We start from the raw sequence: 115,343 nt of genomic DNA on the forward strand, positions 1-115,343 counted from the left end.
CGGCAACGGCCTCGAACAGCTCGACGGCGAAACCGGTCGCCCGGCCCTGATCGTCGATATCGGCATAAGGGAGAAACCCGATTTCAGAGCCCACGCGCAGGGGCTGCTGCGGTTCGGCGCCGGCAAAACCCGGAAACCCGGCGATAATACAGGCCAACAGTAAGGCGAACAGGCTCGATGGACAAGAAAAGGGAAGCGTCGCGGCCTTTGCCGGAAAAGGAAGTAATGTTTTCAAGGTGAAGAGCTCGGGATCGATTCTGAAATAAGAAGACATAAGTAATGAACGCAGCCGTTAAACCTTGGCTTTAGCCGGGTAAGGGCCTGCCGGTACATTAAAGAACGCTTCCTTACGTTTTAATTCGGCTATCGAATGGATGATATTACTATAAGTGCGCTTCGAGGAAACAACCGGTTTTTGATATGAGTCATGGACTTGGACACGTTTTACTGAAAAAATTCGGTACCTGATTGACAACCGAAGCATCTTCATTGTCAAAACGATACGTTGATCTTTCTATTCCCTCTATCAACCGTCGATTCATGGAGGCAAACAATGAGCGATCCATCAACGAGAGCGTATTTGTCGGCTCACGAGTTTTTCTCCGGCCTGGACGATGAGGCCCTGGAATTCCTGTCCGAGTGCGCGGATACGCGGGTGATCGAAAAGGGGCAAATTCTGTTTCGGCAGGGCGAAAATGCGGACAAGTTCTATATAGTCCGGCGCGGGCGGATTACCGTGCAGATGCCGGCCATCCTGGGGCCGCCTTTGGAAATCCAGACGCTGGGTCAGGGGCAGGTGCTGGGATGGTCGTGGCTGATCTCGCCTTATAAATGGACTTTTCAGTCCAGGGCCGAGGAGGAGTCGGAAGTGCTCCAATTTGACGGGGCAGCGATTCTGGCGCGGTGCGAGGAGGAGCCGAAATTCGGCTACGAACTGTTGAAGAAATTTGCGGGCTTGATGTCGGTACGCCTCGATGCGGCGCGCCTGAAGATGATGGATGAATGGAACCCCGCCGGGTTTGCTTAGGTGCCGTTGCTCGTTTCGCCGGCATGTTGAAATTGCAGGTGCAGCATCCCGGCCTGGAGTTTTACGATCGCCGCTTCAAACCCGGCGCTTATCCCGGCACGCAGGCGGAGCCCATGGCGCGCCGGCACGGTTCGGCGGAAAAAGCAGGTCCCTTTAATACGGATTAAGAGCTAAAGGCTGTTACGCTGTGAAAGCCGCCTATATAAAATCCCCCCTGCCCCCCTTTTTCAAAGGGGGGAAAGCGGCATTGTCAAACGTTATTGATTGTCGATGTGGGCAATGCTCAACCGAGCGGGACGGAGTTTATAACCCCGTCCCCCCGGTTTGAAAATCCTCCGCAAACACAAACTCATCTCCCTTGTCCGTCCCGCTTTAACCGTTACGGACGGGATAAATATCCTGTCCGGCTCTTGAAGTATGCTGGCGGCACGGTTAGAGGCCGGTCGACAATGGCCAAAACGACATCCCCGTTGAAAAAGGGATGCCGCTTTCTCCCCCCTTTGAAAAAGGGGGGCAGGGGGGATTTGCTCTGCAAATAGTTGATGGGACAACCCTGATGCAGCGCTTAATTCGCATTTTACTCGGTTCTGGCCGTTGTTTTGTCTGGCGGGGCGCCGGCTTTACCCGATTCGTTGATGATCAAGGTATCTTCATAAAAATCCACCGCACCGCTGCCGACTTCATACATGCCGCCGACGATGCCGATCTCTCCGTTTTGAATCATTTCCTTCAGGATCGGGCTGCGCTCCATGATCGCATGGACGGTGCGTCTGACGTTAATCATCGCCACTTTTTCCACGAAATCGCCGTTACCGGAGTTCCGGTTCGTCGTTTCGGTTTTCTCCTGATAGACCGCCGGCTGCAGTTTGCCGAGCAGCGCGGTCAGGTTGCCCATTTCGACGTGGTCGCAGGCCCCTTTCACCGCGCCGCACTTGGTATGACCCAGCACGACGATGATCTTGGCGCCGGCGACTTTGCAGGCAAATTCCATGCTGCCCAGGATGTCTTCGTTGATGATGTTGCCGGCAATCCGGATGCTGAAAATATCGCCCAGCCCCTGGTCAAAGATCAGTTCCGCCGAAGTCCGGGAGTCGATGCAGCTCAGGATCACCGCAAACGGATGCTGGCCGTCGGAGGTTTCGTTGACCTGCTGCAGCAGGTTGCGGTTAATCTTCAGGTTGCTCACGAAGCGTTTATTGCCTTCCTGCAGCAAATTCAGCGCTATCCGGGGCGTAATTAGGGCCTGCAATTCTTTGGTCAGGGTTTTCATGGTCGATTATCCTGCGTGTGAACGGGTTAATTGAAGCGGATCAGATTAAATTGATTTTTTCTACGGAAATGTTTTTGGTTTTGGCGCTGTGCTCGTAGTTTTTAATGACCTCGACGACATCCTGAGCGATCGATTTCGAATGGGAACCATCGACGATCACTTTCGAATTGGCCGGGATCGAATCCAGCACCTGGAGAATATTGGCCTTGTTGAAAAAAGACACCACTTCCGCCAGCACCAGATGATGCGTTTTGCGGCCGTCTTTCGAAGTGACGGTGTCTTTCATCGAATAACCGTTCAGGTAGCTGTTGCGCAAGGTATAAAAGATTCCGAAAACCATTCCGATCGCGATTCCGGTCAACAGGTCGGTCGCCAACAGGCCCATCACCGTGGCGACAAACGGCACGAACTGCTCGCTGCCTTGGGCGTACATCTGTTTGAAAAGGGCCGGCCTGGCCAGCTTATAGCCGACCGTGATCAGGATCGCCGCCAGGCTGGCCAGCGGGATCATGTTGAGGAGTTCGGCCAACGTGATCGCGCTGATCAGGATGAAGACGCCGTGCAGGATCGCCGACAGCTTGGTCTTGCCGCCGAACGAAATATTGACCGAACTGCGCACGATCACCTGGGTAATGGGCAGGCCGCCGCACAATCCCGAGACGATGTTACCAAGACCCTGCGCCTTCAATTCCCGGTTGGGCGGCGTTACACGTTTGTAAGGATCCAGTTTGTCGGCGGCTTCCACGCTCAACAGGGTTTCCAGACTGGCAATCACCGCAATCAGGAAGGCAATTTTCCAGACTTCGAAGCGAGTGATCATCGAAAAATCGGGAAAAATAAACTGGCCGAAAAAGCCGGCCATGTTTTCCGGAACCGGGATGTTGACCAGATGATCGGGTGCCAGGCTCAAATTTAAAAATCCCATCCGGATGCAGTAATTGATCGCGATGCCGATAAAAACCACAACCAAAGAACCCTGCAGCACCTGGAACAGTTTGTGTTTTTTCATCAGCACCGTTTCCCATAGGATCAGGATCGCCAGCGACAAAAGCGAAATCAGCAGCGCGGCCGGGGTAATGGCCTGTACGGCATTGCCGATCGCGGACAAAGTCGTTTCGCCGGACGCCTGCAAAAACGAGAAATCGCCTTCGAAATCCCTGTCGTAGCCCAGCGCGTGGGGTATCTGTTTGAGGATGATCAAGAGCCCGATGCCCGCCAGCATCCCCTTGATCACCGAAGAGGGAAAAAAGTAAGCGATGAACCCCGCCTCAAGATAACCGAGTATCAACTGCAGGGCGCCGGCCAGCACGACACAGGTCAGGAATTGCGGCCAGGACCCGAGCGCGGCGACGGAAGAGGCTACCAGAATAGTCAAGCCGTTGCCCGGTCCGCTGACGCCCAAAGGCGAACCGCTGGCGATCCCCACCACGATGCCGCCGATGATTCCCGCTAAAATGCCGGCAAACAAAGGCGCGCCGGACGCCAAGGCAATGCCCAGGCACAAAGGCACCGCTACCAGAAATACCACGATGCTGGCCGATAAATCGCTTTTGAACTCTTGAAACAGTCTTGGGGTGGACATAACAGGTCACCGAGAATAGCAATGCTTTCAGAAATCGATAGCAATACTATCATTGTAAATTGTAATGCTTCAAGTATAATTTTTTCCCGGCCCGTAGCCGTCCTGCCGGCATACCCTATCGACAAGTCAATCCCGCAAAAAGCTTAACCCGACATCATGGACATACAACTGCATTTCAAAATGAATGAGAAACTCTTTCTCAAAGATCCCGAACAGTCGGAACTGGGCAGGAAAATCATTCAGCACAGCATCCTGTTGATCCATCAAAACGGTTTCGAAGCGTTTACGTTTAAAAAACTGGCGGAACACATCGGCACGACCGAGGCAGGCATTTACCGTTATTTCGAGAACAAGCACCGATTGCTGGTTTATATCGCAGCCTGGTATTGGAGCTGGCTCGAATATCAGGTCGCCTTTCAGACCCACAATATTCAAGACCCGGTAATCAAACTAAAAAAGGTGATCAAATTGCTGGCCTTTTCCGTGGAAGATGACTTGAGCACTCATCATGTCGACGAAAGTCTGCTGCATCAGATCATCATCACGGAAGGGTCGAAAACCTATTTGACCCGACGGGTTTCGGAAGACAACAAGGACCGGCTGTTCAAGCCGTACAAGGATTTGTGCGCGATGATCGGAAATATCATTCTGGAGTGCCGTCCGGACTATCGCTATCCGAAATCGTTGGCCTCCACGATCATCGAAATGGCCCATTTCCAGAATTTTTTCATGAATCATCTGCCGTCACTGACCGATTTCGGGAACGATAAGAACGAACTGAAAATCGTCGCGTTTCTGGAGGATCTGGTGTTTTCCTGTATTCGAAGCTAAAAACCGGAGCGCTGAAAGCGTGGGTGATAAGGTTCCAGTGCCCTTACTCGTCCTTACACCGGAAATAGGAAAATCCGGTCCATTATCCTTATTTGCAGGGCTTTTACCCTGAAATTTGTCCCGCTTTGCAACGGATAATTCAGTATTTGGTCATAAAAACATGAACCAAATTACCGTACAGCAGCTGCAGGATCATGTCGAGAAACTGTCCGGCGGAATCGGAGAACACAACGTTTTTCATCCCGAAGCGCTCGCGGCGGCGGCCGATTATATTGCCGAGCAATGGCGGCACCAGGGCTACGGGGTCCGCAAGCAGAGCTATCGGGTAAGAGGCGGAGAATGCAGCAACTTGGAAATAACCTGCCCCGGCACCAACCGCAGCGAGGAAGTCATTCTGATCGGCGCGCATTACGATTCGGTCGCGGGCAGCCCCGGGGCCAACGACAACGGCAGCGGCGTGGCGGCGTTGCTGGAGCTTTCGCGCTTGTTCAAGCGTGATCAGCCGGCAGTGACGTTGCGCTTCGTCGCTTTCGTGAACGAAGAGCCGCCGTTTTTCTTCTGGAGCAACATGGGCAGCATGGTTTACGCAAGATCCGCCAAGCGGCGCGGCGACCGGATCCGCTACATGATTTCGCTGGAAACGATCGGTTATTACAGCGATGAGCCCGACAGTCAGTTTTATCCGCCTTTCCTGAAATATTTTTATCCGGATACCGGCAATTTCATCGCTTTCGTTTCGAACCTCGGCTCCGGCCGGATCATGCGGCGCTGCCTGAAAAACTTTTGTTCGGCCAGCGATTTTCCGGTGCAGTCGATCGCCGCCCCTTCCTTCGTCCCCGGCATATTCTGGAGCGACCACATGGCGTTCTGGCGGCACGGCTATAAGGCCTTCATGATCACCGATACGGCGCCCTACCGCTACCCGTACTACCACACGCCCGAGGACAAGCCCGACAAGCTCGATTATCGCTCTTTCGCGCGGGTCGCGAATGGAGTGTTTTTGATGTTGAAAGCCGAACAGTAAGCCGGATCGACCGATTTATCTTTCGGCAGAATTAAAGAGGAGGTGAGTTGGGTCAATTCGAAGGCAGCGGCGGCACCGGTATGATTCAGCGGCTTGCCGGCGCCGCGGCATTTTTCCGAGAGTGATATCTCGGCATGAGTTTGAAAATATTAGGAGGACGCACATGGCTCTTAGAATCAATGATGAAGCGCCGAATTTCACGGCCAAAACGACACAGGGTACGATCAATTTTCACGAATGGATCGGCGACAGTTGGGTAATCCTTTTTTCGCATCCGAAAGACTTTACGCCCGTCTGCACGACCGAGCTCGGCTACATGGCGAAGCTGGAGCCCGAGTTTCGCAAACGCAACTGCAAAATCATCGGCCTGAGCATCGATCCGGTCGAAAGCCACACGGCATGGTGCAAGGATATCGAGGAAACTCAAGGCTGCGCGGTCAATTATCCGATTATCGCCGACGACGAGCTGAAGGTTGCCAAACTTTACAACATGCTGCCCGCCGACGAGCCGGGCACATCGGAAGGCAGAACTGCCGCCACCAACGCGACGGTGCGCACCGTCTTCATCATCGGCCCGGACAAAAGAATCAAGCTGATGCTGACCTATCCGATGGCGACCGGCCGCAATTTCGACGAAATTTTGCGGGTATTGGACTCTATGCAATTGACTGCGAAACATAAGGTGGCAACGCCGGTCAACTGGAAGAGCGGCGAAGACGTGATCATCTCCCCGGCCGTATCCGACGAGGAGGCGAAGGCGATGTTTCCCCAAGGCTGGAAGACGCTGAAACCTTATCTGCGCGTTGCCCATCCCCCCAAGTGAGAGGCCGTCCTTGCGCAGTAATGGGCCCGCCGGGTTTTATGAACCCGGCAGGTCTTCAGCCGAAAAAGCGGGTGGAATGAGATCCGGCGGAGACCGGTAAGCCGGCATTTCGATCGCGACAACCTCGGTTCCCTGCATAATGCAGACATCTTGGTAACGGTCTTTGCCTGTGGCCGAGAACTCGAACGTAAAACGTCTCAGGATGCGGAGTTTTCCCGCCTTGGTCCGTTCCAGGCCGAAGCGGCTCAAGGCGACATAATCGTCCAGCATTTGCACCTCGCACAATCGGCATTGACGCCGGGTTGCCGCCAAAGCGGCTTCTTTGACTTGCTGGGCATGGCGCCAATACAGATACGCTGCGATCAGTAACGCAATCAGCACGGTGTCGGTGGGCATCGGTTCGGGTAAACGGGGTGAAATTTGTTATTAGTCTGCCAATTGTACTAAGATTGCCGGAAATCCGATAAACAAAGGGTGATCGATGAAATTTCCGATAACCGGCGGCTGTCTGTGCGGCACCGTGCGCTATGAGATCGGCGCGAAACCGGTGCGGATGGTGAATTGCCACTGCAGGACCTGCCAGAAATCGTCCGGCTCGCCTTACATGGCGCTGCTGTTCGTGCCGGCTTCGGCGTTGAAGGTGAACGGAAATTATCGGGAATTTCCGACTGCCGCGGCGAGCGGCAATACGGTTTACCGGGCTTTTTGCCCGCAGTGCGGAACGCCCCTGTTCGGACGCAACAGCGCCTTTACCCAACTCCGGCCGGTCGCGGCGATGTCCCTCGACGACCCCGGTCTTTACCGTCCCGAGCTGGATATGTGGGTTGCCGATGCTCAATCCTGGGATTCAATGAATCCCGACTTACCCAAATACCCCGGCAATTTCTGGCAAACTGCAGATTGAATGCGAATTAAGCGCTGCATCGGCCAACTATTTGCAGAGCAAATCCCCCCTGCCCCCCTTTTTCAAAGGGGGGATGTCTCCAGCGTACTCGCTCTCTTTTCAAAAAGGGGATAGCCGTTTTGGTCAAAGGGGGAATGGCGTTTTGGCCATTGTTGAAGCGACGCCTGCCCTCGCCCCTTTGACAATGCCGCTTTCCCTCCCTTTGAAAAAAAGGGGAGCCGGAGTATTAACTACGTCGACAAAATAACGTTTGACAATGCCGCTTCCACCCCCTTTGAAAAAGGGGGGCAGGGGGGATTTTAAATTAGACTGCTTTCACAGCATAACAGCCTTTAGCTCTTAACCCGTATTCGAGAACCCGCATGAACCCACTCAGTATCGTCGAAATCGAGCCCCGGGCGGAGCACCGCCATTCGATCATCTGGCTGCACGGCCTGGGGGCCGACGGGCACGATTTCGAATCGATCGTGCCCGAGCTCAGGCTTCAGGCCGAGCCGCACATTCATTTCGTTTTCCCCGACGCCCCGTTTCGCCCGATCACGATCAACGGCGGCATGACCATGCGCGCCTGGTTCGACATTCTCGAACTCTCGCGCAACCTTAGGGTGGATATTGCCGGCCTCTATGATTCCTGCCGATTGATCGAGCAGCTGATCGAGGCCGAAATCGCCCGGGGCATTCCGTCCGAACAGATCCTGCTGGCCGGCTTTTCCCAGGGCGGCGCGGTCGCTTTACAGGCCGGCCTGAGCTATTCCCGGAGGCTGGCCGGCATCGTGGCGCTCTCGACCTTTCTGCCGACGCTGGCGCAGTTGGAGTCCGAACGCTCAGCCGCCAATCAGGATCTGCCGATCTTCATCGGGCACGGCATCCTCGACTCGGTCGTCGCGGTCGAATACGGCAAACAAACCAGCGACCGGCTACAAGCATGGGGCTATCCGGCCGAATGGCACGATTACATGATGGACCATTCGGTCTGTCGGGAAGAAATCGAACGGATCGCCGGCTTCATCAATGGCATCTTTCGTTAGATCGCTTGAATCTGCCTTCGGGCAGGCCTGCTGCGCTTAGGATTTCGTCAAAAACAACTTCCCCCTTTGAAAAAGGGGGATTGAGGGGGATTTGTTTGATAAATCTCCCCCGCCCCTCGGCAATATAGCTCCTGCAGTCGTCTTTTTCAAAGAGGGGAGTGAAGTCTCTGCTTTTTAAAACAATCACCATTCGGGAAGCTATCTTCTACCAGATCATTAGCGTTCTTTCTATCATTACAAAGGCACTGTAAAAAACCGTCACCGTTTTGCCTCCTGGGCCTATAAATTTCCTCGAAGCCCTGCAACGCAGGGAAAGATTTTTTCCCTCCGTGTCAATAGACGAATACCCCCCGTTTTTGGTATAGTGAATGGATTTAGGGTTGTTCTATAACCCCTCATCTTGGTTGGTTTTTCATACTCATCACTCTGGAGAGACTCAATGGCAATTAAAATTGCAATCAACGGTTATGGCCGAATCGGCCGCAATGTGATTCGCGCCCTCTACGAATCAGGCCGCACCAACGAAATCAAAGTCGTCGCCATCAACGACCTGGGCGACAGCAAAACCAACGCGCATCTGACCCAGTATGACACCGTACACGGTAAATTTCCTTTCGACGTGAGCGTCGACGGCGACTACATCGTAATCAACGGCGACCGGATCCGAGTCCTCTCCGAGCGCGATCCTTCTAAGCTGCCTTGGGGCGAACTGGATATCGACGTCGTGCACGAATGCACCGGGTTGTTTACCAGCAAGGCGAAAGCCTCCGCGCATATTACCGCCGGCGCGAAAAAAGTGATCATCTCCGCACCGGGCGGCAACGATGTCGATGCGACAATCGTTTACGGCGTCAACCACGATACCCTGAAAGCCTCCGACACGGTCATTTCGAACGCCTCCTGCACCACCAACTGCTTGGCGCCGCTGGTCAAGCCGCTGCACGATGCGATCGGTATCGAACACGGTCTGATGACCACGATCCACTCATATACCAACGACCAAGTGTTGACCGATGTTTATCACAGCGACCTGCGCCGCGCGCGTTCCGCCACCCAATCGATGATCCCGACCAAGACCGGCGCTGCCGCTGCAGTAGGTCTGGTACTGCCTGAGCTGAAAGGCAAACTGGACGGTTTCGCGATGCGCGTTCCGACCATCAACGTTTCGGTCGTCGACCTGGTGTTCAAGGCGAAGCGTCCTACCAGCAAAGAAGAAATCACTTCGATTCTGACTGCCGCTTCCGAAGGCCCGCTGAAAGGCATTCTGGCGATCAATGACCTGCCGCTGGTTTCGAGCGACTTCAACCACAATCCGGCTTCTTCGATCTTCGAAGCGCCTTCCACTTACGTGGTCGACGGCGATTTCGTGAAGGTTCTGTCCTGGTACGACAACGAATGGGGCTTCTCGAACCGGATGCTGGATACCACCGTTGCCTTAGTCAACGCTAAATAAGCGATTTATCATCGAATGTTAAGACGAACCAAAATTTTAGCGACCCTGGGTCCGGCTACCGATAAACCCGGCGTGCTGGAAGGGTTATTCGAAGCCGGCATCGATGTGGTCCGGATGAACTTCTCGCACGGTTCCGCGGAAGATCATATCAACCGCGCGGAGCGGGTCCGGGAGCTCAGCAGGAAGACCGGCCGCCGCGTCGGCATTCTCGGCGACTTGCAAGGCCCCAAGATTCGAATCGAACGCTTCAAAGACACCAAGGTCATCCTGAACGAAAGCCAGGACTTTGCGCTGGATATCAACATCGGCAAGCTGGACGGCGACGAAACGCAGGTCGGGATCAGCTACGAGCCGTTGCCGCGGGAAGTCAAACCCGGCAGCCGGCTTCTGCTGGATGACGGCCGCATCGTGCTGGACGTGGTGAACGTCGAACCGAATTTGCGGATCAACTGCAAAGTCGTCGTCGGCGGTTACCTATCCAACAACAAAGGCATCAACCTGCTCGGCGGCGGCCTGTCGGCTGCGGCCTTGACGGAAAAGGACAAGGAAGACATCAAGACGATCGCGAAAATCGGCTGCGATTTCGTCGCGGTGTCGTTCCCGCGTTGCGCGGCCGACCTGAACGAAGCGCGCGGACTGCTCGAAGCCGCAGGCTGCTATGCCAACATTGTCGCCAAGGTCGAACGCGCCGAAGCGCTGGACGTCATGGATGAGATCATTCTGGCCTCCGACGTGATCATGGTCGCCCGCGGCGACCTCGGCGTCGAAATCGGCGATGCGAATCTGCCGGCGGTACAGAAAAAGCTGATCAAACGTTCCCGCGAACTGAACCGGGTCGTGATCACTGCGACGCAGATGATGGAATCGATGATCGACAACCCGATTCCGACCCGCGCGGAAGTGTTGGACGTCGCAAACGCGGTGTTCGACGGCACCGACGCGATCATGCTGTCTGCGGAAACCGCTTCCGGCAAATACCCGGTCAAGGCGGTCGAAGCGATGCACCGGATCTGCATCGAGGCTGAAAAGCAGCCGAGCATGCTGAGATCGGAACACGTCCCGAACGTCAATTTCGAACGCGACGATGAAGCGATCGCGCGGTCGGCGATGTACATGGCGAACCATACCGAAATCAAAGGCATCGTCGCGTTGACCGAATCGGGCGCGACGCCGCTGTGGATGTCGCGGATCAGTTCCGGACTGCCGATCTTCGCGATGAGCCGGCTGGAAAAAACGCTGGGTAAGGTGACCCTGTATCGCGGCGTCTTCCCGATTTATTTCCCGTTGGAAATGAATATGGATCACGGGGAAGTGAACCGCAATATCGTCAAGGAACTGCGCAAATGGAAGCAAGCCAAAGACGGCGACAAGTTCATTATCACCAAAGGCGATCTGAACGGCGTCGAAGGCGGCACCAACACGCTGAAAGTGGTTGTGGTCGGGCAAGGCCTGACTCCTTAAGCGTACTTTCGCCTCCGGCTTAACCGGAGGCGAGTCCTCTCCCCGCCTTTTCTTCCCAGACTGGCTCAATCGGGCCGAATTCCCGTCGCCCGTTCCTTCGGGCGGCTCTGCTTGCGGTTTCTGTTTACCTGAGCATCGTGATGGTCAATTGATAAGCCCTTCCCGTCGCCAATCCCGCATCGTGGATCAAGGCGCGCCATTCCCCGACTGCCGGATTCTTTATCTGAACCGCCTCGAAAATCCCCGTATTGATCGAGATGGCGTTTGCGGCCAACGGATCTATGCCGGGCGTCAGCTGGTATCTCAAGTACAAGTCGAGGCTATTGTCGACGAAGCTGCCGTTGAACGATGAAGACGGAAAACTTTCCTCACCGTTCAGCGTTACCTTTAGCACGCGAATTCCTTTCGGCACCTCGAACCTGTGAAGCACCGCTTCTTTATCCGGAAGCGCTTCGCCGGAATCGCGGGATTCCTGGAAAACCTCGGTGATTCCATCGCCGACCTGGGAAACCCATCCGCAGCGCTCCGAATTAAAGGCGCTCGGTTTGCCTGCCGCGATTCCGTCCAGTTCATCGACGAGCCGGATGTGCGCGTCCCGCTCACACTCGGCCAGCATCGCCGCATCGCTTTTCGCGTCGCAGCCTCCCCCAAACCGGTCGCCGCCCGCAACCAGGGCGGCCACAGTCCCTTCGGGGCAAGCTTTGAGAATCTTTTTCTGTAAGGACGCAGCGAACTTTTCCTGGGCGGCGAGCGTGGATGGAAGCGGGCAGCCGGCTACGGCCGCGCGCGCTTTATCGATTCTGACTTCGCATTGATTCAGCAACCTCAGATTTTTGAAGAAATAATTTTTTGCCGCGCCGCTGACCGTCTTTTGGCATTCGGCCAAAGCCTTGCCGGCAATGGGGAGTTCGGCTTCGGCATATTGCACATCGAGCATTCGGGCCACGGCGTCGTTTCCGGCCGCTACAAGGCAGCCGCTGAGTTGGGCGGGATCGGCCGCATCGGCGCAGGCGCCGCCCAGCTTGGAATTTTCGATCACTTCTGCCGGACAGCGCACCGCGAGTTTATTCGTCCCGAGTGCTGCCTGCGCTTTATCGACCTTTGCCTGCGCCTTACCCGAAAGGCAATCGGCCAGCACTGTTTTGCCCGACAGCGCGGCATCGATACACTGTTTTTTCGCGTCGTAAACGATGTTGATATATTTTTTAAGCCGGTTTCGGATGTCGATACGGCACTTGCCGGATTCGTCCAGGGAGCCGGCCAATTTGGAATTGATATAGCTGCGATTTAGATAGATGTTGGTGCCGAACGAAAAGCTGTCGATGCCGCAATCATCGAACACGCCCGAGGAGACTCCTGCAATGACGCGCCCGATTCCCCGGTCGATAAACAGCGGCCCTCCCGAATCACCGAAGCAGATATTCGAATCCGTTCTTCCCGCAATTTCCTGATATTTCCAGCAGATATTCGCCGGTTGCGGCAGGTCGGCATCCGCGCAATTCGCGGTGATGATATTGCCCGTCCGTTTGATTCCGTAATCGTCGGCTGTACCGGATGTCATCCCGAATCCGACGATCCCGCCGGGCGTACCCGCAGCGGGGGTACCGGCAGTATTGATCGCAGCCGGAGGAATGCCTTGCTCCGGCAAGGCCAGCGTCAGCACCGCAATATCGGAGGCCACGCCGAATTCGAACGCCGGATGCACATGAACCGCGGAAACCGGATGAATGCCGCTGTTCTGCAGGTATACCCGCAAATCGGTGGCCAGCCTAGGCTCGCAGGCTTCGGATAGAAATGAATTCAGAAACGGGCGGGCATTTTCGCAGACGCAGTGCGCGGCGGTCAAAAAACTTCGGCAGCCGATCATCGTGCCCGTGCAGATACCCGCGTAAGCCGGCGGCGATGCGCCGGGTGCCAGGGAAAGCAGCAGCGCGCCGACCGCAGGTTCGTCCTGGGTTGTCCGGCCGTTCACGATGCTGGGCTGGGGGACGGCGGCAAACGCCGGCACGGCCGCCGCCAGCAATAGGCAAATGCTGAAGTATCGATTCATTACCTTCGTTCCTCTTCAGGAATAGTTTCCATCCTAAGCAGACAGGGTTTCGATTCCGCTGTGGGGAACTCTCAAAGACACGGCCATGTTATTTTCCACTTCGCAGCATTTCCCTGATCCTGCCATGCGTACACAACCGGTGGCACGAGACGGGCCGGAATCCCGAATGCGGGGAATCCGGCGAACGGTCCGGTTATAGCTTGATATTCAACGAATGCAGCTTGCGGTATAAATGCGTGCGCTCCATCCCTACGATCGAAGACAACTTGGCGACGCTGCCGCCGCTTCTTTCGAAATGGTATTCCAGATAAGCCTTTTCGAATTGGTCGCGCGCATCCTTCAGCGGCAGATTGAAAAAATCCGGGACCGACGATGACACGGGAACTTCGTTGCTCACCGTTCCCAGTGCTGACTTGACTTCTTCCAGTTCGATGTCTTCCCCGACACCGAGAATCATCAGCCGTTGCACCAGGTTCTTCAATTCGCGCACATTGCCGCGCCAGCTGTAATTGCGCAGGAAATTCTGAGTCGCCATCGAGAATTTCCGGAACGGCAGATTTTCGTGCTTTACGAAGTAGTCCACATAAAAGTTCAACAGCCCCGGCACATCCTCGCTATGCTCGCGCAAGGGCGGTATGGCCAGAGCCACTTCGTTCAACAGGTAATACAATTCCTGCCGGAAGCGGCCGGCTTTGACCTCTTCGTCCAGAGGAATCCGGGTCGATGCGATCACCCGCACGTCGACCCGCACCGCCTCGCTGCCGCCGACGCGCAGGAACGAGCTCGACTCCAGTGCGCTCAGTAGACGAAGCTGCGTTTCCTTGTCCATTCCGCCGATCTCGCCCAGAAACAGGGTGCCGCGGTGCGCCCGTTCGAGCAGACCCGGATTGACCTTGCCCGAACTTTCCTTGCCGAAAAATTCGACCGCCGAATTTTCCGGGGCGATGCTGCCGACCGCGACATCGACGAACGGCCCGTTCCGCCGCGGGCTGTTGTTGTGCAGATAGCGGGCAAACAGTTCCTTGCCGACGCCGGCTTCCCCCGCCAGCAAAACCCGCGCTTCGTGCTGCGCAAGGCGCTTGATTTGGTCCTTGATCCGGGCGATCGCGGCGCTTTTGCCGACCGGCTCGATGTCTGCATACAATTGTTGCCGGAGCCCGGCATTTTCCTTTTGTAGGTTGCTCGTTTCGAGCGCACGGCCGACAATCAGCAGTAATTTGGCCAGCGACAGCGGTTTTTCGAGAAAATCGTAGGCACCCAGACGCGTCGCTTCGACCGCCGTTTCGACCGACCCGTGCCCGGACATCATCACGACCGGACACAGCATCGCATCTTCGGCGACCCATTCCTTCAGCAGCGTGATCCCGTCGGTATCCGGCATCCAGATATCGAGCAAAATCAGGCTCGGGTTTTCCGTTTTCTTCAATTCGCGTGCTGCGGCGGCGTTATCCGCCATTGCGACTTCATAGCCTTCGTCCGCGAGGATTTCGCCGACCAGGCTGCGGATTTCCGGTTCATCGTCAACGACGAGAATGCGAGTTTTGTTTGCGTTCATATCGGTTTATTTGAAAGTTAAATGGCGGGCAGCTGAATGATGAAGCCTGCGCCTTGTTTGTGTCGGGTATCGACCCAGATCGCACCGCCGTGCTCTTCGATGATTTTTTTGACGATCGCAAGCCCGAGCCCGGTGCCTTTGGCTTTAGTTGTAACATAGGGTTCGAAAATTTGCTCGATTTGTTCTTCTCTGATGCCTGGCCCGTCGTCGAAGAAGCCGATTTCGATGAAATCGCTGTTGTTCTTTTGCACCCGGCGCATGTCGATTTCGATATGGCCGTTGCCTTCGGTCGCTTCCAGGGCGTTTTTGAGCAGATTATGCAGCACTTGCCGGATGCTGACCGGATCGCCGTTGATGCAAAGCCGCTTTTTATCCTGTTCGGCCTGTACGATAACGCCCGATTTCAGCGTATAAAGCCCGAGCACCTCCTGGACGAGCGCATACAGATCGATATTGACCGTCTGCTTTTTCGAAGTCTTCGCGTACTCGGAAAAATCGTCGACCATTTCCTTCATCGCCTCGACCTGCTGCACGATCGTGCGGGTCGAGCGCTGCAGGATATCGGCATCGCCGGATTCCAGCTTGGCGGACAGTTTAAGCTGCAATCGTTCGGCTGACAATTGGATCGGCGTCAGCGGGTTTTTGATTTCGTGCGCGAGGCGCCGGGCGACCTCGCCCCAGGCGGCGTTTTTCTGAGCCTGAATCAAATCGGTCACATCGTCGAATACCACGACCGCGCCGACGCGAGTGCCTTCGTGCGAAAACATCGGGGTGCCGCGGCAGAGCAGCTCCCGGCGGCCGCTCTGACCCAAAAAGGCAATCCGCTGCTGCCAAATATCGTCCGCCTGTTCCAGTAAACGCTGAATCGATTTCAGCGGTTCGGACAGCTCGCTATGCTCCTCGGCCAGCGATAACAGCGATTGGCCGATGAATTGGTTCACATGCACATGGAAAATCCGGAACGCCGCCTGGTTCGCGGTGCGGATCTTATACCTCGAATCGAAGCTGATCACGCCCGCGGTCAGGTTGGCCAGTATCGTTTCGAGATAGGAGCGCTGGTTTTCGACCTCGACACCGGCCCGCCGGATCTCGTCGCGGGCGCGCGCAATGCGCTGGGTCATGATGTTGAACGACTCGACCAGAAAGCCCAGATCGTCCTGGGCGGCGACCGGCAATTGCTGGTCGTAATGCCCCGAAGCGACCGCCTGCGTGCCTTTGACCAGTTCCTTGACCGGCGCGACGATGTTGCGGATGCTGATGAAAGCGACCCAGATCGCCGCCAGCAAGCTCATCAGCAAAACCAGCGACAGCGCCAGCGAAAACGTCAGTTTCAGCGAGTCCCTGAGAAAATTCATTTCCTGGTAGCGTACGAAAGCGAACTCGACCGAGTCGGCCAGATCCGCAATCCGCAAAGGCACCGGAAACAGCGCCTGGATATACCACGTGTCCAGGCCTCTGACCGCCACGATCGAGCGGATCATCAGTTCGTTCTCGCTGACCGGGGCCAGCGCAATATAATCGTCGCTCTGGCGCAATTGCAGCCAGGTTTGCTCGTCGGGAATGCTGGGCAGAATATCGGTCGGATTCGCGCTGCTGGACGCGATGATTCGGCCCTGGCGCGAAAACAGCGTCATCTCTGCGGCACCCACCTGCGCCCGGTAATTTTCGATTTCATGCGCGGTAAAGCCGTCGGAACCGAGCCGGAGCTTTTCGGCCAGTTGCCGGGTCTGCATCAAATGCCAGTGCATTCGTTGATCCAACGACGCCTGGCTCAATTCGAGCGCATCTTCCATCGCCCGGTCGATTTCGACGTTGAACCAGCTGTCGATGCCCTGATGCAGAAACTGCATCGAAAAATAAAACACGATCGCGGCGGGCGCCAGAGCCTGCAAAACGAACACCGACAACATCCGTGTGGTCAGCCGTGAGCCGGCTTCGCGTTTTTTGAGCTGGCGCGCCAGTGCGTAGATGTTCGCGACAACCAGCGCGAGCAGCACCACCGAACCGAGCGCATTGATCAGCAGCAGCCAGGAATACATCGCGCTAAGTTCGGAGGACTCCTGGGTCGCCGTGCTCATCAACTGCAGCGAAAACAGGATCAGCGCGAACAGGACCAGGATCGATACGCTGACCGGCGGTTTCAGTTGTTCAGATGCCATAAGTACCAGTCGCTGGATAAATACCACTGGGAATTGAGATAGGCGAAAGGGCGCAGCGGCAAAGGCAGCAATTCGCGGTCGAAAACGACCCGTATGCCTGCGGTGTAGCGCAGGCCGGGAGTCAGCATTGTTCTGGCTGCGATCGGCATAGAGTGAATCGTCGACAGCGCATCCAGGGCCGAGGCCAGCGATGAAAAATTACCGCCTTCGCCGCTGTCTTCGTTACGGACCCGGTAAACGTTCAGCAGGGCCTGATATTGAATTCTGAAGCGCAGACTCTTTTCGGCGATCGTTTCGTCCGGCCAGAAGTCGCGCTGGCGCATTATCTTGATATTGAGCGCCCAGAACAGCGGCACGCCGTTTTTGAGGGCGTCGATCGCTTTCGGGCTGAGCCGGTAGAGGATCTCGGCGGACAACACATATTCTTCGCTCTGTAAGTCCAGATCGGCATATTTGACCACTGCGGCGTAAGGTCCGGCCGACGCGGGCAAAGGCGCCAGCCAGCCCAGAATCAGCAGATAGATTGCTATCTTACGCTTTGCGGAGGCGGGCATAATAAAAACCGTCCATCGCCAAGTCGCCGGGCAGAATCTGCCGCCCTACTGCGCACGCGGTACCCCATTCCGCAGTGATGGGCCATTCGATCGCGTCGGGATGGCCAGCCAGAAAGTCCACCATCTGACGTTCGTTCTCTTCCTTCAACACCGAACAGGTGGCGTACAGCAGGCATCCCCCCGGCGCCACCATGTTCCAGGCCGCGTTCAGGATTGCGCGTTGCTGCGCGGCGAGCGGTTCGATATCCCCGGCGCGGCGCAGCAGTTTGATGTCGGGATGGCGGCGAATCACACCGAGCGCCGAACACGGCGCATCGACCAGAATCCGGTCGAACTGCCGCCCGTCCCACCAGTCTTCGGGATGTGAAGCATCGCCGACTGCCGTCTTGGCCTCCAACCTGAGGCGCCGCAAATTTTCCTCTACGCGGCGCAGCCGGTTTGCATCGACATCGATCGCAACCATTTCTTTCAGTTGCGGCTGCATTTCGAGAATATGCGCGGTTTTCCCGCCCGGTGCCGCGCACAGGTCGAGCACTCGCTGCCCAGGCCGCACGTCAAGCAGGCCGGCGGCCAGCTGGGCGGCGGTATCCTGAACCGAAACCAGGCCTTCGGCAAACCCCGGCAGCCTCTCGACCGGCACCGGCTGGTCAAGGACCAGGGCGGAAGCGCAAAAATCGGGCAACTCGGCGGCAAGGCCCTGTACATTCAACAATTCACAGTAGGCTTCCCTGGAGATCCGGGACAAACTGACCCGTAACGCGAACGGCGGCGGCTGATTGTTCTCCCGCAGGCAGCGGTCGGCTTTATCGGGCCAGTCCTGGCGGATTTTTGCGATCAGCCATTCAGGATGGCTGCAGCTTGCCAAAAAATTCTCGTCGGCCGCTTTTTCGAACTGTTCCCGTTCTCGGAGATAACGCCGCAACAGCGCGTTGATCAGACCTTTAGCCCAAGGTTTGCGTCCTGCCGCATTCACCGTTTCGGAAACCGCCGCATGCGTTTTGATCCGCATGAAGCCGAGCTGGTAAAGTCCCACGAGAATCAAGAGCCGGATGTGAATATCTTTCAGCGGCTTGTCGAGAAGTTGGCACAGAATGAAGTCGAGCCGGTGATACTGCCGGCAGACGCCGTAACATAAGGCCTGCAACAGCGCGCGGTCCTGCACCGAAGGCACGGTCTGCAGAACCTGCTCGAGCGCCGCAGTCAGCGATTGGCCTTCAGCCACGACCCGGGTCAGCACTTTGGCCGCAAGCAATCGTAGATTCACGGCCGATCAACCCAGCTTCAGGCTGTGCAAGTCATGCGCATTCAGAAACGCCTGCGCCGGCATCCGTTTGCCGCCGGGCAACTGCACCTCGAGAAGCCTGAGCCAGCCGCTGCCGGTCGCTACATCCAGATGCTTTTGCGTACATTTCACCTGTCCTGGCTCTGCACCCGTAGGTCCGGGAATCGGTTGCGCACGCCAGATGCGCAGCGCTTCGCCGCGGTATAGGGTTTGGGCGACCGGCCAGGGATTCAGGCCTCGCACTTGTCTGTCCAGTTCGTCCGCCGGTTTTGTCCAGTCGAGGGTGGCTTCGCTCTTTTCGAGTTTGGCGGCATACGTCACCAAGGCTTCATCTTGCGGCTCCGCATGCACCGTCCCGGCCTCGACCTGGCGCAAGACTTGTTCGAGGCCGATCGGCCCCAAAGCGGCCAATTTGTCATGCAGATCGCCGGTCGTGTCCTCCGTGCCGATTGCGACGGTTTCCTTGTGCAACATGTCGCCGGCGTCCAGCTTCAATGCGATGCGCATGATCGTGACGCCGGTTTCGGCATCCCCGGCCATCAGTGCGCGCTGAATCGGCGCGGCGCCGCGCCAGCGGGGCAACAGAGAGGCATGCACGTTCAGGCAGCCGTATTTCGGGACATCGAGTACCGCCTGCGGCAAAATCATCCCGTAGGCGACGACAACCATCAGCTCGGGTTCGAATGCGGCAAGTCGGGCAACCGCTTCGGCCGATTTGAGCGAATCGGGCTGCAGTACCGGAATCCCGGCGGCCTGCGCGGTTTCCTTGATCGGACTCGGCTGCAGCTTGCGTCCGCGTCCGGCGGGTCGGTCGGGCTGCGTATAAACGGCGCAGACCTCGTGTCCGGAAGTCAGCAGCATTTTCAGGGTCGGCACCGCGAATTCGGGGGTGCCGGCAAAAATAATCCTCATGCTTTGCTGGCTTCCATTTTATGTATTTTTTCGAGTTTCTTTTTGATGCGTTGACGTTTTAGCGGGGACAGATAATCGACGAATAATTTTCCGTCCAGATGGTCAATTTCATGCTGAATACAGACCGCCAGCAAGTCTTTTGCTTCCAGTTCGAAAGGCTGTCCGTCGCGATTCAATGCCTTGACCCGCACATGTTCGGCCCGTTGGACCTTCTCGAAAAAGCCCGGCACCGACAGGCAGCCTTCTTCGGATTCCTCTACGCCGTCTTTCGCGACGATTTCCGGGTTGATCAGACAAAGCGGCGCATTTTTTTCTTCGCTGACATCGATCACGATTACCCGCCGGTGCACATTCACTTGCGTCGCTGCCAGCCCCACGCCGCGCGATTCGTACATCGTCTCGAACATATCGTCAACCAGTTTCCGAATCGAATCATCGACCGCCTGGACTTTTTCGGCTTTTTTGCGCAACCTTTCATCCGGAAACTCCAGAATGGTTAAAATACTCAACGAACTCTCCACATTTGGTAACTGTTATCGATACTGGAATTCTATCTGATTTAGAACAAAATCTAAATCGGATAAGCAATTCAAGGGGCTCAGTGAAGAGGCCGGACGAACTGCCTTTGGTGTTACACTCACCGGTAACCCCAGATGACACACAGAGGGTTCGCGATGAGCAAAAGTTCCTCATCATACACTTACCAGAACCGGCAGGCATTTGTTACGCGCGGCTAGTTCATCCCAATAGCTCTTCGCGATCAATTCGGCAACAAAAGAGAGGTTCGGCGGTCGTTACAGCCTGACAGCCGGAAGCTTGCAATCAAACAGGCTAGAGCTTATCGTGTGCAGTTTGACGTTCTTCTTGATGGATTCATGGCCGGCACGACGATACCTCGGAACGTCCCTCAAGCCGCATTGATGCGTTAAAAGACCCGTTTGGCGCGATTCAGGCCGCGTTTGAGGATAAAAACCACAGTCACCCTAGGATGGCATATCAAAGTTTATTACGACTAAAATCGAGCGTAATTTGGCCTCTATGGATGGAATCCTCTCAACACAAGGAATATCTGCTGCGCCAGCTCAGAGAGGAAGCCAAGCAAGAGTAAGACAAGGCGGAACTGCTGCTGCATCGGGTGCAACTTGCGGCAATCGCGGCGCCTGTTTCGGCGCCATTAGCCCCAGTTCCGGCATAGCCTGCAGGAAAGACTGTCAGCGAATATTTAGATGAATATGGCGCCTATTCGAATCCTCTAATTTTAGCGACCCGGATCATGAGGAAAGCTTAAAATCATTCCTCCGATATGATTCTTAACGATTCAGCGGCACTGAAGTCACTCGGCTATGAAGTGGGAAGCTCGAGAACGTGGAAACAGTAGAGGAATATTTGAAAAACATCAAAGCATTCTTGATGGGGTATTAAAGCCTAAAGATATTAATTTGCAGTCCTCTATGAATGCGTTAGGTAACGAAATAAGCGAGATTGATTACGAAAGCGAAAAACGCTCATTCATTCAAGAAGAGCTTAAACTACTATTCGAGCATAACCCAGCGGCGGAGAGCTACGTTAACGGATTCTCGAAACTGAGCAGGTTTTGGCTATCGATGATTACCTTATATACAGGCATGAGGATCGCGGAAATTTGCCAATTACACTTGAGCGACATCGAGCAAGTTAAGATTTATAGATCGGCATGTGTTTCAGCCCAGATACATATTGCTCAAGGTACAGTATGAGATACGTCATAACAGGCAGAGTGCATCCAGAAAGTGATGACATCTGGTTCGGTCCTATCGAGTGGAAAACACAAATACCGTATTCAGGTCGAGTGATTGTGCAGTGCGAGTCATCCCAGGTCACGATCTTTCTGGACCTTTCTGCGATAAACGACTATGGGACTGCACATCATACCGCCGAGCATTTTGCAATTACCATTATTGGTGCACTTGGTTTTTCACTGGGGTCTGGATACTCAGTCGAGTTAATCCAGGTCATTGAAGAAGACGGAACGCCTCATGTCTTAGGCGTTCGACCAATGACTGAGGATGCACCGCCTCAGACTCTGGGGTTTAGTCCGCACGACCCTATATTCGAGCGCGCGTTTAAGTTGGCAAATGAAAACATTTTCTTTCGCTTGGCTTTGCGCGATTTTCTTCGCGCCATCAATGACACCACCGATCGTGCCACATATTGTTACCGCGCTATTGAAAGTATTAAGTCGGCATTTGTTTTCAAAACCGGTAAAGACCGTTGGGATGATATGCATCGCGCACTCGGCACCAACCACACAACTATTAGAGCGAAAGTCAAAAATTTTGCTGATCCAGTGCAGCATGGCAATTGGATAAATACGCCAGAAACTCCCGAAAAAGATCAATGGAATATGCTGCTACTCACCCGAGATATACTGCAGAAATATCTCGATTATGAGTTACCGGCAACCTAATCTCTTCATTCCCTCAAGAACACTCTTTCAACATACCGCCAAACTCATTGGTGTGGCGGCTTGCTGGCGCTCTTCAATGTCTGATTTCAAATTGGCACCGGCGGCGGACCACTGAGCGAGTCTGTAAATTTTCCCAAGCGATGTGGATTAATTTGCTTCCTCTCTACACCGGAAATAAGCTATTCTTGCCCGTGCAAAGTGGAGGCATCAAATAGCGGCATCAAGGTCTCAGACTTTTACTAAACCCATCAAAGACAGCTCATCTTTTCATTGAACTGTATCAAGCATTTAGGCTTTTGTTCTAAAGGCGCATTGATTCCTATCTTAATTCATCTAAACTTTAAAATCAGACAGTTTAAAAACACTCGGCAGGTTTTTTATGGCTTTTCGAACAATTCTCGGCTTTATAGTTCCCTTGGTGTGTTGCTCTGCGGTGCTGGCTGAAGAAATCAGGTTGAATCCCTCCCATCCCGACCGCTATACGGTGGCAGAAGGCGATACGCTGTGGGATATCTCCGGAAAGTTTTTAAAGAATCCGGGGCAATGGCCCCTTCTGTGGAGTCATAACAATCAGATCAGAAATCCCCATCTGATCTATCCCGGCGACACGATCTATTTTTCGGTGGTGAACGGCCAGCCCCGGCTGAGTTTCTCTCCGACCGAAGCGGCCGCCGTTTCTCCCTCCGCCGGACCTTGTGTTCTCAACGAAGCGGACATCAAAAACGGGCGCACCAGTTTTGCGCTGTCTCCCGAAGGCAAGCTGCAACCCTGCATACGCGAGTCGGCAACCGCCAAGGCCGTGCAATTGATTCCGGCCGAAGCGATTCAGAAGTTCCTGTCCCTGCCGCGCGTGCTCGGTGAAAACGAATTGAACCAGGCACCTTATATAGTGGACATTGCCGGAGAGCATCTGATTGCAGGCAATGGCGACAAAGTGTATGCCCGTGCGATCGAGCAGCCGGACAGTCTGACGTATGCCGTCTACCGCGAAGGCGATATCTTGAGAAATCCGACCACCGAGGAAGTGTTGGGGTACGAAGCCAAGTACATCGCCGACCTGACCCTGCAGGAACCCGGCGATCCCGCCACGCTGACGATCACCCAAGCAAAAAGCGAAATCCTCGCCGGCGACCGGGTTCTCCCCACCAGCGAAGAAGAAGTCGTGCTGAATTATTTCCCGGAACCGCCCGAGGCAAGCATCAAAGGCAATATCATCGGGGTGCTCGACGGAGTCACCCAAATCGGCCGGTATAATGTCGTCGTGATCGACAAGGGCATTTTCGACGGCCTAAAAACCGGTCACGAACTGGACATTTACCAGCGCGGCAAAATTGCTTCGGACCCTTACAGCCCGGTCAAAAACGACGCCGTGCAAATGCCCGACGAATATGCCGGCAAGCTGATGGTATTCCGGCCTTTCGAGCGGGTTAGTTATGCACTGGTGATGCAGGCGCAGAGAGACATCCATGTCCTCGACAAGGTTCAATCTCCGGAGTAGCCCTACGCCAAACGCCTCTTGCGATCTTTCTTATTGGCTTGCGCTGCTGCGTGTGCCGGGAGTCGGCAGCAGAACTTTTCTCGATCTGCTGGAAACACACTCTCCGGCGCAGCTGTTTTCCGAGTCTTCCTCCGCGTTGGCCTCCCTGGGCCTGAAGCCCGCCGCTGTCCAGGCGATTAAGCATCCCGACTGGCCGCTGATCGAGGCCGATCTGGCCTGGTCGAGCGAACCGGATCAACACATTGTTACGTTTGACGATCCCGCTTATCCCGAGTCATTGAAGCACATCGCCGATCCGCCTCCGGTGCTGTTCGTGCGTGGGGATCCGATTCTCCTGGCCCGGCCGCAAATCGCGATTGTAGGCAGCCGCAATCCCTCCGCAGTGGGACGGGAAACCGCCTTCCAATTCGCCAAGGCGCTCAGCGCACACGGCTTCGTGATTGCCAGCGGCCTGGCCTTGGGAATCGATGCGGCCGGCCACGAAGGCGCTCTGGAAGGTCAAGGGCTGACCGTGGCCGTGGTCGGCACCGGTCCGGACCGCATCTATCCCGCCGCAAACAAAAATCTGGCCATGCGCATCGTCGAGACAGGTGCCATCGCGACCGAACTGCCGCCCGGCACTCCTGCCAAGGCGCATCATTTTCCGCGCCGAAACCGGATCATCAGCGGTTTGTGCCGTGGCCTTCTGGTTGTCGAGGCGGCCAGAGAGAGCGGCTCGCTGATCACGGCGCGCCTGGCGCTGGAGCAAAACCGCGAGGTCTTTGCGATTCCCGGCTCGATCCATAATCCTTTGGCGCGCGGCTGTAATGCCCTGATCCGCGAAGGTGCCAAACTTGTCGAAACGGTGCAAGATATTATTGAGGAATTAGGTCAATATTATCAAGAAGATATGAATTATATCCCGCCGCAGGAACAATCAATGCTTGACCTGGAGCAGCAAACATTATTGAATCTTGTCATGTATGACCCCACATCCATCGACGATCTGGTCGAGAAAACCGGCAAATCGGTCGAAACGATCGCCTCAATGCTGTTAATCCTGGAGCTGAACGGTTACGTTTCAGCTGTCGCGGGTGGCTGTTATACCCGAATAAAATAATCTCTGGCGGGCGCTATGAAAGAAAATATTTTTGATGTTCTGATGTACCTCTTCGAAAACTATATGGAAGGCGAAACCGAAATTCTTCCCGACAGTGATGTGATCAGAACCGAGCTGCTGGAAGCAGGCTTCGAACAGATCGAAGTCAGCAAGGCGTTCGACTGGCTGGAATCGTTGAGTTTGCAAGGCGCGATTTCACCGACCGTCGCTCCGGCGTTCCGCATTTTTTGTGCCGAGGAAAAAGCCAAGCTGAGCACCGACTGCCTCGATCTGATCCTGTTTTTGGAGCAGAAAGGCATCTTAAGCTCCGCCAATCGCGAGATTGTGATCGATCGGGCGATGGCGCTCGAAAACGAGGAAATTTCGGTCGAAAAACTCAAATGGATCGTGCTGATGGTGCTCTTGAGCCAACCTGATCAGGAAATCGCGTTCTCCCGAATGGAAGATTTCGTTTACGATCTGATTCCAACCTATTTGCATTGATGTTTGAGGCTCGGGTACGCGATTCGAGGTTCGAAGACCTCACCGATTCATCCGACCGCCCGCACTTGGGCCTTGACTTTATTTTAAGGATAAATGAGCAAAAATCTTGTTATCGTCGAATCTCCCGCCAAGGCCAAAACCATTGAAAAATACCTCGGCAAGGATTTTCAGGTGCTGGCCTCTTACGGACATGTCCGTGATTTGATCCCGAAGGAAGGTGCGGTCGATCCGGACCATGATTTTGCGATGAAATACGAGGTGATCGAGCGTAATTTGCGCCATGTGCAGGCAATCGGCAAGGCGCTCAAAGACGCCGACGCATTGTATCTCGCTACCGACCCCGACCGCGAGGGCGAAGCAATCTCCTGGCACCTGTACGAGTTGCTAAAGGAAAAGAAATCCTTGAAAAACAAGGCAGTGCACCGGGTCGTCTTTCACGAAATCACCAAGAAGGCCGTTACCGAAGCGATCGCGCATCCGTCCGAACTGGCGACGAACCTGATCAATGCGCAACAGGCGCGGCGGGCGCTCGATTACCTGGTCGGCTTCAAGTTGTCGCCGCTGCTCTGGAAAAAGATCCGCCGCGGCTTGTCCGCCGGCCGCGTGCAAAGCCCTGCGCTCAGGATGATCGTCGAACGCGAGATGGAAATCGAAGCGTTCAAAAGCCGTGAATATTGGACCATCGATGCGCTGTTGACGGCAGACGAGCAAACCTTCAAGGCCAAGCTGACGCATCTGAACGGCGAGAAACTGAATCAGTTCAGCATTACCGACCGGCAAACCGCCGAGCAGGCTCGGCAGACCTTGCTGGAGGCCGCGGACGGCCGCCTGGTCGTCGCCAAGCTTGAAAAGAAGCAGCAGAAGCGTAACCCCGCGCCTCCCTTCACGACTTCGACCCTCCAGCAGGAAGCTGCGCGCAAGCTCGGCTTTACGACCAAACGCACGATGATGGTTGCCCAGCAGCTGTACGAAGGGATTGACATCGGCGGCGAAACCGCCGGGCTGATCACCTACATGCGTACCGACTCGGTCAATTTATCGGTTGAGGCGGTTGCCGAAATGCGCGAGATGATCGCAGAAAACTACGGCCCCGAAAACGTGCCGAAAGAACCGCGGATATTCAAGACCAAATCGAAAAACGCCCAGGAGGCGCATGAAGCGATTCGGCCGACTTATCCCCGCTATCAACCGGCTCAGCTCAAAAAGCACCTCAGCGACGAGCAGTTCAAACTTTACGACTTGATCTGGAAACGCACGATCGCCTGCCAGATGGCTCAGGCCACGATCAACATGATCGCGGTCGACCTGACCTGCGGCGAACGCAATGAGCATGTATTCAGGGCGACCGGTTCGACGATCGCCTCTCCGGGCTTCATGGCCGTCTATCTGGAAGGCAGGGACGACGCCGGCGACAGCGACGACAAGGAAAGCTTTCTGCCGCCGCTTGCGGAAGGCCGCCCCGTGCCGCTGAACGACATCGTCAATGCGCAGCATTTCACCGAACCGCCGCCGCGCTACAGCGAAGCGAGCCTGGTCAAGGCGCTCGAAGAGCATGGAATCGGCCGGCCGTCGACCTATGCCTCGATCATTTCGACCCTGCAGAACCGCGACTACGCGACGCTCGAAAACAAACGCTTCCATCCGACCGACGTCGGCCGGATCGTGAACAAGTTTCTGACCGAGCATTTTACGAAGTATGTCGATTACGATTTCACCGCAAAGCTCGAAGACGATCTCGATGCGGTGTCGCGCGGCGAAAAGGACTGGATTCCGCTGATGAGCGAGTTCTGGAACCCGTTCAACACGCTGATCCAGGAAAAAGACGAAAACGTGCAGCGCAAGGACGTGACCCAGGAAGCGCTCGACGAAAGCTGCCCCGAATGCGGCAGCCCGTTGTCGATCCGTCTGGGCCGCAACGGCCGCTTCATCGGCTGCACCAATTACCCGGGCTGTTCCTATACCCGCAATCTGAACGAGGATCAAAACGAAGCCGCGGAGCCTGAAGTTGTCGACGGGCGGACTTGTCCGAAGTGCGCTTCGCCGCTGGTACTGAAATCGGGACGCTACGGCAAATTCATCGGCTGCAGCGCCTACCCGAAGTGCAAACATATCGAACCCTTGGAAAAACCGCTCGATACCGGCGTCGAATGCCCGAAGTGCAAAAAAGGCAGCATCCTGAAACGCAAGTCGCGCAGCAACAAGATTTTTTATTCCTGTTCGGAGTACCCGAAATGCGACTATGCGCTCTGGAATGCGCCGCTGAAGGAAAGCTGCCCGGAATGTAACTGGCCGGTGCTGACCGTCAAGGAAACGAAGCGGCGTGGTGTCGAAAAAGTCTGCCCGCAGAAAGATTGCAGTTATGCGACGCCTTATGAAGGCGACCCTGCCGATGCGCAAGGGCCCCGAGAAGCCAGAGCCTGACTTCTCGGGCTTGGCTCGCAGGGCCTAAATTCGATCCCCAAGCCGATTTATGCCGAATATCACTATTTATACGACCAGAATATGCCCTTACTGCATTATGGCAAAGCGTTTGCTGGACAGGAAGGGCGTCAGCTACACCGAAATCAATGTCGATGCGGAGCCCGGCCTGCGCGAAGAAATGATGACTAAATCGAAACGGCGCACCGTTCCGCAGATTTTCATCGGAGACCTTCACATCGGCGGTTTCGATGAGTTGTATGCACTGGACCAGTCGAAGCAGCTGGATCCGCTATTGGAGAAATGAGTTGCTGGAAGCAGACAGGGAAGACCGGGAGCCGGGGCGATTGACGCCCCGGAGAGAAGGAAGGCTCAAAATCCTAATTCAGCCTCGTCGAGATCGTCGAACTGCTCTCTGAGCCGCTTTTTTTCCCAGTAAATTTCAATTTTCCGGCGAGCATCGCGTTTGACGGTATCGCCTTCGCTCGAATCGAGCGCTCCAAATTCGGCATCGTCGAAAATGTCGTCATCATGATCCATATGAGTCAAAGGTTCGTCGGCTTTGCTCGCCAACTTTACAGAAGTTCTTGCCATAGTTACACTCTTTAAAAACAATGATGCTTCCCGGCGGTTTCCCCGGAAAGATCGGAAACAAGTTGAATTAACGCATTCGGCGTCCGGCATCAAAACGCTATCCGTTTCAAACAGCCAAACCCAAGGTTATTTGGAATAATGGCGGCGGCTTTCGCGAATTTCAAGCCGTTCCGAAGTTATTTCGTATCGAAAAAATCAGCCGCTTTTCACCGCGTATCCCCGCTGATCTACGACGTTAGCGGGGTTAAGAATTCCTCAGAATGGACGCCGGGAGAAATCCACCTTTTATCTTACCGATAAACAGTCGATTTCCTTTCTAAGGACCGGAAAAACCTTCAAAAGTTCTCTGTCGGCTCTTAATCTTTCAAGCCGGCGCAAAGCAGAGCCGGAGGAAGGGCTTGGCGACCGCACCGCCCTTCCGGCAGCCCTGCTTCAGGGAAGCGGATTTACTGCTTTTCGAGCAGATAATCCAGCCACAGATTCGACAGCTTTTCCTGCACCGTATTTTGACGCAGACGCGCGTTCAGATGCGGGAAGTCGACCTTGTCCAGATCCTGATCCTGGTTGTAGCAGGAATACACGAAATATTCTTTGCCGGATTCCGCATCGACATGCTTGCACAGGCATTGTGCGCAGATGCCTTTCATCATGCACTGCATCGGCGAGTTGATCGAGCCGATTGCATGCTGGACCTTGTTCAGGTACGGCTTCAGCACGTTGAAGCGCGCGTCCTTCACCGCGGCCATCATCCGGTCCGAACCGATCACGATCAGGTGGTCCACATCGGCAAGCGAAATCGGCTGCTCGCCGAGTTCGCCTTTCGCATAGGCGACCATGCATTCCAGAATATTACCGACGAAGGTCTTGTCCTGCGGACGCGTCGGTTCGAACGGCTCGGCGCCCGGGGTATTGTCGACCGACCAGATAATCACGTCGGATGCCGCCTCGATGTCTTCGACCTTGAAGATGTCCCGGCGGTACTTGTACCCGGCGAAATAGATCACGCGGTTGCCGGCGCTCCGCAATGCCTTGCCGATCGAGAACAATACCGCATTGCCGAGGCCGCCACCGATCAGCAGCACAGTTTGGCCGGTCGGAATTTCGGTCGGTGCGCCGGTCACGCCCATCAGGATTAGCGGATCGCCGACCTTCCAGGTTGCGCACAGGCGCGATGACGAGCCCATCTCCAGCGCGATCAGCGAAATCGTGCCTTTTTCCTTGTCGACTTCGGCTCCGGTTAGCGCCAGGCCTTCGGCGGCCAGCACGGTGCCGCCCTTGACCGGCGCATGGGCTTCGAAATTCTGCAGGCGGTAGAACTGGCCCGGCTCGAATTTGGCCGCCGCCATCGGCGCCTTTACGATCACCTCGATGATTGTCGGCGTCAGGCGGTTGATTGCCACGATCGTCGCGGTAAAGGCTTCGTCCAGCGACGCGAAAAACCCTTTCAGGCCGGCATTTCGCTCTGCCTGCAAGGCAGGATCGAGTCCTGCCAGATCTTTCTCGAACAATTTCGCAACGTGCGGATAGCCGTTCTTCGCGCTTGCCATCGCCTTGACCACGTTGCCGGCATAGACCGGGTGGTTGTCACCGTAGAAGCTGATGAATTTGCCTTCCTTCCGGTAAGAAGTCAGCGGCGCAGGCTTGCCGAGTTTCGGCGCGGCCTCGTCGTGCATCGGCACCAGTTCCAGGTTGCCGTCGTGCCATTCCGGCTGGTAGCGCTGGAAGAACCATTTGTCCATTACGAACGTTTCCGGGTACTCGCTTTGATAGATCGTGTTCGGCGAAGTGCCGGCCGCGATATATAGATTGCGCAGCGGCACGGTCACCATCTGTTTCTTGCTGACCCAGCGGCCTTCTTCGAACTCCAGCTTTTCGAACTCGACAGCTTGCAAATGGCCGTACTGGTCAGGAATCGCGCTGACCGGGCTCATGCCTTCGGCGAGCGCAATGCCTTCTTCGAGCGCTTCGGAGATTTCCTCGTGATTTTGCCGGTAAGCAGGCGCATCCTTCATGCCTTTCCGGTAGAACAGAGTCACGCCGCCCCAACCTTCGACCAGCGGCTGGAAGTTCGGCGCTTCGCCGGCCGCGGCGGCCCGCTCGCGTTCAGCACGGATTGCCCGGCCGTGCCCCAGGAATTCGTCCAGAATGACTGCTTCTTCCTGATCGTAGCGCTTCCGCACCGCTTCTTCGCCGTAGACGGATACCAGCGTTTCGTAGCGGCCGAGCATTTTTTCGACCTGCACCGGGTAATACGCCATCAGTTCGGTCGCAGTATCGATCGCGGTTAGACCGCCGCCGATCACGCCGGCCGGGAGGCGCACCTGCAGGTTTGCCAGCGACGAGGCCTTTGCCGCGCCGGTCAGCTGCAGCGCCATCAGGAAGTCGGACGCCTTGCGGATGCCGCGGAGCAGGTTGTTTTTCAGGTCGATGATCGTCGGTTTGCCGGCGCCGGAAGCGATACAGATATGATCGAAGCCCATCCGCCAGGCATCCTCGATCGTGATCGTGCCGCCGAAGCGGACCCCGCCGTAAGCGCGGAACGCGTTCCGGCGCAGCAGCGTCAGGTAGATCACCTTCAGGAAATTCTTGTCCCAGCGTACGGTAATCCCGTATTCGGCGACGCCGCCGAAACCGGCCAGAATGCGCTTGTCGAGATCCTCATAAAGTTCGCGGAAATCGGCGATCGGCTGAGGCAATGTGTCGCCATCGCCGGTCAATGCGGCAGGCAGCGGCTCCAGCTTCAGGCCGTCGATGCCGGCTACGCCGAAGCCTTCGTTCAGCAGGTAATGGCTCATCGTGTAGCCGGCCGGTCCAAGACCGACGACCAGTACATTCTTGCCGTTGTAAGGCTTCATGACCGGGCGCTTCACGTTTAAAGGATTCCAGCGCGTCAGCAGGCTGTAGATCTCGAAGCCGTACGGCATGAACAAGACGTCGGTCAAGACGTTCGTTTCGATTTGCGGAATGTTGACCGGATCGGTCTTCTGATAGATGCAGCCCTTCATGCAGTCGTTGCAGATCCGGTGGCCGGTGCCCGGGCACATCGGATTGTCGACGATGATGATCGCCAGCGCGCCGATATTGTCGCCTCCGCGCTTGACCAGATGCATCTCGGAAATCTTCTCTTCGAGCGGGCAACCGGTAGTGGTCACGCCCAAAGGGTCGACCTTGTAGGTATTGGTCTTCTTGTTGCGCATCCCTTTCGAGCAGGAATCGGTATCCCGGTCATGGCAATAGATGCAGTGATCGACTTCGGACAAAGCCTGACGCTCGTTGAAACGCGGATCGGTCAGCTTGAAACCGTCGCGGCGGCGGCGGTGCGCCAGCTCGCCCATCCAGACCGAAAATTCGCCCTTATCGATCACGTTGTGCTCGACCAGGTTTTCGAAATCGCGCTTTTCGGGGAATTTGAAGCTGAGCCAGTGTTCCGCGATCTCGGGATCATGCTGGGCAATGAAAGCCCAACGCTGGGCCAGATCCATCAGCCCATCGATAAAGCTCGCCGCATCGGCTGCCGCGATGACTTCGACAAACGCCTTTGCCGCCTCGGGATGTGCGGCAAGCTGCGCGCGGAGTTTCTCGGCGGCTGCGTCCGCATTCGGGTAAGTGCCGTCCTTGCCTTTCGCGATGGCCTTGTAATGCGAGGACAATTGACCGATCAGTCCGCCTGTGCGTGCAACCCGGCGTTCGGCATCGCTATCGAGAGCCGCTTCTGGAAACGCGGCCCCGATCAACAACTCGAAGCGGTTTTGGATACCCTCGACATCCCACTCGGAAATCGCCTGGTCCTTGAAAACCAGATTCAGTTTCGCGACGACTTCGTTTTTGTAAGTGAAGACGGTATCGAACTCTTCCCGAATCTTTGCCGCCTGGGCCTGATGCTCTTCCTCGACGCCGAACAGTTTCGCGACGAAACGCCCGACATAAGGCCCCATTTTGACCAGCAGGTCCGATACCGCCTCGACCGCCATTCCTTCACCCTGACATTGGCGGTAAGCGGCAAATTTTTCGAACAATTCGGGGGCATGGCGTTTTACCGAGGCGTCGAACGCTTCGAGCAGATCGTTCAGGCGTCGGGCGTCGTATAAATCAGGGTAAGTAAAGCCGGGAATTCCAAGCGTAAAGTCGTTATGATCCATAGTCACTTAGGGTTGATTAGCTCAAGACAGTCCAAACGGTGCGAAAATTCGCCTGCGTCAGTTCTTATGAGAATTGCAAATGAGTCGATGTAACAGAACATTATATAAATTTTTTATTGACATTTCTACAAAAATCGAATCTTTATCCCTGCTTGGTTTCTTCAGACCGGCAAATCTCGCGGCACGGCCTGTATTGCCGGGCGAAATTTTCGGCGTTCCGGCAAAAAGCTTCGATTATGGCCTGCGATGCGGGGTCATTCGCATATCCTGTGGATAACTCTGTGAGTAAACTGACGGCAACTCTCCCGCTCGCTTCCTCCGACGAAATCGGCAACCTAGCTGCCGGGCGAACAGTCTTCTGCAGATTTAGAAATTTATAATTTAATATCAATGAGATATAGGATCGTAAACAGCATTGCCGGAATACTTCGATAAAAAAGTAACGCTCGTCTTACGATCCTTCGGCGTGCCTGGGCATCGTTATAGGCTGTGGAAAAGCCTGCGGAGAACCCCGGGTTCTCTGCCAAGGTTTTTCCCCGATTTGGCAAATCCCCCGGGGGATCGGTTCCCTTTCTCACGCAAACCGTTGAAAATTCAATGCGAATGGGCCGATAGTGTTATACAATGAGAAATTTTGAAACGATTCGCCGGTTTATCGGCAGATAAAGATCAGCTATGCGATGCCCGTTTTGCGCCGCCCAAGATACGCGCGTTCTGGATTCCAGATTGACGAATGAAGGCGACCAGGTCCGCCGACGCCGCGAATGCACGGCCTGCAAGGAGCGGTTTACGACTTTCGAAGCCGCCGAACTGAGCTTGCCGCGCGTGGTCAAGCGCGACGGCAGCCGCGAGCCGTTCGACGAAAAGAAGCTGCGTTCCGGGATGATGCGGGCGCTCGAAAAACGGCCGGTCAGCGGCGACGATATCGAAATGGCGCTGAACCGGATCAAGAAAGCCTTGATGAGCTCCGGCGATCGGGAAATTACCGCCCAGCAGCTCGGCGAAAAAGTGATGCACGAGCTGAGTCATCTCGACCATGTCGCCTATGTCCGCTTCGCGTCGGTGTACCGGAGCTTTCAGGATGTCAGCGAGTTCACCGACATGATCAAGCATCTGCAAGAAAAATAGATGGATTCCGCAGGCAGCCGGGATTTTCATTACATGGCCAGAGCCTTACGGCTGGCCCGCAACGGTTTATACACGACCCATCCGAACCCGCGCGTCGGCTGTGTCCTGGTCCGCGATGACCAAGTGATCGGCGAAGGCTGGCACGTCAGGGCCGGCGGCGATCATGCCGAAATCGCGGCGCTCAAGCAGGCGGAAAACGCCCAAGGCGCTACCGCCTATGTAACGCTGGAGCCGTGCAGCCATCACGGCAGAACCCCGCCCTGCGCCGACGCGTTGATCAGGGCCGGCATCCGCCGGGTCGTGACGGCAATGCAGGACCCTAACCCTCTGGTCGCCGGCAGCGGCCTGGCCAAGCTCCGGGAGGCCGGCATCGAAACGGTCTGCGGCATACTGGAGGAGGATGCGCGTCGATTGAATCGCGGCTTCATCCAGCGGATGACCGCGGGACGGCCTTTCGTGCGCAGCAAGCTCGCGATGAGCCTGGACGGACGGACGGCCCTGGAATCCGGCGAAAGCAAATGGATCACTTCCAGCGAAGCCCGGCAGGACGTGCACCGGATTCGGGCGCAAAGTTCGGCGATTCTGACCGGTATCGGCACTGTGCTGGCCGACGATCCGGCGCTGACCGCCCGGATCGAGGACGGCGTGCAGCAACCGGTCAGGATCGTGCTGGATACGCGCCTTAGGATGCCGGCCCATGCGCAATTGGCGAAATTGCCGGGGCGCAGCCTGATTTTGACAGCCAGCGGCGATCAGCGCAGAATGGCGGATCTGCAGAAAGCCGGTTTCGAAATTCACCGAATAGCCGAAAAAAACGGCCGGATCGACTTGAATGCCGTGATGGCTTTCCTGGCCGACCAGCAAATCAACGAATTGCTGGTCGAAGCGGGGCCGATATTGAACGGCGCCTTACTGGCCGAGAACCTGGCCGACGAATGGATTGTCTATATGGCACCTTGCGTATTGGGCGACCGGGGGCGCGGCCTGTTCACGCTGCCCGGCATACGAACGATGGCCGACAAAAAAATATTGAAACTGACCGACGTCAGACAGATCGGCCCGGATCTGAAATTGACTTACGGGATGTAGGGTACACTCGACTGCAGAGATGCAGGAGGTAGGCAGAAAACCGCTCCTGCGTTTTCTGCATTCGCCACATCCTTGTGGTTTAGCAATGCAGGAGCAATTGCCGACGACTGCAAGGATGCAGGAGTTAGAGCAACGCAGGGAGCAGTTGCCGAGTGCGTACCTGTTCAAAGTTTGGAGCACATCGGTAATCACGAAAAGGTACGCCAGCGTACCCTACAGTTTTTTAAATATATTCGCTTACTTCATGTTCACAGGCATCATTCTGGCAATCGGGAAAATCACCGGCATCGAGCAACAGGCCGGCGACTGCAAGCTCACGATCGATACCGGCAAGCTTTCGCTGAAAGACACCGCGCTCGGCGACAGTATCGCGGTGAACGGGGTCTGCCTGACCGCGATCGCGCTGGGGCCGCATTCGTTTTCCGCCGATGTCTCGAACGAAACCCTGTCCCGAACCAGCCTGAAAAGCGCCACGGTCGGCACGCCGGTCAACCTGGAACTGGCGCTGACCCCGTCGACCCGGCTCGGCGGCCATATCGTCAGCGGCCATGTCGACGGCCTGGCGACCGTGATCGACAGGAAACCGGATGCGCGTTCGGTACGCTTCAAATTCAAGGCGCCGGACCCTCTGGCCAAATACATCGCCGAGAAAGGCTCGGTTTGTCTGGATGGGATCAGCCTGACCGTCAACGAAGTCGAAGGCAGCGTTTTCGGGGTGAACATCGTACCGCACACGCTGAAGGAAACCACACTGGGCTTTGCAGCTCCCGGCACCGTCGTCAATCTCGAAGTGGACCTTCTGGCCCGCTATTTGGAGCGGCTGATGCTCGGTCAGACCGCCCAGCCGGAAGAGAAGGTCACGCTCGACCTGCTGCAGCGCAGCGGATTTTTAGGCGGATAGGATTAGAGCTATGAACACAATCGAAGAAATCATCGAAGATTTGCGCCAGGGCAAGATGGTCATCATCATGGACGACGAGGACCGCGAGAACGAAGGCGACCTGGTGATGGCGGCCGCGTTCACGCGCCCCGAAGACATCAATTTCATGGCGCGCTACGGACGCGGCCTGATCTGCCTGACGCTGACCAGCGAACGCTGCCAGAAGCTGCGCCTGCCGTTGATGACCAACGAGAACAAAACCGCGCATTCGACCAATTTCACCGTTTCGATTGAAGCGGCGACCGGCGTCACGACCGGCATTTCCGCCGCCGACCGGGCCCGCACCGTGCAGTGCGCGGTTGCGCCGGACGCCAAGCCGGAAGATTTGATCCAGCCCGGTCACATTTTTCCGCTGATGGCTAAATCGGGCGGCGTGCTGAACCGGGCCGGCCACACCGAAGCCGGCTGCGATCTGGCGCGCCTGGCCGGCGTCGAGCCGGCCGCGGTGATCGTCGAGATCCTGAACGACGACGGCACCATGGCTCGCCGCCCCGACCTCGAACGCTTCGCCGCCGAGCACAATCTGAAGATCGGCACGATCTCCGACCTGATCCATTACCGGATTCAGCATGAGAACACGCTCGAACGGATCAGCGAGTGTCAGCTTCCGACCGAATTCGGCGATTTCCGGCTTTACGCGTACCAGGACCGCAACGACAACAACCTGCATCTGGCACTGGTGATGGGACAGGTGTCCGGCGACGAGCCGGTGCTGGTCCGGGTCCACGCGCGCAACCTGCTTGACGATCTGTTTGCCTCGAAACGCAACGCAAGCAGCGTCTCGATCCGCGCAGCGATGCAGAAAATCGCCGAAGCCGGCCGCGGGGTACTGGTCGTGATCCGGCGCAGCGACGATACTAAATCCTTGGTCGAGCTGATCCACCGCTATCAATTGCAGGACAACGGCATCCATGTCGGCGAGGACGAATTCGAAGGGCCGGACTGGCGGATGACCGGCACCGGCGCGCGGATCTTGGCCGATCTCGGCGTGCACAAGCTGAAAGTCCTGGGCGCCCAGAAAAAATATGTCGGCCTGTCGGGCTTCGATCTGGAAGTGTCCGAACATGTCGGCGCAGGCGCATCGGACGAGCCAGCCGTGTAGGGCGGAGCCGGTGCGTCCGGCGCAACCCCGGCGGATTTGCTAACGTGCTCCGCGTGCCGATTCCGCCTTGCGCCGCCTCGCCCGCTAAAACGGCAGCCCCGCGTAAAACCCAACGATTTTCCCCTGAGCGAGCAGGGCTTTTTGAACCCGCGTATTCTCGCGTACGAGCATACGCGCGCCCGGCCTCTGCCTGCCGGCGCATTTCTCTTTATTAGTGCGGATTTTCTATGAGCATTACCACGTTTGAAGGCAATTTCTCGGCGGAAGGCGGCAAATTTTGCATCATCGCCTCCCGTTTCAACAGTTTCATCGTCGAGCAACTGGAGGCTGGCGCGATCGATACGCTGGTTCGCCACGGCGCGAATAAGGCGGACATTCATCTGGTCAAGGCGCCCGGCGCGTTCGAATTGCCTTTGGTTGCGCAACGCGTCGCCGCTTCGCAGAAATACCACGCGATTATCGCAATCGGCGCGGTAATCCGGGGCGGCACGCCGCATTTCGAATATGTCGCAGGCGAATGCGTGAAAGGGCTCGCCGGCGTCTCGCTGCAATACAATGTGCCGGTCAGCTTTGGCGTATTGACCGTCGATACGATCGAACAGGCGATCGAACGCGCCGGCACGAAGGCCGGCAACAAAGGCGCCGAAGCGGCCCTGTCCGCGATCGAGATGGTCAGCCTGTTCAACCGGCTGGACAACTGATGAGCCAGGCCCGCACCAATGCCCGCCAAGCCGCTGTCCAGGCTTTGTATCAATGGCAGATGAGCGGACACAACCTTGGCGAAATCGAACGCCAGTTTCTCGAAGACGGCCGCCTGAAAGATGCGCAGAAAAGCTATTTCAATGAGCTCTTGTACGGCGTTCCGAAAAATCTGGAGGCGATCGATCTGCTGCTGTCCGAATTTATCGACCGGCCGATTGACAAGATCGATCCGGTCGAGCGCGCGATTCTGCGGATCGGCGTTTACGAGCTTGAGTACCGCCTGGACATGCCATACCGGGTCATCCTGAACGAAGGGATCAATCTGGCCAAGTGTTTCGGCGCCGACGGCAGCCATAAATACGTAAACGGGATTCTCGATAAAGTCGCGCAGAAAAAGCGCGCGCCGGAAGTCAAAAACAAAAAGAGCGCGGGAACTAAAGCGCAGGGATCGGAGTAGTTAAGCTTTTTTCTACGGCTTGGCCTCGCCCCCATACTTGGGGGCGTAGCTCCTACGTCCTTGTAGTCGTACCCATCGTACGGCATTTCTGTTTGAAATGAATGCCTTAAAACCATGCCCCTCTCCGAATTTTCGCTGATACGGCGCTTTTTTACCGACCAGCAAGTCGATAATCCGTGCACCCGTCTCGGCATCGGCGACGATTGCGCCTTGCTTTCGATTCCGGAAGGGTTCGAACTCGCGATCACCGCCGACACGATGGTCGAAAACGTGCATTTTTTCAGGGGCGCCGATCCGCACCGGCTGGGGCATAAACTGCTGGCGGTCAATCTCAGCGATCTGGCCGCGATGGGCGCGAAACCCTTGTCCGTCACGCTGGCGCTGACCCTGCCGAAAATCGACGAAGCCTGGCTGACCGATTTTGCGCAAGGCTTCCTGGACCTGGCCGCCCGTTACTCGGTCGATCTGATCGGCGGCGACACGACGTCGGGACCGCTGACCCTGACCGTGCAGGCGATGGGTTTGGTGCCGGCAGGCCAAGCCTTGAAGCGGTCCACCGCCAAGCCCGGGGATTGGATCTACGTAACAGGCTATCTCGGCGATGCCGGGCTTGGCCTGAAAATCTGCCAGGGTTACCGCTGCGATCGGCCGGAAGCGGCCTTAAACCGTTTCCACCAGCCCGAGCCGAGGTGCGCCGAAGGCCAGGCGCTGCGCGGCATCGCGAATGCCTGCATCGACATTTCGGACGGCCTTGCCGGCGATCTCGGCCATATCCTCGCCCAAAGCGGCGTCGGCGCGACGCTCGATTGGGACTCGCTGCCTTTGTCAGGGGAAGCGAAAGCCTACATCGAAGCGACCGGCGACTGGCGGCTGCCGCTGACCGCCGGGGACGATTACGAGCTGTGTTTCACGGTCAGCCCCGAAAAAATTTCAGCTTTGCCTTTCGGATGTCATAAAATCGGCGTGATCGAACCGGAGCCGGGCCTCCGGCTGAACAAATCGGGCACGACATTTTTTTTAAAGGCGCAAGGCTATGAACATTTTTCATAAAACGGGACTCGGTCGGAATCAATTGACCGCCAGGCAGATCATGACCGATCCGGTGCTGTTCCTGGCTTTCGGTTTCGGCTCCGGGCTCGCCAGAAAGGCGCCCGGCACCTTCGGCACCGCCGCCGCGATTCCTTTGTACTGGCTGTTCGTGCAAATGGGCCTGCCGGTCTACAGCGTGCTGACCGCCGCCGCGATACTGGCGGGCATCCCGATTTGCGGGATCGCGGCCGAAAAACTCGGCGAGCACGACTTCAACGGAATTGTCTGGGACGAAGTCGCAGGGCTCCTGATCACGATGTGGCTGGTCCCTTTTTCCTGGGAAGCCTTGCTACTCGGCTTCGTGCTGTTCCGGATTTTCGACATTCTCAAACCCTGGCCGATCAAATGGATCGACCGGAAAGTGATGGGCGGCCTCGGCATCATGCTCGACGACGTGCTGGCGGCGGTGTTCGCAGGAGCGCTGCTGTGGGCGGCCGCGCAGCAGGGCTGGCTTTGAGGGAGGCGTTGACCGTGGCGGATAATAACGGCGCCGAACCCCGGCCGCGCATCCTGAATATCGCTCATCGCGGCGCGCGCGCTTTTGCGCCCGAAAATACCCTCGAGGCGTTTGCGAAGGCGCAAACCTTCGGCTGCGAGATGATCGAACTGGACGTGCACCTCTCCCGTGATGGCGAGCTCATCGTTCACCATGACGACAATCTGCTCCGCTGTACCGATGTGAAGGATCGGTTTCCGGAACAGCCGAGCTATTGCATTTCCGACTTTACCTACACAGAAATCCGGCAGCTCGATGCCGGCCGCTGGTTTACGCAGGAGCTGGCGCTGTCGCCCGAGAAACGGCAAGGATTTCTGCAGAGCTTGACCCCGGACGAATTCGCCCGTTATATTCCGCCCGAAGATCTCGCCCGTTACGCCTCCGGCGCGGTCCGGGTGCCCACGCTCCGGCAGGCGCTCGAACTGGCCAGAAACCTGGGCCTGAAGGTCAACATCGAACTCAAGATGCTGCCGCGCATGTATGCCGGGTTGACCGACGCGGTGCTCGATCTGGTCGAAGCACTGGCGATGCAGGCCGACGTCCTGATTTCCTCGTTCGATCACGAACAATTGCGGCAGGTGCGGCAACGTACGCCGGCTGTGGCGACCGCGGTCCTGACCAACGAACGCCTGGCGCTCCCCGGCGACTACCTCGAACGCATCGGCGCGGACGCCTTTCATCCGGGCACCGAGCCCCTGGGGCTCCATTCCATCCGCCGCCGCCTGGACAGCGAACCGATCGATGCCCTGCGCAGGCTGGGCAAACAGGTGAACGTCTGGACCTGCAACGATAAAGCGCAGATGCGGCAGCTGATCGCGGCGGGGGTGACCGGCCTGATTTCGGATTATCCGAACCGGGTTCGCGAGGTTCTCGACGAAACGGCCGCACTGACGGCTTAAGCCGGGAGATTGCTTCATGAAACTCGAATTCCACGGTGCCGATCAGAATGTAACGGGTTCCTGTCATCTCCTGGAAGCCGCCGGCAAGAAAGTACTGATCGATTGCGGGCTCTACCAGGGCGGCCGGGAAATGGAGGAAGAGAATGCCGAGCCGTTCGGGTTCGATCCCGCCGGCATCGATTACCTGCTGCTGACGCACGCCCACCTGGATCACTGCGGGCGTATCCCATTACTGGTCAAACAGGGATTCAAAGGCGAAATCATCGCGACCGCGGCAACCTGCGAACTGGCGCGCATCGTATTGCTGGACTCCGCGAAGCTGCTCGAAGACGAAGCCGGCTATAAGGCCAAGAAAGCCTCCAGGCACGGCCATGAGGCCCCGATCGAGCCGATCTATAATGTCGTCGACGTATTGAACTGCTTCGGCTTTTTCGGCCGCGCCGCGGCTTACGACCAACCTGTTATGATCGCTCCCGGAATAAAGGCGACCTTCATCGACGCCGGGCATATCCTGGGGTCCGCCGCGATCGTACTCGATATCGAACAGGACGGACGGTCGCACAGGCTCCTGTTTTCCGGCGACCTGGGCTACAGCGGACGGGCGATTATCCGGGATCCGGCGCCGCCCCCGCCGGCCGATATCGTGGTGATGGAAACCACTTACGGCGACCGCCTGCATAAAGCGCTGGGACCGACGCTGGAAGAGTTCTACGCGGCCATCCGCAAAACCCTGGGCCGGGGCGGCAACGTGATCATTCCCAGCTTTGCGCTCGAACGCGCGCAGGAAATGCTCTATTACCTGCGCGAAGGGATCAACCAGGGACATCTTCCGCCTTATCTTCCGGTGTTCCTCGATTCGCCGATGGCAATTTCCGCAACGCAAATCTATCAGCGCCATCCGGAGTGTTTCGACGAGGAGACCTGTGCGACCCTGGCCTCGGGCCAAGATCCATTCATGTTTCCCGGCCTGCGTTTTTCCCGGGAAACCGCCGATTCGATCGCGATCAATAATTTCGCCGGCGGCGCGGTGATCATCGCCGGTTCCGGCATGTGTACCGGTGGCCGAGTCAAGCATCACCTCAAGCACAACCTCTGGGGACGTAACAACGCGATCATTTTCGTGGGCTTCGCCGCCTACGGGACGTTGGCGCGCCAGATCGTAGACGGTGCCGAATCGGTTAAAATCTTTGGGGAAGAGATTCCGGTCAATGCCGAAATCCATACGATCGGCGGCTTCTCCGCGCATGCGGACCAGGCCGAGCTGTTGGCCTGGCACAAGCAGGCGGGCCGGCCGAAGGTGACTTTTCTGGTGCACGGCGATAAAGAGGTGATTCCGATCTTCGCGAACAAACTGCTGAATACCGAGGTGAAGATACCGGCTCTGCATCAGCGTTACGATCTGGAAAAATGGCTTGAGCCGCCGGGAATGATTCCACTCTGAAATCCAACTTCTTGAGGTGCCGCCATGCCTGTAAATCCCAGTTCTTCAATAGATCCGTTCATGCAGGCGGCGATTGCCGAGGCGGAAGCCGGCCTGAGGGAAGGCGGCATCCCGATCGGTTCGGTGCTTGTTCATCAGGGCAGGATCATCGGGCGAGGTCACAACCGGCGGGTTCAGCAGCGCAGCGCGATCCTGCACGGTGAAATGGATGCGCTCGAGAATGCGGGACGCCTGCCCGCCTCGGTGTACACGCAGAGCGTCCTGTACACGACGTTGTCTCCCTGCGCGATGTGTACCGGCGCGATTTTGCTTTATCGCATTCCGCATGTCGTCGTCGGCGAAAATCTCACCTTTCTGGGAGAAGAAGCGTTGCTGCGGAACCGGGGCGTAAAAGTCGACGTGCTCCAGAATACCCGCTGCATCGACCTGATGGAACAGTTCATCCGGAATCATCGGGCGCTCTGGAACGAAGATATCGGAGCCTGAGTTCCGGCGTAACGGTACCCCGCCGCCCGCCGTACGGCGCGCTTCCGATTGAATGCGCTGCGATCGGGCCAGTCCGCAGCATCAGTCCCTTTATATCGTCAATCGCCAAGCTCGTCCAAGCACTCATTCTGCATAACGCGGCCCGAATCCCCATGAACCGGCGAAACATCTTGCGCAAACCAGCCAGCGATTTCGGCGGCGGGAACGGGGCGGCTAAAGTAAAACCCTTGCACCTCGTCGCAGCCTTCGTTTTTCAGAAAATCCAATTGAGCCTTCGTTTCCACCCCTTCGGCGATGACGGTAAGCTGTAAAGCATGCCCGAGCAGAATGATCGCCCTGGCGATCGCCGCATCTTCCGGATTGCTCGCCAGATCGCGCACGAAGGATTGGTCGATCTTGAGTTTATCGACGGCCAGCCGTTTCAGGTAGGATAGGCTGGAATAGCCCGTACCGAAATCGTCGATCGACAGCTTGATCCCCCTCTTCTTCAATTCGGCGATGGTTTCTATGGCGGCTTCCTGGTCCTGCAGCAGGATGGATTCGGTCAGCTCCAATTCGAGCAGACTGGGCGGCAAACCCGAGTTTTCAAGCGCATGCGCGACAGTTTCCAGAAGATTGCCGCGCTTGAACTGCAAGACGGAAAGATTGACCGCCACGACCAGAGGATACCCTTCGTCGAACCATGACTTGGCCTGGCGGCACGCTTCGTTCAGCACCCATTCGCCGATAGGGATGATCAAGCCGCTACGCTCGGCAAGCGGAATGAACTTGGCGGGCGAGATCATGCCCCGCTCGGGATGCTTCCAGCGCAACAGCGCTTCAACGCCGGAGATGCATCCCCTGGATAAATCGATCTGCGGCTGATAGTGCAGCAGCAACTCCCGGTTTTTCAGCCCGCCGCGTAACTGGCCTTGCAGCCACATCTGTTCCATCCCGTCGCTGTTCATTTGCTCTGTATAAAAGCAGTAGGTGTTCCGGCCGCTGTCCTTCGCGTAAAACATCGCCGTATCCGCTTTTTTGAACAAGGCGTCAAAGTCGGTGCCGTCGTTCGGGAACACGCTGATGCCGATGCTGAAAGTAGCATTGATGAGGTTATTCTCGACCGTGAAAGGTTCGGTAAAAGCCTCGATGATGCTCCGGGCAACCGCATCGATGCAAGCCGGTTGGCGCACATCCGCCATTAGCACGACGAACTGATCGCCTCCGTTGCGGCCCAGCATACCGGTATTCCCGATGCAGCGGTTCAGCCTTTCCGCGACGAGAAGCAATAGCCTGTCGCCCTGGCTATGGCCCAACGTATCGTTGACCTGCTTGAAATTGTCCAGTCCGAGGTAGAGCATGGCTACATGGGCGGAATTGCGGCCGGCGGCTATGATCTTCTGATCGAAGCGGGAACGCAGAAGCCGGCGATTGGGCAATTGCGTCAGAGGATCGTGGTAGGCCATGAAAGACAATTGTTCCTCAGCCCGCTTATGCTCGGCCCGAGTGCGCAGCGTCTCGATTCCATAAGCAAGGTCGCCGGCCAGTTCTTCCAGCAGTTGCACCTCCTCGGAGCTAAAGGCGAAGGGTTCCTGCGAATAGAGGGTGAGTGCACCCAAAACGCCTTTATTGCCGATCAAGGGCAGTGCAATGCTCGACCGGTAGCCGCGCTGCAACGCCGCTTCGCGCCAGGGAGCCATGAGCGGATTGTCCAGGTAATCCTGGTTGATATTCGGGAGACCGGTTCTGATCGCGGTACCGGTCGGGCCGCGTCCGCGTTCGGTATCGGCCCAGGTGACGTTCACGCTGTTCAGGTAGCCCTTTTCGAAACCGGCTTGCGCTACCGGGCGAACGGTCTTGGCTTCGTCGTGTTCCGCAAATCCCACCCAGGCCAACAGGTAGCCGCCCCGCATGACGATCAACCGGCATATCTCGGACAACAACTGATTCTCTTCTTCGGTACGCACCAAGGCCATGTTGCAGTCGCTCAACAGTTTGAGCGACCGGTTGAGCCGGCTGGTATGGGATTCGCTTTCCCTCAATTCGCGGGTCATAACCCGGGCAATCGCAAACGCGCGGTCGCGTCCCGTCACCAGCAGCCAGACAATCAGGCAGGCAAGCATGCTGCCGAGCCCTCCGGCAATGCGGATGAATTGCGCATCATGGCTTTTCAATCTGGATTCGAAGTTGGGCAGCGAACGCACTTCGATTGTCCAGAGATGACCGCCGACGTCGAAGGTTCTGATCGAGCGAAAAACCGGCTCGCGGTCGGCGGCAGGGGCCCCGGTTTCCGCGCCGGAGTTATACATCAAAGCGGCTTGCAAAGGGCGATTCCCGTCATAAATATAAAAGACCAGCGAATTGCCGATCTCGCCGAAGTGTTGACCCAATATGCCGTGCATCAGGTCGAACATCCGGAAGGGTGCATAGACCCAGCCGATCAGGTTTTTCCGCCGATCCGCCGGCGTATCGTCTGGCTGGCCGTTGCGATAGACGGGAAGGTACATCAGAAAACCGGGCTGCATATTATTTTCGGTCTCCTGCACCAGCGTCACCTTGCCGGAAACGATGGCCCGGTTTTCGTCGCGCGCACGCTTCATGGCCGCACGGCGCACCGCTTCCGAATACATGTCGTAGCCGAAGGCGCGCTGGTTGCGCCAGTCGAAAGGTTCCAGATAAATAATGGACGTATAGAAGTCGCGCATCCCGTCCGGGCGGATCGTATACTGGGGGAAACCTTGACCGCGAATGTGCCTGATATGAGCCTCCTTGGCGGAGGCCTTGACCAACTGCGAAAATCCCACGCCCTGGATGCCGGGATACTGCTGCTGCAGCATGAGCCTGCTGACGTATTCGCGGAATTCGTCGCGTTCCACGGAGACCGACGAGACGAACAGCGCTTTCGCGCCCAACAGCACCTGTTCGTAGCCCCGCAGCCGGTTTTCGATATTGACCACAATTTCGTTGGAACGAAAGTCGAAATGCTCGCGCACATTCTCCCGGTTATTGCGGGATACGGCATTCTCCAGCGCGTAAGTTAGCAGCAGTACGCTGCACAGAACCAGCCACGGCAACAGCGATGGAATGGAAAATCTGCTTCGGGAAGTGGAGTGTCGAGTTTCTGTTTTCACGCGGAAAGGGTAGCACAGGAATAGAACTTTGCGGAGCGGTCTCGCCTATTTTCGCATTGCAAAGTCACGGCTATCGGCAAAAGCGGCCGGATCGATACGGCGAAGCTAGCCGATGCCTTTACCTTTCGCCTCAGGGAAAGGCCTCACTGGCCGCCTGGCTTAACGGCATTGCCCCGGCTCCTGTCCGCAACCCCCAAAAGCTTCGAAGGGCGCGGATTTCTGCGACAAACCGGATTTCCAGCCCGGCTTAGAGGCCGGAACTATGGTCGCTGACCAATATCTTGGGCTCCATCATTTCCAACATCGCATATTTCGGCCCTTCCCGTCCCAGGCCCGAATCCTTGACGCCGCCGTAAGGCATATGATCGGCACGGAAACTCGGCACTTCGTTCACCAGGACGCCGCCGACATCCAGATGCTGAAAAGCGTAGCGGATTCGCCGGCTGTCGAAGGTGAATATGCCCGCCTGCAAACCGAAGTTCGAGGTATTGACCGCGTCGACCGCGACCTTGAAATCGGTAAAGGGTTCGATTACTACAACCGGCGCGAACGCTTCTTGTGCGTAGACTTTCATGCCGCGATGGACGCCGGTCAATACGGTCGGCGCGTATAAGCAGCCCTGGCGCGTTCCTCCCGCCAATAACGTCGCTCCGCCCGCGACAGCTTCCTTTACCCAGGATTCGATGCGCATCGCATGCCGTTCGGAGATCATCACCGACAGATCGGTATCGGGCTTCTCCGGATCGCCGATCACCAGCTTCACCATCGTATCCAGAAAATGGCTGACGAACGGCTCGAAAATCGGCCTTTCGACATAGATCCGCTGCGTATGGATACACGACTGGCCAGCATACCTAAATCCGCCTCCGGCCGCTTTTGCGGCAGCGGTCACCACGTCGGCATCTTGTGAAACGATCAGCGCCGCATTGCCGCCGAGTTCCAGCAGCACTTTCTTTTTACCCGCCTGCTGTTTCATCTTCCAGCCGTTCTCCGCCGAACCGGTGAAGCTGAGCAAGGCGAAACGCGGATCGGTAACCAGCCGATTGCCGCCCATGCGGTCCATCGGCAACACCGATAAGGCGCCTTTCGGCAGGCCGGCACGGTCGATGATTTTGGCCAGCGTCAGCGCCGTGATCGGCGTTTTCGACGCCGGCTTCACGACAATCGGGCAGCCGGCCGCGATCGCCGGGGCGATTTTATGCGCGACCAGATTCAGCGGAAAATTGAACGGGGTGATCGCCGCTACCGCGCCGACCGGAAAATAGTTGACGATGGCGTCCTTATGTATGCCGGAACGGTGCCAGTCGATGCTGAGCACTTCGCCCGGCAGGCGCTTGGCTTCTTCGGCTGCGGTCTGAAAAGTCTGCGCCGCGCGTTCGATTTCGACGTTCGCGGTTTTCAGCGGTTTCCCCGCTTCGCGCGCCATGATCACGGCCAGCTCGTCGCGGTGGGCAAGAATGCCTTGCGCAGTTTCGGTTAAAATTCGGAAGCGCTCGTAGACCGGCAGGTCGCGCATCAATCGGCGTACGGCACAGGCGGCGGTAACGGCTGCTTCATATTCGTCTGCGCCGGCGGTAAAAGTCCGGAAAGCGCACTGCTGCGTATAAGGGCTGAACACAGCGAGCGCATCGGCGGCGGTTTTGAATTCTCCGGCCACGTAAATCGGATGAGGAGATTGCTGAATATCTGCCATACGCTTCTAGCCTCACGGAAACTCTCTTGCAGAACCGGGAAGGGTAAATCGCCCTTGCGTTAAACCATTCGGCTAGCGTCCAGGTTTAAGCTAGGAGATACAATCCATCAGACAGAAAAACAGGGGAATTTATCCGGAAAACGGCGCCGGCAAAGCGGCATTCGCTCGGCCGGCGCTATAAAATCGCGAATGGCATCTTTTTCCGAATGGGTTTTCCGTGGAGAGAGAAATCGAGATGTCCGATCAGGCAATCCGAGCCGCATTAGCCGGACCGTAAAAATGTTCGAAACCGATAGCGTCGGCAACGAATGCCGATTGATAAAGCCATGGCGGGCCGAAAACCCGCCATGTCTTGGCGTCAGCGATCAGCGCCGGATTCGGAATGTGCATTTTCCACTGCAACAGGGGCAGGTTCAGCCTCGGTACGGCGCGGACGTTCCGGTTTCGGCGCGGCCTCCAGCTGCAGATCGGCGCTGGGAATAAAATCGTTTTTGGGCGCAGGAGCCTCTTGATGGCCGGCTGCTTCAACGCCGGCTTCTCCGGCAACGCCATTCGTCTCCTGCCTTCTTTGCCCGGCATGTCTCGAACGGCGGCGCGGGCCGCGGCGCTTGCCGTTGAACGATTTTTTCTGCTCGCCGTTGCCGTTGGTGCTGGTGGTCTCAACGATTTGCATCTCGGCATCAGGCACCACCGCCGCCGTTTCCGAAGCCTGCACGCCAAGTTCCAATGTCGGCTCGGAGGATTCGGGCTTTTGCTGTTCGGTTGGCTTCTGCGGTTCGCGCGGAGGACGCGGCGGGCGCGACTCCTGTTGTCTTTCTGCCTGTTCCTTGCCTTGCCGCTTTTTGTTCCTGTCGTGTCGCGACGGTTTGTTTCTCTCCGCCGTCGGCGCCGGCTTTTCCTTGACGGGCGTCTCGACCGGCTGTGGCTGTGGTTCTGGTAAGCCGACCAGTTTGTGCCAGAAGCGCTTGATCAGGCTGGCTGCTTCGCTTCGGTTCTGCATCGGCGCCGGCGATTCGGGTAGAAACTCCCGGATCGCGGCTTTTTCGACGCGCTGTCTCGCCTGTTGCGCAAATTCCGGCAGCGCAATCTCCTCGGCCTTGATCTGTTGGTAGCTGACTTTTTCCTCAACCGCATCTTTCTCCTTGATCCGCTCGATATCGTAGGCGGGCGTTTCCAGATGTTTGCTGGGCAGGATGATGATGTCGACTTTCAGTCGGTTTTCGATCTGCTCAATATTGTTGCGTTTCTCGTTCAGTAAAAAGGTCGCGCAGTCGATCGGCAGATGCGCAATCACCTTTTCGGTGCCTTTTTTCATCGCTTCTTCCTCGATGATCCGCAGCACCGACAGCGCAACCGATTCGACATTCCGAATGGTGCCCTGGCCCTTGCAGCGCGGGCAGGGCAGCTGGGTCGACTCGCCGAGCGACGGACGCATCCGTTGCCTCGACATTTCGAGCAGGCCGAAACGCGAAATGCGGCCGAGCTGAATCCTGGCCCGGTCGATCTTGAGTGCCTCGCGCAGCCGGTTTTCGACCGCGCGCTGGTTCTTGCTCGACATCATGTCGATGAAGTCGATCACGAACAGACCGCCGGAGTCGCGGAGGCGCAGTTGGCGGGCGATTTCGTCGCAGGCTTCGAGGTTGGTGTTCAGCGCGGTTTCCTCGATGTCGCTGCCTTTGGTCGCACGGGCCGAGTTGATGTCGATCGAGGTCAATGCCTCGGTATGGTCGATCACCAGCGCCCCGCCGGAAGGCAAGGGCACTTCGCGGCCGTAGGCGAGTTCGATCTGCGATTCGATCTGGTAGCGGCTGAACAGCGGCACCGAATCCTGATAGAGCTTGGCCTTGGGTAGGAAATGCGGCATCACCTGCTTCAGGAAGTTTTTGACCAGGTGAAACGATTCTTCGTTATCGATCAGAATTTCGTCGATGTTGCCGCGCAGATGATCGCGCAGCGCGCGGATGATTACATTGCTTTCCTGGAACACCAGGAACGGCGCCGTCTGCTCGGTCGAGGAACGCTCGATTGCTTCCCAGAGCTGCATCAGGTAGTTTAAGTCCCATTGCAGTTCTTCGGCGTTTTTGCCGCAGCCGGCCGTGCGTACGATCAGGCCCATGCTGTCCGGAATTTCGAGCGCGGCCATCACTTCGCGCAGTTCGCTGCGGGTTTCGCCTTCGATGCGGCGGGAAATACCGCCGGCCTTGGGATTGTTCGGCATCAGCACCAGATAGGTGCCGGCCAGGCTGATATAGGTGGTCAGCGCGGCGCCCTTGTTGCCGCGTTCTTCCTTTTCGATCTGGACCAGGATTTCCTGGCCTTCCTTCAACTGGTTTTTGATCGATTTGCGGCCGCCACCTTCGTTTTCGCCTTCTTCGGCGCTTTGACGGTAGGCGGGGGCGATTTCCTTGAACGGCAAGAAGCCGTGTTTTTCGGCGCCGTAGTTGACGAAAGCGGCTTCCAGGCTCGGCTCGACCCGGGTAATGATGCCTTTGTATACGTTCGATTTTTTCTGTTCTTTCGAAGGAACCTCTATATCAAAATCATAAAGCTTTTGACCATCTACCAAAGCGACCCGCAATTCTTCCGCCTGCGTGGCATTGATAAGCATTCTTTTCATTTTGTATCCTTGTTTGTATCCTGCTCCTTGGTCAGACTTTACTCTTGCAGACTGATTGTTGTCCCTTGGCTGGTCCGGCTCGGCAAAACGCATCGAATCCTGGGCGTTTGCGGCCTCCAACGTGTTTGGCTTGGCAGGGCTTGTTCACGGAGTCGAGGGACTTTGCTCCCTGCCCGGAGATTCGGCGCCCAAAAGGCCGGCCGGATTAGAATCATCTCAAGCTAAACACTTGCCATGCTGTCTTTCTATCGTCTTGACGGTAAATTCTGTCTTCAACAGGTGTTATAAATCGTTCTTTTTAATCGTTTTGCTATTCGCGGGGGCATATGCCCGGAATTCTTCGCCATCAATGACTTGCGCCCTCGGCTGACCTTTTTGACGGCGGTTCGGGGCGGCTTTCCGGATGGAAATCCGCCGGGAAAAGGGAAGTTCTTATACTATAGCCAGCCTAATATAACAACCTTATGGCTTGACATCAATTTAAACAATTAATCCGGCCGTAATGCTGGTATCATTTGCCGCATGAATAAAGACTCCGAACCCTTATTGCCTACCGTACAGCTGGTCGAAATCACCGAAGACAACAACGATCAGCGCCTCGACAATTTTCTGCTGACCCGCCTGAAAGGCGTTCCCAAAAGCCGGATTTACCGGATCGTCCGCAAAGGCGAGGTGCGCGTCAATAAAGGCCGCGTCGACGTCAATTACCGGCTGATGACCGGCGATATCGTCAGAATCCCTCCGGTCCGGGTCGCCGAAAAAGCCGAGCAGACGAGCTTTGTGCCGCAAACCTTGCGCGATGCGCTGCAGCGCGGGATTCTGTATGAAGACGAAGGCTTCATGGTGATCAACAAACCGGCCGGGTATCCGGTGCACGGCGGCAGCGGCGTCGACGCCGGAATCATCGAAGGCTTGCGCCGGCTTCGTCCGGAGGCGACATTCCTGGAACTGGTGCACCGGCTCGACCGGGACACTTCCGGCTGCCTGATCATCGCGAAAAAGCGCAGTGCCTTGCGCAGGCTGCACGAGCTGTTTCGCGACGATCATATACACAAAACCTACCTGGCACTGTTGGCCGGCCAATGGGCGCGGAAGAAAATGGTTGTGAGCGCGCCGCTGCTGAAGAACGTCAGCAAGGGCGGCGAGCGGATCGTGGTCGTCAGCCAGGCGGGCAAGGAAGCCGAAACGATGTTCCGGCGCCTGAAGCTGTTCAAGAACGCGACCCTGATCGAAGCGTCGCCGAAAACCGGTCGCACGCACCAGATCCGGGTGCATGCCGCCTGGCTCGGTCATCCGATCGTCGGCGACGAACGTTACGGCTTGGCGGAGGTCAACAAAACCTTTCACGGCAAAGGCTACAAACGGATGTTCCTGCATGCGCGGGAACTGGCTTTCGAGCATCCGGCCACCGGCAAGCCGATCCGCTTCGAAGCGCCTTTGCCGCCGCAACTGCAGGAACTGCTGGACCATGAAGAACCGGTTTGAGTTATTGATCTTCGACTGGGACGGCACGCTGATGGACTCGATCGGTTGGATCGTGCATTGCCTGCAGACGGCCGCCGACCGGCTCGGCTGTCCGGTTCCGCCTCCTCAAGCCGCGAAGGATGTGATCGGCCTCAGCATCGTCCGCGCGATGGATACCCTGTTTCCCGAGGCCGGCCCTGAACTTCGGGAACAATTAGTGCGGGCCTACAGTCAAGAGTATGCGTCCAGGACCCTGGGGCCCGGCGATTTGTTCGCAGGCGTCCGGGATATGCTGGAAGAATTGAACGAGGCGGGCTACCGCCTAGCGGTCGCGACCGGCAAGACGCGGGCCGGACTGCAAAAAGCGCTGGAGGCGACCGGAACCGAAACGCTTTTTTATACCACCCGCGCCGCGGACGAAACCGCTTCCAAACCCGATCCCCTTATGTTGTTGGAAATCATGCTTCATGCCGACACGGCGCCCGAACGGACATTGATGATCGGCGATTCGATTCACGACTTGCAAATGGCGCAACATGCCAAAATATCCGCGATCGGCGTTTGCTGCGGCGCACATTCCGAAGAAATCCTGCAACAATACCGACCGTTGCTATGCTTACGGCAACCGGCGGAACTGCTGAATATCATTTGAGGTGACCATGAACGAAAATCAACAGGACAAAGCGAGCGCGAATCCCTCGGGCGAAACGGGTTGGGAACGGTCCGTGCTCGAAAAAGTCGCGCTGGCCGCGATCGAGGAGCAGGCCCGGGCGCGGCGTTGGGGCATTGTCTTCAAGTCCGCGACGCTCCTGTATCTGACCGTGCTGCTCGGCATCGTCGCTCTGCCGGGACTGAAGAAGGGTATCGGCGGCGGCGATAAGGAGCATACCGCAGTGGTCGAGGTGATCGGCATGATTGCGGAAGACAAGGCGGCGAATGCCGATTCGATCATCGACAGCCTGCGCAAAGCGGTCAAGGACGAGCATACCAAAGGCGTGATCCTGCATGCGAATTCGCCCGGCGGCAGTCCGGTGCAGTCGCATTACGTCTATGAAGAGATCCGCAAGCTGAAGAAAGAATATCCGAAGATTCCGATCTATGCGGTGGTCGGCGATATCTGCGCCTCGGGCTGCTATTACATTGCTTCGGCCAGCGACAAGATTTTCGTGAGCCAGGCCAGTCTGGTTGGCTCGATTGGGGTGATCATGGACGGCTTCGGCTTTGTCGAAACGATGCAGAAATTCGGTATCGAACGGCGGGTACTGACGGCGGGCGCACATAAGGCGATGCTCGATCCGTTCTCGCCGCGCAAGGAAGACGAAACGCGGTTTATGCAAGACCTGCTCGAACAGGTGCACCAGCAGTTTATTAAGGCCGTCAAAGACGGCCGCGGCGCCCGCCTGAAGGATTCGCCGGATTTGTTTTCCGGCCTGGTCTGGACCGGCGAGGAAAGCCTTAGGCTCGGCATCGCCGATGCCTACGGCAGCGACGATTCGGTCGCGAAGGAGGTCATCGGCGCGAAAAAGCTGGTCGATTTCACCGAGCAGGAAAGCGTGCTGGACCGGTTGGCCGGCAAGCTGGGTACTTCGTTCGGGCATGCGATCGGCAGCGTGATGCAGAACTGGCAACTGAAATAACCGGTTCATGGCTTATTCAGCCAGTTGGGTTAATATTAACTTCAAATTAACCGTTTTTTCAGTTGAAGGCATGCCGCTCCCGCCTTCGGGAACGCATGCCGGCGTCCGGATTATTATGAGACAGTTACCCGTGTTGCTTTTGTTATGCGCTGCGTTAGCCGGCCATGCCGCAGCCGATGATTTCATGGTCAGAATCAGCCTCGATCAGGCAACCCGCCAGGTGCTCGGCAGCGGCAACCACCGTGTCTTGGGCGCGCAGACGATTATGATCGAAGGCAGGGAAGTGCATGTGATCAAGGTGCTGACGCCCGACGGACGCGTCCGCTACTTCCGGATCGACGCCGAAACCGGCGCATTCTTGGGCTGATCAGCGCAGTAAACGGAGTCCTCATGCGTATTCTGGTAGTCGAAGACGAACAAGTATTATCCGATCAGATTCAGCAGTTTCTGGGCGACAAAGGTTTCGCGGTCGATAAGGCCCATAACGGCCGGGACGGCTTGTTTATGGCCAAGGAATATCCGGTCGATGCCGCAATCGTCGATATCGGCCTGCCCGATTTCTCCGGGATAGAACTGATCCGGCGCCTGCGCAAGGACAAAGTGACCGTGCCGATCCTGATTCTGACCGCGCGCAGCCGCTGGCAGGAAAAAGTCGAAGGGCTCGAAGCCGGGGCGGACGATTACCTGGTCAAGCCGTTCCACTACGAAGAGCTCTTGGCGCGCCTCAACGCCCTGCTGCGCCGTTCGGTCGGCCAGGCGCATCCGGTTCTGACCCACGGCAATATCCAGCTCGACACGGTCGCGCAGGAGGTTAGCGTCGACGGCGTCAAGCTCGAGCTGACCGCTTACGAATACAAGGTGCTCGAATATCTGATGTTTCGGAAGGGCGAGCTGATTTCGAAAGCGGTACTGACTCAGCATATTTACGACGAAGATTTCGACCGCGACAGCAATGTGATCGAAGTCTTCATCGGACGTCTCAGAAAAAAACTCGATCCTGACGGCACCCGCAAGCCGATCGAGACGCTGCGCGGACGCGGCTACCGAATTCCGCTGGAGCCCTCCTGAAGGGCCTGTGCCGCCAATTGCCTCAATGCGAGGCGCACCGGCCTGGGCTTGCGTCTCCCTCTTCCGTTTGCTTGACGGTTAATCCCGCCTCCCATGAAAAGCCCGTCCCCTAACCCGGACTGCCGGTTTGAAAGTGCTGCCGAGTTCCGTTTTTACGAAGAGCTGAACGATTTTTTGCGCCCGGAACAGCGTAAGCAAACGCTGATTTACCGCTTCAACGGCCATCCCGGCATCAAGGATCCGATCGAAGTGCTCGGGGTGCCGCATACCGAGGTCGATCTGATCGTCGTGAACGGCGAATCGGTCGGCTTCGGCTACCGTCTCAAAAACGCCGACCGGGTTGCCGTTTATCCGGTATTCGAAAGCTTCGACATTTCCCCCATCGTCCGCCTGCGCGAGGCGCCGCTGCGCGGTACCGCCTTCGTCGTCGACGTGAATCTGGGCAAGCTGGCCCGATTGCTGCGGCTGTTCGGTTTCGATACGCTGTTTGCCGACGCGCTGGACGACAAGGAAATCGTGGCCGTTTCGGTCGAGCAGCAGCGCATCATTTTGACTCGCGACCGGCGCCTGCTGTACGCGAAAGCTGTCACGCACGGCTATTGGGTGCGGGCGGTCAAGCCTTTGGATCAGCTCGCCGAGGTGGTAAAACGCTTCGATCTGGCCAATCAGCTGAAGCCGTTCAGCCGCTGCACGGCCTGCAATGCTCTGATCGAGCCGGTCGAAAAACGGGCGGTGATGGATTTGCTGGAGCCGAAAACCCGGCTGTATTACGAACGCTTTTGCCGTTGCCCGGCTTGCGGGAAAGTGTATTGGGAAGGATCGCATATCGATCACATGCGGCAGCGCTTTGCCGAATATCTTCGGTAGATACGGCCTTCGCTTTCCTCATTCCACGCTCTGTGTGAGAATACGGTCTGAACCGTTGCGGTTCGGGACGCAGAGTTTCCTTCAGCGTCTTTCCACGATGAGCCCAGAACGTGGAAACAATGAGCCTGACGATCCGCATTGTCAACACCTGCCAGGTTTTAAAGCCTGGCAGGTCTCGACAATCCTTAATGCAATTCCCGGTGCCTGACGATCACATTCGGGAACGGGCTGCGAAAACGCCTGGCCAGCGAGTCGATCAGGTAGACCGAGCGGTGCTGACCGCCGGTGCAGCCGATCGCGATAGTCAGATAACTGCGGCCTTCGGCTTCGAAACGGACAACCCAGCGTTCGAGGAAACCGACGATGTCCTGGTAAAACTCGTTTACCAGCGGCTGGCTTTTCAGAAATTCGATCACCGCCTCGTCTTTGCCGGTCAAGCCCCGAAGTTCGGGCAGCCAGTAAGGATTGGGCAGGCTGCGCGCGTCGAACACGAAATCGGCGTCCAGCGGAATGCCGTGCTTGAAACCGAAGGACTGGAACTGCAGCGAGATTTGACGGGTATCGCGCTCGCCGATCTGATTGCGGATCAGTTCGCGCAGTTCGTGGTAATGCGTCCGGCTGGTATCGATCACGAAGCTCGCATAGCGCGCGATCGGGGTCAGCATTTCCTTTTCGATCCGGAGCGCTTCCTTGAGCGGGGTATTGAGATCGGTCAGCGGGTGTTTTCGGCGCGTTTCGCTGTAGCGCTTCAGCAGCACCGACTCCTCCGCCTGCATGAAAATCACTTCGCAATCGATTTTTTTCTTGCGAATCACGTTCATGCTTTCGGAAAAATTCAGCAGGCTATCCGACGGGTTCCGCGAATCGATTCCGATCGCGGTTTTGGCGTAGGTGACCTTATCGGTCAGCATCACGCGGGTAATGAAATCGTCCAGTAACGAGACCGGCAGGTTGTCGATGCAATAATAACCGCAGTCCTCCAATGTATCGAGGGCAATGCTTTTGCCTGAGCCTGACAGTCCGCTGACGATCAATAATTTCATGGGAGAGGCCAAAGGTTTAAGGTACAAGGCTCAAGGCAGGCAGTTTGCGCGGCGGCACCACTCCCTCTTACTCGCGCCTTTCGCCTTGCACCCGCTTGGATCAATGCCCCAAATGCTTTTCTTTGTGCTTGATGATTTGACGGTCCAGTTTGTCGACCATATTGTCGATCGCAACATACATGTCGTCCTGCTGATCTTCGGCGAACAACTTTGCGCCGCTGATCTGCAGAGTCGCCTCGGCTTTGTGAATCAACTTTTCGACGGCCAGTATGACATGGACGTCGGTCACGTTGTCGAAATGGCGAGCCAGCTTTTCAAATTTCGAATCCACGTGCGCTTTCAGCGAGTCGGTGATTTCGAGATGATGGCCGGTGACGATAACTTGCATATTAAACTCCTCTATTGTTAAATGATTATTATGCGGAAACCTACAAAATGCGTTTTCTTTCGCTTGATGAGGCGATCAGCATGGCTTCGCGATATTTCGCAATGGTTCTGCGGGCGACTTGAATGCCCTTTTCTTGCAGCAGTTCGGCTATTTTACTATCACTGAGCGGTTTTGCCGGATTTTCGTTACTGATAAGCTCCTTGATGAAGGCGCGTATCGCGGTGGACGAGCATTCGCCGCCGCCTTCGGTCGAGACGTGGCTGGAGAAAAAGTATTTGAATTCGTAGATGCCGCGCGGCGTGTGCATGTATTTTTGGGTGGTGACCCGGGAGATGGTCGACTCGTGCAGTTCGAGTTCTTCGGCGATTTCCTTCAAGACCATCGGCTTCATTGCGATCGAACCGTGTTCGAGAAAGCCGGTCTGTTTTTCGACGATGCTGCGCGCGACCCGAAGCAGCGTATCATTGCGGCTGTTCAGGCTCTTGATGAACCAGCGCGCCTCCTGCAGATGGTCCTTCATGCAGACGTTGTCCTTGCTGTCGTCGGCGCGTTTGATCATCGAAGAATAGTACGGATTGATCCGCAGTTTCGGCGCGATGTCGGGATTCAGGCTGACCTGCCAGCGGCCGTTCCGTTTGGCGACATAGACGTCGGGAATCACATAGCTCGATTCGGCCTCCTGGATTTTGGCGCCGGGCTTCGGGTCGAGAGTCCGGATCAATGCGACCGCGGCGGCAAGCTGCTGTTCGCCGAGATTCAGTTTCCGCATCAGTTTGTTGCGTTCCTGCGTAGCCAACAGATCCAGATATTGGGTTACGATGCGCAAGGCTTCCGGGCGGTAAGGCGTATCGGAAGGCAACTGCTCCAGTTGCAGGCGCAGGCTGTCGGCCAGGTCGACAGCCGCCACGCCGGGCGGGTCGAAATGTTGAATCCGGTGCAGGACAGCCTTCACTTCGTCGACATCGAGCTCTTCGATCTGGCTTGAGAGGCCTTCGAAAATTTCCTCAATGCCGGCAGTTAAATACCCTTCTTCATTGACCGAATCGATGATCGCGAGCGCAATCGCATGGTCGCGTTCGGTAAACTTGGTCAGATCGACCTGCCATAACAGATGGTCATACAGCGTCGACGATTTGCTGCGCTGGGATTCGAAATCATGTTCGTCCGAACCGTCATTGCCGCTCCATTCGGGTGTGGCGTCGAAAGTGTCTTCCCAAGAAGAATCGACCGGCAATTCGTCCGGGATGTCGGTCAGCGAACCTTCGCTGGTGACCGTGTCGGAGTTGTCGACCTTTTTTTCCGGTACCGGCTCGAGTATTGGCGTACTATTCTCGTCTTCGCCGAGTTCCAGCATCATGTTCGATTCGAGCGCCTGCTCGATTTCCTGCTGCAAGTCGAGCGTCGACATCTGCAAAAGACGGATCGCCTGCTGCAATTGCGGCGTCATCGTCATTTGTTGGCCGAGTTTGAAATGGAGCGACTGTTTCATGGCGGTGAGTTAAGGTAAGCGTTCGGATTTAAAGACTAAACTTATCGCCCAGATACACTTTGCGCACTTCTTCGTTGGCGACAATCGCATCGGCCCCGCCTTCGGCGATGACCCTGCCGTCATTAAGTATATATGCTCTGTCGCAAATACCCAGCGTTTCCCGGACATTGTGTTCGGTGATCAGGATGCCGATGCCGCGGTCTTTCAGATGGACGATGATGTTTTTGATGTCTTCGACCGAAATCGGATCGACGCCGGCGAAAGGTTCGTCCAGCAGGATGAAGCGGGGATTGGTAGCCAGTGCCCTGGCGATTTCGAGACGCCGCCGTTCGCCGCCCGAAAGACTCATGGCCATTTGCTTCCGGAGGTGCGGAATGTGCAGTTCCTCCAGCAGGTTTTCGATGGCCAGATCAATCTCGCCGCGGCTCAGGTCGCCGCGCAGTTCCAGTACGGCCCGAATATTGTCCGCGACGTTGAGCTTGCGGAAGATCGATGCTTCCTGCGGCAGATAGCCGATGCCCAAGCGGGCGCGCAGGTGCATCGGGTGATGGGTAATGTCCAGGTCGTCGAGGGCGATCCGGCCGCCGTCGGCCTTGACTAAGCCCACCATCATGTAAAAGCTGGTCGTTTTGCCGGCGCCGTTAGGCCCCAAAAGGCCGACGATCTCGCCGGTATCCACCTCGAGCGAGACGCCTTTCACGACATGGCGCTGATTGTAGTTCTTGATCAGTTGGCTGGCGGTAAGTCGGGTCATCGCGGTTTATTTCTTGGCTTTCGCTTTCGGTTGCAGGGTCACGCGCACGCGCTTGGAATCGGTCGATTTGTCGCCGGCCTTGACCAGCGAAGTATTGATGTCGTACTCGATATAATCGCTTTTATAAGTGCCGTTGCCTTGTTTGACCGTGGCGTTGTCTTTTAGAACCAGCAGGTTCTTTTTGGGATAATACTCGCCGATCAGCGCGTCGCCGATGATGTCTTCCTTGCCGGGGCTCGGCGTTTGCTTGAAATGGGCCGGGTTGCCGGTAAACACCAGTTTTTCCGCCTCGCCGTCGACAAAATGCACGACCAGTTTGTCCGAGTTGACCCGGATGCTGCCCTGAACCGAAATCACGTCACCGGTATAGATGCTGACCGCGGCCTTGTCATCGTAGGTCGCGGTATTCGAATCGATCGTGATCGGCTGCTCCGAATCGGTTGCCAACGCATACGCATCGGTTCCGTATAAACCGGACAGCATCAGACAAAGGCTTAAAAAGCCGCAAAATTTACTTGGTTTCATATTTACCCTGTACTTTCGACAGCAGCTGCAAATGCACCGGCTGCTCGAAGACCAGTTTCATGCCGACGCCGACGGTACGGTTGGGCGGGCTGATCAATTCGGCCCATTCGTCGGTTTCGGCGTAATGCGTTTCGGGTTTGACTCTGGCATTCGAGGTGTTGATCAGCAGAGGCTTCACGCCTTTGCCTGCGGCCCGCTCGACCTTCACCTTGCCGTTCAATTGCAGATCCTTGCCGTCGGCGGACAAAATACCCGCTTCCGCATTGATCACCCAGGAAGGCGCCGTTTCATTATGGAAAATCATCAGCGGTTTGTCCAAATGGGTGGTGCCGTCGTCGCTGTAATGGGTCATCCTGTCGGCGGTCAATTGGTTCTTCAGCAGCCCGTCCTCGCCCATCTCCCATTTGCGGTAGCCGACGCTGAAATAATCCGGGCTGTGCGGCGGCACCACCATCACGCCGCCTTCCTCGGTGACGGTCAGCCTGACCAGGCCCCAGCTCAACAGGGCGAGCACGCCCAAATAGACATGGATGCGTAAATGGCGCAGCCTCATTGCAGGTAACTGTTCAAAATCGCATCGTAATTGCCTTGCGCCTGCATGATCAAATCGCAGACTTCCCGCACCGCACCGCGGCCGCCGGGCAGTGTCGTGCTCCAGTGCGCGCGAGTCTTCACGTCCGGATGCGCGTCATTTACCGCGACCGCGAGGCCGGCCCGGACCATCAGCGGCAAATCCAGCAGATCGTCGCCGACATAGGCCGTCTGTTCGGGTGTGTGCCCGGTTTTGCCGAGCAGTTCTTCAAAGGCGTGGCGTTTGTTCTCGTGGCCCTGGTAGACGTACTGGATCCCGAGCATCTTCATCCTGAGCGCGACCGATTTGGACTTGCGCCCGGAAATGATCGCGATATCCACGCCGGTGCGTTTGAGCAGCTTGATGCCGTGGCCGTCGCGGGCATGGAAAAACTTATATTCGTTGCCGAAAAAATCGAACAGCAGCCGGCCGTCGGTCAGGACGCCGTCGACGTCGAGCACCAATAATTTGATCTTTCGGGCTTTTTCAATCACTGCTTGCATGGGTGCTCCTAAACGATGCCGGCCCGGATCAGATCGTGCATGTTCAAGGCGCCGATCGCGCGGCGTCCCGGATCGGTTACGATCAGCGCATTGATGCGTTTTTGTTCCATGATCCGCATTGCTTCGGCCGCCATCGTATCGCCGCCGATCGTGGTGCAGTTCGCGGTCATCACTTCGGCGATCCGGGTCTTATGGATATCGAAGTTCCTGGCGAGCATGCGGCGCAAGTCGCCGTCGGTGAAAATGCCCGCCACCTTGTTGTCCGCACCGGTGATCGCGGTCATGCCCAGCTTTTTTTGCGTCATTTCGAGCAGCGCTTCGCTGATCAACGCATTTTCACGCACCGCCGGCATCTCGGCGCCGGTATGCATGATGTCGCTGACCCGGAGCAGCAGGCGCTTGCCGAGGCTGCCGCCCGGATGCGAGAGGGCGAAATCGTCCCGCGTAAAGCCGCGCGCTTCCAGCAGTGAAACCGCGAGCGCATCGCCCATCGCCAGCGCGGCGGTCGTACTCGATGTCGGTGCCAGGCCGAGCGGGCAGGCCTCCTGGGCGACGCCGACATGGATATGCGCGGTCGCCAGCAAGCCCAGGGTCGATGCCGGATTGCCGGTCATCGCAATCAACGGCACGCCGAGCCGCTTGATGATCGGCAGGATCGTCAACACTTCCTCGGTTTCGCCGGAATTGGACAGCGCCAGCACTACATCCTGCCGGGTAATCATCCCGAGATCGCCGTGGCTGGCCTCCCCCGGATGCACGAAAAACGCCGGCGTGCCGGTGCTGGCCAGGGTCGCGGCGATTTTACCGGCGATATGGCCCGATTTGCCCATCCCGGTTACGACGACCCGGCCGGTGCAGGCAAACATCAGCCTACAAGCTGCGGTGAAATGCTCGTCGATGCGTTCGGCCAGCGCCGCAACGGCCTGCGCCTCCACCTGGATCACTGCCAATGCCAAAGCGCGCAGTTCCTGATCGTGCAGCATCATCTGCCGGGGCGGCGGCCGGGCCGCAGGATTAAAATCATTGACGAGCATCGGTTAAACATAAAGCATACATTATGCCATGAGTCGGCCGGTAATGGTCTATAGGCGGACAGTGAAAATTAGGAAGGCGCGTTCGCAGGTAGTTGATTGCCAAACCGCACAGGATGCGAAAGAAACCCGGTATCCCGGCCGGCGGCGGTGCGGCACCGCCAATTCAGGATAATATATTGACTTTATAAGGATTATTCAGTGAGAATATAGGGTTCGTATTGCCATTCCCAATTTGAAGCTGCGCATGGAAAACCGCGTAAAACAACAAGACAATCTGGTCAGTGTGCGCAATCTTTCGTTTTCCCGCGGCGAGAAAAAAATCTTCGACGACGTTTCGCTGTCGATCGAACGCGGCAAAATCACCGCAATCATGGGGCCCAGCGGCACCGGCAAGACGACCCTGCTGAAACTGATCGGCGGCCAGTTGGCGCCCGCCTCCGGCTCGATTCACGTCGACGGTTTGAATGTGCATCGGCTTAAGCGGGCGGAATTGTACAATCTCAGAAAGCGCATGGGCATGCTGTTCCAAAGCGGCGCGCTCTTGACCGACATGAGCGTTTACGACAATGTCGCGTTCCCTTTGCGCGAGCATACGCATCTGCCCGAGTCGATGATCCGCACCCTGGTGCTGATGAAGCTGCACGCGGTTGGCCTGCGCGGCGCACGCAACCTGATGCCGAGCGAACTGTCCGGCGGGATGGCCCGGCGGATCGCCTTGGCGCGTGCGATTGCACTCGATCCGATGATGATCATGTACGACGAACCGTTTACCGGTCAGGACCCGATTTCGATGGGCGCGCTGGTGCATCTGATCAAATCGCTGAACACGACGCTCGGCCTGACCAGTATCATCGTCTCGCACGACGTGCAGGAAACGCTGGCGATCGCTGACTACGCCTACCTGATTTCGGAAGGCAGGATTGCCGGCCAGGGAACGCCCGAGCAAATCCGGCAATCCCCGTCCGAGTGGGTGCAGCAGTTCATCACCGGGGCGGCCGACGGTCCGGTGCATTTTCACTATCCCGCCAAAGACTATTTCGACGACCTGGTCTCGACAGGACGGCGGTACTGATTTTCGGACGATGATTAAGTTTTTGAATTTTTTGGGCAGGACAACCACGACCGGCTTCACCAAGCTGGGGCGAGGCTCCTATTTTCTGCTGGATACCCTGGCCGGCATCGGGAGCATGGCGCTGCGCCCGCGCCTGGTGGTCAACCAGATCTATTTCGTCGGCGTATTGTCGTTCCTGATCATCGTGATTTCGGGACTCTTCGTCGGGATGGTGCTGGGCCTGCAAGGCTATTACATCCTGTCCGATTTCGGCGCCGAAGAAACCCTGGGCCTGATGGTGGCCGCCTCGCTGGTCAGAGAGCTCGGCCCGGTGGTGACCGCCCTGTTGTTTGCGGGCCGCGCCGGTTCCGCGCTGACCGCCGAAATCGGCCTGATGAAGGCGACCGAGCAGCTTTCCGGGATGGAGATGATGGCGATCGATCCGATCAAGCGGATCATCACTCCGCGTTTTCTGGCCGGCTTCATCGCGATGCCGCTGCTCGCGGCCTTGTTCAGCGCGGTCGGCATTGTCGGCGGACAACTGGTCGGCACGGGTCTGCTCGGTGTCGACGACGGTGCCTACTGGTCGCAGATGCAGGCGAATATCGACTTTGAGGACGACATCGTGAACGGTGTCATCAAAAGCCTCGTGTTCGGTTTCGTAACGACTTGGATCGCCTTGTTCGAAGGCTACGACACGGTGCCGACCTCCGAAGGCGTCAGCCGGGCCACCACCCGCACCGTCGTGAATTCCGCGTTCAGTATTTTGGGTCTCGATTTCATTCTGACCGCCCTCATGTTTGGAGACGATTAACATGCAGCACAGCAACACCCAGGACACCCTGGTTGGGCTTTTTGTCGCCGCCGGTATTGCCGGCCTGTTTTTTCTGGCCCTGCAGGTCAGCAATTTGAGCACTTTCGTCGAGGAAGACACCTACACGGTCACCGCCAGCTTCGAAAACTCGGGCGGACTGAAAGTCAAGTCGCCGGTATCGGCCGCGGGCGTCAAGATCGGCCAGGTCAAATCGATCAGCTTCGATCCCAAGACTTACCAGTCGGTCGTCGAAATGGCGATTTACTCGAAATACGAGAACCTGCCGACCGACACGACCGCCAGCGTCTTTACCGCGGGCCTGCTCGGCGAACAATACGTAAATCTGGAACCGGGCGGTTCCGACGAATACCTGCAGGACGGCAGCAAGATCGAGATTACCCAGTCGGCAATCATTCTCGAAAAAGCGATCGGCCAGTTCCTGTTCAAATCGGCCGAAGAAAAGGCCAAGAAATGAGCGGACTGAACATCATCGACAAAGGTGCCGGCCATTATCTCGTCGAAGGCGATCTGACTTTCGCGACGATCGACAAGCAGGCGGTCAAATCGCTGAATTTTTTGACCGCCAACAAGGAGATCACGATCGATCTCGGCCAGATCCGGAATACCGACAGTGCCGGCCTGGCGTTGATGATAGAATGGATTAAATATTGCCGGGCCAAACGCATCCTGCTCCGTTTCAGCAACGTGCCGAAACAGTTGCTGAGCCTGGCACGGCTGAGCGGTTTCGACCAGGACGCGCATTTCGCGGTCCATCTCGGATGAAGCCGGCGCCATAACTTTCTTACCGAATCTATTGTTTACAAATCTCCTATGGACAAACTGATCATCACCGGCGGCAAACCTCTCGCCGGCGAATTGCGTATTTCCGGCGCCAAAAATGCCGCGCTGCCGATTCTGGCTGCGACCCTGCTGGCGGAATCTCCGGTTACCATCGGCAATATCCCGCACCTGCACGACATCACGACTACGATGGAACTGCTCGGCCGAATGGGCGTACGCCTGCTCGTCGACGAAAAATTGAACATCGAAGTCGACAGCCGCTTCATCCACAGCTACGAAGCGCCTTACGAGTTGGTTCGGACGATGCGCGCCTCGATCCTGGTGCTGGGCCCCCTGCTCGCGCGCTTCGGCGAAGCCCATGTTTCGCTGCCCGGCGGCTGCGCGATCGGTACTCGTCCGGTCGATATCCACTTGAACGGCCTGATGAAAATGGGCGCGGAAATCAAAGTCGAAGGCGGTTACATCCGGGCTCGCGCAAAAAGATTGAAAGGCTGCCGCCTGGTGCTCGAACAGGTGACCGTAACCGGCACCGAAAACCTGATGATGGCCGCCTGCCTTGCGGAAGGCACTACGATCATGGAAAACGTCGCGAAAGAGCCGGAAGTGACCGATCTTGCATATTTCCTGAATGCGCTCGGCGCGAAAATTTCCGGCATTGGCACCGATGTGCTGACGATCGAAGGCGTCGAAAAACTCGCCGCCGAGAATATCCATTACAACATCATGCCGGACCGGATCGAGACAGGAACTTATCTCGTCGCGGCTGCGATCACGCGCGGTTCGGTCAAACTCAAAAATACCCGCCCCGATATCCTCGACGCGGTACTCGAAAAATTGACTGAAGCCGGCGCCGAAATCTCGACCGGCCAGGACTGGATCAAGCTCGACATGAACGGCAGACGGCCGAAGGCGGTATCGGTGCGCACCGCGCCTTATCCGGCATTCCCGACCGACATGCAGGCGCAGTTCATCGCGCTGAACGCGGTCGCGGAAGGGGTCGGGATCATCACCGAAACAGTGTTCGAAAACCGCTTCATGCACGTGCAGGAACTGCAGCGGATGGGCTCCGACATCAAGCTCGAATCGAATACCGCCATCTGCACCGGCGTCGACAAGATTACCGCCGCGCCGGTCATGGCGACCGACCTCAGAGCTTCCGCGAGCCTAGTGATCGCCGCGCTCGCCGCCGAAGGCAATACGGTCGTCGACCGGATCTACCATATCGACCGCGGCTACGACCATATCGAAGAAAAATTGCAGCAACTCGGCGCAACGATCCGCCGCGTACCCAATTAAGGTAGCCCGATGCTGACCATAGCCGTATCCAAAGGCCGGATCTTCGAAGAGGCGTTGCCGTTCCTCGAAGCCGCCGGCATCACCCCGGTCGACGATCCGAAGACCTGCCGCAAGCTGATCCTTCGAACCACGCGCGAGGACGTGCAGTTGGTGATCATCCGTGCGACCGACGTGCCGACCTTTGTCGAATACGGCGCGGCCGACCTCGGCATCGCCGGCAAGGACGTGCTGCTCGAACATGGCGCCGAGAGCCTGTACGAGCCGCTCGACCTGAACATCGCGCGCTGCCGGCTGATGACCGCCGCGCACAAGGACGCGCCCCCCTTGTCCGGCCGGCGGCTCCGGGTTGCGACCAAATACGTGAAGATCGCCCAGCGCTATTTCGCCAACCAAGGCATCCAGGCCGAAATCATCAAGCTGTACGGTTCGATGGAATTGGCGCCGCTGGTCGGCCTCGCCGACTGCATCGTCGACCTGGTCGAAACCGGCAACACGCTGAAAGCGAACGATCTGGAGCCGCGCGACCTGATCATGCACATCAGCTCGCGGCTGGTCGTGAACAAGGCCGCGATGAAAATGAAAAACCGCGCGATCGTGGAACTGCTGAATCAATTCGAAGCGACTCTCGCCACTAAAGGTTAACGCCATGCCCAAGATCACCCTGACCCGCCTCGACGCCGCCTCGCCCGACTTTGCCGCCAGCCTGGACCGGCTGCTGGCCTGGAACGAAAGCGAAGACCTCTCGGTCCATCAGCGGGTACTCGAGATCATCGCTGACGTACGTGCGTGCGGTGACCGGGCCTTGATCGACTATACCAACCGATTCGACCGGCGCGAATTGAATCAGGCATCCGAACTGGAGCTGGACAAGGCGCAGTTGAAAGCCGCTTTCGACGCGGTACCCGAAGATCAGGCCAAGGCGCTGCAAACCGCAGCCGGCCGGATCCGCGCCTATGCCGAGCATCAAAAGATGGAATCCTGGCGCTATACCGAAGCGGACGGCACCGTGCTCGGCCAGAAAATCACCCCGCTCGACCGGGTCGGCCTGTACGTGCCGGGCGGTAAGGCCGCTTATCCGTCGTCGGTGCTGATGAACGCGATCCCGGCCAAGGTCGCCGGCGTCCCCGAACTGATCATGGTCGTGCCGGCCCCGCAAGGTGAATTGAACCGCTTGGTGCTGGCCGCGGCCCATATCGCCGGCGTCGACCGCGTATTCACGATCGGCGGCGCCCAGGCGGTTGCCGCCTTGGCCTACGGTACCGAAACCGTGCCGCCGGTCGCGAAGATCGTCGGCCCCGGCAATATTTATGTGGCGACCGCGAAGAAACTGGTTTTCGGCCAGGTCGGGATCGACATGATCGCGGGTCCGTCCGAAATCCTGGTCATCTGCGACGGTAAGACCGATCCCGACTGGATCGCGATGGACCTGTTCTCGCAGGCCGAACACGACGAAAACGCGCAGGCGATCCTGATCAGCGACGACGGCGCGTTTCTGGATGCGGTCGAGCAGAGCATCGACAAACTGCTGCCGGAGATGGAGCGGGCCGAAATCATCGAGGCTTCGCTGCAGGGACGCGGTGCGTTAATTAAAGTCGAAAATCTGCTGCAAGCCGCCGACGTCGCCAACCGGATTGCGCCGGAGCACCTGGAATTGTCGGTTGACGATCCGGAAGCGTTGAGCGAACACATTCGCCACGCCGGCGCGATCTTCCTCGGCCGCCATACCGCCGAAGCCTTGGGCGACTACTGCGCCGGCCCGAATCATGTGCTGCCCACCTCCGGCACCGCGCGCTTTTCCTCGCCGCTCGGCGTCTATGATTTCCAGAAGCGCACCAGTCTGATCAACTGCTCGCCGCAAGGCTCCAGCGAACTCGGTAAGACCGCGTCGATCCTGGCGCGAGGCGAAAGCCTGACCGCGCATGCGCGTTCTGCGGAATATCGGATCAAAGCCGGTTAAAAGGCGGAGCCAATGCTTAGCCAGATCAGTAGCCTGAGCTTGCAAAACCGACTGTTTTACTTTATTTTAGCGAAATCCGTATAGGCTAGGGGTGCTTGCCGCGCGGCGGCAGGCTGAGAATCACCCTTTGAACCTGATTCCGGTTAATACCGGCGTAGGAAAGCCCTAACTTCCTTGCGCCTTGTCTGTTTTTTGTTGTTGGAGAAACGCAATGAGCGCCGTCCTCAAAGATCTGACCGCCGACGCGGTCAGCCAAGTCAAAATCGATCCTTATCCGGCCTCGGAAAAAATTTATGTCGAAGGCAGCCGCCCCGACATCCGGGTGCCGATGCGCAAGATCACCCTGTCCGATACGCCCGCCCATTTCGGCGCGGAAAAGAACCCGCCGCTGTATGTGTACGATACCTCGGGCCCTTACACCGACCCGAGCGTTACGGTCGACCTGAAGAAAGGACTGTCTTCGGTCCGGGCGAACTGGATTCTGGAGCGTAACGATACCGAAGAACTGGCCGGGCCGACGTCCGCCTACGGCCATCAACGCCTGCACGATCCGGCCACCCAGCACCTGCGCTTCGAACACATCCGGAAGCCGCGCCGCGCGAAGGCCGGGATGAACGTCACCCAGATGCATTATGCGCGCAAAGGCATCATTACCCCGGAAATGGAGTTCATCGCGATCCGCGAGAACCAGAAGATGGACGCGATGCGCGAACTGTGGAAAGACCAGCATCCGGGCGAATCGTTCGGCGCTTCGATTCCGGATGTGATCACGCCCGAATTCGTCCGCAGCGAGGTTGCGCGCGGCCGCGCGATTATCCCGGCGAACATCAACCATCCCGAACTCGAACCGATGATCATCGGCCGCAACTTCCTGGTCAAGATCAACGGCAACCTCGGCAATTCGGCTGTCACTTCCTCGATCGAGGAAGAAGTCGAAAAGATGCTCTGGGGCATCCGCTGGGGCGGCGATACGATCATGGACTTGTCGACCGGCAAGAACATCCACGAAACCCGCGAATGGATCCTACGCAACGCGCCGGTGCCGATCGGCACAGTGCCGATTTATCAGGCGCTCGAAAAGGTCAACGGCAAGGCTGAGGAACTGACCTGGGAGATTTTCCGCGACACGCTGATCGAGCAAGCCGAGCAGGGCGTCGATTATTTCACGATCCATGCGGGCGTCCGGCTCAAATACGTGCCGCTGACCGCGAAACGGATGACCGGCATCGTCTCCCGCGGTGGCTCGATCATGGCAAAATGGTGTCTCGCGCACCATACCGAAAGCTTTCTATACACGCATTTCGAAGAAATCTGCGAAATCATGAAGGCTTACGACGTGTCGTTCTCCCTGGGCGACGGCCTGCGTCCGGGCTCGATTTACGATGCAAACGACGCGGCGCAGTTCGGCGAACTCGAAACCCTTGGCGAGCTGACCCAGATCGCCTGGAAGCATGACGTGCAGACGATGATCGAAGGCCCCGGCCATGTGCCGCTGCACATGATCAAGGTCAACATGGAAAAGCAGTTGGAAGAATGCGGCGAAGCGCCTTTCTATACGCTGGGTCCCTTAACCACCGACATCGCGCCGGGCTATGACCATATCACCTCCGCAATCGGCGCCGCGAACATCGGCTGGTACGGCTGCGCGATGCTCTGCTATGTGACCCAGAAAGAACACCTGGGTCTGCCGAACAAACAGGACGTGCGCGAAGGCATCGTGACCTACAAGATCGCCGCGCATGCGGCCGACCTGGCGAAAGGGCATCCCGGCGCGCAGGCGCGCGACAACGCAATGTCGAAAGCGCGCTTCGAATTCCGTTGGGAAGACCAGTTCAACATCGGCCTCGACCCCGAAAAAGCGCGCGAATTCCACGACGAAACGCTGCCGAAGGAATCGGCGAAGATCGCCCATTTCTGCTCGATGTGCGGCCCGCATTTCTGCTCGATGAAGATCAGCCAGGACGTGCGCGAGTATGCGGCCGAGCAAGGGCTGAGCGAAGAGGAAGCCTTGGTTAAGGGCATGGACGAGAAATCGAAGCAGTTCCTCGAAGAAGGCGCGGATATTTATCGCAAGGTATAAAACCCAAGGGCGAGGTGGAAAACCCCGCCTCGCCCTTTACCGCCCTCGTTTCTACCTTTTGCGTCATCGCTAACCCCGCAGCAATTTCGAGGAACGGCCAATCTCCACCCTGCAAACGTAGGGTACGCTGCGCGTACCTTTACTAAATCTTCAAAGCGTCACTCAACTGTAATAACGGTGAGCGGATGCCGTTAGGTGATCAGGAATATAAACCGGTTCCGCCTAATGGGTTAGCATTACCCCTGTAACTATCTGGAATGATGCGCCTCCTGACATCGGCACATCCTATGCTATGCGGCGCATCTTATGGTCTTATTGATTCTATAGAATCAATATCGAGATTCACTGTCTTCAGCTCTTTCCGGCATCGACCAAAATTGGCTCTCTTCAATAAAGTAGCCTCGATGAAGCGTCGTAGCGGAATCGAGGAAATTCTGGCTTCGATTTCCTTTGATTCCGCATGGCTTCATCGAGGCTACATGCTGAATTCTTTCCTGGTAGACGGGACGCCGAAGCGTTCCGGGCCTGCATTCCTACGCTGAAGCGCGGGAACAATGCAAAATTAGTCTGGAACGTTGAGCGAATCTTCAACATTCCCGTACCAATCCATCGGAAGAATGCCGTCGCGAACGTAGCGGTGAAAAGAGGAATATGGCCAATCGCATACTCGCTTGACGTAGCCATGTTTTAACGGATTAACATAATCAATATGTTTCGCATAATCACGTTCTGTTGTGAGGGTATGTTCCCAATAACGGCGCTGCCAGATGCGGCGTTCGGCGCGTTGGCGGCGGACGAATGAGAGGCGTTCGATGCGCGGCAATCCTTTTGAAAACATCAGCTTAATCAAGCGTCAACGGACCGGAAAATCATCCGTATCGGGCGGCAGCGTCCAGATGGCGTGCATGTGATCCGGCAATACCACCCAAGCATCGATGTAAAAGGGATATAAAACCTTAACCCGGCTGACCGAATCCCGTAACAAATCGATATGGTCCGTCAACAAGGTTCGTTGCCGTTCGAGCAAATTGACCGTGAAAAAGTAACAGCCACCCGCGACGAAATTGCGCCGATAATTTGGCATCGCACCACCGAGGGTGTCCTGAATTTTGTGTAAACGGGATTTTATTAACGGTTGAGCGTCCGATCGTCAAATTGAATACTAAACCGATTTAAAGCGGCTTTCCAGTCCTGCAATGGCATGGTCCATTTTTTACTGATGTTCATTAGCGCCAGATAGAACAATTTTGATAAAGCCTCGTCGCTGGGAAACGAGCCCCGATTCTTGGTGATTTTCCGTAGGCTCATATTGACCGACTCGATAGCGTTGGTGGTGTAAATGATCCGGCGAATCTCCGGCGGATAGTCGAAAAATGGGATGATCCGGTCCCAGTTGCGCCGCCAAATTTGGGCAATTGATGGATAAGCGTCGTTCCATTGCGTCTCGAATTCCTCCAGTTTCTGCTCGGCCTCAGCGACGGTAGCAGACTGGTATATTCGCTTGAGATCATCGGCAACCTGTTTACGCATTTTCCAACTGACATAGTTTAGACTGTTGCGCACCAGATGCACGATGCATAGCTGGACAGCTGTTTGCGGATAAACGGTTTCGATGGCTTCGGGAAAACCTTTCAAGCCATCGACACAAGCAATAAACATATCCTGTACGCCACGATTCTTCATCTCGGTAACCACCTGCAGCCAGAACTTGACCCCCTCGGTTTGGGCGATCCACAGCCCCAGAACTTCCTTCTCACCATTCAGATTGATGCCAATCGCCAGATAGACAGCTTTCACCCGCACCGCACCGGTATCGCGCACTTTGACATGAATGCAATCGAGATAGACGATGGGATAGATCGGTTCGAGCGGACGCGATTGCCAGGCTTTGACTTCATCCGCTACCGCGTCGGTGACCGAGGAAATCAGCGAAGGCGAGACCTCGGCACCATAGAGCTCTTCCAGATGACTCTGGATTTCCCGCACCGTCAGTCCACGGGCATAGAGCGAAATGATCTTGTCATCGAAGCCCGTCCAGCGGGATTGGTGTTTGGTGATGATTTGCGGCTCGAAGCTGCCATGGCGATCACGCGGAATTTCGAGCGGTAATTCGCCGAAGTCACCTTTCAGTGTCTTGCGGCTCTTGCCATTGCGGGTATTGCCGACGGCATTGGTGACAGGTTCGTGCTTGGCATGACCCAGGTGTTCGGTCATTTCGGCTTCCAGTGCCCGTTCAACCAGCGCCTTGGTCAATTGCTTCAACAGGCCGTTTTCGCCAATCAAATCTTCGGGTTTTTGATAGCCCGAGAGCAAGGTATCGAGCAGTTCGGTCGGGATGGTTTTTGATACGGTCATTTTTTCTCCTTTACGGAACGGTAGTTTCCTACCTAATGGCCCTTTACACAAAAATTCTTACACCCTCCGGCCGTGCTAAACTGCATTTCTGCCGGGTCAGGAAATGCTTATGTATCAAATCGCTGATGATGCGCTCGACCGGTTCGGACAGGCGTCTCTTGCCTTTGCCCCCACTGGATTTGCCGGGAGCCAAATCTGTCACCAAACCTGTGCCTTGTCGATAACGTCTGATTAGCAAGTACACTTGTCGACGGGACACGCCCAATTGCTCGGCGGCGTCATCGGCCGCCTGACGGCCGATGGGCTCCAATGCCGCCAACGGGGCAATGAAACGAGCCCGTCGACTTGCCAATTCCCAGGCATCCTCGGACAGTGTGAGCAAACCCTGTTCAATGACAGGAAGTGTATCGGGTTCCATGCCTAAACCTCATTTTTGTGCAGAGGAGTTTTAAGCATAAACCAGCACTGTGCAGATGACTACTGATTTATGATGGCTCAAGAGTCCTCTGCACAAGGCGGTTCTAAACCAATAAAATGGTGCAAACGACTTCTGAAAATGACAGTTTGTCAGGCGGTCACTTTGAGGATAAAACGTCGATCCCTCTCTCTTAAAAACGGGAGGTTACGCTATCGTCACCCCGTCTTCCCGTACTTAATACGGAAATGGAACTTCGCCCCCTTCACTGAAGGCTTTTCCAATAGTCTCCGATCCTGTATGTATCCATCCATCTTTAATGAATAAGGAAGATTGAGATAAAATTGCTGCCCATCCAGCAAGATCGCCAAGACTATTAACCTTTATTTTAGCGATTTCCTGATTAGACAGCTTAATTTTAACCAAACCTGTATTGGTCCTGACATTCCAGCCTAAATCATAAGCTTCTACTTTAAGAGTCATTTTTATCCCCTTATCTTGAGTCATTATTAATTTCCCATTCGTCAAACAATTAAGATAATCTGACACCGCCTTTAGTGGGCTTGGCCGAAGCCGAAAAATCATATACTTTGATGAAACTCGTGAAGAAACTTTAGGCCGTATTCCGATTGATCGCAATGTTAAGTTTATTTCTTTTAAAGGGAGAGCAAAAAGTATTCTTCTCAACTCTTTTTAGAATGGGGGAGGTAAATTACCAGGTGCAGTCCAGCATTTTCCTTCGCTGCGTGCCTGTGCTGCGAAGTTAGGATGAACAGTGATCCAAGCAATATCGACACTAACCCAACCTCTACCGTCAAACCATGCTTTCGGATCGAAACGCCAAGCAAACGTACCTCCCTTGTCCCCAATGTAACTCCAGTCGGCGCGAACTTTGTTAAGACTATGTCTAATTGTTTCGTGGCGACAGTAAATATAGTTATCAAAGCCCTTGGCCGAATGAGTATTTAGCTTAAATACTTCATTCCCTTCTGAAGAGTAAGAGTTATATGCCTCTTCACCGATAACGGGCAATAAAATCCGGAAGCCTTGCATAACGATTTCGGTGGGTAAATCGAATAAATCTTTATCTCCCCGATTCTGATTAACTCTATATACAGAGAGTGCATATTTGCATTTATTGCCTCCTATGGTATCCTTTAAAAAGCAATTGGTTGTAGGCTTTTCTGATCTTTCAATTTCTGCCAACAAATTATTCCATTCATATTTTTTCATCGTAATTTTGATCTCTTGCTGATCAGATGAATTGATACTCTTCTTAGTCATTTGAGATGCCTGAAGATCAGCTTGAAAACGGCTAGTTTCTTTACATGTGCGTCCATCGTAATAACTAACAGAGCAGTTAGGGTTAGATGCTCCGCAATATATTACGCCGCATTCACCGCCACACCATGATGGTGACTCGCACTTTTCTCTGCTTCTATCTGGGCATACAACGCAGTAATCATCAGCTAAAACAGGCATTGTAAAAAATGTAGAGAGTAAAATCGTTCCAAAGATACGAAATGTCATCTTTAATCTCCTATGTGATGCGATATTAACGGCGCTAGCCGCCTTATCATCCTGTTATCAACGCTATCTCTAGCCCAGCAAATTATTGATTAAATAAGCGAGGCAAGCGCTAAATTCCTCCTATTTTTGGGAAGGTAGACTTAATTGTTTAACTGTGCCGAAAAATCTTCTTTTGCAAGACGCTGTTAGATTCATTCCAACTGAATATGGTGTAGGAATGCCCATCTGCCACTTCATAAAAGGGAGTTGCCATTCTTGAAATGGCTACTGGGCATTTCCTACCTATTCGTAAGGCCAGTTTCCTAATGGTTTGGGGGCCTACCTCATCTCCTCCAGTAGTGCGATAACGCGGCTAATCTTTTGATGGAATGGTCCCTGAGCCGAACAAGCCGTAACCCAATCATTGGCATCTGGGTTGCTAGTTTCGGCACAACCATTGCTCTTCTGTAGCACGTCATTGCGCAGCTTTTCGAGCGCCTCGACAAAATCTTCCTGATCGATAGAGATCAGCACGGCATTGAGTTTGCTGGTCAGCGCTTTGGGCATATTGGCATTCTTGAACACCCCACTATCAAGGCCATTCAAATAGGTAATAGCCGCTCTCAGCTCTTGGGTAAGCGCATCTTGCCGCGAGATAGCGGTTATCGTAATATTGCTCGGTTCGCTATTCAGCAGGCCATCATTGACCACCAAGCTCAGGATGTAATTACCGGGCAGATCGGCAAGAAAGCTGGCATCGACCTGATTAGAGTGACTGAGCAAGGCCTGACTGCCGATAGGCTTTTCAATCATATTCCATTGATAGGTCAGCGGATCCAAGTTGGCATCGGTGCTCCCTGCGCCATTCAACAGGACCGTATTCCCAGCCAGTACGGCTTGGTTGCCGCCGGCATCGGCTACCGGTTTCAGGTTATCGAAACTGATCAGTACCGTATCGGAACCCGCCGCCCCTAAACTGTCCGTCACTCTCAGACTGAGAGCGTAGCTGCCATTAACATCCGCAATAAAATGCGGGGTCGCGGTATCGCTATCTATTAATGTCGCAGTGCTGCCCTGGGGCTTGGATGTGAGCGTCCATTGATAAGTAATGGCGTCGCCATCCTCATCGTAGCTTTGCCGACCATCCAAATGAATCGTAGAACCCACGGTGGTAACGGATTGATCAAGCCCTGCATCGGCCACTGGCGAGGTATTGACCGTACTTACTTTGACTTGGTCAATGCCGGTCAGACCGCGGGCGTCGGTGACAGTCAAACTGATTAGATAGTCGCCCGCTACATCCGGTGTAAAAGAGGGGGTCACGGAATTGGCATTTTGCAATTCAGCCGTACTGTTGTCGGGTTTGGAAGCGAATGACCAGGCGTAGGACAGCGGATAGTCGCCATCAGGATCCGAACTGTCACCGCCATTGAGCGCCACCGAAACACCGGGATGCCCGGATTGATCTGTGCCGGCCTGGGCGATGGGAGGCTGATTGGTTGGATGGGAGTCCGTCTCCTCGGCAATAGGCGTCATGCTCAGGTAGCCATTAAGCTTATAGTCTACGAAGGTCAAGCCGGTCACGAACGCTCGGGGATCATTCGGGTCGAGGTTCGCCTCCACTTCAATGCCGCGAATCGAGAAACGGGCCAGCCCGCCTTCCCTATGCAGATCCCGTTCGAAATCAAAGACCACGCCGCCTTGGATGTCCGCCCCGCTGTCCACATATTGGGAGGTAGCGGCATCCCAGAGGAAAAGGTCGTATTTGCCATCGCCAATGCCTTCCGGCAAGAGAATCGATTTGATATTGGACAGCCCGGGATCCAGTTCATAGTCATAGCCGGTCGCTACGACAGGGTCGACAACACAAACGGCTCGATAGCCGCATGGCGGCAAAGGCAACCGGAACCTGGGCGGCAGACCGGGTCTGGGAATGGTACCGCCGTCCTCGGGAGGAAGGATCGGATTGTCCGGGGTTCCGACCGGCTCTTGCGTCAGAAATACGCCGGAGGAGGATGTAAAGGTCACGCCCGGTGGTGTCTCAAGTTTTAGTCTTGCGCCAAAGCTCGCGTGACCACGATCAAGGGAACTATCAGGGAATCCTGAGAGTCCCTCGGACGTTGCGCTTACTGTCATTTGTACCTGAATACGATCGCCATCCTTTACGGTTATGACACTTGGTAGACCAGATACTGTTGCAGGACTACCTGGGCTAAAAGTAGCCCATCCTACCTGAGCACCACTAACATGTAGAGCTACCCCGGCCGCTGCCCCATTTCTATTTTCTGTACTTCCGGAAATATCGGGTTCAACATTGAATGTAGCCGGTGCAGATGCCATACCTTCAGGAAGATGAAATGTCACGTACTCGTCAAAAACGCTCTGGGCACTTGCGTCGCCTTCCCCGCCGCTTGAAACAGCCGAAGCTAGGACCTGACCAGTTGACATGTTGGCGGCCGCGTGGCCCCATCCGGTCCCGCCTAAACTTGATACAGGTCCGGCGTCGATCTGTTTTTCCGTAGTGCCATCTCTCTCAGTAAAATTAACAAAAACGCCATTAGGATCATGGGCTTTCAGTGCGGTTGCATTGAGAGCTATCGAATAGTCGGCTAAGCCGATTGTCGGCATTAGAACAAGTGGGAGGAATAAAGCCAATTTCACAACCAAGCAAAGATTCTTATTCATTTTATCTCCTTGTTTCACACTTTGGTTTTATGCTTTTTATATTCCTATTTAAATGTCGATTGATTCTAATTTGATAAGAAATAATTTAATAATTATAAATAATGATATATATAAGATAATGAATAGATATAATTCATAATCATCACCAAAAAGGTAAATGCTAATATTTTGCCGCTTAATAAGGGGCTTTATTGGCTTTTTTAGATCCCTATCATCAGCCTCGGTCGAGTACAGTCAATCCTTTGTCAGTATGAGACGGGTGGGTACGCATTATTTGCACTATGCTCACTCTCAGTTAATCTAATTTCTAACCGATGTTATCGGGCTGTTCTCAATTAAAGTGGGCTCATTCTCGTTTGATGTGGGCGGGAGCGCTTCGATATTCTCGGCTAATGGGGTCACTAAAAACGGATGTTATCGAGCCACTACAGGTATGGCTTATTTTTTATTTGGTGTGTAGATATTCTCCAGATAAAATCAGAGAACGGCATCGGTCATTTGACTGAAATTGCAATACAAGCGGGCGATTTGGTTTCTGTTCCCCCTCTTGAAAGGCAAGTTATCCGAACGAGTGTGGAAAATAAAATGGCCGTCTTTGCTTTTTTGCCAGGCAAGCCGATGCGTCCGATGAATCCGCTCCGCCAAGCTTGGATGAGAGCCCCCGTTTCTTGACCGGATATTGGCTCTGATGGTTAGCTTTATCAGATCCTGCCCAAACCTGTTTGCGGGCTTACCGTCCGATGGGGGATCCATATGGCAATGAATGATGGAAAGCTGGATGCCTTGATTCAGCAGATTTATGACGCGGCGCTGGAGGATGCGCTATGGCCCGCCCTCATTCATGAGCTTGCCTTACTCATCCAGGCGTCTGACAGCCTGTTGTTCAGCCTGCCGGGTTCCAGCCATCAGACGCCCTTCATTTTGGCGCCTCTTACCCATGCCGATGCGGATGCCTGGGCAGACTATGCATCTTATTACCGGCAGCATGACATCTGGATGCTGGAAACGAAAAAGCAGGGGTTGATGCGGCCGGGAGCGATTATCCATAGTGACCGACTTGTTGAACGGCGCGCCTTTCGGCAATCGGAAATTTATCGCGACTTACTGAAGCCGAAACTGGGCGGAGCGGAAGTCAACATGGGTCTCGTGATGCTTGATGAGCCGCTTCAGGACCAATCGCCGCCTTTGTTCCTCAGCCTTTATAAGAGCGCTTTTGACGAGACATTTACCGCACAGGATGAAGGACTGATCCGCCATTTGCTGCCGCATTTACAACGCGCGTTGCGGATTCGATGGAAACTCATCCGGGAGAGGGAAATGCGGCAATTACGGGAACAGGCCCTCGAACAGGTCGCTGTCGCGATTGTGCTGCTGGATGCGGCGGGACGGCTGTTGTTCGCCAACCGGCAAGCCGAGCGGCTGTTAAGCCAAGGAGGTAATCCGACTGTCATCCGGGGTTACCTCGGAGGCCTGGACGCCTATGAGAACAATGCCATCAAGCAAGCCTTGCGCCAGGCCCGGCAAGGGATCGGCAGTACCTTGCGGCTTAACAATACGCAAGCTATCGGCACGCGCGTGGCCACGTTTTCTCCGGTCACGGCGCCCTTCAGTGAACAGCTCGGCACGCCCGCGCGTATTATCGTCATGATTACCGAACCGGATACCCCGGCCTTTGACGATCTCAGGGCTTTCAGCAAACTGTACCAATTAACGCCCGCCGAAACCCGCGTCCTCAAGCACTTGTTGCAGCATCGAAGCCCTCAGGAAATCGCCGACACCTTGCATGTCAGCATTAAAACCGTGAGGACGCAGCTTAGCGCCTTGTTCGCCAAGACGCAAACCGATAATCAGCGCGAACTGGTACAGTTCTCTTTATCGCATTTATTCGCCGGATCGATGCAAATCGGTGAGTAAGATCATCATTTTCAATGAGGTTGCCGTTCCCGTCGCCGTTCAAAGCTGATAGGCGATCCCCCCATAGACCGCCGCCCCGGCATGATCGAAGCTGAAGACATCCGGCGTTTTATCATTAGTAAGATTTTCGCCGCGCACGTACAGATTGAGTTTAGGCGTCACCTGGTAGTTGGCATGAACATTCAGATGAAACGCGTCGTCCACATCGAGCGTATTGCCGAGATCGTTTTGAGCCAGACTCCGGTAGATGCCCTCGGCCCATAAGGTGAGCGGCAGATTCGGCACATGCCATTCGCCCCAGACGCGCACGGCATCGGTAGCCTGGAAGGGTATCCGGCGGCCGTTGTCGAGATTGCGGCTGTCGTTGTAGGTGTAGGAGGCACCGCCGCGCCATCGTTCGCTGAGAACAAGCTCGCCGCTCGCTTCCATGCCGGCTACGGTAGCATTGGCGACATTGCCGATGCATTGACCGATGCAGGGGAGTTGGACGGTGGGTTGCGGCGCCCAACTGACCACGATCAAATCGTCATAACGCGAATAGAATCCGGTCAGGTTAAGTTTGAGATTGGACAATGCCTGCCATTCCAGGCCCAGGTCGCCGCCGGCACCTCGCTCGGGCTTTAGAGAAGGATTGCCAAGCAGCGGAAACAATCGCTCGGCATAACTCGGAATCCGGAAGCCGTTGCCGCCGTTGGCGCGCAATTTCAGCGTATCCAATACCTGCCAAACTAGAGCGGCATGCACGAGCGCATGACTTTGAAAGCGATCGTAACTCTCATAGCGGACGCCCATGTCGCCGCTGAGTTTCCCATAGGCGAAGCGGGCCTCTAGAAAACCGGCCTGCTGACTGCGGCGTTCCTCAAACGGCGCGCCGCTCGCTAGGGTAGGCGGCGGGCTGAAAGTGGGCGCTTCCGCCCACTCATGACGGCCTTCGGCGCCCCAAACCAGGTAAAGGACATCATGGCCTTGACCGTGCCATAAACGCTGGTTATTCTCCCAGCGGACGAGGTAAAGGTCGGTGGTATAACCCGGCGTGATCCCCAGGACTTTGGCATGATTGTCGGTATGGGTATAACCCAACTGCAAGCGCGTATCCCAATCCGCATTGATATAGGCTTTCAGGGTGTTTTGCGCCATCCAGCTTTCTTCGGCAAAAAAAGAGCCTTTTTCGTCCGCCATCGCCAACATGCCGTTGCGGATGCCATAACCGTCAAAATCGTTTCGGCCGTCCCGGTACAACAGTGAACCTTCCCAGAGCAAAGTATCGCTCAAATCGACGCTTGCTTTTGCAAGGACCTGATGGCTATGGAAAGGATCTCGCTCCGGATTGTTGTTGGACTTTTGCGCATGATAAGCGCCGTCGAACGCATCGGTGCGGTTCACCGTCACGGCAAGCCGCGCTTTTTCCCCCGCCAGGTTGCCGCGTAAGGTTTCCTTGAGAAAACCGAAGGTGCCGCCTTCCACGCGCAGGTCGGCACTGTCGTTCCTGGCGCTGCGGGACGTCAAATCAATCGAACCGCCCAGCGCGCTGAAGGCTCTTGACGCTGAACCGAAGCCCCGGTTTATCACAATACTTTCCTGTGCCTCGGGGAGCAGGGCATTCAGGTTCAGAACACCGGGCAACGTGTCCGGCACCGGCATGCCGTCCAGCAAAACCAACCCCTGCCCGCCGACCCCGCGCACCTGGAGCAGCCCGAGCCCGGAAGCCCCGCCTTTCGTCACGCCGATGCCCCGCTCGCCGCGCAGCACTTCGTCGATGCTGCGTTCATGGGCAATCGCCATGTCTTCTTGAGTTAAATGCGTAATACCGAGTTTTTCGGTAAACCCCGCATTTTGAGTTTCTCCTTCGGTGTCGGGCTGCGTTGTAACGGTAATCTCCGGCAGCATGATCTCTTCGGCTTTTACGGCAATAGCGCAGCTAAGGAGCAAAACGCCCAAAAATCCCCGTATTGGCCATAACTCCTTAACATCGCATAGATCTAAAGCCGGATAGGCTACTCGTGAACCGCATTTTTGCATGAAAGCTCCGATTGCATTTATTTTTATAACATAAGAACAATATATTAGCCTAAAGTGTGATAAGGGATTTTCAAACGAATGCGGATGCCAGTAGAAGAATTTCTATATTAAGCAGTCAATTTCGAATACATGAAGCATATGTCCCGAACGCTTTATCCAATCATACCCATTCGGTTTCTTGCTTCATCGAATCCGGAGAGGTACATTCGCTGCTACAGGCAAAGACAAGGAGGTTGGCGTCATGAAATTTCCCTGCATGCGATGTTTATCCATCGCCTTTCTTTCCGGCCTTGCGTTGAACCGGTTCAGGAAGCGGGCCTGCCGATACGCTTCCGCGGGGCCCGCGTAGCGCCTCCGGACAGATTTTCCTCTCATGTATCTGCAGGGAGTAGCGGATTTTCTCGACGATATTCTCGGTGGTTTTGCGCTGATCGGTTTCAGTGCGATCGTGGGCGGGCTGCTGTGGCGCCTGACGGTGCTGGATGCGGCCTCCGATACTCCTTCGGCTATCCCGATGCTGCGCCGGAACGCCTGGGGCATTGGGGCGGGCGCGGTCCTGCTGGCGACAGTTACAGGGCTCGAACTGATCGTGAAAGCGGCCATTCTAGCCTCTGCACTGAGCGAGTTTCCGTTCGCCGCCTATGCCGGCAGCATTCAATTTAAAGCCGGCGCATTACGCTGTCTGTTGGCCTTGGCACTGGTCGGAACGGCCTGCAGTTTGCTTCGTTTCCCACGAAATAAGGCGGCCCGGGACCTGGCCGCCATTCTGGCGGTAGCGCTGATTATCGGCGGTGCATGGCTGGTTCATGCCGTCGCCCGCTTCGAAAACCGCGCTTTGTTGATGGCGATTACGGCAGTGCATCAAACGGCGGCCGGGGCCTGGATCGGCGGTGTCCTGCAGCTGCTCCTGCTGCGCGAGCTCGGACGCCGCGATGCCGCGGCCCGGGCTTTTTGGCCGCGGGCCGCGGCGCGGTTTGCCCGGTTGGGAATCCCTGCGGTTCTCATCCTGATTCCAACCGGACTGGTATTGGCCTGGACCTATGTGGGAAGCTTAAAAGGAATGGCCGGGACCGGCTACGGCAGCCTGGTTGCGGTCAAAATTACATTGCTCGGATGCGCGCTGGGTTTCGCACTGCTGAACTATCGCGCCGCGCGGCAACCCGCCTCCGGCGACATCGAGCGTAAGGTGCCGTATTACATCGAGACCGAGTTCCTGGTGCTGGTTACCGTGTTGTTCATCGCCGCCGGCCTGGCGTCTCAGCCGCCCGCTGCGGACATTCCCGAGGCCACGGCCAGCTTGTCCGAAGTGGCCGTCATGTTCATGCCTCGCCTGCCGCGTCTCAACTCCCCCAGCCATGCTGAATTCCTGGCGGGCGAAGCCGGCCGCACCGCCGTCGTGGATAAGATTCCTTCCCGGGCGGCTGCAGTCTGGTCGGACTACAATCATAACGTCTGCGGCCTGTTTATCGCGCTGATGGCGATTGCCGCCCTTCTCTCCTATCATCCCCGCTTCCGCTGGGCGCGGTTCTGGCCCTTGGGCTTCGCCGGCATCGGCCTCTTTCTGTTCTTCCGCAACGATCCCCAGACATGGCCGCTGGGTCCGATGGGTTTTTGGGAAAGTACGCTGAGTGACGGCGAAATTATGCAACACCGTATCACCACGCTCTCGACTTTTGCGATGGACGCGCTGGAACTTCGGGTCCGCAGAGGACAGGGCGGCACCCTGCTGCCTTATGTGTTTCCCGCTTTGATGGTACTCGGCGCCATTATCCTGTTTGTTCACGGCCATGCGGGCTTCGAGCTGAAAAGCGAATATCTGATCCGATCCACCCACACCTCGATCGGGTTTCTGGCGATCATAATGGCCGGCGGCCGCTGGCTGGAACTCCGCTTGATGCAGGCGGGTCATCGGACGGAAGGGCGTTTCGCCGGTATTGCCGGCTGTTTAGCCACGCTCGCGGTCGCCATGATTCTGCTGTTTTACCGTGAGCCTTTATACTGATAATGATCACTGCTTTTGTTAGAGCAAGTTATGAACTTAGTTACTATGAGAATGCGAGGACATGATGTTTCGTAAGCCCTTACGCCGAACGGGGTATGTTGCCCCGTCCGTAACGTTTACCGAGCGTTTACAAACAGCGATATCGGTAAAGCTTTGAGGGCGGGGTTGCAACGCCCGTTTCGCGTCAGATTGCATGGGGAAATAGAGGAATTGGCCTTGCCGGCAATAACCTTTATGCTGGTAAGGGAATTATTCGGTGAAACGGATCAACTGCTATGGTAGAATGATCCATTTGTTCAGAATAATAAAATAAGAATATGTTTTTAAAAGAATTTTATGAGGATCGTGACGGATTTGCCGCCATTTCCGCCGAGCGGGCGAGCCGGTTTGCCAAAGAGGTCGCTCATGATTTCAATCCCCTGCACGATGTGGATGCCAAACGTTTCTGCGTACCCGGCGATCTGCTGTTTGCGCTGGCCTTGGAGAAATACGGGCTGAGCCAACGTATGCACTTCGTCTTTGCGGGCATGGTAGGACATGGCGTGCTGTTGGACTTTCCCGATACCGATGCCGGGGAGATCGAGGTGAAAGACAATCAGGGTAAAGCCTATCTGCAGATCGAACGCTCGGGCGGCCTGAGCCGGAATTCGGCATTGATCGAAAGCTTTACCCGCGATTATGTCGCCTTCTCAGGGCAAAATTTTCCTTACGTGCTGGTTCCCTTGTTGGAGAAAGAGAACGTGATGTTCAGCCTCACGCGCCCGCTGGTGATTTACGAAAGCATGACCCTGTCATTCGATCATCTTGATTTTCAGCAGGCGTCCGTGGAAATGATGGAACCGAAGATGGAAGTCAACGGCAAGCGCGCTTCGGCTTATTTACACTTTCGGATCAAAGCGGGCGAGAATGTCGTGGGTACCGGCTTTAAAAAACTGGCGATCAGTGTACAGAGCGGTTATGAATCCGAGCCGATGCAGGCGTTTGTCGAAGAGTATCTGGCCAGGAAAAACGACTATCTCGGCAATTTGCCGATTCTGTAGCACGAAATCTGTCAGGCCGCTGAAAACCGCTCGGCGGCTTCCGATAGAAACCTCATTCCCCCTGGCTCGATAATAAAACGATAATCTCAAATACTTGTCGTCCGACACGGTCCCCGCAGGCTGCAATGGAGTCTATTCATGAATCATTTCGGCATAATCTGTCCCAATACGGTAGGCCATTTAAATCCGATGCTGGCGCTGGCCGACGCGCTGCGCAGTCGGGGGCATCAAGTCACTTTCTTTCTGTTGGGACATCCGCCGGCGTCCATGCGGGATGCCGGATTTGAAGTTCGTCCGCTAGGCGGCACCCTCTTCGCTGCCGATGAGTTTCAGGCTGAAATCCAGAAGCTCGGCTTGCTGCAAGGGCGGGCGGCGCTCAAGCACACTTTTGCATTGAGCGCGCGTTCGGCGGTGGCCATCATGGCCAATGGGCCGCTGGAGGTTCGAACGGCCGGCGTTCATGCGCTGCTGGTCGATCAGGTCACTTCCGCCGGCGGCACCGTGGCCGATGAATTGGGACTGCCGTTCGTGACCGTGAGTAACGCGCTGCTTTTGAATTCCGATCCTCTGGTGCCGCCTTTTTTCACTCACTGGCAGCCTAGAGATACCTGGTGGGCGCGGCTCCGCAACCGGATTGCCTGGGATCGGCTCGGTCATCTCTACACGCCGGTTTTATCCCGGATCCAGGCGCGGCGGCAAAAACTCGGGCTCCCGGTGCCGCAGCGGATCGCCGAAGCCTGGTCGAACCGCCTGCAGATCAGTCAACAGCCCGCAGCATTCGAATTCCCCCGGCAGGAACTGCCGGAGCAGGTCCGCTTCGTAGGGCCGCTCCGGCTGCCGGCCGGCTACCCGACTGTCCCGTTCCCGTGGGAGCGCCTCGACGGCCGTCCCTTAATCTACGCCTCGCTCGGCACGCTGCAGAATCGTGTCGCCCAAAACTTCCGGGCACTGGCAGCCGCATGCGAGGGGCACGATGCCCAGCTGGTGATCTCGACCGGCAATGGATTGGCGCCGGAAGCGCTCGGTGAACTGCCCGGCAAGCCAATTGTGGTACCTTTTGCGCCGCAGGCGGAATTGCTGCGCCATGCCGCGCTCGCGGTAACCCATGCCGGCCTGAATACCGCGCTGGATGCGCTGGCGCATGGCGTGCCGATGGTCGCCGTTCCGGTTACCAACGAACAGCCCGGCATCGCGGCGCGGATCGCCTGGGTCGGCGCCGGCGAAGTCTGCGCTCAACGCCAAATCACGCCGCAAAGCTTACGGCCTTTAATCGAGCGCGTACTAAAGGATGCGTCCTACTGCGCGGCTGCTGCAAGGATGAGCGAAGCCATTCGGGACAGCGGCGGCGCTCCGCGCGCGGTTGAACTCATTGAGCAAAACCTCGGTTAGGGTCGGCGGATAAATGAGGGGGGTATGCTGATTGATACCGGTCTTCACCAAGTTCGTAGGATACGCCGAGCCTGCGAAACGTACCGAGCGCGGACGGTATCCTAAAGGGCGCTCGATGCGGTTCCTATGGACATCGCATTCTGCGGGCTGCGCCGGACGAACGCCCGGCCCGAGGGACCGGTTTGCTTTGGCCGCTCTGCCGAAAGCAGTATCTACCGTGCAGGGGGCACGGCAAGCCAGCGGACCACCGGGGCACCAACCGGTCTAGTAAAAGTGAATTCGGCCGGTTTGATCACGAGTGTTTCGGCAAAAGCCGAAATGCTGTCGTGGGGGGGAAATACCGTTGCGACCGCAGCCATCGGCGACATGGCGGCGAAAGCCCCGGCCCCCAACAGCGTGGCCAGAAATCCGGTCGGCCTGAAAAAGCCGATATCGACGGCTTTATCCCACAGGGTAATTTCTTCGGATTGTGCCGGTGTCGCGCAGACAAGCAATATACAAATTAAGAGGTGTCTGATCATATTTTTGTGTCCATCGCTTCGCTTTTATACTCAGAGTTTCCGGCTGCCCGGCGGCGTCATTTTATCCGCAAACGCGGCCGGCCGATACCCATTCCGGCATACATTCACGAAAATTGCTCTGCAATCTTTCAAGCGACGAACCCCAAAACGAACCGTGGAAGGCAGGCCAGTGCAAAGCCCCCGAAAAGCCTCAGAACATTATATCCCCTGCCAGGCGACAATTAACGCCGAAAGGCTGCCGTAAATCCAGACGGTGTATAACCACCGGATCCTCTAGGGCATTTTCAACCATCAATATTGCCCATTCCGTTAATTTAACCGCTCCTGTCTTTTAAGTTGCTATTTTTTATAAAAATTTTAGGAGATAAGCTTTTGGCATGGTTTCTGTATTTCCCGGATGTGTCGGAAAACGATTTCGACGACATAGCCATAATCGATAACGGAACCCGGAATCGATCGATTTTATCTTGGGAACATTGAGGAGCCTTTTATGTTCAAGATCATGAGTACCTTATTAATGGTTTCCGCCATCTCTTTTTCCTCCTATGCGGCAACGGAAGGCGCTGCCTCAAAACACGAAGAAACGGCCAAAGCCCGTGAGGAAGTTGTAAAACACCCTAAAGCGACTGCCGAACACCACAAGGCCGGCAAACATGAAGAAGTAAAGAAGCATGTTGAAAATGCCGGCAAGGCTTCGGAAACAGCTCATACGAAACCCAAAGAAGCTGCCGAACATTCTGCCAAGTGATCCCTATTCCCCCGGCAGCGTAACCGCTGCCGGGGCATTTATGAAAACGCCCGTGCATCGAGAGGAGGAAAAAAATGCGTTTTTAATGGCCGGGCAAGCGGTTCAGACAGCGGCCCTTGGAGAGATGGGTTAAAAAATCACCGAAAGTCCCTTGACCGGGCTGCAAGATATTTAAAATATCGTCAATGATTTCGGACAAGCCGTGGCATTCTCAGGGATAGTACCTGAGGAGATAGACGAAAACGATCAACAACGCTGGAGCGCTCCGTGAGAGAGAATCGCCGAACTGCAAAAACAAAAGCCGATCCGGCATTCTTCTGGGCTATTGGCGTGGAGCAGCATCTGGTACGGTTACAAACCTCCGCGCAGGGCTTGAGCGGGGAGGAAGCCGGCAAGCGCCTTAAGCGTTTCGGCATCAACCGATTGAACGGAAAGAAAAAAACGGGGGCTTGGCGGCTGTTTTTCGCGCAGTTCAAAAGCGCCATCATTCTGATTTTACTGTTTGCCACGGGATTATCCTTTTTCCTGCATGACAAAGTCGATGCGCTGATCATTCTGTCCATCGTCCTGATCAGCGGCATCCTGGGATTCTGGCAGGAAAAAGGCGCGGCCGATGCGGTGGAAAAATTGCTCGCGCTGGTGCAGATCAAGATTGCCGTACTGCGGGACAATAATTTAGCGGAAATTGCGGCGGCTGAATTGGTGCCCGGCGATATTGTCCTCCTGAAAGCCGGCGACATCATTCCGGCCGATTGCCAGTTGCTGGCAGCCGAACATCTTTTCATCGATGAAGCGATCCTGACCGGAGAAAGTTACCCGGTTGAGAAATCGCCGGAGCTCGTTGCCGCCGATGCGCCGCTCGGCCGGCGCAGCAATGCGTTGTGGATGGGAACGCATGTGCAAAGCGGCGAGGCGAAGGCCTTGGTTATCGCGACCGGCCGGAGTACCGAATTCGGCAAACTGTCCGGACGCCTCAAGCTCAAAGCGCCTGAAACGGAATTCGAACGCGGCGTCAGACGCTTCGGCTATTTGCTGATGGAAGTGACATTGATCCTGGTGATCATGATTTTCGCGGTGAACGTTTATCTTCATAAACCGGTGATCGACTCCTTCCTGTTTGCGCTGGCGCTGGCCGTCGGGTTGACGCCGCAATTGCTGCCTGCGGTGATCAGCATCAATCTGGCGCACGGCGCCAAGCGCATGGCAGCTGAAAAAGTCATCGTCAAACAGCTGGCGTCGATCGAAAACTTCGGCAGCATGAATGTCTTGTGTTCCGATAAAACCGGCACCCTGACCGAAGGCAGGATTCATGTGCAAGGCGTCCTCGATGTCGAAGGCAATCCCGGCGACAAGGTCTCGCGTTTCGCTTATTTCAACGCCTACTTCGAAACCGGCTTCAATAATTCGATCGACCAGGCGATCCGGGACTTTCGCAGTTTCAATGTCGAGAAATGCCGCAAATTGGCCGAAGTTCCTTATGATTTTTACCGGAAGCGCTTGAGCGTGCTGATTTCCGATGCCGGCGCGAACGTTTTGATTACCAAAGGCGCGCTGACCAATGTACTGAAGGCCTGCTCCCACAGTGAAAACCCTGACGGTACCCTGACCGATATCGAAGCGGTACGCGACTCGATTCAACAACGCTATGAACTCTTCAGCGCTCAGGGGCTCCGCACTTTGGGCGTTGCCTATAAACCGCTGTCCGAAGTGCCGGAGCAAGTTAAAGACGAGGAACGGGGGATGCGTTTTCTGGGTTTTCTGACTCTTTTCGATCCCCCTAAAAGCCACTGCGCGCAAACGATCGGCCGGCTCAAGCAGCTCGGCGTCACGCTCAAAATCATCACCGGCGATAACCGGCTGGTGGCCGAGACCGTCAGCCGGCAATTGGGGCTGGACACCGCCGAAATGCTTACGGGACGCGAAATCGAACAGATGAGCGGCAATGCCCTGATCCATCGGGTGGCCGGGATTAACGTTTTCGCCGAAGTCGAGCCCAACCAGAAAGAGCGGATTATCATGGCCTTGAAACAGGCGGGTTTCGTGGTCGGTTATATGGGCGACGGCATTAACGATGTCTCGGCCCTGCATGCGGCCGACGTGGGCATTTCGGTCGACAGCGCGGCCGACGTCGCCAAGGAAACCGCGCAGATCGTACTGCTGGAAAAAAATCTGGACGTCCTGATCGAAGGCGTCAAAGAGGGACGCATGACCTTTGCGAACACCTTGAAATACGTATTGATGGCGACCAGCGCCAATTTCGGCAACATGTTCAGCATGGCCGGCGCCTCGCTGTTTCTGCCTTTTCTGCCGTTATTGCCGAAGCAGATTCTGTTGACCAACCTGCTGACCGATATTCCGGAAATGACCATCGCCTCGGATAATGTGGATGCCGACATGGTGACCCAACCCCGGCGCTGGGATATTCAATTCATTCGCAAATTCATGTTCGTTTTCGGCATCGTCAGCTCGATATTCGACTATCTCACCTTCGGTTTGCTGTTATGGCTGGAAGTGCCCTTCACGCAATTCCGCACCGGCTGGTTTTTGGAATCGGTCGTGTCGGCAGCCCTGATCGTATTGGTCGTCCGCAGCCGCAAGCCGATCTTCAGAAGCCGGCCCGGCAATTATCTCTTAAGCGCTACGTTGACGATTATCGTCCTGACGGTCGCCTTGCCTTATCTGCCGTTCGCTTCGTGGATCGACTTCCAGCCGCTTCCGCCAACGATCCTGGCTTTGCTGGGGACTGTCGTGGTTTTCTATATCGCGGCCGCCGAAGCCGCCAAGCGGATATTCTATCGCTCCATCAAAATTTAAGGAGTTCCTTCATGACGCCGTTGCCCCGATCACGCCTTACCTGGAAATTGTCCGCGCTTCCGGTCTTTGTCGCACTGGTTTTATTGCTGGGACACGAACTCGAACTCTACCTGCCTGATGTGGAAGTCTGGATCCAGAGCTTCGGCATGTTCGCGCCATTGGGCTTTATCCTCCTGTTTACGGCGCTTACGCCGGTTTTTGTGTCGGTGGATGCGCTCTGTTTGGCGGCAGGGGTGTTATTTCCCCTTGCGACCGCCGAAACGGTGGTCGTTATCGCCACTTATCTGTCGGCTTCCGCCATATTTTTTTTGGGGCGGGATTTTTTGCGGGCCAGGGTCGAGGCGTTCCTTGCCGGACACAAGCGCTTTGCCGCCCTGGACAAGGCGATCAGCGGAAAGCGGGCCTTCCGGGTCATGTTTTTATTGCGCCTGACGCCGCTCCCTTTTGCCATGCTCAGTTATGCTTTATCGGTTACAGGAGTCAAGTTCCGTCCCTATTTAGGGGCGACGACCGGCATTTTGGTTTACAACGGCACCCTCGTCTATTTCGGTTATGCGGCCAAACACTTAACCGGCCTGGTTCAAAACCGGCCTGCGGGCGGCTTTGTTTCCTACGGTTTGCTGGCTTTGGGATTAGTGGTTTTGGCCGCGGTATTGATCTCTATCGCAAAAATGGCGGCCAATTTATTGAAGGAATTGAACGTGGAAAACTCCACGCATTGAAACGAAAAAAGCAATACACCTCTCGCCCAACGGCTCTTAAATCTTCGGAGAATAATGATGGCAACTCGACGCAATCCCGGACTGATAACCAAAGTAATCATCATCGGTATCGTAATAGCGGTCCTCAGCTACCTGTTTCATCCCGAGGTGGGCCGGCTGAGCGTGATGATCAATGGCCAGCCGGTCGCCGAGCCGCTCGTCCGCATTGCCGCCATCCCGACCTTTCTGGCGATTGCAGGGCTTGCCGTTATCCTGACGGTCATGCTGTTTTTAGGGATCGGAATGTTCATTTTTCTGGGCGCGCTGGTGTTTGCTTTAGCGGTTTGCTTTATGTTGGCGCCTTATTTCTGGCCGGTACTGGCGATCGCTTTCCTGTTAATCGCGGTGATGTCGATCAGCCATGAAAAATGACAGCTTTGAAGCAAGGTTTTTCTGTCCGAAAAAACGGCCCTGCAACTTTTGAAAGGCGGGGGAACGCTCGACCAGGAGTAATCTTCAGCTTGAGTAATCCGGCATTGTATTTTGTAACTGTTGATAAACCCTGAAACGGGATTACAGATGGAGAAAATGCAATGGTTTTGCCGAAAAACGATGCCAGTTAGCTTTTTGGGATGCACTCTTGCAATGAAACCGATCCATTAGTAGAGCATTTCATTTTGTCTGTACGGAATAGCCGGCGCCGCGTAGATAATTTTTACATTCTGCCGGGGTAAATTGATTCAGTAGTTCGGCGAAAATATTCCCCAGCGTCCCGACGGTCTGCTGGGCGGCCTTGCGGAGACCGGCTTTCAGCTTGGTGAAGATGGGTTTGATGGGATTGAAATCCGGCCTGCAAGAGGGCAAGGGCTTCAAGCGTGATCCCTACGGTTTCAATCGCCTCCCGGCCCTCGCCACTTGATGCGAGGACAGATAAATTGGAAACTCCAACAATAAAAGAAGCATTTAGAGCGCGCGTCACATTGACAGGAATGTTATCCGGACCTTGCCCACATACACTAGGCGCATCGAAATATACGATGCTCGTTATTGGAGAATAAACTGTTTTGCCGGCAGAAATTAAACATGTACAAGTAGTAGTCGGGCTTCCGCTCCAATCACCGGCTAAAAACCAAACAGAGCCATGTTGCCCAATAGCACACTTTTCTCCGCTATTATCAAACCTGGGATTATCGTAGGGGAAAAGAAAGCATCCATTGATACCAATCAATACTCACTTTATTATTGGCAAAAAGCTGTATTTGCCGGCAAGATAACTCCTAATCCAATGATTTTTTAATAAATTATTCAATATCACAAACCCTCTTTCTTAAACAAAAATTTATAAATCCAGCCCGCGTAGCTCCGGCTAGCGAAGCGTAAACGGAGAAATGAGTATATTCATATTCGTACAATTACGCTTCGCTAATCGTACCAGCAAGATGAGCTGAGGTATGAAGCCCACCTGTTGGGTATCCATCGCGAATAGGCTTCCTTTGTCAATCCACCTTATGCCTCTGGATGACCTTCAGTCAGAGGGAAAATTGATCCATTGCCTTTGATTATTGTAATATTATTTTTCCTCCTTTTTTAGAATAGCTATAAGGATTATTTATGAAATTTATTTACGCAATTTTGTTTGTTTTTGTTTTTTCAGCCGCAGCAAACGCGGGTTGTAAAGGTAATCATGTTACTGGCAAAGCATTTCGTGTTTTCTTAACCGATATATCGACTCCCAGCACCGGAGAGTGTGTTATTGGATCCGCTCACGACTCATGCACAATCGGAGAAACGGTTTATGAGGTTGATAGTCAATCTAACCCAATCGTTAACAAGGACTGTTCATTTACTTTGACGGGCATCGTCTTGACTCCGCAGGAGGGTTCCCCCATGCAACTTAATTTTAATGGGCAAATCAGCGCGGACAAGTTGAGCGTCGTCGGTCAATTCACGACGGATACAGCTGCTTTTGGTACATTTTCAGGACTCAGATATTAATTTGAATCGAAAACATCGAAGTCAAAATAATCTAGTAAATCAGCTATACTTCTTTACGTATTGCCGCTTTGCAGCCTATCAGTAAGAGAGCCGCGTGTGGGCTGAAAAGCTCACTCGCTTTTTTATCTGCGGCTTCTCGCTCGTTATGGGAAAGGACATATTTTGCCGCCAGGCAATCCGCCATGCGTTTTAGAAAAGGATGGGTTTGCGCGAAGCAGCCCTGTGGCTCCAAAAATTTACTCTCATGCTTTTCATAAGAGCTTCAATATTGATTCTGTTGATGATCCATCTGCAAGGGTGCACGGCGATGGTTATCAATATGGCTCAACATGACAAAGTTTTTGTTCCATTTGAAGAAAACCATAAGGGAAGTCGATTATGGTATGCCGCCATCCCTATCACAGTGCCGCTAGATTTATTCGGTGTGTTAATGTGTTTAGGAGCATTGCCGGTTTGTGCTCAGATGATGGATGTAATCGTGAAAGTATCGGAAGATCGAGCCCAATCCAAACCCGGGAACGTCCATAACGTTAGCCAGGGCCGGCAAGACAAATAGCCTAGTAGGTTGGTTTAACGGCTTTATCGTTAACCCAACATATCGATGCATCATAAGTTGGGTTGCAAAAAGCACGATAGGATGGGCTTTCTTCGTCAGCCACGCCTACGGCCCTGAGCCGAAAAAATCCCTAAAGGCGCAAAGCGCACTGTCAACAAGTGGCGGTTTGCCTGACGGCGAAACTGCCCTACGACCCTACAGCTCTTAATTTTACCGGAATGACGATACGGAAAAGGGTGCCCGGATGGCGCTGTACTGTAAGGCGGCCGTGCAGTTGCAAAACGAAGCCGTGCACCAATTGCAGCCCCATGGATTGCGGCTGGTCGATATTGATTTCATCCGGCAGTCCCCGTCCGGAGTCGCCTACTTCCAACGTCAGGCAGCCGGAGGGTTCCAGCGTCATTTTCACCCAAAGTTCTCCCGGCGGACAACGGCTCGCGTTGCAGGGAAAGGCATACTTAAAAACATTGGAAACCAGCTCGTTGACGATTAGACCGAGCGGGAGAGCTTGGTCGATGTTAAGGGTAAAGATAGGCACTTCAATACGGACGGCAATCTGGGATTGCGTCTGCCTAAAAGCCTGGCGAATAGCATTGACCAATTTACGGATGTACACCGATATATCGATATTCACTAACTCGTTGCCCTGGTATAACTGCTCGTGGATTAGTGCCATGGACTGTACTCTCCGTTGGCTATCAAGAAAAAGACTCCGCGCCGCCGGATCTTTTAGCTGATCCGACTGCAAGCGGAGCAGGCTGGTGATGATCTGCAGATTATTTTTAACCCGATGATGAATTTCTTTTAATAACGCTTCTTTTTCTTGGAGCGAAGTCGTCAGTTGGGTTTCGCTATACTGAAGTTCGGCGGTACGGACTATCACTCTCTGTTCGAGTTCCGCATTCAGCAAACGCAGTGCTTTCTCCGCTCGCCTTTGACCGGTTACCGTTGCCGCCAGAGCCTGGGCGGTCATCGTCGTCAGCCCCATAAAAGCCTGCAGCAGCCACAGAGACTCATGCGTATTATTTCGTGCAAAGGGGCCGAGGCCGATGCTTGTCGCATAGACGGCTATGCCGGAGACGAGCAAGGCGGCCAGGGCTACGCCTCCGGGGGAGAAACGAAAGGCGAACCATACCAGACATGGCAGCGGGACAAAAGCCAAGGGAGTGCAGGAGAACGCAGGAGCGATAAACACGGATAAGGTTATTGCCCCTAGCAAAATTAGAGAAACTAGAGCTTCGGCAGGATGCGAAGGCCAATGCCTAGTCTGTGGGTCAAGGTCCCATGCCACGATAAGAGGCGTTATAATGAGAACGCCGATCAGGTCGCCGAGCCACCAGGTGGACCACGTGTCAAAAAAGCCGGACCAGTCCTGCAGGCCTGTCAAAGAAAGGCTCGTCACGCCCCAGGTGGAGGCGACGAGACAACTCAGCGCTTCGATGGCGGTAAAGGCAAAGATCGTTGTGCCTTGCTCGAAGAGTCGCTGTACACCAAGCCAGCGTTTCAGTAAAAAGAACCCGAGCAGCGCCTGCAGCGTGGAGCCGACAGCAATGCTAACCGTAGCCAGCAGTGTAGGAAGGGTCACGCCATACGGTGATTGAGTCAACGAGATCCAGAGATTAATCAAAAACGAACCCAGCCAAATACCGGGCCATATACGGAATCCCCAGCAGATAAGTGCGGCCAGGGCGATGCCGGACGGTGGCCAAATTGCCGTAGCGTATCCGGGAGGGATGGCGTTCAGAAGGCCTAGCCAACCGGTAAAAGCATAGGCAGCCGCCAGCGTAAATATCTGTAAGGGATAAACGAGGAGCATAAACCGAAACGAGGTATTGACTGATTTTGCCATCGTAATCCTATTTTTATGCAATGACACCGGGTAGGTTGGACTAACGGCTTTATCGCGTTAAGCCAATGCATCAAGCCATCTTTAGACAGCCAATGTAAAGGCGGTTGCCGCAGGCAATCCGTCATATTTTCCGTAAACGGCGGTTTGCTTACGCGAAACCCGGCCCTACGGTCCTATCAAAATAAATCTTATCCATTAAGCCTGCGTTCAGTGGTCAATGTCTAAGCTGATAGCCAAAATGAAAAAAGATTGGTTTTTGTTAGGCAGTGTAGAAGCATGCCTGTTTGATGAACAGATTGAATGGCCGAATAACTTGATTATCCGATCGTTCAAAGCGAGGTTTATTATGAAACGGTTAGCGGGAATTACGGTGATTTTGGGAATGGCATTTGCCTCGCAGGGTTGCGCGATTTATCCGGCCGGAGGTGCAGTGGCTTATACCGGCTACGGTCCGGCTTACGGCAGCAGTTACAGCTATGGGCCTGCCTACAGCTATCCCGCATACGGCTATAACAGCTACGATTATTATGGCTATTGGCCTTCATTGTCTTTTAGCTACTACGGCGGTGTGCCTTACAGGTCTTATAACTATTACAGCTACTATCCCTCCCATCGCTACAACTGGAGTGGACATCACGGATGGCAAGGCGGACGTGGCTGGGGCGGAGGAAGCTTTGGCGGCGGCCACCGATGGGCTGGCGGAGGCGGCTTTGGAGGCGGTGGACACCATTGGGGTGGAGGCGGCTTCGGAGGCGGTGGACACCATTGGGGTGGAGGCGGCTTCGGAGGCGGCGGACATCATTGGGGTGGAGGTGGCGGACATGGCCGGCACGGCTAGCCCGCGTAGGGTATTCCGTCGGATGCGGATTTCTCATGCAGCGTTACCTATCGCGCCCTCCGATTCTTGATCATGATTCTAAATAGAGCGGTTTGCTTATGCGAACCGCTCTACAGCTCTATGGTCTAACATACGGTAAAAAGGATAGGCGCAGCCATCGTTAGGGAGGATGCAGGATGATGAACACACTCTTTCAGTTGCCGATGAAATACAAGGTGCTGTTTACCGGCTATCTGATCACGATCGGATTCGGTTTGTTGATGGCCGGGGCTCAGATCATGCTGACCCATGGCATGGCCGACGGCAAACCGGGTCTGTCTATCGAGGACATTGTTTACAGCTACTACGGCAATCGGTCGGGGTCCAAGTTGGAAGCCATGTTGGAAGGCGCCATGAAGCCGATGGCGCCGGATGATGCCAGATTCGAGTTGATTCAGTGGGCACGGGACGGTTCGCCCGCCGAGCTTTGGAAACCCAAAATAGAGCCCTTGATTCAGAGATATTGCGCCGCCTGTCATAATGCGACTTCCGCGCAGCCGGATTTTACGCGCTTTGAAAACTTGAAAAAAGCTGCCGAAGTTGACCGAGGGGCGAGTTATAACTCGCTGACTCGAAGTTCTCATATTCATCTTTTCGGAATTGCTTTCATATTTATGTTTATGGGCTGGATTTTTGCCATGGCAGAATTTCCTCATCCATGGCAGAGCCTGTTGATCGCGACACCGTTTGTCTTTCTGGTGGTTGATGTCATTTCCTGGTGGCTCACCAAATCTTTCTATCAGTTTGCCTGGCTGACCATGTTGGGCGGCATCGGTTACAGCCTGGCATCCACCGTGATGTTGCTGACTTCTCTCGCCCAGATGTGGCTGCCAAAGGAACGCTGGCTGGCCTTTTGGACGCGCGAAAGCCCTTAAGCAGGCGACGGAAGGTAGCGAGTAGCTCTGGAGCTTTACGGAATCCGCGGTTAATCGGCGCTGAGCAAGCTCCATCCGGATGACTTGCTACGGCGAGAGATTAAAAGGGAAAGCCCTAGAGAGGAGCCCGCGTAGTCCGATTAGCGTAGCGTAATCGGACGCATGCATTCATTGCTAAGCAGGACATTCACTTTTCATCCGCCAATTTATAAGGTTTTTCCTTCGGCTTGGCGTTCTTGCAGGCGGTATCGGATAGGGCCATTGGGGGTATCTCCTCTGGGGATATGTGATGTACCCCAGTTTATACCCCCGTGCTAAGGGGCATGTCAATGTACCCCGTCGGACTTCGCTGGACATAAAAAAACCCGCGAAGCCAGTAAACTTGCGGGTTTTTGAATCTGTTTGAATCTCACTGGATGCTCAGTTGGCGGAGAGAGAGGGATTCGAACCCTCGATACGTTGCCGTATACACACTTTCCAGGCGTGCGCCTTCGACCGCTCGGCCATCTCTCCGAATTTTGAGCCCATGAGCATGGGAATCCACAATAATACCGGATTCCGGCGTTTTTGGCAACGGTTAACCCAACTCGTTGGCCAGGGCTTCGAGCTCGTCCCAGCGCTGGTAGGCCTGCTCCAGCGCGGCGGCGGTTTGATTCAGTTCGTCCATCGTTTTCGCGATCGTGGGCTGGTCGTTCTTATAGAATTCGGACGAATTGATCAGGCCGTTCAGTTCGGCCTGGCGCGTTTCGAGCTGTTCGATCCGTTCGGGCAGCTGATTCAGTTCCTGCTGCTCCTTGTAACTGAGCTTTTTCTTTTTGGCCGGCTGCGGCTGTTCGGCTTTTTCCTTTTCCGGTGCTTTCTTGGCCGGTTGCGCTTTCTGTCCGGGTTCGGGGCGCTGCCGGAGCCAGTCGCTGTAGCCGCCGACGTATTCCTCGATCTTGCCGGTACCGTCCAGTACGAAGACGTTCGTCACGACGTTGTCCAGGAAGGCGCGGTCATGGCTGACCAGCAGCAGCGTGCCGTCGTAATTGACCAGTTTTTCTTCGAGCAATTCGAGCGTTTCGAGGTCGAGGTCGTTGGTCGGTTCGTCCATCACCAGCAGGTTGGCCGGTTTGGTGAACAGCCGGGCGAGCAAGAGGCGGTTCTTTTCGCCGCCGGACAGGCTTTTGACCGGCGAACGGGCGCGCGCCGGCGCGAACAGGAAGTCGGCCAGGTACGACATCACATGTTTCTTGCCGCCGGGTAGATCGACGAAATCGTTGCCGTGCGCGATCGTGTCCGCGACGGTCATCTCGGGGTCGAGCTGGTCGCGGAGCTGGTCGAAATAGGCGATTTCGAGCCGGGTACCCTGTTCGACCGTGCCGCTGTCCGGTTCGATCTGCTTCAGGAGCAGTTTCAGCAGGGTCGATTTGCCCGCGCCGTTCGCGCCGATCAGGCCGATCTTGTCGCCGCGCTGGATCAGCGTCGAGAAATGGCTGACGATGGACCGATCGCCATAGGCGAAGCTGATGTCGTTCACTTCGATCACCTTTCTGCCGGAGGATTCGCCGCGCTCCAGGGTCATGCTGGTCGTGCCCTGCCGCTCGCGGCGCTGGGTGCGTTCGCGGCGCAGCTGCTCCAGGGCGCGCACCCGGCCTTCGTTGCGGGTGCGCCGGGCCTTGATGCCCTGACGTATCCAGACTTCTTCCTCGGCCAGTTTTCGGTCGAATTCGGCGTTCTGGTTTGCCTCGTCTTCGAGCGCGGCGGCTTTCCTGCGCAGGTAGTCGTCGTAATTGCCTTGCCAGGACACCAGCTTGCCGCGGTCCAGATCGATGATCCGGGTCGCGAGTTTTTGCAGGAAGGCGCGGTCGTGCGTGACGAACAAGACTGCGCCCTGAAACATCAGCAGTTGCTCTTCGAGCCAGGCGATGCTTTCGAAGTCGAGGTGGTTGGTCGGCTCGTCGAGCAGCAGGACTTCCGGTTCGATCACCAGCGCGCGGGCCAGCGCGACGCGGCGCTTCCAGCCGCCGGACAGTTCGCTGATCTTCAGGTCGCCGGGCAGGGCCAGCTTGCTCAGCGTGGTATCGACGCGGTTGCCGAAATGCCAGCCGTTATGCGCTTCGAGCTTGTGCTGCAGCTCGCCGAGTTCGCGCAATGCCTGCTCGTCGTGCGCGGACTGCGACAGATGATGGTAGCGGGTCAGCCACTCGCCGAGTTCGCCGAGTCCGCCGGCGACCGCATCATAGATCGTCGCATCGGCAGGCAGATCGGGCGCTTGTTCGAGCCAGGCCAGTCTCAGGCCGGGCTGGCGCCAGATTTCGCCGTGGTCGGCCTGGATCTGGCCGGCGATGATCTTCATCAGCGTCGATTTGCCCTCGCCGTTGCGGCCCAAGAGGCCGACCCGCTCGCCGGCGTCGAGCTGGAAATTGGCGCTGTCTAACAGGGCATGCACGCCGAAGGCGATCGAGATATTGGTTAAGCGTAATAGCGGCATCAGATTTGTCGGTTTTGTAAATGGCGGCGCAGAAGGTCCAGTCCGAGCAGCGCGGCTTGGTTCTGTTTGCGGCCTATAGGGCCGCCGAGGTTGTGGCGGCTTTGTCGGCAGGATTCGCCGGTCAGCAGCGTATTATAGAGGATGATCGACCGATCTTTATCGTGGAATTGGACCGGACCACCCTCGTAAAGCTGGACCAGTGCGAAATCGGCTGCCTGCTGATCCCGCAGGAGGCGCGCGAGTTTCGAGCCGGCAGAGGATAAATTGTTTTCGTCAATAGGCATGCCGAAACGCCGGCTCAACGCGGGCATTGACTGCTCAAACAGCGCGCTTTTGAGCCATGCGGCGCCTGGGCATTTGGCGGCTAAGAGGCCCTGGCTCGCTGTTTCGACGACGGCCAGCGTTTTACCGGCTTTCATCATTAATTGATCGACGACCGAGGCGAGATTGCCGACTTCCTCGGCCAAGCCGTCGATGCCGAACACGAAATTGCCGAGCCGTGCGGCCATGTCCGCCGTCAGCAGAGTTATGTGTTCTTCGGGATAGCCGGACGGAAACAGCAGCTTGGTCTGCACTTCGTCGATGCCGGCGCGAAACCCGATCTGCACCGAAGTCGGGATTTCGAGGCCGTCGAGACGCTGTTGGATGTCCGATTCGCCGATGCCTAGGGTCTTGATCGTGACCAATCTGGAAGGGGTTAATACGAAGCGGTCCGGCAGCAACGGCTTGACGCGTTCCAGAAAGATATTACGCATTTCCGATGGCACGCCGGGCATGAACGCGAACCAGCAGCGGCCGGCCTGCAAGGCGAAGCCCGGCGCGGTGCCCCAGTCGTTATCGAGACGGATCGAGCCTTGCGGCAGCAGCGCCTGCTTGCGGTTCACCTCGGGCATTGGCCGCTGGCGGTTGCTGAAATAGGTTTGAATCTGCCGGTAGGCGGTCTCGTCGAATTCGAGCGGCAGGCCGAACGCCTCGGCGACCGCTTCGGCGGTCAGGTCGTCGCTGGTCGGTCCGAGCCCGCCGGTGCAGAGGCAGCAGTCGGCGCGTTCGGAAATTTCCTTCAACAAGCCGACCAAGTCGCCGAGTTTGTCGCCGACCGCGGTATGCCGGGTGACTGTGAAACCGAGCTGCACGGCCTGCTCGGAGAGCCAGGCCGCATTCGTGTCGACGGTCTGGCCGGTGACGATTTCTTCGCCTTGCGAAAAGATTTCCAGTATCGGCATGGTCTTAGGTCTGCATGAGGTTAAAATCCACCGGCCGCGACCCGATACCAGAACGGCAGGGTGACAAGGCTCAGCAGCGTGCTGAGCGTGACCGACATGGCGTAAAGCGCGCTGTCGAGCCGGTAACGGTCGCAGAACACGATACCGAGCACCATGCACGGCATCGCCATTTCCAATGTCAAGGCGTTTTTATGCGCCTGATCGAGCGTCAAATACCGGCTGAACCAGAGCGCGAATAACGGCATCAGCCCCATTTTGATCAGGATCACCGGTGCTACGTGCGGCAGATTGCGCAGGGTAACGGCTTGCCAGCTCAGCGCCAGGCCCAGCGAGATCAGCATCAACGGGACCACGCCTGCGCCCAATTTCTGCAGTACGGAGGCGAGTCCGTCGGGCAGCGGGACGCGGCAGAGGTTCAGAACGACCGCGAGCATCGCGGCCAGAAAGGGAGGCGCAGTCAAAAACGATCCGACCGGCTGGCGAACGCTGTCGCCGTTTTGGCCGAAATGGCGCGCGGCCGCAATCCCGACCGTGAACAGGACCGGCGCGACCGCAAACAAATCGATTTGAATCGCCACCGACCGAGCCCAATGGCCGAAGGCCTGTTCGAGGACCGGCAGGCCGAGGTAGGTTACGTTCGGAAACGCCGCCGCCAACAGGACCGCACCCATTTGCTGCGGTTTGAACCGGAGCATATGGCCGCATGCCCAGATGCCGAGCATCCCGAACGCCAGGCAAAGCGTGCCGAATAGAGTATATTGCAGCGAATGGAATCCGACGTCGGCCTTCCAGAGCACTTCCAGTACCAACGCCGGCAGCAGCAGGTAATAGACCAGGGTGGTCAGCACGGTCCGTGTCTGTTCTGCAGACAGTCCGGCCGGCCGGCCGTAGCGCCATGCCGCGCCGCAGGCAATCAACGCGAACATTTGCCACAATGTCGAAGTCATGAAGTCCCTGATGATTTAACGATGCGCTATTTTAACACCCGGTAGCGCAAAGAAGGGTTTCGGCTGCAGAAAGAAGCCGCAGGGGGGATGAGAGGAGAGGGCCAGGCGAGGCTGGCGAATCGGGTGGTGATCCGGCTGCAGGCCGATAAAAGCCTGCAGCCGGAACAAAGAAATCAAAGCGGAGTGACTTCTTCGGCTTGCGGGCCTTTTTGACCTTGAGTAATGTTGAATTTTACTTTTTGGCCTTCGTCCAGGGACTTATAGCCTGTGCCGACGATGTTGCGGAAGTGTACGAAAACGTCGGGGCCCGATTCTTGTTGAATGAAGCCGAAACCTTTTTCTGCGTTAAACCATTTTACGGTACCAGTTGCCATCGTTTATGTCCTTTAAAAAAATGAAAAATAGCCTTCAAGGCGGGTGGTTAGAGCCGGGGGAATAACGCGAATCACTTATGATAAACAGGACAAGCAATAAACAAGGAACTGCGTAGAGATAAGCAACGGTAAATCACTCAGACTCGATTCATCTTAAAGGACACCTGCGCTCCCTGTCAACAGCTTAGCTTTTAACCTAGCTTGAATCCCAACGAAAAGCCGGTCACGGCGCTAACGCCCCGGGTCGTAATCGTCGACAAACGGTCGACCAGGAAGCTGCCCGAATCCTTGGCGGCCTGCGCCGCCGTATCCGCCACATGTTCGAGCTGAGCGCCGTTGATCGTGACCAGGCCGTAATACTCGCCCGCGAACATCAGCACGACCAGTCCGCCGCCGACGAACAGCGCGGTCTTCAGCATCTTTTTGGCGAAATAGCCGACCGCCATGCCGATCACGAAAGGGGCGCCGACATTGCCCAGTAAAAAAGGCGCGCTGAAGATATCGTTATCGGAGGCCGAGGGGAGGTCGATGGATTTTTGAGCCATAACAGTAAATAAAATGGATGGTAGGCATGATTCGTGCTGCCGGAATGACTGCCGATAGTATATAAAATTCAGGAAGGTAAATATACTTGAGAAATTTGACCTAAACAGTCGGGAACAAGCCGGGATGGCTTGTCCTTGAAGAAACCTCTGCCGAGTGCCGAAACCATGCATCGTTATTCGATTGTTCGCCTATCCTGGTGCCTATTGGGTGCCGCTTCCGCTATCACGCTGGCCTTGTGGCTGGCGGGGCCGCCGATGTCGTCGTTATTGCTCGCCTCATTGGGCGGCTCGACCATTTTTTTATTCGGTCTGACCAAAGCGCCGGCCGCGCAGCCGCGCGCCTTGCTGGGCGGACATCTGGGCGGCGCTACCATCGGGATTGCCTGCTACCAGGCGTTCGGGGATGCCCTGTGGGTCTACGCACTGGCGGAAATCCTGACGTTAACCTATATGCTGTTCACCAAAACAGTGCATCCTCCGGCAGGCGCGAATCCGATCCTGATGATTTTCGCGCATGCGGGATGGCCGGCGCTGTGGCAGCCGGTGTTGGTCGGAGTGCTGAGCCTTGCATTGATCGCCGTGATTTGGAGCCGCTGCTATCCGGGGCTTGCCCGCTACCCGGTCGCCTGGTTCGAACGGTCGCCGTCGACGATGTTTTGGGGCGGCTGGAGCGATTGACGAATTTACAAAAAAGCAGGAACGAAGCGTTTGTCGACGGGTCCGAGTGATGTACCACCTAGACACATCAGAGGAGGGCGCCATGACAACGCTCAAGAAAAAAATATTAAAAAAACTGCCCATCACGATCACGATATTATTCGCAAGCCTGCTTTCCCTCAACGCCGGGGCCAATGACGAGCCGGGCACGGAAACCGAGGGAGCCGTGCTTTATACGACCCGGGCTTACGGTCCGGCCATTCACAGCTATCCCGGCAGTGCGAGTGCGGCGGAAAAAACATCGCTGCGGCCGGAAATTGTTTATGTCAGCTTGGCTAACGGGCCGGCCATTTACAACTATCCGCACGCAGGCAGCGAAAAAACCGTAGCCTGGAATGTCGAGTATGTGGATCCGGCTTACGGTCCGGCGATCTACAGCTATGACAGGCATCAGGTTCAAGGCAAAGTCGACGTATTCTCACTCATATTCGATTAAAACGGCACGAAGATAGCGTCAGTTTAATTGCTGAGGGGCGCTAACAGACCCGCCGGTTTTTTTAAGCTTGGCGGGTTTTTTGTGAAATATCGTTTTACGCGAATGCCGCAGGTCTACATCAGCGGCAATATCTGGTCGAGAAGCTTGCCGTTGGTCGCCAGGATCTGTTTCGGGAACAGTCCCGGATTGCCTTTGAAGTCGGTCAGGGAGCCGCCCGCTTCCAGCGCGATCAGCGCGCCGGCGGCGACGTCGTACAAATTCAGCTCCTGCTCCCAGAACGCATCGACCTGCCCGTCTGCGACCATGCACAGGTCGAGCGCGGCCGAGCAGAACCGGCGCTGGCCGGTCGTGCGTTGCGCGATCCGGCAGAAGCGTTCCAGGTTATTTTCGGCCAGATAGTTGCGCAGGCAGGCGAAACCGGTCGAGATCATCGCATCACCGAGCACCGCTTCGTCAGAAACATAAGTCCGTTCGCCGTTCTTGAACGCCCCTTTCCCTTTTTCCGCGATATAAAGATCGTTCAATACCGGCGCATATACCGCGCCGAGCACGATCTCGCCGCCGATTTCGAGCGCGATACTGATCGACCAACCGTACTGGCCTTTCGCGAACGAATGGGTGCCGTCGATCGGATCGACGATCCAGCGGCTGGTCTGGTCGGCGCTTTGTCCGGTTTCCTCGCCCCAGAAGCCGTATTCGGGATACTCCCGGGTCAGGGTTTCCTTCAAAAACGCCTCGATCGCGACATCGGCTTCGGTCACGAAATCGCGCGCGGATTTTTTGTTGATCGCGACGTTCTTGCGGTTATTGAAATATTTCATGCCGATCATGCCGGCATCGCGGATCACCTTTTCAAGCGCGGCTTGGGTTACCCTTATTGGGGCAGTCCCGGTAACGGCAGGGTTTGGCATAACGCAGCAGAAACCAATGCAAAAGCCGCCATTATACCAGCTGCCCCGCTTCGGCTGGCCGAAAAAGTCCCAGGCCGCCTTGCGTGGGGCGGAGATTTTGTTATATTGGCCCGTTGATCGGGAGCACATGAAACCGCCTCTCGAAGCATTACGGATTTATTGATGATTTTTCATGCTCAATTTTAAAAATATCGCCCTGCGCCGGGGCCCGCGGCTGCTATTCGACGAGGCGTCGTTTACGATTCACCAGGGCGAAAAAGTCGGAATTACCGGCGCGAACGGGGCCGGCAAGTCGAGCTTCTTCGCGTTGATCCGGGATGAGCTGCATCCCGATGCGGGCGATTTTTCGATGCCGCCGGGGCTCGAAATTGCGCACGTGGCCCAGGAAACGCCGGCCGCCGAATGCAGCGCGATCGACTACGTGATGGACGGAGACCGGGAACTGCGTCGTCTCCAGGCTGAGCTGAAAACGGCCGAAGCGGCCCATGACGGCCTGAAGCAGGCGGAGCTGCATGCCGCGCTCGACGTGATCGGCGGCTATGAAGCTCAGGCGCGTGCCTCGCGCCTGATGAGCGGGCTCGGCTTCAAGCCGGCTCAGGAGCAGGCCGCGGTCGGTTCTTTTTCAGGCGGCTGGCGGATGCGGTTGAATCTGGCGCAGGCGTTGATGTGCCGCTCCGATGTGCTGCTGCTCGACGAGCCGACCAACCACCTCGATTTGGATGCGGTGATCTGGCTGCAGGACTGGCTGTGCCGGTATCCGGGCACGCTGCTGCTGATCTCGCACGACCGCGATTTTCTCGACGCGATCGCCGACCACATCGCGCATATCGAACAGGGCAAGGTGAACCTCTATACCGGCAACTATTCGGCGTTCGAGCGAATGCGCGCCGAGAAGCTTGCGCAGCAGCAGGCCGCGTTTCAGAAGCAGCAGCGCGAAATCGCGCATATTCAGAGCTTCATCAACCGCTTCAAGGCACAGGCGACCAAGGCCCGGCAGGCGCAAAGCCGGATCAAGGCGCTGGAGCGGATGGAATTGATTGCGCAGGCGCATGTCGACTCGCCGTTCCATTTCAGTTTCGCCGAACCCGGCCGGATGTCGAATCCGCTCTTGACGCTGGACACTGCGGATATCGGCTACGGCGAGAGGATCGTGGTCCGCAAGGCCGGACTGTCGTTGTCGCCGGGCGACCGGGTCGGGCTTTTGGGACCGAACGGCGCGGGCAAGTCGAGCCTGATCAAGGTGCTGGCCGGCGCGATGGCGCCTTTAGCCGGTAAGAGAAACGAGTCGATGCACCTGAAGATCGGCTATTTCGCCCAGCATCAGCTCGAACAGCTGCGCATGGAGGAGTCGCCGCTTTGGCATTTCCAGAAACTGGACCCGCAGGCGACCGAAAAGGACCTGCGGAATTTCTTGGGCGGTTTCGATTTTCAGGGCGACAAAGTGATGGAGCCGGTGCGGCCGTTTTCGGGCGGCGAGAAGGCGCGGCTGGTGCTGGCGCTCCTGGTCTACCAGAATCCGAATTTGCTGTTGCTCGACGAACCGACCAACCATCTCGATCTCGAAATGCGCGAGGCCCTGATCATGGCGCTGCAGGACTATCAGGGCGCGCTGATCACAGTCTCGCACGACCGGCATTTGCTGCGCTCGGTTACCGACCGGCTGCTGCTGGTCGCGGACGGCAAGGTCGAACCGTTCGATGGAGATCTGGACGACTATAAAAACTGGCTCGGCGAGCAGAAAAAATCCGAGACGAAAGACACGGCGCCGTCCGACGCCGCGTCCGCACCGGGCGTCAACCGTAAAGATCAGCGCAGGTTGGAGGCCGAACGCCGCCAGCGCAACAAACCGCTACTGGATGCGTTGAAAAAAGCCGAGCAGGCGGTCGAAAAATTCCATCAGGAACAGCGGCAACTGGAACAGCAATTGGCCGATCCGGCGATTTATCACGAATCGGAGAAAAACCGGCTGAAAGACGTGATGGCGCGAAAGACCCAGGTGGACAAGGCGCTCGAAGACGCCGAGGCGCTCTGGCTGGAAGCGGAGGAAAAGCTCGCGGCGGCACAGCAGGATTGAGCGGCCGTTCCCTTACCGGGTGTGCAGCCGTAGGGTACGCTGCGCGTACCTTTTTTACAGCGCTTTGTTAGTAGCAGGGTTAAGGTACGCGCAGCGTACCCTACGGCATTTCTCCTCTCGGTGGGCCGCGGATGACGGGAATAGTCGCCGGAGGGATAGGGAATTATTGGTCCGACGGATGTCCCATCTCCTAAATAACAACAAACAGAAGCAAAGTAGGAGGCCCGCCCATGTACGAACTGATCGTTCGGCTCTTCGATATCTGCCGTTTTAAAAAAGGTCCGGAGGATTTGCCTTATTCGCTGACCATGCTCAAAATACTCGCGGCCGCCTTTGCCGCGGTCCGGGTTCTGATGCATTACCGGGGCGATAACGTGCTCGGCGCGGTCTTTGAGGCCGCGGCGGAAGTCGGGTATATCGGATTGTTCAGCGGCGTGATGCTGAGGGCTAATCGCCATTTGAACCGCTATTACCAGGTTGCGGGGGCTTTTTTTGGATGTTTCGCGCTGATCGGCTTTATCGCCTGGCCTGCTGCCGCGATGCTGGTGACCGGGCAGTCCGGCGGTCTCGCGTTCATGCTGTTGCTCGGTTTTATCGTCTGGCTCTGTGCGGTCACGGCGCACATCGTTTATCATGCGCTTGCGCCGGACGTCTTGGTCAGTTTGGGTTGGGCGCTGGCGTTTTTAGTCGGTTTCGTATTGCTGTCCATGTCTTCCGGGCATGTCGACGGCATCGGTTAGGAGGAATTGTGAAGTCATACAAGCACATATTATTGGCGGTGGATTTTTTCGACCGGCAGGCCGTGGTCGCCGAGCGCGCGCAGGATCTGGCCGAACGTTACGGCGCCAGACTCAGCATGATCCATGTGGTCGATGCCCTGCCGATCGGCGACCCGGCGAACGATGTGCTGGTTCCTTTCGAAATGGATTTGTCGCAGGAATTTATTGCGCTCGGCAGGAAAAAACTGGCCGAACTGGCATCGTCGTTGGGTGTTCCGGAGCATCAGATCTGGCTCGAAACAGGCAGTCCGAAACAGGAAATCATCCGGATCGCCGAAGAAAACGGGGTCGATCTGATCGTGGTCGGTTCGCACGGGCGGCATGGCTTGGCGCTCCTGCTGGGCTCGACCGCGAACGGCGTTCTGCATCATGCGCACTGCGATGTGCTGGCGGTGCGTTTGCAGAATCCATAAATAAAAATAATACATCAGGCGGCCGCCGAGCGGCAGCCTTTCACATTAAGGTAGGGGAAAATGATAGGAAAAGTGCAAAGTTTCGATCCCGAATCGGGGAGCGGCGCGATCGAAAGCGAAGGACAAACATATTCGTTTGAAATCAAGGATTGGGTAGAGGGCGTTTCTCCCGAGGCGGACGACGAGGTCCGTTTCGACCTGGAAGGCAGCCAGGCGGTGCGGGTCGGCCTGCTTGGCGTTTCTCGCGAGCCACCGCAAGCGGTCAAGTCCAAATACATTGCGGGGGTGCTCTCGCTGCTGTTCGGTTGGGCGGGGCTGTCGCGATTTTACTTGGGCTATTATAAGGTCGGCTTCATGCAGGTCCTGCTTACCGCTTTTTTGCTGTACGCAAAATTCATGGTTTTCGTGCCTCAGTGGGGCTTTGTGGAGGCGGTGCTGCTGTTTGCGAGCAAATTCGACCGCGACGCCAAAGGAAGGCCGTTGAAGTGAAACGGCCGTGTCCGGCGCCGGGAAAGCCTGGCGGGGTTTCGGCAGTAAGGGCATCGGGCTGCGCCCTTCGGTAAGCTTTTTTAAGGCGGCCGGGATTTCTAAAAGCCGCCCGCATCAGCTAAAGATTTTGTAAAGTCCGTCCAGTACCAGCGAGTTCGGGCTGACGATGCCGACCACTTTCCGGTTCTCGATTACCGGCGCCCGGACCAGGTCATACTGTGCGAACAGTCTCGAACAATAGCGGATATCCATCTCCGGATACACCGAAATGACCGGCTTGTTCATGATTTCATAGACATTGACCCGTTCCGGCGCCCTGTCCTTGGCCAATACGTGGCGGGCGATGTCGCCGCAGTTGATCATGCCGTATTCGTCGTCGTCATGGCGCTTGTTCACGATCAGTACGGCGGTCTGCATTTCTTTCATTTTCTTCAACGCTTCGGCCACGGTGGCGATGCCGTCGATCGAGCCGAAGTCGGTCTTCATCACGTCTTTCACTCGGATGGTAATGCGGTTGCCGTTCATAGGGTATCCTCTATCTCTTTTGTCAATGCATTCACCTGGTGTCTGACCCCGATCGCGTCCTCGACGTCGATCTGGAATGCGATCCCGGTTCCCGGTTCGTCGTCGAACTGTGCGACGGCCGCGATCTTTTCCAGAATGAACCGGCTGAGGTGTTCTTCGACGAGCAGCAGCAGGACATCGCGCTGCGCTTCGAGCGTCAGGCCGAAAAAGGTTTTCGACTGTTTCATCCCTTCGCCGCGGGCGTGATTGATCACGGTTGCGCCTTTCGCGCCGGCTTGCCGGGCGGTATTCAGCACCAGGTCGGTTTTGTCGTCATCGACGAACACAATGATGAGTTTGAAATGCATGCTCTATACCTCATGTTTTGGATAAAAGATCGGCTTTATTCAGCCATTGGGCGATTTGCGCGTAGCTCAATACGGCAATGACCGGAAACAGAGCGGCGAACGCGATCAGACCGAATCCGTCCAGCAGCGGGTCGCGTCCGGGAATCGCTTTGGCCAGGCCTAGGCCCAGCGCGGTGATCATCGGCACCGTCACCATCGAGGTGGTGACCGCGCCGGAGTCGTAGGCCAGTCCAAGGATCAGTTTGGGCGCAAAGCGGGTCTGGATCATCACCATAATATAACCGGCGACGATGAATAGAGAGAACTCCTCGCCGGTAACAAGCCGAAAAATGCCGAGCGCGATACCGAACCCTACCCCTAATGCAACCGAAAAACGCAGTCCCCAAGCCCGGATCGTGCCGCCTGAAATCTGCTCGGCCCGCAACGCCACCGCAAGCAGCGAAGGTTCAGCGAGCGCGGTCGTGAAACCGATGCTGGCGGCGAAAACATACACCCAGACATAATCGCGCCAATCGATTTTGCCGGCAACCGGATCGACGCCGATGAATTCGGGCGTGGTCAGCTGTGCAGCCATCAGATCGCCCAGCGGAAACAGCGCCATATCAAGTCCCTTCAGAAAAAACACGATCCCGATCAGCACGGATGCGAAGCCGATTAAGATTTTTCTCGGATGCGCGATCGGCCTGCGGATAACCAATAATTGGAAGCCGAGGATAGTGACCGCGATCGGCAGTACATCGCGGCAGGTTTCCCCCAGTTTCAACGCGAAATTTATCAATCCCTCGATCAGGCCGCTGTGAAGCAGATGGTCTGCGACGGCCGCGATCATCGGAAAAATGTTCCGAGCGGCTTCCGGCAGTGCGGCCATTAACCGTATCATTTCGTCGATCATACCGCCATTCCATAAGCCAGCACGAAAACAATCGGGGTCTGCGACGCGAAAACCACCATGCCGAAACCGTCGGTCAGCGGATTGCGTCCCTTGATCGCGGTCGCGAGACCGACGCCGAGCGCGGTCACCAGGGGTACAGTAATGCTGGATGTCGCGATGCCGCCCGCGTCGTAAGCGATACCGATGATTTCCTTCGGTGCAAAGGGGGTGATAACTGCCACGCATAAATAGCCGATAAAAACCGGCACATAGACCGGCCAGCCGCGGATGATCCGCAACACGCCGACGATTAGCGCAAACCCGACCGACAGCGCCACCGTAACGCGGAGCCCCAGCGCATAATCGGCTTTCGCGGCGTCGCCGGAATCGATGATGTGGCCCTGGCTGGCAATATGCGCGGCTTGCTGGGCCGCGGCGATCAGCGCCGGTTCGGCGATCGCGGCACAGAATCCCAGGCTGAACGCAAAGAGCACCAGCCAGAACAAACTGCCCTTGCGGGCAAAGTCATAGGCCATGTCTTCGCCGAGCGGGAACAGGCTAAGTTCCAGTCCTTGGACGAAAAGGGTCAGGCCGATGATCAGGAAGAGCGAACCCTCGATCAGATTAGCCAGGTCGGGAAGGGGCTGTTTGATCACTAAATTTTGAAAAATCAGCACGACCGCAAAAATCGGCGCCAAATCCCGGCAACTGCCCAGCAGGTATTTGATGAAGCGATTTTTGAACATGCGTAGTCTTATAAATTCTTTGCGATCGCTTGATTGTATATGAAAACAAGCCGGTAAACCTATCCGGACAGGCTTTTATTATTGTCCGGCCTTTGAATGTGAATGTATGAAATGGTTTGGTTTGCCTCTCGGCCTTTTTGAAAAGCTCTTTGCTTAAAGGATTGTCTACGAATAAATTCACGCCATATCCAAAAATGGCGCGATTGCCCTGAGGTCTGATAAAAACCGGAAAGCTTGGCCAATAATTAGAAATATTTTCGGATTAAGCTATAGTTAAAAACAAAACATATTTGTTGTATTTTTTTGGTTATGAGCTTCCTCTTTTCAATCGATTAAGACGAGGTGTTCCCAATGCAGTGCCGTCGAGCTATTTCTGCGCATTTCGCTGTTGAGACTTATGTAGCCTGCTGGGGCCGGGTAAGAAAAAAATAGGATGCATCGTTTATATACCCCAGAGCCTGCTTAGGTTCTTTTTGAATTACGTTTTAACAATTTTAATGACATCCCTATGTGCGAAGACATACCGCTCTGTCCAGTGATCTCTAACTTGCGGCCGCCCTGCCCTCCCGACTGCCTTAGGTTAATTCCTCATTGCGTACTTTAGTCTTTTATATTCTGAATCGAGGATAATCAAATGGCATTATTCGGTAGTAAAACAGTGCAGCCGAAAATCGATGACGCAGTCAAGATTATAGAGAAAATAGCTGAAGGCGATTTTTCCACCCCTATCGATACCTCAGGCAATGACGTCACCGCGCCGTTGATGCGGGCTTTGAAGCATAGCCAGGAGACCCTGGCTAGGCGCACGGCGGAAGAGCTTCGCGCTACCGATCTCAATGCCGAACAGATGGCGCGCTTCGATAAGGCTTTCAGTAAACTGATCGCCGATGTTCAGCGCGGCAAGTTGTCTTTGCGCATGGAGCTGGACGGCCTTTCGGAAGGCTTATATCGCTATACCGCGGAAGGCGTAAATATGATTCTGGATGCAGTGACCCAGCCATTGGGCATCACTTCGGAATATCTTCAACGTCTTGGTAGCGGCATTATCCCCGCCAGAATTACTGTGGAAACTAAAGGCGACTTTGAGGTTTTAAATCATAACATTAATTTACTGATCGACACGCTAAGCGGCTTCAGCGAAGAAATGAACCGCATGTCCAGCGAGCATGACAAGGGTGATATCGACGCCGTGATAGACGTCGACCGTTTCCATGGCGCTTACCGAACGATGGCCCAAGGCGTCAACGACATGGTCAAAGGCCATATTGCGGTCAAGAAAAAAGCCATGGCCGTGGTCAGGGAATTCGGCGAAGGTAATTTTGATGCTCCGCTGGAGAAACTGCCCGGGAAAAAGGCATTCATCAACGAAACGATAGAACAGGTACGCGGCAATATTAAATCACTCATTACCGACGTTGACATGTTGTCTCGGGCGGCGATAGACGGGCGCGTACAAACACGGGCCGATGCGGCTAAACATCGGGGAGACTTCCGACGCATCGTGGAAGGGATCAATTTAACGCTGGAAACCATTGTGTCGCCGATTCTTGTTGTCAAGACAGCGACTGAGGCCATCAATACCGCGGCACGCGAAATCTCGGCCGGTAACTCGGATCTGTCGCAGCGTACCGAGGAACAGGCGGCGAATCTGGAAGAAACCGCTTCCAGCATGGAGCAGCTCGCCTCTACGGTCAAACAGAATGCCGACAATGCGCAACGGGCCAGCCGGAGAGCGGCCGCGGCTTCGGAGGTGGCTGCCAAAGGAGGAGACAGAGTGCAGCAAGTGGTGGACACGATGAGCGCCATCAATGAAAGCTCGCGCAAAATCGTGGACATCATCAGCGTGATCGACGGGATTGCTTTACAGACCAATATCCTGGCCCTCAATGCGGCGGTCGAAGCGGCGCGTGCGGGCGAGCAGGGGCGCGGGTTTGCGGTCGTGGCCAGCGAAGTGCGCAACCTGGCGCAGCGTTCGGCGGCGGCGGCCAAAGAAATCAAAGGATTGATCAGCGATTCGGTGGAAAAGGTGGAGGACGGCAGCCAGTTAGTCAATGAAGCCGGCCAGACCATGGAAGAAGTGGTGAGTTCGGTTCGGGAGGTCACCGACATCATGGCGCAGATTGCGGCCGCCTCTCTGGAGCAAAGCTCCGGCATCGAACAAGTGAATACGGCGGTAGCCCAGATGGACAAAGTCACCCAGCAGAACGCCGCGCTGGTGGAACAGGCCGCGGCCGCCGCCGAATCCCTGGAAGAACAGGCAGACCGGCTGACCGAAGCGATGCGGCAGTTCCGCCTCGATGCCGGCTATAAGGCCGTCTCGTCCGCCTTGCCGGGTCGGCAAGCTTCTCTTCAGAAGCCGATGCCTCGCTCGAACAGCCAGCACAAAGCTCTGGGCGAGCCGGTCCGTGCCGGGCAATACAACGGCGAGGGATGGGAAGAGTTTTAGAGAATTCTCAATTGCGGGGACGGCAGTTGAAAAAGAGGCTGTCCCCGAATATTTGGCGAAAATGCGCGAGCTATAGGCTGGATTAGCGGCAATGCCGATGAGATACGCCGGAACCAGGCTGCTGCATGGAGTGCCAAAGCCAGCTTTGCGACGCCTCGGAGCTAAACTTATCGGGATGGGGGCGGTAGCTAAAATAACATTCGAACTCATCCTCGATCCGTCGGGTTACGAAAAACAACTCGGTCCATTTAAATGAGGTGATAGCGTTCCGGCAGCTTACCGGCAAAGACGAGGAACTCTTGCCCGTGAGGCTACTCCAATGCTGTTTACAAGAGTAGAATAGGGAATTTCCCGATTGATATTTTTCCTGACGTTGACCCGCAATGAATTCCCATGAATAAAATGATCGTCGCTCTGATTTCCGGTTTGAGTTTTTCCTTGGCGGCCTATGCCCAAAGCGGGCAATCCACGGATGAAGCCAAGGCTTTTCCCGCCGCCGCGCCGCAATCCGAGGTCGGCAAGCATCACGGCATCAAGCTGAAACAATTGAGTCAGGAACTCGGTCTGAGCGAAGAACAGGAATCCAAATTCAAGGCGCTATTCAAAAAGCACAAACAAAAAATCAAGGAAATCCGCGAGGAAAGCCAGGAAGAAGTCAAAGACACGCTGACGCCGGCGCAAAAGCTCAAGCTGTACCAGCTGAAAGAGAAGAACAGCGACAAGATCAAGGCTTTAAAACAGGCCGTCACGGAAGAAGAAAACAACCCGTAGACTTTTGCCGGGGCAAGATCGCGTTAAGGTTTAAATGCGGCGACCCGCCGTTTCAGTTGCTCGATATCCTTGGGATCCGGCCGTTTGCCGTAACGCAGATTCATGAAAATCCCTGTGATTCCGTCCACTTCGCCCGCATGCTCCGGCAGGGCTGCCTTGACCCGTTCGGCGAAGTCTTTCGCGCCTTCGCCCGTGCCTTTGACCAGTCCTTTCCGGGCGAGTTTGCCGCAAAAGCGCACGTAAATCCGCAAGGCCGGATCGAGTTTCCGGCGCCTTCGGTACAGGATCGCCAGACTCAACATTACGGTAGCCGCGATCAGGATCGCGCCCAGCCAGTTCAGCATCGCCCGGCTGCCTTTAATTCCGAAGCCGGCCAGGAAATTGGCCTGGTGCGTGCCGTTATAGTTGATGATCCAGCGCTGCCAACCGTAATCCACTGTGTCCCAGATCAGTCCGGCCTGCTTGAGGAGGCTGACGATTTTTCCGAATTCTCCGCTGGCGCTTTCAAAGTAGATAGTTTCGCCCGGGCTTAGGCGGCTCACGTCGAGCGGATATTCGATTCTTTCCGGCGCTACCGCCGCGGTCGGGTCGTAGCGGACCCAGCCGCGCCTGTCGAGCCAGACTTCGGCCCAGGCATGCGCATCCGCCTGCCGGACCTGGATGAAATTGCCGACCTCGTTCGTTTCGCCGCCCTGGTAGCCGGTCACGACGCGGGCCGGAATCTGCGCGGCGCGCATCAGGTACACGAAGGCGGAAGCGTAATGGCTGCAGAAACCGGCGCGCGTATCGAACAGGAAAGATTCGATCGGGTTGGCGTCGAGCTTCGGCGGCTCCAGCGTGTAGCGGAAATTTTCCCGGCGGAAGTGATTCAGCAGACTCTTGATGAATAACTCGGGTGCTGCGTCGTAACCGTGCAGCCGGGCGACCAGCTCCTTCACGCGCGCCGAAGGCGTGCCGGGCAGCTGGATCGCATCCCGGTATTCGGCGGATGACAGCGGGCCGGTATTGTAGTCCGGATAGGACGTCAGCTTGTAGGCCGCGCGCTGCCCGTGCAGTTCGGAAGTGATCATTTGAAAATTCGCATTGCGGCTTAACGGCGGCGAAAATTCGGCCGGCATGTCGAGCGCGAACACCCAGTTCTTTTCCTGGGGCTCCAGCAGCAGGGTGTAGCGGTAGGGCCGGCCGGAAACTTGCGGATTGGATTTCGGATAGCGCTCGAAATTCTGCGCCTGCACCCAGCGTTTGCCGTCGGTCGCCGCCATCACCGGGCCCCGCCAGTAACGCTGATGCGGCGGCGGCAGCGGGCCGTCGAAGCGGGCGCGGAACACGAGTTCGTCGGACAGTCCCAGATTGGTGATCGAGCCCGGCTCCAGCATTTCGCTGAGACCGGTCCGGTTTCGGGTTTCGCTGCCGATAGCCAGCCATTTCGGCGGGTCGAGGCGCGGAAACAGGATGAACATCGCGGCCGCCAGCGGTGCCGCCTGCAGGACGAAAATCACGGCCAGCTTCAGCGCCTGCGCGATGGGGTGCTGCAGGCCGTTCATCGCAATCAGCAGCGTAAGCAGCAGGCAGCAAACAAGGCCGATATAGGCGCCGAACAGGATGCCTTGTTCGTAAAGAAACTGGGTGGCCGCCGCGACGAAGGCCATATAAACGATCAGGCAGGAATCGCGCTCCCTTTTCATTTCCATCAGTTTCAGGCCCAGTGCGGTAATGAACAGGTTGGTGCCGGCGTCGCGGCCGAAAATGCCCTGCCGCTCCGTGAACAGCAGCGCGATGCCCAAGAGCAGTAGCAAAAACAGGACGCGCCGTTCGGGGAGCCAGGCCGGATGCCGGACGCCGAGCAGGCGCCATCCCAAAAGGGCCGCGAAAAAGCCGAAAGTCAGGGGCGGGAGATGCGGGTAATGCGGCAGCACGGCCAGGCCTACCGTCCCGAGCAGTAAAAATTGCAATTTCTGATTGGGAGCGGCCGTTTTCATAGCGGATGCAGCGCCAAGGCTTCGAGACAGGATTGCCGGTGCAGCGCGCCGTCCGCGGGCACGATCCGGTGGTCGGGCAAACGCAGGCCGTAACGCAGGCCGGCCTGGTCGGCTTCCAGCACCCAGCGGCATAAGCGGCTCAGCCTTTCTTCGGTCCCGCGGCCGGGCGTTTCGTCGAAATCCAGCCAGAGCTCGCCGCCGCTGCCGCCGCCGTATTGCTTGCTGAGCACGCCGTAGCCTTTCGCATAGGCTTTCCAGTGGATGCGCCGGACCGGGTCGCCGGCCGAGTAGTTTTTCAGCCCGTAAAATTCATCGCTGCCCTGATGGCCGGTGCCTTCCCGGTTCGGGCCGGCGGATAAAGGCGGGAGAGGAACGCCGGCCTCGGCGGGCTGCGGATAGACCAGGATTTTCATGTTGAAGCGCAGCGGGGACCAGGCGCGGAACAGGCCGAGCGGAAAGGTGCTGTAAAGCGTGATCGTGCCGGCCTCGCACCAGCCGCGCCGCGCGGCGGTCCGATGTACGAAGATTTGATTTCGGCTGTCCGGGGGCAGCGCCAGTTCGGTTTCGGGCTGGCCTTCGATTCGGACTTGCGGCCGCAGCAGCGGGGTCGGATTGTCGATATGAATCGGAAAGGCCGCCGTGCCGCCGGCAAATACCGGCTTGCCGTGCCCTTCGCGGATTACCAGTCCGGCCAGCGTCCGGAAGGTATGGACGGTGGCGAGGAAAAAGATGCCGGCCAATAAAAACGCCAGCAGGTAAACCGGATTGTTGTTGTACACGAACGCGATGAAAAACAGCAGGACGGCCAGGAACGCGAAACCGAGGCCGCT

At 56.1% G+C, this 115,343-nt stretch carries 107 protein-coding genes, 1 tRNA gene, 1 pseudogene and 1 riboswitch (2 of these 110 running past the window's edge); of the genes and pseudogenes, 62 read left to right on the top strand and 47 right to left on the bottom strand.

The window, feature by feature from the left end; all coding sequences use genetic code 11:
• Positions 1-235: the beginning of a histidine kinase dimerization/phosphoacceptor domain -containing protein gene (locus JJL52_RS02865; protein WP_236994009.1), read on the bottom strand. It extends 2,624 nt beyond the left edge of the window; only the first 235 of its 2,859 coding nucleotides appear in the window; it begins with the start codon at positions 233-235; its stop codon lies beyond the left edge, outside the window.
• Positions 236-553: 318 nt separating this feature from the next.
• Here JJL52_RS02865 and JJL52_RS02870 point away from each other — a divergent pair, with 318 nt between their 5' ends.
• Both JJL52_RS02870 and JJL52_RS02875 read left to right on the top strand, forming a co-directional pair.
• Positions 554-1,027: a cyclic nucleotide-binding domain-containing protein gene (locus JJL52_RS02870; RefSeq protein WP_202050888.1), complete on the top strand. Its 474-nt coding sequence runs from the start codon at positions 554-556 to the stop codon at positions 1,025-1,027.
• Between the two features lie 23 nt (positions 1,028-1,050).
• Positions 1,051-1,194, top strand: a complete 144-nt coding sequence (locus JJL52_RS02875; protein WP_202050889.1) for a hypothetical protein — start codon at positions 1,051-1,053, stop codon at positions 1,192-1,194.
• A 410-nt stretch (positions 1,195-1,604) separates the two neighbouring features.
• Here the strand turns inward: JJL52_RS02875 and JJL52_RS02880 are convergent, their stop codons facing one another.
• Both JJL52_RS02880 and JJL52_RS02885 read right to left on the bottom strand, forming a co-directional pair.
• A complete protein-coding gene (locus JJL52_RS02880) occupies positions 1,605-2,297 on the bottom strand; it encodes a carbonic anhydrase family protein (protein ID WP_202050890.1) in 693 nt (230 codons plus the stop codon).
• A 40-nt stretch (positions 2,298-2,337) separates the two neighbouring features.
• Positions 2,338-3,879, bottom strand: coding sequence for a SulP family inorganic anion transporter (locus tag JJL52_RS02885; RefSeq protein ID WP_202050891.1), 1,542 nt, complete (start codon positions 3,877-3,879; stop codon positions 2,338-2,340).
• Positions 3,880-4,059: 180 nt separating this feature from the next.
• Here JJL52_RS02885 and JJL52_RS02890 point away from each other — a divergent pair, with 180 nt between their 5' ends.
• From JJL52_RS02890 to JJL52_RS02900, 3 genes are all read left to right on the top strand, one after another.
• Positions 4,060-4,710, top strand: a complete 651-nt coding sequence (locus JJL52_RS02890) for a TetR/AcrR family transcriptional regulator (RefSeq protein WP_236994010.1) — start codon at positions 4,060-4,062, stop codon at positions 4,708-4,710.
• 160 nt (positions 4,711-4,870) lie between these two features.
• A complete protein-coding gene (locus tag JJL52_RS02895) occupies positions 4,871-5,734 on the top strand; it encodes a M28 family peptidase (RefSeq protein WP_202050893.1) in 864 nt (287 codons plus the stop codon).
• A 163-nt stretch (positions 5,735-5,897) separates the two neighbouring features.
• Positions 5,898-6,557 (top strand): peroxiredoxin, encoded by a 660-nt coding sequence (locus JJL52_RS02900; protein WP_202050894.1) that lies wholly within the window; start codon positions 5,898-5,900, stop codon positions 6,555-6,557.
• Positions 6,558-6,593: 36 nt separating this feature from the next.
• On the opposite strand, the gene JJL52_RS02905 is transcribed toward JJL52_RS02900, so the two are convergent.
• Positions 6,594-6,953 carry a DUF3301 domain-containing protein gene (locus JJL52_RS02905; protein WP_202050895.1) on the bottom strand — a complete coding sequence of 120 codons (360 nt, stop codon included), beginning with the start codon at positions 6,951-6,953 and terminating at the stop codon, positions 6,594-6,596.
• Between the two features lie 85 nt (positions 6,954-7,038).
• Here JJL52_RS02905 and JJL52_RS02910 point away from each other — a divergent pair, with 85 nt between their 5' ends.
• From JJL52_RS02910 to pyk, 4 genes are all read left to right on the top strand, one after another.
• Entirely contained in the window at positions 7,039-7,461 is a 423-nt protein-coding gene (locus JJL52_RS02910) for a GFA family protein (RefSeq protein WP_202050896.1), read from the top strand.
• 362 nt (positions 7,462-7,823) lie between these two features.
• On the top strand, positions 7,824-8,489 hold the full coding sequence (locus tag JJL52_RS02915) for an alpha/beta hydrolase (protein WP_202050897.1): 666 nt from the start codon (positions 7,824-7,826) through the stop codon (positions 8,487-8,489).
• Between the two features lie 439 nt (positions 8,490-8,928).
• Positions 8,929-9,942 carry a type I glyceraldehyde-3-phosphate dehydrogenase gene (gap, locus tag JJL52_RS02920; protein WP_202050898.1) on the top strand — a complete coding sequence of 338 codons (1,014 nt, stop codon included), beginning with the start codon at positions 8,929-8,931 and terminating at the stop codon, positions 9,940-9,942.
• A 15-nt stretch (positions 9,943-9,957) separates the two neighbouring features.
• Entirely contained in the window at positions 9,958-11,403 is a 1,446-nt protein-coding gene (pyk, locus tag JJL52_RS02925) for a pyruvate kinase (RefSeq protein WP_202050899.1), read from the top strand.
• A 124-nt stretch (positions 11,404-11,527) separates the two neighbouring features.
• Here the strand turns inward: pyk and JJL52_RS02930 are convergent, their stop codons facing one another.
• The 7 genes from JJL52_RS02930 to def form a co-directional block, all read right to left on the bottom strand.
• Entirely contained in the window at positions 11,528-13,453 is a 1,926-nt protein-coding gene (locus tag JJL52_RS02930; protein WP_202050900.1) for a S1 family peptidase, read from the bottom strand.
• Between the two features lie 193 nt (positions 13,454-13,646).
• Positions 13,647-15,008: a sigma-54-dependent transcriptional regulator gene (locus JJL52_RS02935; RefSeq protein ID WP_202050901.1), complete on the bottom strand. Its 1,362-nt coding sequence runs from the start codon at positions 15,006-15,008 to the stop codon at positions 13,647-13,649.
• A gap of 17 nt (positions 15,009-15,025) precedes the next feature.
• Complete coding sequence (locus JJL52_RS02940; RefSeq protein ID WP_202050902.1) at positions 15,026-17,167, bottom strand: sensor histidine kinase; 2,142 nt, start codon at positions 17,165-17,167, stop codon at positions 15,026-15,028.
• On the bottom strand, positions 17,149-17,721 hold the full coding sequence (locus JJL52_RS02945) for a DUF4390 domain-containing protein (RefSeq protein WP_202050903.1): 573 nt from the start codon (positions 17,719-17,721) through the stop codon (positions 17,149-17,151). The genes JJL52_RS02940 and JJL52_RS02945 overlap by 19 nt, the downstream gene beginning before the upstream one ends.
• Positions 17,699-18,985 (bottom strand): 16S rRNA (cytosine(967)-C(5))-methyltransferase RsmB, encoded by a 1,287-nt coding sequence (gene rsmB, locus JJL52_RS02950; protein ID WP_202050904.1) that lies wholly within the window; start codon positions 18,983-18,985, stop codon positions 17,699-17,701. Before rsmB ends, JJL52_RS02945 begins: the two co-directional genes overlap by 23 nt.
• Before the next feature lie 6 nt (positions 18,986-18,991).
• Entirely contained in the window at positions 18,992-19,915 is a 924-nt protein-coding gene (gene fmt, locus JJL52_RS02955; RefSeq protein ID WP_202050905.1) for a methionyl-tRNA formyltransferase, read from the bottom strand.
• Positions 19,912-20,424: a peptide deformylase gene (gene def / locus JJL52_RS02960; protein ID WP_202050906.1), complete on the bottom strand. Its 513-nt coding sequence runs from the start codon at positions 20,422-20,424 to the stop codon at positions 19,912-19,914. Before def ends, fmt begins: the two co-directional genes overlap by 4 nt.
• Before the next feature lie 834 nt (positions 20,425-21,258).
• On the opposite strand from def, the gene JJL52_RS02965 reads away from it, so the two are divergent.
• From JJL52_RS02965 to grxC, 7 genes are all read left to right on the top strand, one after another.
• Complete coding sequence (locus JJL52_RS02965; RefSeq protein WP_202050907.1) at positions 21,259-21,651, top strand: site-specific integrase; 393 nt, start codon at positions 21,259-21,261, stop codon at positions 21,649-21,651.
• The gene (locus tag JJL52_RS02970) at positions 21,648-22,361 is read left to right on the top strand and encodes a DUF8168 domain-containing protein (RefSeq protein ID WP_202050908.1); all 714 of its coding nucleotides are present in this window, start codon (positions 21,648-21,650) and stop codon (positions 22,359-22,361) included. Before JJL52_RS02965 ends, JJL52_RS02970 begins: the two co-directional genes overlap by 4 nt.
• A 379-nt stretch (positions 22,362-22,740) precedes the next feature.
• Positions 22,741-23,859: a LysM peptidoglycan-binding domain-containing protein gene (locus JJL52_RS02975; protein WP_202050909.1), complete on the top strand. Its 1,119-nt coding sequence runs from the start codon at positions 22,741-22,743 to the stop codon at positions 23,857-23,859.
• Positions 23,828-24,958, top strand: a complete 1,131-nt coding sequence (gene dprA / locus JJL52_RS02980; RefSeq protein ID WP_436231504.1) for a DNA-processing protein DprA — start codon at positions 23,828-23,830, stop codon at positions 24,956-24,958. The genes JJL52_RS02975 and dprA overlap by 32 nt, the downstream gene beginning before the upstream one ends.
• 15 nt (positions 24,959-24,973) lie before the next feature.
• Complete coding sequence (locus JJL52_RS02985; protein WP_005368871.1) at positions 24,974-25,441, top strand: Smg family protein; 468 nt, start codon at positions 24,974-24,976, stop codon at positions 25,439-25,441.
• A 93-nt stretch (positions 25,442-25,534) separates the two neighbouring features.
• Positions 25,535-27,862, top strand: coding sequence for a type I DNA topoisomerase (gene topA, locus JJL52_RS02990; protein ID WP_202050910.1), 2,328 nt, complete (start codon positions 25,535-25,537; stop codon positions 27,860-27,862).
• Positions 27,863-27,911: 49 nt separating this feature from the next.
• Positions 27,912-28,166, top strand: a complete 255-nt coding sequence (gene grxC, locus JJL52_RS02995) for a glutaredoxin 3 (RefSeq protein WP_202050911.1) — start codon at positions 27,912-27,914, stop codon at positions 28,164-28,166.
• A 65-nt stretch (positions 28,167-28,231) separates the two neighbouring features.
• On the opposite strand, the gene JJL52_RS03000 is transcribed toward grxC, so the two are convergent.
• Together JJL52_RS03000 and JJL52_RS03005 are read right to left on the bottom strand one after the other, a co-directional pair.
• Entirely contained in the window at positions 28,232-28,453 is a 222-nt protein-coding gene (locus JJL52_RS03000) for a PA3496 family putative envelope integrity protein (protein WP_202050912.1), read from the bottom strand.
• Positions 28,454-28,899: 446 nt separating this feature from the next.
• A complete protein-coding gene (locus JJL52_RS03005; protein WP_202050913.1) occupies positions 28,900-32,592 on the bottom strand; it encodes an FAD-dependent oxidoreductase in 3,693 nt (1,230 codons plus the stop codon).
• Positions 32,593-33,267: 675 nt separating this feature from the next.
• Here JJL52_RS03005 and nrdR point away from each other — a divergent pair.
• The 11 genes from nrdR to JJL52_RS03060 all read left to right on the top strand — a co-directional run bounded on the left by nrdR (position 33,268) and on the right by JJL52_RS03060 (position 42,421).
• Positions 33,268-33,720, top strand: coding sequence for a transcriptional regulator NrdR (nrdR, locus tag JJL52_RS03010; RefSeq protein ID WP_202050914.1), 453 nt, complete (start codon positions 33,268-33,270; stop codon positions 33,718-33,720).
• Positions 33,721-34,809: a bifunctional diaminohydroxyphosphoribosylaminopyrimidine deaminase/5-amino-6-(5-phosphoribosylamino)uracil reductase RibD gene (ribD, locus tag JJL52_RS03015; RefSeq protein WP_202050915.1), complete on the top strand. Its 1,089-nt coding sequence runs from the start codon at positions 33,721-33,723 to the stop codon at positions 34,807-34,809.
• A 244-nt stretch (positions 34,810-35,053) separates the two neighbouring features.
• Positions 35,054-35,710 carry a riboflavin synthase gene (locus JJL52_RS03020; protein ID WP_202050916.1) on the top strand — a complete coding sequence of 219 codons (657 nt, stop codon included), beginning with the start codon at positions 35,054-35,056 and terminating at the stop codon, positions 35,708-35,710.
• A gap of 10 nt (positions 35,711-35,720) precedes the next feature.
• Complete coding sequence (gene ribBA / locus JJL52_RS03025) at positions 35,721-36,851, top strand: bifunctional 3,4-dihydroxy-2-butanone-4-phosphate synthase/GTP cyclohydrolase II (RefSeq protein ID WP_202050917.1); 1,131 nt, start codon at positions 35,721-35,723, stop codon at positions 36,849-36,851.
• Between the two features lie 227 nt (positions 36,852-37,078).
• Positions 37,079-37,552: a 6,7-dimethyl-8-ribityllumazine synthase gene (gene ribH, locus JJL52_RS03030; RefSeq protein WP_024299248.1), complete on the top strand. Its 474-nt coding sequence runs from the start codon at positions 37,079-37,081 to the stop codon at positions 37,550-37,552.
• Positions 37,552-38,010, top strand: coding sequence for a transcription antitermination factor NusB (gene nusB / locus JJL52_RS03035; RefSeq protein ID WP_202050918.1), 459 nt, complete (start codon positions 37,552-37,554; stop codon positions 38,008-38,010). Before ribH ends, nusB begins: the two co-directional genes overlap by 1 nt.
• 114 nt (positions 38,011-38,124) lie before the next feature.
• Positions 38,125-39,060: a thiamine-phosphate kinase gene (gene thiL / locus JJL52_RS03040; RefSeq protein ID WP_202050919.1), complete on the top strand. Its 936-nt coding sequence runs from the start codon at positions 38,125-38,127 to the stop codon at positions 39,058-39,060.
• On the top strand, positions 39,044-39,556 hold the full coding sequence (locus JJL52_RS03045; RefSeq protein ID WP_202050920.1) for a phosphatidylglycerophosphatase A family protein: 513 nt from the start codon (positions 39,044-39,046) through the stop codon (positions 39,554-39,556). Before thiL ends, JJL52_RS03045 begins: the two co-directional genes overlap by 17 nt.
• Positions 39,526-40,494, top strand: coding sequence for a glycerophosphodiester phosphodiesterase (locus JJL52_RS03050; RefSeq protein WP_336885031.1), 969 nt, complete (start codon positions 39,526-39,528; stop codon positions 40,492-40,494). Before JJL52_RS03045 ends, JJL52_RS03050 begins: the two co-directional genes overlap by 31 nt.
• A gap of 16 nt (positions 40,495-40,510) precedes the next feature.
• Positions 40,511-41,935: an MBL fold metallo-hydrolase gene (locus JJL52_RS03055; RefSeq protein WP_202050921.1), complete on the top strand. Its 1,425-nt coding sequence runs from the start codon at positions 40,511-40,513 to the stop codon at positions 41,933-41,935.
• 24 nt (positions 41,936-41,959) lie between these two features.
• The gene (locus JJL52_RS03060) at positions 41,960-42,421 is read left to right on the top strand and encodes a nucleoside deaminase (protein WP_202050922.1); all 462 of its coding nucleotides are present in this window, start codon (positions 41,960-41,962) and stop codon (positions 42,419-42,421) included.
• Between the two features lie 98 nt (positions 42,422-42,519).
• On the opposite strand, the gene JJL52_RS03065 is transcribed toward JJL52_RS03060, so the two are convergent.
• The 3 genes from JJL52_RS03065 to JJL52_RS03075 form a co-directional block, all read right to left on the bottom strand.
• On the bottom strand, positions 42,520-45,474 hold the full coding sequence (locus tag JJL52_RS03065) for a bifunctional diguanylate cyclase/phosphodiesterase (RefSeq protein ID WP_202050923.1): 2,955 nt from the start codon (positions 45,472-45,474) through the stop codon (positions 42,520-42,522).
• A 304-nt stretch (positions 45,475-45,778) separates the two neighbouring features.
• Positions 45,779-47,224, bottom strand: a complete 1,446-nt coding sequence (locus JJL52_RS03070) for an aldehyde dehydrogenase family protein (protein ID WP_202050924.1) — start codon at positions 47,222-47,224, stop codon at positions 45,779-45,781.
• A 358-nt stretch (positions 47,225-47,582) separates the two neighbouring features.
• Positions 47,583-49,841 carry an Rne/Rng family ribonuclease gene (locus JJL52_RS03075; RefSeq protein WP_202050925.1) on the bottom strand — a complete coding sequence of 753 codons (2,259 nt, stop codon included), beginning with the start codon at positions 49,839-49,841 and terminating at the stop codon, positions 47,583-47,585.
• A gap of 522 nt (positions 49,842-50,363) precedes the next feature.
• Here JJL52_RS03075 and rluC point away from each other — a divergent pair.
• The 6 genes from rluC to JJL52_RS03105 all read left to right on the top strand — a co-directional run bounded on the left by rluC (position 50,364) and on the right by JJL52_RS03105 (position 54,877).
• On the top strand, positions 50,364-51,326 hold the full coding sequence (gene rluC, locus JJL52_RS03080; RefSeq protein WP_202050926.1) for a 23S rRNA pseudouridine(955/2504/2580) synthase RluC: 963 nt from the start codon (positions 50,364-50,366) through the stop codon (positions 51,324-51,326).
• Entirely contained in the window at positions 51,310-51,957 is a 648-nt protein-coding gene (locus JJL52_RS03085) for an HAD-IA family hydrolase (RefSeq protein ID WP_202050927.1), read from the top strand. The genes rluC and JJL52_RS03085 overlap by 17 nt, the downstream gene beginning before the upstream one ends.
• Before the next feature lie 7 nt (positions 51,958-51,964).
• Positions 51,965-52,942: a signal peptide peptidase SppA gene (gene sppA / locus JJL52_RS03090; RefSeq protein WP_202050928.1), complete on the top strand. Its 978-nt coding sequence runs from the start codon at positions 51,965-51,967 to the stop codon at positions 52,940-52,942.
• A 115-nt stretch (positions 52,943-53,057) separates the two neighbouring features.
• Positions 53,058-53,309: a PepSY domain-containing protein gene (locus JJL52_RS03095; RefSeq protein WP_202050929.1), complete on the top strand. Its 252-nt coding sequence runs from the start codon at positions 53,058-53,060 to the stop codon at positions 53,307-53,309.
• 23 nt (positions 53,310-53,332) lie between these two features.
• Complete coding sequence (locus JJL52_RS03100) at positions 53,333-54,010, top strand: response regulator transcription factor (RefSeq protein ID WP_202050930.1); 678 nt, start codon at positions 53,333-53,335, stop codon at positions 54,008-54,010.
• 93 nt (positions 54,011-54,103) lie between these two features.
• Positions 54,104-54,877 carry a Mut7-C RNAse domain-containing protein gene (locus tag JJL52_RS03105; protein ID WP_202050931.1) on the top strand — a complete coding sequence of 258 codons (774 nt, stop codon included), beginning with the start codon at positions 54,104-54,106 and terminating at the stop codon, positions 54,875-54,877.
• Between the two features lie 185 nt (positions 54,878-55,062).
• Here the strand turns inward: JJL52_RS03105 and rapZ are convergent, their stop codons facing one another.
• The 8 genes from rapZ to JJL52_RS03145 all read right to left on the bottom strand — a co-directional run bounded on the left by rapZ (position 55,063) and on the right by JJL52_RS03145 (position 61,136).
• A complete protein-coding gene (gene rapZ / locus JJL52_RS03110) occupies positions 55,063-55,920 on the bottom strand; it encodes an RNase adapter RapZ (protein WP_202050932.1) in 858 nt (285 codons plus the stop codon).
• Positions 55,921-56,020: 100 nt separating this feature from the next.
• A complete protein-coding gene (gene hpf / locus JJL52_RS03115) occupies positions 56,021-56,308 on the bottom strand; it encodes a ribosome hibernation-promoting factor, HPF/YfiA family (RefSeq protein WP_202050933.1) in 288 nt (95 codons plus the stop codon).
• A gap of 40 nt (positions 56,309-56,348) precedes the next feature.
• A complete protein-coding gene (locus JJL52_RS03120; protein ID WP_202050934.1) occupies positions 56,349-57,797 on the bottom strand; it encodes an RNA polymerase factor sigma-54 in 1,449 nt (482 codons plus the stop codon).
• A 28-nt stretch (positions 57,798-57,825) separates the two neighbouring features.
• Complete coding sequence (gene lptB, locus JJL52_RS03125) at positions 57,826-58,551, bottom strand: LPS export ABC transporter ATP-binding protein (RefSeq protein WP_202050935.1); 726 nt, start codon at positions 58,549-58,551, stop codon at positions 57,826-57,828.
• A 6-nt stretch (positions 58,552-58,557) separates the two neighbouring features.
• Positions 58,558-59,034, bottom strand: coding sequence for a lipopolysaccharide transport periplasmic protein LptA (gene lptA / locus JJL52_RS03130; RefSeq protein ID WP_236994012.1), 477 nt, complete (start codon positions 59,032-59,034; stop codon positions 58,558-58,560).
• 28 nt (positions 59,035-59,062) lie between these two features.
• Entirely contained in the window at positions 59,063-59,629 is a 567-nt protein-coding gene (gene lptC / locus JJL52_RS03135) for an LPS export ABC transporter periplasmic protein LptC (RefSeq protein ID WP_202050937.1), read from the bottom strand.
• Positions 59,626-60,150 carry a 3-deoxy-manno-octulosonate-8-phosphatase KdsC gene (gene kdsC / locus JJL52_RS03140; protein WP_202050938.1) on the bottom strand — a complete coding sequence of 175 codons (525 nt, stop codon included), beginning with the start codon at positions 60,148-60,150 and terminating at the stop codon, positions 59,626-59,628. Before kdsC ends, lptC begins: the two co-directional genes overlap by 4 nt.
• A gap of 8 nt (positions 60,151-60,158) precedes the next feature.
• Entirely contained in the window at positions 60,159-61,136 is a 978-nt protein-coding gene (locus tag JJL52_RS03145; RefSeq protein ID WP_202051043.1) for a KpsF/GutQ family sugar-phosphate isomerase, read from the bottom strand.
• A 292-nt stretch (positions 61,137-61,428) separates the two neighbouring features.
• Here JJL52_RS03145 and JJL52_RS03150 point away from each other — a divergent pair, with 292 nt between their 5' ends.
• The 8 genes from JJL52_RS03150 to thiC all read left to right on the top strand — a co-directional run bounded on the left by JJL52_RS03150 (position 61,429) and on the right by thiC (position 69,183).
• Positions 61,429-62,256 (top strand): ATP-binding cassette domain-containing protein, encoded by an 828-nt coding sequence (locus tag JJL52_RS03150; protein ID WP_202050939.1) that lies wholly within the window; start codon positions 61,429-61,431, stop codon positions 62,254-62,256.
• A gap of 10 nt (positions 62,257-62,266) precedes the next feature.
• The gene (gene mlaE, locus JJL52_RS03155; RefSeq protein WP_202050940.1) at positions 62,267-63,049 is read left to right on the top strand and encodes a lipid asymmetry maintenance ABC transporter permease subunit MlaE; all 783 of its coding nucleotides are present in this window, start codon (positions 62,267-62,269) and stop codon (positions 63,047-63,049) included.
• Position 63,050: 1 nt separating this feature from the next.
• Positions 63,051-63,524 (top strand): outer membrane lipid asymmetry maintenance protein MlaD, encoded by a 474-nt coding sequence (mlaD, locus tag JJL52_RS03160; protein ID WP_202050941.1) that lies wholly within the window; start codon positions 63,051-63,053, stop codon positions 63,522-63,524.
• On the top strand, positions 63,521-63,832 hold the full coding sequence (locus JJL52_RS03165) for an STAS domain-containing protein (protein WP_202050942.1): 312 nt from the start codon (positions 63,521-63,523) through the stop codon (positions 63,830-63,832). Before mlaD ends, JJL52_RS03165 begins: the two co-directional genes overlap by 4 nt.
• Before the next feature lie 48 nt (positions 63,833-63,880).
• Positions 63,881-65,146 (top strand): UDP-N-acetylglucosamine 1-carboxyvinyltransferase, encoded by a 1,266-nt coding sequence (murA, locus tag JJL52_RS03170; protein ID WP_202050943.1) that lies wholly within the window; start codon positions 63,881-63,883, stop codon positions 65,144-65,146.
• Positions 65,147-65,155: 9 nt separating this feature from the next.
• The gene (gene hisG / locus JJL52_RS03175) at positions 65,156-65,788 is read left to right on the top strand and encodes an ATP phosphoribosyltransferase (protein ID WP_202050944.1); all 633 of its coding nucleotides are present in this window, start codon (positions 65,156-65,158) and stop codon (positions 65,786-65,788) included.
• Positions 65,789-65,792: 4 nt separating this feature from the next.
• A complete protein-coding gene (hisD, locus tag JJL52_RS03180) occupies positions 65,793-67,103 on the top strand; it encodes a histidinol dehydrogenase (protein WP_202050945.1) in 1,311 nt (436 codons plus the stop codon).
• 77 nt (positions 67,104-67,180) lie between these two features.
• Positions 67,181-67,281, top strand: a riboswitch (TPP riboswitch).
• Positions 67,282-67,314: 33 nt separating this feature from the next.
• The gene (thiC, locus tag JJL52_RS03185) at positions 67,315-69,183 is read left to right on the top strand and encodes a phosphomethylpyrimidine synthase ThiC (RefSeq protein ID WP_236994013.1); all 1,869 of its coding nucleotides are present in this window, start codon (positions 67,315-67,317) and stop codon (positions 69,181-69,183) included.
• Positions 69,184-69,745: 562 nt separating this feature from the next.
• On the opposite strand, the pseudogene JJL52_RS21710 reads toward thiC, so the two are convergent.
• The 6 genes and pseudogenes from JJL52_RS21710 to JJL52_RS03215 all read right to left on the bottom strand — a co-directional run bounded on the left by JJL52_RS21710 (position 69,746) and on the right by JJL52_RS03215 (position 76,147).
• Positions 69,746-70,267, bottom strand: a pseudogene (locus tag JJL52_RS21710) (REP-associated tyrosine transposase).
• Between the two features lie 44 nt (positions 70,268-70,311).
• Positions 70,312-71,538, bottom strand: a complete 1,227-nt coding sequence (locus JJL52_RS03195; protein WP_202050946.1) for an IS256 family transposase — start codon at positions 71,536-71,538, stop codon at positions 70,312-70,314.
• A gap of 43 nt (positions 71,539-71,581) precedes the next feature.
• Positions 71,582-71,956, bottom strand: coding sequence for a helix-turn-helix domain-containing protein (locus JJL52_RS03200; protein WP_202050947.1), 375 nt, complete (start codon positions 71,954-71,956; stop codon positions 71,582-71,584).
• A gap of 234 nt (positions 71,957-72,190) precedes the next feature.
• Positions 72,191-72,460: a hypothetical protein gene (locus JJL52_RS03205; RefSeq protein ID WP_202050948.1), complete on the bottom strand. Its 270-nt coding sequence runs from the start codon at positions 72,458-72,460 to the stop codon at positions 72,191-72,193.
• Between the two features lie 186 nt (positions 72,461-72,646).
• Complete coding sequence (locus JJL52_RS03210; RefSeq protein WP_202050949.1) at positions 72,647-73,483, bottom strand: hypothetical protein; 837 nt, start codon at positions 73,481-73,483, stop codon at positions 72,647-72,649.
• 318 nt (positions 73,484-73,801) lie between these two features.
• Entirely contained in the window at positions 73,802-76,147 is a 2,346-nt protein-coding gene (locus tag JJL52_RS03215) for a PKD domain-containing protein (protein WP_202050950.1), read from the bottom strand.
• A gap of 753 nt (positions 76,148-76,900) precedes the next feature.
• Here JJL52_RS03215 and JJL52_RS03220 point away from each other — a divergent pair.
• A complete protein-coding gene (locus JJL52_RS03220) occupies positions 76,901-78,061 on the top strand; it encodes a helix-turn-helix transcriptional regulator (protein WP_202050951.1) in 1,161 nt (386 codons plus the stop codon).
• Between the two features lie 39 nt (positions 78,062-78,100).
• Here JJL52_RS03220 and JJL52_RS03225 read toward each other — a convergent pair whose 3' ends face one another.
• Complete coding sequence (locus tag JJL52_RS03225) at positions 78,101-79,990, bottom strand: TonB-dependent receptor plug domain-containing protein (RefSeq protein WP_202050952.1); 1,890 nt, start codon at positions 79,988-79,990, stop codon at positions 78,101-78,103.
• A gap of 463 nt (positions 79,991-80,453) precedes the next feature.
• Between JJL52_RS03225 and JJL52_RS03230 the strand changes: the two genes are divergently transcribed.
• From JJL52_RS03230 to JJL52_RS03240, 3 genes are all read left to right on the top strand, one after another.
• Entirely contained in the window at positions 80,454-82,082 is a 1,629-nt protein-coding gene (locus JJL52_RS03230; protein WP_202050953.1) for a copper resistance D family protein, read from the top strand.
• 317 nt (positions 82,083-82,399) lie between these two features.
• Positions 82,400-83,122: a DUF3581 domain-containing protein gene (locus JJL52_RS03235; protein WP_202050954.1), complete on the top strand. Its 723-nt coding sequence runs from the start codon at positions 82,400-82,402 to the stop codon at positions 83,120-83,122.
• A 138-nt stretch (positions 83,123-83,260) separates the two neighbouring features.
• A complete protein-coding gene (locus tag JJL52_RS03240) occupies positions 83,261-84,511 on the top strand; it encodes a glycosyltransferase (RefSeq protein WP_202050955.1) in 1,251 nt (416 codons plus the stop codon).
• Between the two features lie 212 nt (positions 84,512-84,723).
• Here JJL52_RS03240 and JJL52_RS03245 read toward each other — a convergent pair whose 3' ends face one another.
• Entirely contained in the window at positions 84,724-85,032 is a 309-nt protein-coding gene (locus tag JJL52_RS03245; RefSeq protein ID WP_202050956.1) for a hypothetical protein, read from the bottom strand.
• 490 nt (positions 85,033-85,522) lie between these two features.
• Between JJL52_RS03245 and JJL52_RS03250 the strand changes: the two genes are divergently transcribed.
• The 4 genes from JJL52_RS03250 (at position 85,523) to JJL52_RS03265 (ending at position 89,727) form a co-directional block, all read left to right on the top strand.
• On the top strand, positions 85,523-85,780 hold the full coding sequence (locus tag JJL52_RS03250; protein ID WP_202050957.1) for a hypothetical protein: 258 nt from the start codon (positions 85,523-85,525) through the stop codon (positions 85,778-85,780).
• A gap of 267 nt (positions 85,781-86,047) precedes the next feature.
• A complete protein-coding gene (gene mgtA, locus JJL52_RS03255) occupies positions 86,048-88,594 on the top strand; it encodes a magnesium-translocating P-type ATPase (protein WP_202050958.1) in 2,547 nt (848 codons plus the stop codon).
• A gap of 11 nt (positions 88,595-88,605) precedes the next feature.
• Complete coding sequence (locus tag JJL52_RS03260; protein ID WP_202050959.1) at positions 88,606-89,316, top strand: TVP38/TMEM64 family protein; 711 nt, start codon at positions 88,606-88,608, stop codon at positions 89,314-89,316.
• Positions 89,317-89,373: 57 nt separating this feature from the next.
• A complete protein-coding gene (locus tag JJL52_RS03265; protein ID WP_202050960.1) occupies positions 89,374-89,727 on the top strand; it encodes a hypothetical protein in 354 nt (117 codons plus the stop codon).
• A 240-nt stretch (positions 89,728-89,967) separates the two neighbouring features.
• Here JJL52_RS03265 and JJL52_RS03270 read toward each other — a convergent pair whose 3' ends face one another.
• A complete protein-coding gene (locus tag JJL52_RS03270; RefSeq protein WP_202050961.1) occupies positions 89,968-90,168 on the bottom strand; it encodes a hypothetical protein in 201 nt (66 codons plus the stop codon).
• Positions 90,169-90,436: 268 nt separating this feature from the next.
• On the opposite strand from JJL52_RS03270, the gene JJL52_RS03275 reads away from it, so the two are divergent.
• From JJL52_RS03275 to JJL52_RS03285, 3 genes are all read left to right on the top strand, one after another.
• A complete protein-coding gene (locus JJL52_RS03275) occupies positions 90,437-90,592 on the top strand; it encodes a hypothetical protein (protein WP_202050962.1) in 156 nt (51 codons plus the stop codon).
• A 314-nt stretch (positions 90,593-90,906) separates the two neighbouring features.
• Complete coding sequence (locus tag JJL52_RS03280; protein WP_202050963.1) at positions 90,907-91,290, top strand: hypothetical protein; 384 nt, start codon at positions 90,907-90,909, stop codon at positions 91,288-91,290.
• A 205-nt stretch (positions 91,291-91,495) separates the two neighbouring features.
• Positions 91,496-91,846: a hypothetical protein gene (locus JJL52_RS03285; RefSeq protein WP_202050964.1), complete on the top strand. Its 351-nt coding sequence runs from the start codon at positions 91,496-91,498 to the stop codon at positions 91,844-91,846.
• A gap of 187 nt (positions 91,847-92,033) precedes the next feature.
• Here JJL52_RS03285 and JJL52_RS03290 read toward each other — a convergent pair whose 3' ends face one another.
• Positions 92,034-93,695 carry an MASE1 domain-containing protein gene (locus tag JJL52_RS03290; protein ID WP_202050965.1) on the bottom strand — a complete coding sequence of 554 codons (1,662 nt, stop codon included), beginning with the start codon at positions 93,693-93,695 and terminating at the stop codon, positions 92,034-92,036.
• A gap of 346 nt (positions 93,696-94,041) precedes the next feature.
• Between JJL52_RS03290 and JJL52_RS03295 the strand changes: the two genes are divergently transcribed.
• A complete protein-coding gene (locus tag JJL52_RS03295) occupies positions 94,042-94,533 on the top strand; it encodes a hypothetical protein (protein ID WP_202050966.1) in 492 nt (163 codons plus the stop codon).
• 176 nt (positions 94,534-94,709) lie between these two features.
• Positions 94,710-95,447 carry an Aq_1264-related membrane protein gene (locus tag JJL52_RS03300; RefSeq protein WP_236994014.1) on the top strand — a complete coding sequence of 246 codons (738 nt, stop codon included), beginning with the start codon at positions 94,710-94,712 and terminating at the stop codon, positions 95,445-95,447.
• A gap of 425 nt (positions 95,448-95,872) precedes the next feature.
• Here JJL52_RS03300 and JJL52_RS03305 read toward each other — a convergent pair.
• The 6 genes from JJL52_RS03305 to JJL52_RS03330 form a co-directional block, all read right to left on the bottom strand.
• A tRNA-Ser gene (locus tag JJL52_RS03305) sits at positions 95,873-95,960 on the bottom strand.
• A gap of 64 nt (positions 95,961-96,024) precedes the next feature.
• Complete coding sequence (locus tag JJL52_RS03310) at positions 96,025-97,920, bottom strand: ATP-binding cassette domain-containing protein (RefSeq protein WP_202050967.1); 1,896 nt, start codon at positions 97,918-97,920, stop codon at positions 96,025-96,027.
• Positions 97,920-99,143: a competence/damage-inducible protein A gene (locus JJL52_RS03315; RefSeq protein ID WP_202050968.1), complete on the bottom strand. Its 1,224-nt coding sequence runs from the start codon at positions 99,141-99,143 to the stop codon at positions 97,920-97,922. The genes JJL52_RS03310 and JJL52_RS03315 overlap by 1 nt, the downstream gene beginning before the upstream one ends.
• A gap of 20 nt (positions 99,144-99,163) precedes the next feature.
• Positions 99,164-100,090 carry an AEC family transporter gene (locus tag JJL52_RS03320; RefSeq protein ID WP_202050969.1) on the bottom strand — a complete coding sequence of 309 codons (927 nt, stop codon included), beginning with the start codon at positions 100,088-100,090 and terminating at the stop codon, positions 99,164-99,166.
• A gap of 173 nt (positions 100,091-100,263) precedes the next feature.
• The gene (locus JJL52_RS03325; protein WP_202050970.1) at positions 100,264-100,464 is read right to left on the bottom strand and encodes a cold-shock protein; all 201 of its coding nucleotides are present in this window, start codon (positions 100,462-100,464) and stop codon (positions 100,264-100,266) included.
• A gap of 191 nt (positions 100,465-100,655) precedes the next feature.
• Complete coding sequence (locus JJL52_RS03330; RefSeq protein WP_202050971.1) at positions 100,656-101,009, bottom strand: FUN14 domain-containing protein; 354 nt, start codon at positions 101,007-101,009, stop codon at positions 100,656-100,658.
• A gap of 135 nt (positions 101,010-101,144) precedes the next feature.
• On the opposite strand from JJL52_RS03330, the gene JJL52_RS03335 reads away from it, so the two are divergent.
• Together JJL52_RS03335 and JJL52_RS03340 are read left to right on the top strand one after the other, a co-directional pair.
• Positions 101,145-101,687, top strand: coding sequence for an HPP family protein (locus JJL52_RS03335; protein ID WP_202050972.1), 543 nt, complete (start codon positions 101,145-101,147; stop codon positions 101,685-101,687).
• A gap of 82 nt (positions 101,688-101,769) precedes the next feature.
• Positions 101,770-102,162, top strand: coding sequence for a hypothetical protein (locus JJL52_RS03340; protein WP_202050973.1), 393 nt, complete (start codon positions 101,770-101,772; stop codon positions 102,160-102,162).
• Positions 102,163-102,275: 113 nt separating this feature from the next.
• Here the strand turns inward: JJL52_RS03340 and JJL52_RS03345 are convergent, their stop codons facing one another.
• Entirely contained in the window at positions 102,276-103,073 is a 798-nt protein-coding gene (locus JJL52_RS03345) for an inositol monophosphatase family protein (RefSeq protein ID WP_236994015.1), read from the bottom strand.
• Positions 103,074-103,245: 172 nt separating this feature from the next.
• Here JJL52_RS03345 and JJL52_RS03350 point away from each other — a divergent pair, with 172 nt between their 5' ends.
• The 4 genes from JJL52_RS03350 to JJL52_RS03365 all read left to right on the top strand — a co-directional run bounded on the left by JJL52_RS03350 (position 103,246) and on the right by JJL52_RS03365 (position 106,828).
• Positions 103,246-105,147: an ATP-binding cassette domain-containing protein gene (locus JJL52_RS03350; protein ID WP_202050974.1), complete on the top strand. Its 1,902-nt coding sequence runs from the start codon at positions 103,246-103,248 to the stop codon at positions 105,145-105,147.
• A gap of 230 nt (positions 105,148-105,377) precedes the next feature.
• Complete coding sequence (locus tag JJL52_RS03355; protein ID WP_202050975.1) at positions 105,378-105,887, top strand: hypothetical protein; 510 nt, start codon at positions 105,378-105,380, stop codon at positions 105,885-105,887.
• A gap of 8 nt (positions 105,888-105,895) precedes the next feature.
• On the top strand, positions 105,896-106,339 hold the full coding sequence (locus tag JJL52_RS03360) for a universal stress protein (protein WP_202050976.1): 444 nt from the start codon (positions 105,896-105,898) through the stop codon (positions 106,337-106,339).
• Positions 106,340-106,399: 60 nt separating this feature from the next.
• The gene (locus JJL52_RS03365; protein ID WP_202050977.1) at positions 106,400-106,828 is read left to right on the top strand and encodes a TM2 domain-containing protein; all 429 of its coding nucleotides are present in this window, start codon (positions 106,400-106,402) and stop codon (positions 106,826-106,828) included.
• Positions 106,829-106,942: 114 nt separating this feature from the next.
• On the opposite strand, the gene JJL52_RS03370 is transcribed toward JJL52_RS03365, so the two are convergent.
• The 4 genes from JJL52_RS03370 to JJL52_RS03385 all read right to left on the bottom strand — a co-directional run bounded on the left by JJL52_RS03370 (position 106,943) and on the right by JJL52_RS03385 (position 109,317).
• Complete coding sequence (locus JJL52_RS03370) at positions 106,943-107,353, bottom strand: CBS domain-containing protein (RefSeq protein ID WP_202050978.1); 411 nt, start codon at positions 107,351-107,353, stop codon at positions 106,943-106,945.
• The gene (locus JJL52_RS03375) at positions 107,350-107,700 is read right to left on the bottom strand and encodes a P-II family nitrogen regulator (RefSeq protein ID WP_202050979.1); all 351 of its coding nucleotides are present in this window, start codon (positions 107,698-107,700) and stop codon (positions 107,350-107,352) included. Before JJL52_RS03375 ends, JJL52_RS03370 begins: the two co-directional genes overlap by 4 nt.
• A gap of 10 nt (positions 107,701-107,710) precedes the next feature.
• A complete protein-coding gene (locus JJL52_RS03380; protein WP_202051047.1) occupies positions 107,711-108,490 on the bottom strand; it encodes a DUF1538 domain-containing protein in 780 nt (259 codons plus the stop codon).
• 98 nt (positions 108,491-108,588) lie between these two features.
• Entirely contained in the window at positions 108,589-109,317 is a 729-nt protein-coding gene (locus tag JJL52_RS03385) for a DUF1538 domain-containing protein (RefSeq protein ID WP_202050980.1), read from the bottom strand.
• Between the two features lie 634 nt (positions 109,318-109,951).
• Between JJL52_RS03385 and JJL52_RS21500 the strand changes: the two genes are divergently transcribed.
• Both JJL52_RS21500 and JJL52_RS03395 read left to right on the top strand, forming a co-directional pair.
• Positions 109,952-111,763 carry a methyl-accepting chemotaxis protein gene (locus JJL52_RS21500; RefSeq protein WP_202050981.1) on the top strand — a complete coding sequence of 604 codons (1,812 nt, stop codon included), beginning with the start codon at positions 109,952-109,954 and terminating at the stop codon, positions 111,761-111,763.
• 393 nt (positions 111,764-112,156) lie between these two features.
• Complete coding sequence (locus JJL52_RS03395) at positions 112,157-112,534, top strand: hypothetical protein (protein ID WP_202050982.1); 378 nt, start codon at positions 112,157-112,159, stop codon at positions 112,532-112,534.
• A gap of 23 nt (positions 112,535-112,557) precedes the next feature.
• Here the strand turns inward: JJL52_RS03395 and JJL52_RS03400 are convergent, their stop codons facing one another.
• Complete coding sequence (locus tag JJL52_RS03400; RefSeq protein ID WP_202050983.1) at positions 112,558-114,513, bottom strand: transglutaminase TgpA family protein; 1,956 nt, start codon at positions 114,511-114,513, stop codon at positions 112,558-112,560.
• Positions 114,510-115,343, bottom strand: the 3' portion of a protein-coding gene (locus JJL52_RS03405) for a DUF58 domain-containing protein (protein ID WP_202050984.1). 123 nt of this gene lie beyond the right edge of the window; the window shows 834 of its 957 coding nt (coding positions 124-957); its start codon lies beyond the right edge, outside the window; its stop codon occupies positions 114,510-114,512. Before JJL52_RS03405 ends, JJL52_RS03400 begins: the two co-directional genes overlap by 4 nt.

It is taken from the genome of Candidatus Methylomicrobium oryzae (genome assembly GCF_016745425.1).
Classification (GTDB): Bacteria; Pseudomonadota; Gammaproteobacteria; order Methylococcales; family Methylomonadaceae; genus Methylomicrobium; species Methylomicrobium oryzae.

Coding starts and splice junctions, on each gene's coding strand:
- JJL52_RS02970 (WP_202050908.1), top strand. CDS start 21,648: ATGAGATACGTCATAACAGGCAGAGTGCATCCAGAAAGTGATGACATC.
- JJL52_RS03310 (WP_202050967.1), bottom strand. CDS start 97,920: ATGCCGCTATTACGCTTAACCAATATCTCGATCGCCTTCGGCGTGCAT.
- JJL52_RS02885 (WP_202050891.1), bottom strand. CDS start 3,879: ATGTCCACCCCAAGACTGTTTCAAGAGTTCAAAAGCGATTTATCGGCC.
- JJL52_RS02985 (WP_005368871.1), top strand. CDS start 24,974: ATGAAAGAAAATATTTTTGATGTTCTGATGTACCTCTTCGAAAACTAT.
- JJL52_RS03355 (WP_202050975.1), top strand. CDS start 105,378: ATGTACGAACTGATCGTTCGGCTCTTCGATATCTGCCGTTTTAAAAAA.
- JJL52_RS02880 (WP_202050890.1), bottom strand. CDS start 2,297: ATGAAAACCCTGACCAAAGAATTGCAGGCCCTAATTACGCCCCGGATA.
- JJL52_RS02915 (WP_202050897.1), top strand. CDS start 7,824: ATGAACCCACTCAGTATCGTCGAAATCGAGCCCCGGGCGGAGCACCGC.
- JJL52_RS02910 (WP_202050896.1), top strand. CDS start 7,039: ATGAAATTTCCGATAACCGGCGGCTGTCTGTGCGGCACCGTGCGCTAT.
- JJL52_RS03095 (WP_202050929.1), top strand. CDS start 53,058: ATGAGACAGTTACCCGTGTTGCTTTTGTTATGCGCTGCGTTAGCCGGC.
- JJL52_RS03275 (WP_202050962.1), top strand. CDS start 90,437: ATGTTGCCCAATAGCACACTTTTCTCCGCTATTATCAAACCTGGGATT.
- JJL52_RS03060 (WP_202050922.1), top strand. CDS start 41,960: ATGCCTGTAAATCCCAGTTCTTCAATAGATCCGTTCATGCAGGCGGCG.
- JJL52_RS02930 (WP_202050900.1), bottom strand. CDS start 13,453: ATGAATCGATACTTCAGCATTTGCCTATTGCTGGCGGCGGCCGTGCCG.
- hpf (WP_202050933.1), bottom strand. CDS start 56,308: ATGCAAGTTATCGTCACCGGCCATCATCTCGAAATCACCGACTCGCTG.
- JJL52_RS03000 (WP_202050912.1), bottom strand. CDS start 28,453: ATGGCAAGAACTTCTGTAAAGTTGGCGAGCAAAGCCGACGAACCTTTG.
- JJL52_RS03045 (WP_202050920.1), top strand. CDS start 39,044: ATGAACATTTTTCATAAAACGGGACTCGGTCGGAATCAATTGACCGCC.
- JJL52_RS02870 (WP_202050888.1), top strand. CDS start 554: ATGAGCGATCCATCAACGAGAGCGTATTTGTCGGCTCACGAGTTTTTC.
- topA (WP_202050910.1), top strand. CDS start 25,535: ATGAGCAAAAATCTTGTTATCGTCGAATCTCCCGCCAAGGCCAAAACC.
- lptA (WP_236994012.1), bottom strand. CDS start 59,034: ATGCTGTCCGGTTTATACGGAACCGATGCGTATGCGTTGGCAACCGAT.
- JJL52_RS03020 (WP_202050916.1), top strand. CDS start 35,054: ATGTTCACAGGCATCATTCTGGCAATCGGGAAAATCACCGGCATCGAG.
- JJL52_RS02945 (WP_202050903.1), bottom strand. CDS start 17,721: ATGCCCGCCTCCGCAAAGCGTAAGATAGCAATCTATCTGCTGATTCTG.
- JJL52_RS02900 (WP_202050894.1), top strand. CDS start 5,898: ATGGCTCTTAGAATCAATGATGAAGCGCCGAATTTCACGGCCAAAACG.
- rluC (WP_202050926.1), top strand. CDS start 50,364: ATGAATAAAGACTCCGAACCCTTATTGCCTACCGTACAGCTGGTCGAA.
- JJL52_RS02965 (WP_202050907.1), top strand. CDS start 21,259: ATGAAGTGGGAAGCTCGAGAACGTGGAAACAGTAGAGGAATATTTGAA.
- JJL52_RS03385 (WP_202050980.1), bottom strand. CDS start 109,317: ATGTTCAAAAATCGCTTCATCAAATACCTGCTGGGCAGTTGCCGGGAT.
- JJL52_RS03320 (WP_202050969.1), bottom strand. CDS start 100,090: ATGACTTCGACATTGTGGCAAATGTTCGCGTTGATTGCCTGCGGCGCG.
- JJL52_RS02975 (WP_202050909.1), top strand. CDS start 22,741: ATGGCTTTTCGAACAATTCTCGGCTTTATAGTTCCCTTGGTGTGTTGC.
- JJL52_RS03005 (WP_202050913.1), bottom strand. CDS start 32,592: ATGGATCATAACGACTTTACGCTTGGAATTCCCGGCTTTACTTACCCT.
- JJL52_RS03105 (WP_202050931.1), top strand. CDS start 54,104: ATGAAAAGCCCGTCCCCTAACCCGGACTGCCGGTTTGAAAGTGCTGCC.
- pyk (WP_202050899.1), top strand. CDS start 9,958: ATGTTAAGACGAACCAAAATTTTAGCGACCCTGGGTCCGGCTACCGAT.
- JJL52_RS03210 (WP_202050949.1), bottom strand. CDS start 73,483: ATGACATTTCGTATCTTTGGAACGATTTTACTCTCTACATTTTTTACA.
- JJL52_RS03250 (WP_202050957.1), top strand. CDS start 85,523: ATGTTCAAGATCATGAGTACCTTATTAATGGTTTCCGCCATCTCTTTT.
- JJL52_RS03075 (WP_202050925.1), bottom strand. CDS start 49,841: ATGAAAAGAATGCTTATCAATGCCACGCAGGCGGAAGAATTGCGGGTC.
- grxC (WP_202050911.1), top strand. CDS start 27,912: ATGCCGAATATCACTATTTATACGACCAGAATATGCCCTTACTGCATT.
- JJL52_RS03195 (WP_202050946.1), bottom strand. CDS start 71,538: ATGACCGTATCAAAAACCATCCCGACCGAACTGCTCGATACCTTGCTC.
- JJL52_RS03085 (WP_202050927.1), top strand. CDS start 51,310: ATGAAGAACCGGTTTGAGTTATTGATCTTCGACTGGGACGGCACGCTG.
- JJL52_RS03145 (WP_202051043.1), bottom strand. CDS start 61,136: ATGATGCTGCACGATCAGGAACTGCGCGCTTTGGCATTGGCAGTGATC.
- JJL52_RS03220 (WP_202050951.1), top strand. CDS start 76,901: ATGGCAATGAATGATGGAAAGCTGGATGCCTTGATTCAGCAGATTTAT.
- JJL52_RS03300 (WP_236994014.1), top strand. CDS start 94,710: ATGATGAACACACTCTTTCAGTTGCCGATGAAATACAAGGTGCTGTTT.
- JJL52_RS03280 (WP_202050963.1), top strand. CDS start 90,907: ATGAAATTTATTTACGCAATTTTGTTTGTTTTTGTTTTTTCAGCCGCA.
- JJL52_RS02940 (WP_202050902.1), bottom strand. CDS start 17,167: ATGGCATCTGAACAACTGAAACCGCCGGTCAGCGTATCGATCCTGGTC.
- JJL52_RS02935 (WP_202050901.1), bottom strand. CDS start 15,008: ATGAACGCAAACAAAACTCGCATTCTCGTCGTTGACGATGAACCGGAA.
- JJL52_RS03120 (WP_202050934.1), bottom strand. CDS start 57,797: ATGAAACAGTCGCTCCATTTCAAACTCGGCCAACAAATGACGATGACG.
- nrdR (WP_202050914.1), top strand. CDS start 33,268: ATGCGATGCCCGTTTTGCGCCGCCCAAGATACGCGCGTTCTGGATTCC.
- ribD (WP_202050915.1), top strand. CDS start 33,721: ATGGATTCCGCAGGCAGCCGGGATTTTCATTACATGGCCAGAGCCTTA.
- sppA (WP_202050928.1), top strand. CDS start 51,965: ATGAACGAAAATCAACAGGACAAAGCGAGCGCGAATCCCTCGGGCGAA.
- ribH (WP_024299248.1), top strand. CDS start 37,079: ATGAGCATTACCACGTTTGAAGGCAATTTCTCGGCGGAAGGCGGCAAA.
- hisD (WP_202050945.1), top strand. CDS start 65,793: ATGCCCAAGATCACCCTGACCCGCCTCGACGCCGCCTCGCCCGACTTT.
- JJL52_RS03395 (WP_202050982.1), top strand. CDS start 112,157: ATGAATAAAATGATCGTCGCTCTGATTTCCGGTTTGAGTTTTTCCTTG.
- JJL52_RS03330 (WP_202050971.1), bottom strand. CDS start 101,009: ATGGCTCAAAAATCCATCGACCTCCCCTCGGCCTCCGATAACGATATC.
- JJL52_RS03240 (WP_202050955.1), top strand. CDS start 83,261: ATGAATCATTTCGGCATAATCTGTCCCAATACGGTAGGCCATTTAAAT.
- JJL52_RS03205 (WP_202050948.1), bottom strand. CDS start 72,460: ATGACTCAAGATAAGGGGATAAAAATGACTCTTAAAGTAGAAGCTTAT.
- JJL52_RS03235 (WP_202050954.1), top strand. CDS start 82,400: ATGTTTTTAAAAGAATTTTATGAGGATCGTGACGGATTTGCCGCCATT.
- fmt (WP_202050905.1), bottom strand. CDS start 19,915: ATGAGGATTATTTTTGCCGGCACCCCCGAATTCGCGGTGCCGACCCTG.
- JJL52_RS03265 (WP_202050960.1), top strand. CDS start 89,374: ATGGCAACTCGACGCAATCCCGGACTGATAACCAAAGTAATCATCATC.
- JJL52_RS03055 (WP_202050921.1), top strand. CDS start 40,511: ATGAAACTCGAATTCCACGGTGCCGATCAGAATGTAACGGGTTCCTGT.
- JJL52_RS03290 (WP_202050965.1), bottom strand. CDS start 93,695: ATGGCAAAATCAGTCAATACCTCGTTTCGGTTTATGCTCCTCGTTTAT.
- lptB (WP_202050935.1), bottom strand. CDS start 58,551: ATGACCCGACTTACCGCCAGCCAACTGATCAAGAACTACAATCAGCGC.
- murA (WP_202050943.1), top strand. CDS start 63,881: ATGGACAAACTGATCATCACCGGCGGCAAACCTCTCGCCGGCGAATTG.
- JJL52_RS03345 (WP_236994015.1), bottom strand. CDS start 103,073: ATGCCAAACCCTGCCGTTACCGGGACTGCCCCAATAAGGGTAACCCAA.
- hisG (WP_202050944.1), top strand. CDS start 65,156: ATGCTGACCATAGCCGTATCCAAAGGCCGGATCTTCGAAGAGGCGTTG.
- JJL52_RS03325 (WP_202050970.1), bottom strand. CDS start 100,464: ATGGCAACTGGTACCGTAAAATGGTTTAACGCAGAAAAAGGTTTCGGC.
- thiC (WP_236994013.1), top strand. CDS start 67,315: ATGAGCGCCGTCCTCAAAGATCTGACCGCCGACGCGGTCAGCCAAGTC.
- JJL52_RS03230 (WP_202050953.1), top strand. CDS start 80,454: ATGTATCTGCAGGGAGTAGCGGATTTTCTCGACGATATTCTCGGTGGT.
- JJL52_RS03400 (WP_202050983.1), bottom strand. CDS start 114,513: ATGAAAACGGCCGCTCCCAATCAGAAATTGCAATTTTTACTGCTCGGG.
- JJL52_RS03295 (WP_202050966.1), top strand. CDS start 94,042: ATGAAACGGTTAGCGGGAATTACGGTGATTTTGGGAATGGCATTTGCC.
- JJL52_RS02905 (WP_202050895.1), bottom strand. CDS start 6,953: ATGCCCACCGACACCGTGCTGATTGCGTTACTGATCGCAGCGTATCTG.
- JJL52_RS03315 (WP_202050968.1), bottom strand. CDS start 99,143: ATGCCGATACTGGAAATCTTTTCGCAAGGCGAAGAAATCGTCACCGGC.
- JJL52_RS02890 (WP_236994010.1), top strand. CDS start 4,060: ATGAATGAGAAACTCTTTCTCAAAGATCCCGAACAGTCGGAACTGGGC.
- lptC (WP_202050937.1), bottom strand. CDS start 59,629: ATGAGGCTGCGCCATTTACGCATCCATGTCTATTTGGGCGTGCTCGCC.
- nusB (WP_202050918.1), top strand. CDS start 37,552: ATGAGCCAGGCCCGCACCAATGCCCGCCAAGCCGCTGTCCAGGCTTTG.
- JJL52_RS03340 (WP_202050973.1), top strand. CDS start 101,770: ATGACAACGCTCAAGAAAAAAATATTAAAAAAACTGCCCATCACGATC.
- ribBA (WP_202050917.1), top strand. CDS start 35,721: ATGAACACAATCGAAGAAATCATCGAAGATTTGCGCCAGGGCAAGATG.
- JJL52_RS03200 (WP_202050947.1), bottom strand. CDS start 71,956: ATGGAACCCGATACACTTCCTGTCATTGAACAGGGTTTGCTCACACTG.
- JJL52_RS03245 (WP_202050956.1), bottom strand. CDS start 85,032: ATGATCAGACACCTCTTAATTTGTATATTGCTTGTCTGCGCGACACCG.
- JJL52_RS21500 (WP_202050981.1), top strand. CDS start 109,952: ATGGCATTATTCGGTAGTAAAACAGTGCAGCCGAAAATCGATGACGCA.
- rapZ (WP_202050932.1), bottom strand. CDS start 55,920: ATGAAATTATTGATCGTCAGCGGACTGTCAGGCTCAGGCAAAAGCATT.
- JJL52_RS03370 (WP_202050978.1), bottom strand. CDS start 107,353: ATGAACGGCAACCGCATTACCATCCGAGTGAAAGACGTGATGAAGACC.
- JJL52_RS03150 (WP_202050939.1), top strand. CDS start 61,429: ATGGAAAACCGCGTAAAACAACAAGACAATCTGGTCAGTGTGCGCAAT.
- JJL52_RS03260 (WP_202050959.1), top strand. CDS start 88,606: ATGACGCCGTTGCCCCGATCACGCCTTACCTGGAAATTGTCCGCGCTT.
- JJL52_RS03365 (WP_202050977.1), top strand. CDS start 106,400: ATGATAGGAAAAGTGCAAAGTTTCGATCCCGAATCGGGGAGCGGCGCG.
- JJL52_RS03070 (WP_202050924.1), bottom strand. CDS start 47,224: ATGGCAGATATTCAGCAATCTCCTCATCCGATTTACGTGGCCGGAGAA.
- mlaE (WP_202050940.1), top strand. CDS start 62,267: ATGATTAAGTTTTTGAATTTTTTGGGCAGGACAACCACGACCGGCTTC.
- kdsC (WP_202050938.1), bottom strand. CDS start 60,150: ATGCAAGCAGTGATTGAAAAAGCCCGAAAGATCAAATTATTGGTGCTC.
- JJL52_RS02895 (WP_202050893.1), top strand. CDS start 4,871: ATGAACCAAATTACCGTACAGCAGCTGCAGGATCATGTCGAGAAACTG.
- JJL52_RS03215 (WP_202050950.1), bottom strand. CDS start 76,147: ATGAATAAGAATCTTTGCTTGGTTGTGAAATTGGCTTTATTCCTCCCA.
- JJL52_RS03165 (WP_202050942.1), top strand. CDS start 63,521: ATGAGCGGACTGAACATCATCGACAAAGGTGCCGGCCATTATCTCGTC.
- JJL52_RS03350 (WP_202050974.1), top strand. CDS start 103,246: ATGCTCAATTTTAAAAATATCGCCCTGCGCCGGGGCCCGCGGCTGCTA.
- thiL (WP_202050919.1), top strand. CDS start 38,125: ATGCCCCTCTCCGAATTTTCGCTGATACGGCGCTTTTTTACCGACCAG.
- JJL52_RS02875 (WP_202050889.1), top strand. CDS start 1,051: ATGTTGAAATTGCAGGTGCAGCATCCCGGCCTGGAGTTTTACGATCGC.
- JJL52_RS03100 (WP_202050930.1), top strand. CDS start 53,333: ATGCGTATTCTGGTAGTCGAAGACGAACAAGTATTATCCGATCAGATT.
- JJL52_RS03375 (WP_202050979.1), bottom strand. CDS start 107,700: ATGCATTTCAAACTCATCATTGTGTTCGTCGATGACGACAAAACCGAC.
- mlaD (WP_202050941.1), top strand. CDS start 63,051: ATGCAGCACAGCAACACCCAGGACACCCTGGTTGGGCTTTTTGTCGCC.
- gap (WP_202050898.1), top strand. CDS start 8,929: ATGGCAATTAAAATTGCAATCAACGGTTATGGCCGAATCGGCCGCAAT.
- dprA (WP_436231504.1), top strand. CDS start 23,828: ATGTCCTCGACAAGGTTCAATCTCCGGAGTAGCCCTACGCCAAACGCC.